Source organism: Agaribacillus sp. DX54, from assembly GCF_056858335.1.
In genome coordinates this window covers 115344-200592 of the sequence record NZ_JBXEQE010000010.1, presented here as the reverse complement: position 1 = coordinate 200592, position 85249 = coordinate 115344, and the positions used below count along the sequence as shown (strand labels likewise).

Annotated in this window: 54 protein-coding genes and 1 pseudogene (1 of these 55 running past the window's edge); 34 read left to right on the top strand and 21 right to left on the bottom strand. The window is 43.3% G+C overall.

Annotated features, from left to right (window positions below; genetic code table 11):
- Positions 1-1682: T9SS type B sorting domain-containing protein (locus tag AC04NP_RS13430; RefSeq protein ID WP_482860274.1), on the top strand; the 1682-nt coding region annotated here is incomplete at its 5' end.
- An 18-nt stretch (positions 1683-1700) separates the two neighbouring features.
- Complete coding sequence (locus tag AC04NP_RS13425; protein ID WP_482860273.1) at positions 1701-2654, top strand: PorP/SprF family type IX secretion system membrane protein; 954 nt, start codon at positions 1701-1703, stop codon at positions 2652-2654.
- A 15-nt stretch (positions 2655-2669) separates the two neighbouring features.
- On the opposite strand, the gene AC04NP_RS13420 is transcribed toward AC04NP_RS13425, so the two are convergent.
- The 7 genes from AC04NP_RS13420 to AC04NP_RS13390 all read right to left on the bottom strand — a co-directional run bounded on the left by AC04NP_RS13420 (position 2670) and on the right by AC04NP_RS13390 (position 10963).
- Complete coding sequence (locus AC04NP_RS13420) at positions 2670-3551, bottom strand: sterol desaturase family protein (protein WP_482860272.1); 882 nt, start codon at positions 3549-3551, stop codon at positions 2670-2672.
- A gap of 5 nt (positions 3552-3556) precedes the next feature.
- The gene (locus AC04NP_RS13415) at positions 3557-3988 is read right to left on the bottom strand and encodes a hypothetical protein (RefSeq protein WP_482860271.1); all 432 of its coding nucleotides are present in this window, start codon (positions 3986-3988) and stop codon (positions 3557-3559) included.
- Positions 3989-4009: 21 nt separating this feature from the next.
- Entirely contained in the window at positions 4010-5227 is a 1218-nt protein-coding gene (locus AC04NP_RS13410) for a sulfite oxidase (RefSeq protein ID WP_482860270.1), read from the bottom strand.
- A 212-nt stretch (positions 5228-5439) separates the two neighbouring features.
- Positions 5440-6600, bottom strand: a complete 1161-nt coding sequence (locus AC04NP_RS13405; protein WP_482860269.1) for a tetratricopeptide repeat protein — start codon at positions 6598-6600, stop codon at positions 5440-5442.
- Positions 6601-6642: 42 nt separating this feature from the next.
- Positions 6643-9153: a DNA gyrase subunit A gene (gene gyrA, locus AC04NP_RS13400; RefSeq protein WP_482860268.1), complete on the bottom strand. Its 2511-nt coding sequence runs from the start codon at positions 9151-9153 to the stop codon at positions 6643-6645.
- Positions 9154-9301: 148 nt separating this feature from the next.
- Positions 9302-10306, bottom strand: a complete 1005-nt coding sequence (locus tag AC04NP_RS13395) for a hypothetical protein (RefSeq protein ID WP_482860267.1) — start codon at positions 10304-10306, stop codon at positions 9302-9304.
- A 48-nt stretch (positions 10307-10354) separates the two neighbouring features.
- A complete protein-coding gene (locus AC04NP_RS13390; protein WP_482860266.1) occupies positions 10355-10963 on the bottom strand; it encodes a hypothetical protein in 609 nt (202 codons plus the stop codon).
- A 620-nt stretch (positions 10964-11583) separates the two neighbouring features.
- Here AC04NP_RS13390 and AC04NP_RS13385 point away from each other — a divergent pair.
- The 4 genes from AC04NP_RS13385 (at position 11584) to AC04NP_RS13370 (ending at position 16128) form a co-directional block, all read left to right on the top strand.
- Positions 11584-12276: an ABC transporter ATP-binding protein gene (locus tag AC04NP_RS13385; RefSeq protein ID WP_482860265.1), complete on the top strand. Its 693-nt coding sequence runs from the start codon at positions 11584-11586 to the stop codon at positions 12274-12276.
- Positions 12269-13519 carry an ABC transporter permease gene (locus AC04NP_RS13380; protein WP_482860264.1) on the top strand — a complete coding sequence of 417 codons (1251 nt, stop codon included), beginning with the start codon at positions 12269-12271 and terminating at the stop codon, positions 13517-13519. The genes AC04NP_RS13385 and AC04NP_RS13380 overlap by 8 nt, the downstream gene beginning before the upstream one ends.
- Before the next feature lie 241 nt (positions 13520-13760).
- A complete protein-coding gene (locus tag AC04NP_RS13375) occupies positions 13761-15011 on the top strand; it encodes an ABC transporter permease (RefSeq protein ID WP_482860263.1) in 1251 nt (416 codons plus the stop codon).
- Between the two features lie 43 nt (positions 15012-15054).
- Positions 15055-16128: an efflux RND transporter periplasmic adaptor subunit gene (locus AC04NP_RS13370; protein ID WP_482860262.1), complete on the top strand. Its 1074-nt coding sequence runs from the start codon at positions 15055-15057 to the stop codon at positions 16126-16128.
- 75 nt (positions 16129-16203) lie between these two features.
- Here the strand turns inward: AC04NP_RS13370 and AC04NP_RS13365 are convergent, their stop codons facing one another.
- A complete protein-coding gene (locus AC04NP_RS13365) occupies positions 16204-16689 on the bottom strand; it encodes a hypothetical protein (RefSeq protein ID WP_482860261.1) in 486 nt (161 codons plus the stop codon).
- 325 nt (positions 16690-17014) lie between these two features.
- On the opposite strand from AC04NP_RS13365, the gene AC04NP_RS13360 reads away from it, so the two are divergent.
- The 6 genes and pseudogenes from AC04NP_RS13360 to AC04NP_RS13335 all read left to right on the top strand — a co-directional run bounded on the left by AC04NP_RS13360 (position 17015) and on the right by AC04NP_RS13335 (position 26636).
- Entirely contained in the window at positions 17015-19909 is a 2895-nt protein-coding gene (locus AC04NP_RS13360; RefSeq protein ID WP_482860260.1) for a CHAT domain-containing protein, read from the top strand.
- Positions 19910-19919: 10 nt separating this feature from the next.
- Complete coding sequence (locus AC04NP_RS13355; RefSeq protein WP_482860259.1) at positions 19920-20273, top strand: arsenate reductase family protein; 354 nt, start codon at positions 19920-19922, stop codon at positions 20271-20273.
- A gap of 412 nt (positions 20274-20685) precedes the next feature.
- Positions 20686-21930 carry a carboxypeptidase-like regulatory domain-containing protein gene (locus tag AC04NP_RS13350; protein ID WP_482860258.1) on the top strand — a complete coding sequence of 415 codons (1245 nt, stop codon included), beginning with the start codon at positions 20686-20688 and terminating at the stop codon, positions 21928-21930.
- A 39-nt stretch (positions 21931-21969) separates the two neighbouring features.
- Positions 21970-23676, top strand: a pseudogene (locus AC04NP_RS13345) (TonB-dependent receptor domain-containing protein); the annotation flags it as partial.
- 18 nt (positions 23677-23694) lie between these two features.
- On the top strand, positions 23695-25038 hold the full coding sequence (locus tag AC04NP_RS13340) for a RagB/SusD family nutrient uptake outer membrane protein (protein WP_482860257.1): 1344 nt from the start codon (positions 23695-23697) through the stop codon (positions 25036-25038).
- A 557-nt stretch (positions 25039-25595) separates the two neighbouring features.
- Positions 25596-26636, top strand: coding sequence for an OmpA family protein (locus AC04NP_RS13335; RefSeq protein WP_482860256.1), 1041 nt, complete (start codon positions 25596-25598; stop codon positions 26634-26636).
- 72 nt (positions 26637-26708) lie between these two features.
- Here the strand turns inward: AC04NP_RS13335 and AC04NP_RS13330 are convergent, their stop codons facing one another.
- Positions 26709-27527 (bottom strand): SprB repeat-containing protein, encoded by an 819-nt coding sequence (locus tag AC04NP_RS13330; protein WP_482860255.1) that lies wholly within the window; start codon positions 27525-27527, stop codon positions 26709-26711.
- A 328-nt stretch (positions 27528-27855) separates the two neighbouring features.
- The gene (locus AC04NP_RS13325; protein WP_482860254.1) at positions 27856-28029 is read right to left on the bottom strand and encodes a hypothetical protein; all 174 of its coding nucleotides are present in this window, start codon (positions 28027-28029) and stop codon (positions 27856-27858) included.
- Positions 28030-28293: 264 nt separating this feature from the next.
- On the opposite strand from AC04NP_RS13325, the gene dinB reads away from it, so the two are divergent.
- Positions 28294-29364 (top strand): DNA polymerase IV, encoded by a 1071-nt coding sequence (gene dinB / locus AC04NP_RS13320; RefSeq protein ID WP_482860253.1) that lies wholly within the window; start codon positions 28294-28296, stop codon positions 29362-29364.
- Positions 29365-29377: 13 nt separating this feature from the next.
- Here dinB and AC04NP_RS13315 read toward each other — a convergent pair whose 3' ends face one another.
- The gene (locus AC04NP_RS13315) at positions 29378-29860 is read right to left on the bottom strand and encodes a DUF456 domain-containing protein (protein ID WP_482860252.1); all 483 of its coding nucleotides are present in this window, start codon (positions 29858-29860) and stop codon (positions 29378-29380) included.
- Positions 29861-30096: 236 nt separating this feature from the next.
- Positions 30097-32643: a DUF5686 and carboxypeptidase-like regulatory domain-containing protein gene (locus AC04NP_RS13310; protein WP_482860251.1), complete on the bottom strand. Its 2547-nt coding sequence runs from the start codon at positions 32641-32643 to the stop codon at positions 30097-30099.
- A 441-nt stretch (positions 32644-33084) separates the two neighbouring features.
- Here AC04NP_RS13310 and AC04NP_RS13305 point away from each other — a divergent pair, with 441 nt between their 5' ends.
- The 3 genes from AC04NP_RS13305 to AC04NP_RS13295 all read left to right on the top strand — a co-directional run bounded on the left by AC04NP_RS13305 (position 33085) and on the right by AC04NP_RS13295 (position 36560).
- On the top strand, positions 33085-33741 hold the full coding sequence (locus AC04NP_RS13305) for a hypothetical protein (protein ID WP_482860250.1): 657 nt from the start codon (positions 33085-33087) through the stop codon (positions 33739-33741).
- A gap of 128 nt (positions 33742-33869) precedes the next feature.
- Complete coding sequence (locus tag AC04NP_RS13300) at positions 33870-34412, top strand: hypothetical protein (protein WP_482860277.1); 543 nt, start codon at positions 33870-33872, stop codon at positions 34410-34412.
- Between the two features lie 51 nt (positions 34413-34463).
- Complete coding sequence (locus AC04NP_RS13295) at positions 34464-36560, top strand: leucine-rich repeat domain-containing protein (RefSeq protein ID WP_482860249.1); 2097 nt, start codon at positions 34464-34466, stop codon at positions 36558-36560.
- On the opposite strand, the gene AC04NP_RS13290 is transcribed toward AC04NP_RS13295, so the two are convergent.
- Positions 36529-37281, bottom strand: coding sequence for a hypothetical protein (locus tag AC04NP_RS13290; protein ID WP_482860248.1), 753 nt, complete (start codon positions 37279-37281; stop codon positions 36529-36531). The genes AC04NP_RS13295 and AC04NP_RS13290 overlap by 32 nt on opposite strands.
- 486 nt (positions 37282-37767) lie before the next feature.
- Here AC04NP_RS13290 and AC04NP_RS13285 point away from each other — a divergent pair, with 486 nt between their 5' ends.
- Both AC04NP_RS13285 and AC04NP_RS13280 read left to right on the top strand, forming a co-directional pair.
- Positions 37768-40836: a SusC/RagA family TonB-linked outer membrane protein gene (locus tag AC04NP_RS13285; RefSeq protein WP_482860247.1), complete on the top strand. Its 3069-nt coding sequence runs from the start codon at positions 37768-37770 to the stop codon at positions 40834-40836.
- Between the two features lie 23 nt (positions 40837-40859).
- Positions 40860-42227 carry a RagB/SusD family nutrient uptake outer membrane protein gene (locus AC04NP_RS13280; protein WP_482860246.1) on the top strand — a complete coding sequence of 456 codons (1368 nt, stop codon included), beginning with the start codon at positions 40860-40862 and terminating at the stop codon, positions 42225-42227.
- Between the two features lie 86 nt (positions 42228-42313).
- Here AC04NP_RS13280 and AC04NP_RS13275 read toward each other — a convergent pair whose 3' ends face one another.
- The 5 genes from AC04NP_RS13275 to AC04NP_RS13255 all read right to left on the bottom strand — a co-directional run bounded on the left by AC04NP_RS13275 (position 42314) and on the right by AC04NP_RS13255 (position 48997).
- Complete coding sequence (locus AC04NP_RS13275) at positions 42314-42976, bottom strand: SanA/YdcF family protein (protein ID WP_482860245.1); 663 nt, start codon at positions 42974-42976, stop codon at positions 42314-42316.
- Complete coding sequence (locus AC04NP_RS13270) at positions 42942-43655, bottom strand: TrmH family RNA methyltransferase (protein ID WP_482860244.1); 714 nt, start codon at positions 43653-43655, stop codon at positions 42942-42944. Before AC04NP_RS13270 ends, AC04NP_RS13275 begins: the two co-directional genes overlap by 35 nt.
- 15 nt (positions 43656-43670) lie before the next feature.
- Positions 43671-46340, bottom strand: a complete 2670-nt coding sequence (locus AC04NP_RS13265; protein ID WP_482860243.1) for a DNA gyrase/topoisomerase IV subunit A — start codon at positions 46338-46340, stop codon at positions 43671-43673.
- 95 nt (positions 46341-46435) lie between these two features.
- Positions 46436-48298: a DNA topoisomerase IV subunit B gene (locus AC04NP_RS13260; protein ID WP_482860242.1), complete on the bottom strand. Its 1863-nt coding sequence runs from the start codon at positions 48296-48298 to the stop codon at positions 46436-46438.
- Between the two features lie 240 nt (positions 48299-48538).
- Positions 48539-48997: a hypothetical protein gene (locus AC04NP_RS13255; protein WP_482860241.1), complete on the bottom strand. Its 459-nt coding sequence runs from the start codon at positions 48995-48997 to the stop codon at positions 48539-48541.
- A 113-nt stretch (positions 48998-49110) separates the two neighbouring features.
- Here AC04NP_RS13255 and AC04NP_RS13250 point away from each other — a divergent pair, with 113 nt between their 5' ends.
- The 5 genes from AC04NP_RS13250 to AC04NP_RS13230 all read left to right on the top strand — a co-directional run bounded on the left by AC04NP_RS13250 (position 49111) and on the right by AC04NP_RS13230 (position 57017).
- The gene (locus AC04NP_RS13250) at positions 49111-49494 is read left to right on the top strand and encodes a hypothetical protein (RefSeq protein ID WP_482860240.1); all 384 of its coding nucleotides are present in this window, start codon (positions 49111-49113) and stop codon (positions 49492-49494) included.
- A gap of 119 nt (positions 49495-49613) precedes the next feature.
- Positions 49614-50246 (top strand): RNA polymerase sigma-70 factor, encoded by a 633-nt coding sequence (locus AC04NP_RS13245; protein ID WP_482860239.1) that lies wholly within the window; start codon positions 49614-49616, stop codon positions 50244-50246.
- A 93-nt stretch (positions 50247-50339) separates the two neighbouring features.
- Positions 50340-51371, top strand: a complete 1032-nt coding sequence (locus tag AC04NP_RS13240) for a FecR family protein (RefSeq protein ID WP_482860238.1) — start codon at positions 50340-50342, stop codon at positions 51369-51371.
- Between the two features lie 282 nt (positions 51372-51653).
- On the top strand, positions 51654-55136 hold the full coding sequence (locus AC04NP_RS13235; protein ID WP_482860237.1) for a SusC/RagA family TonB-linked outer membrane protein: 3483 nt from the start codon (positions 51654-51656) through the stop codon (positions 55134-55136).
- 21 nt (positions 55137-55157) lie between these two features.
- A complete protein-coding gene (locus tag AC04NP_RS13230) occupies positions 55158-57017 on the top strand; it encodes a RagB/SusD family nutrient uptake outer membrane protein (protein ID WP_482860236.1) in 1860 nt (619 codons plus the stop codon).
- A gap of 209 nt (positions 57018-57226) precedes the next feature.
- Here AC04NP_RS13230 and AC04NP_RS13225 read toward each other — a convergent pair whose 3' ends face one another.
- Positions 57227-59650 carry a glycoside hydrolase family 31 protein gene (locus AC04NP_RS13225; RefSeq protein ID WP_482860235.1) on the bottom strand — a complete coding sequence of 808 codons (2424 nt, stop codon included), beginning with the start codon at positions 59648-59650 and terminating at the stop codon, positions 57227-57229.
- A 202-nt stretch (positions 59651-59852) separates the two neighbouring features.
- Positions 59853-60875 (bottom strand): LacI family DNA-binding transcriptional regulator, encoded by a 1023-nt coding sequence (locus AC04NP_RS13220; RefSeq protein WP_482860234.1) that lies wholly within the window; start codon positions 60873-60875, stop codon positions 59853-59855.
- A gap of 334 nt (positions 60876-61209) precedes the next feature.
- Here AC04NP_RS13220 and glgB point away from each other — a divergent pair, with 334 nt between their 5' ends.
- On the top strand, positions 61210-63147 hold the full coding sequence (gene glgB, locus AC04NP_RS13215) for a 1,4-alpha-glucan branching protein GlgB (RefSeq protein WP_482860233.1): 1938 nt from the start codon (positions 61210-61212) through the stop codon (positions 63145-63147).
- Positions 63148-63165: 18 nt separating this feature from the next.
- On the opposite strand, the gene AC04NP_RS13210 is transcribed toward glgB, so the two are convergent.
- A complete protein-coding gene (locus AC04NP_RS13210) occupies positions 63166-65649 on the bottom strand; it encodes a glycoside hydrolase family 31 protein (RefSeq protein WP_482860232.1) in 2484 nt (827 codons plus the stop codon).
- A 584-nt stretch (positions 65650-66233) separates the two neighbouring features.
- Here AC04NP_RS13210 and AC04NP_RS13205 point away from each other — a divergent pair.
- The 10 genes from AC04NP_RS13205 to AC04NP_RS13160 form a co-directional block, all read left to right on the top strand.
- Positions 66234-69248, top strand: a complete 3015-nt coding sequence (locus AC04NP_RS13205; RefSeq protein ID WP_482860231.1) for a SusC/RagA family TonB-linked outer membrane protein — start codon at positions 66234-66236, stop codon at positions 69246-69248.
- Between the two features lie 18 nt (positions 69249-69266).
- The gene (locus tag AC04NP_RS13200; RefSeq protein WP_482860230.1) at positions 69267-70841 is read left to right on the top strand and encodes a RagB/SusD family nutrient uptake outer membrane protein; all 1575 of its coding nucleotides are present in this window, start codon (positions 69267-69269) and stop codon (positions 70839-70841) included.
- Positions 70842-70954: 113 nt separating this feature from the next.
- On the top strand, positions 70955-74299 hold the full coding sequence (locus tag AC04NP_RS13195) for a VCBS repeat-containing protein (RefSeq protein ID WP_482860229.1): 3345 nt from the start codon (positions 70955-70957) through the stop codon (positions 74297-74299).
- A complete protein-coding gene (locus AC04NP_RS13190) occupies positions 74296-77640 on the top strand; it encodes a VCBS repeat-containing protein (protein WP_482860228.1) in 3345 nt (1114 codons plus the stop codon). Before AC04NP_RS13195 ends, AC04NP_RS13190 begins: the two co-directional genes overlap by 4 nt.
- Before the next feature lie 137 nt (positions 77641-77777).
- On the top strand, positions 77778-79172 hold the full coding sequence (locus tag AC04NP_RS13185) for a vanadium-dependent haloperoxidase (RefSeq protein ID WP_482860227.1): 1395 nt from the start codon (positions 77778-77780) through the stop codon (positions 79170-79172).
- A gap of 247 nt (positions 79173-79419) precedes the next feature.
- Positions 79420-81144: a sodium:solute symporter gene (locus AC04NP_RS13180; protein ID WP_482860226.1), complete on the top strand. Its 1725-nt coding sequence runs from the start codon at positions 79420-79422 to the stop codon at positions 81142-81144.
- A gap of 15 nt (positions 81145-81159) precedes the next feature.
- Positions 81160-81954 carry an MIP/aquaporin family protein gene (locus AC04NP_RS13175; protein WP_482860225.1) on the top strand — a complete coding sequence of 265 codons (795 nt, stop codon included), beginning with the start codon at positions 81160-81162 and terminating at the stop codon, positions 81952-81954.
- Between the two features lie 24 nt (positions 81955-81978).
- Positions 81979-83463 (top strand): glycerol kinase GlpK, encoded by a 1485-nt coding sequence (glpK, locus tag AC04NP_RS13170; protein WP_482860224.1) that lies wholly within the window; start codon positions 81979-81981, stop codon positions 83461-83463.
- 1 nt (position 83464) lies between these two features.
- Positions 83465-85123, top strand: coding sequence for a glycerol-3-phosphate dehydrogenase/oxidase (locus AC04NP_RS13165; RefSeq protein ID WP_482860223.1), 1659 nt, complete (start codon positions 83465-83467; stop codon positions 85121-85123).
- A 19-nt stretch (positions 85124-85142) separates the two neighbouring features.
- On the top strand, positions 85143-85249 hold the start of the coding sequence (locus tag AC04NP_RS13160) for a glycoside hydrolase family 13 protein (protein WP_482860222.1). 1561 nt of this gene lie beyond the right edge of the window; only the first 107 of its 1668 coding nucleotides appear in the window; the start codon lies at positions 85143-85145; its stop codon lies off the right edge, out of view.

Below are 85249 nucleotides of genomic sequence, written 5' to 3'. Positions count from 1 at the left end.
CCCTCGCCGCCGGCACCTATTTTGTGCAGGCCATATCCAACAGCACAGGCTGTGCTACTTCATTGGTACAATTTGAAATCATGGATTTAACAGCGCTACCTGTGATTACGTTGGTCTCATTCACAAACCCGACCGTATGTGATCAGCCCAATGTACTAGGGGAGCTATCCGTGACCGCCGACGGAAGTACCAACACAACCGATTACACTTTTACCTGGTATGAAGGAACAGATGCCTCCGGCACACTCATCCCGGGTAACAATCCGGTAATCAATAATATCACTGCCGGAGGTAATTATTATCTGGAAGTTACCAATAACACCACCGGATGTATGTCAAGTGCCCAGTATACCCTGCTGACGGAGATCCAGGACATTCTTTTAAGTGCCAACGCCACTGATGTAACCAACTGTGTCAATCCTGACGGAACGTTGTTTGCGACCGTAACCAGTGGTAACAGTAATAATTACGATTACTTCTGGTACATAGGCAGCAGTGTCACTTCTACACCGGATTATACCGGAAAAAACGTTACTGGTCTCGATATGGGTGATTACACCATTGTAGCGGTTGATCAGGCGGATCCAAGTTGTACCTCGGTGCCCATCACCCTGACCATTGGTGATGGCAGAATGTATCCGGAACTGGAGCTGGTACCGGTTAATCCGGTTACGAATTGTGATGCATCAAGACCTAACGGCGCCGCCATCGCTACTGCCAATGGTACTGATATAGGCTTCACCTTTGACTGGTTTGTCGGTACGGGTATCAGTGGCTCGCCGTTCTATACCGGAAGTCAGGCCAATGGTCTCAGTGCCATTACTTATACGGTACTGGCTACCGACATAACTACTGGTTGTACCACCATCGAGCAAATTACAATCGACGAAAACTTTGATGAGATGCCTTTGCCTGATCCGGAAGTTATTTCTCATCAAACGAGTTGTACGACTGGTAATGGGGAAATGGCAGTATCGGTAGATGGCAATACGGTAGATTACATATTTACCTGGTACAGTGGCCAGGATACTTCAGTACCTGCTGTCTACACCGGCGATCTGTTCACCGGACCTGACCCGGGGTTTTATACGGTTACTGCCACGGATATCGGTTCAGGTTGTGTTTCGGAAGGGGTTACGATTGAATTGCTGGAAGAGCTCATCTATCCTGAATTCGACTTTGTGGTTAAAAATGCTGATTGTGGCGAAAACAACGGGTCCATTAAACTGGACCTCACCAGTCAGGTTATTTTGCAAAGTATTGAGTGGAATACACCGAACGGCGCAGTTTTCGGACCAAATCTGATTGGTTATCCCGCTGGTGAATATGAAGTCACCGTTACCACGGATTTAGGATGTACTACCACAAAATCGGTAGCCATTTTACCCAATATTACCCCCTATAATGGCATCTCCTTTAATGGTGATGGCCAGAATGATTTCTTTGTGGTTTCGTGTCTGGAATTATATCCCAATAATAAGGTAAAAATTTTCAACAGGGCAGGAACATTAGTATTCGAAACTGACGGTTACAATAACCTCGATAATATTTTTGATGGCACGGCCAATAAAGGTATCAGTTTATTGGGAAGTAAATTACCGTCAGGCACTTATTTTTATGTCATTGACAAGATGGATAATTCTGAAGCTGTTTCAGGATATCTGGAATTATTAAATGATTAGTATTCAGATTATTAGAAGATGATTAAGCTTTTCAGATATCTTATTTCCGTAGCGGTTGCTGTTATAGCGACCAGCAGCGGGGTTTCGGCCCAGCAAAGGGCCCTGTTGTCGCAGTATATTTTTGACGGCCTGATATTAAATCCGGCATATGCCGGAAGTCACGTACAATTGAGCACCACACTTACCTACCGTGATCAATGGATCAATTTTGAAGGCGCTCCTAAAACCCAGATGCTGAGTACGCACGTTGGGTTGCTGGACAATAAAATGGGGCTGGGTTTGGTAGTTGCCAACGATAAAATTGGCGTACATGAAGAGTTCAGCTTTTACGGAAGTTACGCGTACAAAATAAAATTTCCCACCGGAGGCATTCTTTCAATGGGATTACAGGCTGGTTTTAGTAACCGGACATCCAACTTCAACTTGTTGAACCTCAATGCCGTTAATGATCCTTTGTTTGCAGGCAGGGTCAATAAGCTGAATCCGAATTTCGGAACGGGTTTATACTACTATGAAAAGAACTTTTTTGTCGGGCTGTCAGTCCCGTTTATTTTATCCAACCGGATACTGCAGGACCGTGAAAACGAGATTATGCGAATTACGGAAAACCGGAATTATTATTTGTGGGGAGGGGTGATGTTGTATCTCAACAGGGATGAAAGCCTTAAATTAAAACCATCGGGCCTCATAAGGGCCCAGGACGGTGCACCGCTGAACTTTGACTTTACACTTGATTTTATTTTGTATGATGTCATAAGCATTGGCTCCAGTTATCGTAATATCGAAGGGATCGTTACTTATATCAATTTGAAAATTCTGGATAACCTTCATCTGGGTTACGGATATGACTGGACGCAATCTGACCTGCGGCAATTTTCAAATGGAACACATGAGTTTATGCTTAATTATCGGGTCAGGTTAAGAGGCATTCATCGACCGGTGGAATGTCCCTCGTATTATTCCATAAAATAAAAATTAAAATGGGGGTTAGGGGTTTTTGTTGTGTTTGAGGCCGTAGAGGTTTTGGGCGATGAATGTTTTGGGGAATTGGCCTACACCGGGAAATCCTAGTTTGATATTCCGGCCTTCGAAGGGAATGTAGTCAGTTTTAAACAGGTAATCCCAAAGGCTGAGGGTAATGCCGAAGTTGACGCCGTATCTCTTGTTTTCAGGCATAGTATAGGCATGGTGCCATATGTGCATTTGTGGATTGTTAAATATATATTTCAAGGGCCCCAAATTGACCTTTATGTTACTATGATTGAAGTGCCCCACAGCCAGGGTAAAAATATGAATGATAAAAAAGTCACGTAATCCGATACCGATCAATGCCAAAGGAAGATACTCGATGCTGCGGTATACAACATTTTCCATCCAGTGATATCTTAAATGGGCGGCAAAACCCATTTGTTCCACAGAGTGATGTACCTTATGGAACTCCCATAACCAGGGCACCCTGTGTAATAGCCTGTGAACCCACCATTGTACAAAATCACGTACCACAAATCCAATGAGTAAATGCGTCCAGGCTGGCCACAACATTACCTTAAAAGCCACCGGGTTTTTGATACCGATAGCGGCAAAAGCATCATTAAAAAGGTTGACCACCACATCGGAAGCAGCATTGTAAATGATCAAAGAAAACAAGAAAAAGTTAAAAAACATGTAAAAGAAATCAAGCCAAAAGTCTTTTCTGAATTTGGCCTGGTCTTTTCGCCAGGGAGTGAAAACTTCCAATGCAAAGAAAAATGCAGAAACACCGATCAGCCAGTAAAAATAGTTATGCCATCCGGGATCGGTGACCTCCTTCCAAAGGTACTTCGCATAACCTGTATAGCCATTGACGAATATTTCAATGTATTTTTCCATAGGGCTCATTCCTGTAATTCATACCACTCGATTGTTGTTAAAGGCGACCTCCGCCCAACCTTACCCGGTGCATAGTATCTGGCCAGGTAATCGAGAATGATTGGTTCATTTTCCCCCAAATCCCACAGATTCTGCGTTTTCTGCATCCATAAGATGGTCTCCTTCCAGGTAGTACGGCTGGCTCTGTTTTGAGTAATCAATTTACTGGAGTGGCATCCGAGGCAGTTGGTTTTAACCAGGTTAAACCCGGGGCCAATCACCAAACCGGTTTCAGGATCAACTGGTTTAACCGGCTGCAAGGGATCTTTTGCCGATACATTTTCAGTTAGCTCATTTTGCCGTTTTTCCTTAATGTTGCGCAGATCTGTCAGATAGCTGATCAGCAATATAGCCGCTATTAAAACACCGGCGATCATAAAAAATGTTTTCTTACCCATTTTTAGTAGGCTAAATGCCTGTCATATTACTTTTACCGCTATTCGATGGCAGGCATTGTTTAAATAACCCTTTGGATTCCAGCCTGGCAGAACCATCGGCTGTGATTGATCATTTTCATCGGTTGCCCTCGCCCAAACCTCATAATAACCTTTTTCAGGAAAACTGACCGAGGCGGTCCACCGCTGCCAGGCTAACCTGTTTTTGGGTGGTTTCAGGTCACATCTGTGCCAGGTCGATCCAAAATCTATAGAATAGTGCATTTTACTGACTTTCAACTCCCCGGCCCACGCGTGTCCACGGATGTTCAAAACGTCGGTATTCAATAAAGCACCGGATTTAGGAAAGGTGATCAGGGATTTAACAGGCATAGACTCAATGATACACATGTCGCCGTCATCTACCTTGGCACCGGGTGCTACCGGTTCGCAGGGAACTCTGTAGGATTGACCGCCCATTTTAGCTCCGTCGTGGACTTTATCCCTGACAACCAGCCGGTTAATCCATTTTCCTGAAGCTGAAGCGGGCCACCCTCCTGCCACCAGGCGAAGCGGATACCCATGTACGAGGGGGATCGGTTGTCCATTCATTTCGTAGGCTATCAAGGTTTCATCCTGCATGGCCTTTGCCAAAGGGATGCCCCTGGAAATAGGATTTTTCCCCCGATCGCCGCTGAGGTGAATATCTGTTCCGTAATAGCCAATATACACAGCATTTGGTTTTATCCCGGCATCCTGCAAAAGATCCTTTAGCCTTAACCCTTTCCAGGCTGCGCAGGATACCGCACCAACGGTCCATTGATTACCTTTGGCCGGTGGGTTAAACTCACTCCTTCCATTACCACCACACTCTAATGTAAGTTGATAAGTATAAGGCTTGAACTGATTTTTTAAGGTATTCAACGAGTAAGATTTCGGAGTGACCACAGACTCTCCCTCAACAGTCAGTTTCCAGTTATCAGGATCCGTAATGTCAGGAACAATGCCGTTATTTCTGATAAACATTTTGTCTGCAGGCGTGACTTCATCATCCAAAAGGTGGGCCCGGGCCTCCATGTTCCAGGGCTTGTCGTTGAGAACAACCATATCACCGTGCTTTCCAAATAATTCATACGGATCGTTCTGTTGCGCCAACAGGGGGATATATGAGCCGGGTATTTTCGAAGCAAATACCACCTTGGCACCAACCATGGAAGATAAAGTGCTAATAGAGGCATTTTTAAGAAAACTTCTTCTTTTCATACCTGTAATTTAAGTTTTTCAAACGAAAAAAGGAGAATAAATAGATATTCTCCTTTACAAAAGTGCAACCAACACACTTTATTTTACCTCGCACTTAAACAATGAAGTGAAATTGTCTTCCTTAGTATTTAAAGATGATCAGAATTTTGTAAAACCGGAAATTATTCTTGTTAAAAAGCCCTCTTTTACACATTTCTTTTCTATTTACTCATCTACTTTTGTTCAGCGCCTCCTCCAAGGGCAGCAATCTTGCCCTGCACTTCTTCCACTTTGTCAAATTTCTTCAATCGTTTATAGATCAGTTCGAGGTTTTCCAAAACCAAGGTATCGTTTGGATTAATCTCATGTGCTTTTTCAAAATAGGGAACTGCCTCCTCAAATTTTGCATTGGCTTCATCAATATACTTTTGTCCCTCTTTCTGGTAGGTTTTCAGGTCCATTTCATTGGCAATCTTTAATTTTTCCGCCGCCTGGTTAAAATTGATAACTGCCAGGTTGAACACGGCATCAAAATAATCAGGCTTCAGTTCAACCGCTTTTTTGTATAACTCGTAAGATTTGTCAGTTTCTCCTACCTGATCATATAAAAAGGCAAGATTATAGTGCAGATTGGGATTGCTGGGTTCTCTTTCGATGGCCTCCGTCAATTTTTGTGTGGCCTCTTCTACGCGTTCGGTGATAATCAGCACATTGATCTCTTCTGTCATTAAATCTTTATCTTCCGGATACAACTCCCTGGCTTCCTTGATATAGGTCAAAGCCTTATCATTATCCTTATGATGGGCCCTTTGAATATAAATCAGCGATTTATACATGTCAGGGCTGGCATAATTAACTTCTTTTAATTGGTTGTAATACTTTTCGGCAGCATCGAATTTTTTATCCTGCTGTGCGGTAATGGCGGCATAGATCAGTCCCGTTGTATCTTTTGGTTTGACCATGACGGTTTTGGAAAAGGCTTCCAGGGCACCTGCAAAATCACCTTTTTGGTAAAGATCTGCTCCCTGATTTAAAAAGTTACCCCAGATGGTCTCAATCCTTTGGGTAGTTTGAAAATGCAGGACGGAGCTTTCTTTCTCCATACTCAGGGTTTTTTGGTAGGCTTCCAGGGACTGTTCCAGGGCATCGGGGGCCAACGCTTTGTAGTCAGCGTTATCGGAAAAGGCAATTGACTCGTATACCAGGCCCTTGGTATACCAGGTTTTTCCTTTTTCCTTGGTTTTTTCGTGAACAATCGCCTCATCGATATATTGTTTAGCCTTGTCCAGTTCTCCTTTGGTCTGTGCAGTACTGGCCTTCGTTACTGCTGAATTTTGAGCATGGGTGGCCAAGGCGAACATGCTCAAAATCAAAATGAATGTTAAGTTCTTCATAGTTCTGTAATTTCAGTTAACAAAAAGGTACGTCTTATGTTTTTAGTCGTTTGAAGTATTTTCCCGCTGACTGTCAGCATCGTTGTTTCCTTCTCCAATATCATCTTCTCCATTTATTTTCTCAATTTTTTCTACAGATGAGATCTCATCGTTATCATTCAGCCTAATCAACCTTACTCCTTGTGTGGCGCGGCCCATTACCCTCAAATTACTTACTTCCAGCCTGATAGTGATCCCCGATTTATTAATAATCATCAGATCGTCACTGTCTACCACTTCCTTTATAGCCACTAAATTACCAGTTTTCTCCGTAATATTTAGGGTTTTTACCCCTTTTCCACCTCTTTTTGTGATTCTATACTCATCGATGGAAGATCTTTTACCATATCCCTTCTCAGAAACAACCAGCAGGTTGGCATCTTCTCTCGAGACACAAACCATGCCAACCACCTTTTCCCGGTCTTTCTCGATTTTGATGCCACGTACCCCGGCAGCAGTACGACCCATCGGCCTCACATCACTCTCATGGAAGTGAATGGCCCTGCCCGAATTCAGAGCGATTACGATATGATCGTCACCGTTGGTGAGCCTGGTTTCCAGCAATTTATCACCTTCATTAATAGTGATAGCGTTGATCCCATTTTGTCTGGGACGCGAGTAGGCCTCCAGGGATGTCTTTTTGATGGTTCCGTTAGCCGTACACATAATGATGAAATTATTGTTGATATAATCTTCATCACTTAAACTCTTCACATTGATCACAGCCCTGACGCTGTCCCCACTTTCAATGTTAATCAGGTTCTGAATGGCCCTGCCTTTGGCGGTTTTTCCTCCCTCGGGTATTCCCCAAACCTTTTTCCAATACACTTTTCCAAATTCCGTGAAAATCAACAGATAGTTATGTGTGAACGCCGTAAATAAATGTTCTGTGAAATCTTCACTTTTGCTCGAAGCGCCCCGTGAGCCGACGCCTCCCCTGCCCTGTATCCTGTACTGCGTCAGGGAAGTCCTTTTAATGTAACCCTCATGCGATATGGTAATAACCATTTCTTCATTCGGAATCATATCTTCCACCGTGAAATCATCCGCGCTGTGCTCTATGTCTGTCCTTCTTGCATCACCATAGCGATCTTTCAGAGCTACCAGTTCGTCCTTAATAATCTGCATTCTCAGATCCTCATTTTCCAGGATTTCCTTTAATTTCGTGATCAGCGCTTTTATTTCTTCATATTCTTTTTCAATTTTCTCTCTCTCAAGACCTGTAAGCCTTTGCAGACGCATTTCGAGAATAGCTTTCGCCTGAATGTCTGAAAGCTTAAACTGATCCATAAGCGCCGTTTTAGCAATTTCGGGATCACGTGAACCACGGATCAGATTGATGATCTCATCGATGTTGTCCAGGGCGATCAGATAGCCTTCGAGTATATGGGCCCTTCTTTCGGCCTCGTCAAGATCAAACTGAGTCCTGCGTACTACTACCTCATGCCGGTGATCCACGTAGTGTTTGATCAGATCTTTTAAGTTAAGGGTTTGAGGCCTTCCCTTGACCAGGGCTACATTGTTAACTCCAAAACTGGATTGCAGTTGTGTGTATTTATAAAGATTGTTTAAAACAATATTGGGGATGGCATCTTTTTTAAGGTCATAGACAACTCTCAGCCCTTTTCTGTCTGACTCGTCCCTGATATCAGAGATACCCTCGATTTTCTTTTCGTTGACCAAACCAGCGGTTTTCTCGATCATACTGGCTTTGTTGACCATGTAGGGGATTTCCGAAACAATAATTTGCTCTTTACCGGCTTTGGTGGTTTCAAAAGAGGCTTTGGCCCTTAGCACTACCCTACCCCTTCCGGTTTCGAAGGCAGACCTGACACCATGGTAACCGTATATGGTACCGCCCGTTGGAAAGTCCGGAGCGGTGATGTACTCCATTAATTCCGCTATGGTTATCTCATTATTGTCTATGTAACCACAAATCCCGTCTACTACCTCGCCTAAATTATGGGGGGCCATGTTGGTCGCCATGCCTACAGCTATTCCCGACGAACCATTGAGTAACAGGTTAGGCAGCTTGCCCGGCAGCACGCTGGGCTCCTTGGTGGAATCATCATAATTAGGTTGAAAATCAACCGTATTTTTGTTAATATCATTAATCAGTTCATCACATACCCTTCTTAATCTTGCTTCTGTATATCGCATGGCCGCAGGTGAGTCCCCGTCAATGGATCCAAAGTTGCCCTGACCGTCGACCAGCGGATACCTTAGCGACCAATCCTGGGCCATCCTTACCAATGTATCATATACCGCAGTATCGCCATGGGGGTGGTATTTACCCAACACATCACCCACAATTCTGGCACACTTTTTATAGGGTTTATTATAGGTTACCCCCAACTCATCCATACCATATATGATGCGACGGTGCACGGGTTTCAACCCATCCCGCACGTCAGGCAATGCCCTGGAAACAATCACCGACATTGAATAGTCGATGTAAGCCCCGCGCATTTCATCTTCAATATTAATAGGGATGATATTTTCTCCTTCAGCCATAGATTTTTTAATCTAATATAGGTTTTAAAAATTGCTCCGCAAGTTACACAAAAATTTTAATCCCACATATATAAAACTTCGAGGAATTTGACCTTTTAGAGGATTGTATATGGCAACCGGATACAGAAATGTTTTTAACCGGATTTACTTAAAGTCTTCTTTTATTTTTGCCCTTGTACCTGAATAATTGCGGATAATTCTCTCCGTAATTGGGGTTTTGTTTTTTGTAAAAAGGGTGGCGCCTGCTCCTGTATTCCTTGCCGCCGTGAACATGATTGATTTGTATGTGACAGGATTTGATAGGACATCGTCTTAACTCGGGTATGCTATAACTTGCCCCTAGGGAAACATAAGGAGTCACCATTTTATGTTGCAGGGCAATCTCGGTATCAGGAAAGTTAATGGTATAGTTTTTTAATTCTATAGAAGGTCTCAAAGTAACCCTGAAATACTCAGACAGGTGCCGTTCAATTGAAACACCGACGTCAAAGAATAAACCTTTTTGAATCAATTCGGAGTTATAATCATTGCCCAGATTAAAAGAGCCTGCCCGGACTTCAGCCACATAGGAAAGGTTTCTGAAGGCTAAAAACCGGTAGCCTGCCAGGCCAAAGAAACGCCGGTGAAGGGTTGTGCCAAAATTCGATTCATAAGTTCCCAGCGTATCACCTGATTTAGGTCCAACGCGGCTGATGTTATGAAACTCAAAGGTGGCGCCACCTCCTATTCGAAACCTTTCTTTAATGGTATAATGAAGGGATAGGGTTATTGGCATGTTATTGCCACGCCCCACCATCCTGAGTGTTGTCGAGTCCGAGCTCACCAGCCTGTCATCTTCATTAAATGTGGTATTGATTAGCTGTGGGTCATTGAGCCAGTAACGGTAAGCTGAAATGGGATTGTCGACGCCTGGATTCACATCGTCAGTAAGCAATAGCGCCCCGTTATTTCTTAAAATAGCCAACTGTGGAATGTCGTGCGTATAAAAGGTGCGTCCATAACCAATTTGAAAGTTAAATGAAAAATTAGTCATGAACTTTCTAAATGGACTGGTTTGCGGTTCTATCCCATCAGGGTTGAAGCCCATATCCTGGGCCAATAACCCCTGCCCGGTGAAAAACACACACCAAAATACAAAAATCCTTTTAGACATTAACACTGTTTACATTTATCCAATATATAGAACTGGAATATGCCAATTTTATTTTACATCAAATGTGGCACAAAACATTTTGAATATGGTAAAATGTTCCAAATCCAGCTTTTTACCAATGAACAAAATCTTATCATATTCAACGGCGCTGATTTTTCTTTCAATGGTAATCGCATCTTCTTCCGTAAGGAAAAAGGCTTTTAAATATTTGACGAAAATATAAGGCGTTTTCATAACCAGGTGATGAAATTCTTCAGACGGGAGGTTTTCCTCTTCTTTTTTTAGCAATAAGTGGTCTTTTTCGAAAGTTTGATACATGACGGACTTAACTGCCTCCAGAAACTCGTCTTCCCATTTATCATAACTATTAATAAGTAAATTCATCGCGTGTACAACCGGATCTTTTCTGAGGAAAGTTCCTCCCCTTGAAAACTTTCTTGCTTTTTTATTTAAACTTAGTTCCTCAAAGAGACTGATACTGCCATTGGACAAAGCCAAGCCAACATGGGGAGTCAATAAAACTAAAGCCAGAAAATCGTGATTATTCATTTTATAAAGTGGCGACTCCGCTTTCAAAAACCTGTTCTTTAATGCCGATACTCCCTCTTTTATGGATGGATCTTCAATTATAGTGGCTATTTCATATTCCGTAATCATGACCCGTTTCTTATATTAATCGTTTCTGATTGTTACTTTTTATCCACGCACTTTATTCATAAGCTCCTGACTATCTTACGCTTAGATGTGCTCTAATTGAGTTGACAGTAAATCTGCGGCTAAGATATAAAAAACCCCATAAATTATTATTTAAAGAGTCGTCACAATTAATACATGTGAGATTTTAGCAGAGATTAAAATAGTTTTCAACCCATAACCGTTATTTGTATTCCTTAAGGGGTAAGAATGAACAAGATAATCACAACGGCCATCATTATAAAAAGCTTTAATATTGACATGATTTATAGGTACTTTTGCAATGGGATTTAGCTTTTATGGATTTCGTACAGAAAAGTAACCCCTACTTTTCGCTTATGCAGGCACGAATAATGCGGTCACGATTAATTTTAGCCGGCAAGCAACCTTTTTCCGTTAAAAAGAATCTATTAAAAGTAGGCTGTATTCAAACAAAGAGTGTTCTCAGACGTACACTTAATTGTTTCATTTTCGAACATAAAAAGATGAATTTTACCATAATTTAATATTTAAATATCTGTTTATCAATTACTTATAACAATGGCATGAAAATAGAGCCTTTGCCAAACGTTGAATAAAAATTCATGATCAAATTAAAAAATGTTCACAAATCATATAAGGTGGGACAACAGCCCTTGCATGTCCTGAAGGGTATTGATATGCATGTAAAAGAGGGGGAATTTGTATCCATTATGGGCTCTTCGGGCTCCGGAAAATCTACACTTTTGAATGTCATCGGTATACTTGATGACTATGATTCCGGTGAATATATACTGGCGGATACACCTATTAAAAATCTCAAAGAAAGTAAGGCCGCCTATTATCGCAACCGGTTTCTGGGTTTTGTATTTCAGTCGTTCAACTTGCTGAATTTTAAAAATGCCATGGAGAATGTGGCGTTGCCACTATACTATCAGAAGGTCAGTCGTAAAAAGCGCAATAACCTGGCACTCGAATACCTCGACAAAGTTGGCTTAAGAGACAGGGCGGATCATTTTCCGGGTGAACTGTCAGGTGGACAAAAGCAAAGAGTGGCCATAGCCAGGGCATTGATTTCAGATCCGAAAGTGATATTGGCAGACGAACCAACAGGCGCACTGGACAGCCAGACTTCGCTGGAGGTGATGGCATTGTTTCAAGCGGTGAATAAGTCCGGAAAAACCATTGTAGTGGTTACCCATGAAAATGATGTAGCTGACAAAACCGACCGCATCATCCGATTACATGACGGTGTAATTATGGATAAATCCCCTGCAAACCAAAAAACCTATGTTTGACCTCGACAAGTGGCAGGAAATATTTTATACCATTAACAAAAACAGGCTCCGGTCATTTATTACGGCTTTTAATGTAGCCTGGGGGATATTCATTTTAATTATTCTCATGGGATTCGGAGCAGGTTTCCAGAATGGTGTGAAGCACCAATTTGAAGACGATGCGGTAAATAGTATTTTCATCAACGGCGGCCAGACCAGCGAGGCCTACAAAGGCATGCAGCCAGGCAAAAGGATTCGCTTTACCAATGAGGATTATCAGGCCATCATAGACCGGGTAAAGGGCGTGGAATATATCACCGGAAGATATTATGTAACCGGTGAATTTACCGTTCGATATGAAGACAAATATTCTTCCTTCAACATCAGGGCGGTGCATCCGGATCATTTGTATTTAGAAAAAAGTATTATAGTCAGCGGCCGCTATATCAATGATAAAGATATAGCAGAAAAGAGAAAAGTCACTTCCATCGGTACTAAAGTAGTTAAAGTGCTGTTTGGCAACATTAACCCTATCGGAAAATACATAACAGTTAACGGTATTAAATACAAAGTAGTCGGCGTTTTTAATGACGAGGGAAGTGAGAATGAAACCAAAGTAATCTATGTGCCCATTTCTACGGCCCAGGTGGCTTATGGAGGGAGTAACCGGATTCACAGGCTAATGCTGACAGTGGGTGACGCCAATGCGGCCCAGAGCCTCGATATACAAAATGAAATACACAAGCTACTGGCAGAAAAACACGTATTTTCAATGGACGATAAAAGGGCGGTAAGTATTTTCAATTTGTTGGAAGAATATGAAAAATGGATGGGTGTCTTTGATGGCATTCGTTTCTTTCTGGCTTTTGTGGGTATTTTCACCCTGGTAGCCGGTATTGTAGGTGTCAGCAATATCATGTTAATTGTAGTCAAAGAGCGAACCCGTGAGGTAGGCGTACGCAAGGCAATCGGCGCCACACCACGCTCCATAATCGGGCTGTTCCTGATGGAGGCGTTGTTTATTACGCTTTGCAGCGGATATGTAGGTATGATCGGTGGCATGTTGTTTTTGGAGTCCGGTTGGCTGTCCAACCTTATGGCGCTTTTTGGTTTCCCGATGAATTTTTTCATTGATCCCAGCGTCAATTTTAATAATGCCATTGCTGCTACGATTATTCTGGCACTGAGCGGGACGCTGGCAGGATACTTTCCAGCGAGGAAGGCGGCGAAAATACCGCCGATTGTGGCGTTGAGGGATGAGTGATTATTAATTGACAATTTTTGGTGGGGTGATTGGATGTTGAGGTGGTGGCATTGTGGGATGGTTGAATTTTGGAGTGGTAAGGCGGGGGGGGGATGTTTTTTTGCTTTGATTATTGAGCGTGGATGTTGGGGATGGATTGTTGGGTAGGGTGAGCGGTAGTGGGTGGTTGGATTGGTGATTAGGGGGAATAGATTAGCGGACAGGGATTATTGGAGGATGTAGTTAATTTATTATAAGTAATATGTTTGATTACGATAAATGGCAGGAGATTTTTGGGACGATCAGGAAAAACAAGCTGAGAACGATTCTCACTATGCTGGGAATTTTTTGGGGAATCTTTATGATAATTATATTGCTGGGAGCGGGGAACAGTTTCCAGGATGGGGTCAGCAAGGATTTTGGACAGTGGGCCACTAACAGTGGTTTTATCTGGGGGCAGAAAACGACCGTATCACACAATGGTTTCAGGCCGGGCCGCTATGTAAGGTTTGATAATTCGGATACTGAGTTGATTTTGAGTAGAGTGAGGGAAATTCTGTACCTGGCACCGAGAAACAGGTTGGGAGGATTCCGGGGTGGCAATAATGTTACCCGTAACAATAAGGCTGGTGCTTTCACCGTGAACGGGGACTTCCCTGAATTTAACAAAATTCAAATTCATCAGATTTCAAATGGCCGGTTCATCAATGAAAAAGATATCAAAGATTTTAGAAAAGTAGCGGTTATTGGATTAAATGTAAAAAACATACTTTTTGAGGAGGATGAGGACCCGGTAGGTGAATACATTACTATACAGAAGGTGAACTTTCAGGTAGTGGGCGTTATTAAACCGATCAAATCGGATGGGGAAGACGAAGACCAAAATACCATTCATGTTCCATTCACCACCTTTCAGCGATCTTTTAATTATGGGGATGAGGTTGGCTGGTATGCCTACACCATCGAGGATCGGTTTAAGGTGAGTGAGGTCGAAGCCAAAATTTTAACTTTCTTAAAGGAAAAAAACGATCTAAGCCCTCTTGATGAAGACGCTATTGGTCATTTCAACCTTCAAGAGGAGTTTGATGAGATAAATGGTATGTTTAATGGGCTGAAGTATTTTACATGGTTTGTAGGTTTGAGTACCCTTTTTGCCGGAATTATCGGTGTAAGTAACATTATGCTGATCATAGTGAAAGAGAGGACCAAGGAAATCGGCATCAGAAAATCACTCGGCGCCACACCGGGATCCATCATTTCTTTAATTATACAGGAATCGGTATTTCTCACTTTAATTGGGGGGTATTTTGCCTTGATTGTTGCCTTGCTACTGTTGGAACTGGTGGGAAATTTAATCCCTGAGGGTGAAGTTTTCGCGGCACCTTCAGTCAGCCTGTCAGTGGCTTTCGGGGCGTTGGGATTGTTGGTGATCGGTGGTGCCATGGCTGGAATCTTACCTGCTAAAAAAGCCGCATCGATTAGCCCGATTGAAGCGATTCGTAATGAATTATAGACTAGGATAATAAGTACAAAAGGAAAAAAATCAAAATAGTATCATGAAAAAAGCGATCAGAGCCATTCTTATACTCATTGTTATTGGCAGCCTCGGCTTTCTGGGTTTCTTTGTATATCAAAAAACCGATATGCCGGGTCAGGTATTTGAAATCGACTCAACATTTGTAACAAATATTGAAAGAAAAACAGTAGCCACCGGTGCAATTAATCCCAGAAAAGAGATTGAGATAAAATCACAGGTATCGGGAGTCGTTGAAAAGCTGTTTGTGGAGCCTGGTGATAACATTAAGGCGGGACAATTGATCGGCAAAATCAGAATCATACCGGATGTGGTGGCTTTAAACAATGCCGAAGCTAATCTGAAAGAAGCAATCATTAATTTTAAAAATGCAGAGAAGGAGCTCAACCGGCAGAAGCAACTATTTTCCGAAAGGGTCATTTCTGAATTTGATTACAATCAATTTCTGCTTACCTACAATCTCAACAGGCAACAAGTAGATGCGGCGGAAAGTAACCTGCAGTTAATTAAAGAGGGCGCTTCAAAAAAATCGGGAGCAGTGTCCAATTTGGTGAGATCTACCGTGGCCGGAATGATATTGGACGTGCCGGTCAAGGAAGGCAATTTTGTCATTGAAACCAACACTTTCAATGACGGTACTACCATCGCTTCCGTAGCCGATATGAATGAAATGATTTTTGAAGGAAAGGTGGATGAAGCTGAGGTAGGAAAACTGGTAGAAGGAATGGCGCTAAAACTCACGGTTGGAGCCCTGGATTCAGTAGAATTCGTGGCCAACCTCGAATACATATCCCCTAAAGGTCTGGAGGAAGAAGGTGCCATTCAGTTCGAAGTCCGGGCGGCCGTAGACCTCCTGACTGATCAGTTTCTGCGTGCTGGCTACAGTGCTAATGCCGACATTGTCCTGGAAAGAAAAGACAGTGTCCTGGCCATCAAAGAAAGCAATATTACCTTCGAAGACGATAAAACTTATGTAGAACTGATGGTGGGCGAACAAGAATTCGAAAAGCGCGAAATCAAAACAGGCCTGTCTGACGGCATCAACATAGAAATCCTCTCCGGACTAACCAAAAACGACCTCATCAAACAAATCTAAGTCGAGTTTGAGTTGGAGTGTGAGTGTGGGTGTGAGGAGATAAAGAACATGCTCACACTCACACTCCAACTCAACTCATCCTTCGGCGCCTTTTAGGCTGGCAACGATTTGATCATATTTTGCCTTGAGGTCGGCGTTGGATGAAAGTTCACTTCTTATTTTCTTGTAAAGTTTTCCGTTATCTCCTATCATTTTGGTAGCTAGTTCCTGGTTGACTGTTTTGATCGCATCAATGCGCTCACTTTGTTTCTTAGCCACTAATTCCATAAACTTAATCTCGAATTCTTTCGCTCCCATTTCCTCATACTTGCCTTTATCACCTTTGGCTTTCTGCAATTCTTTAAACCTTTTGCCCGTCATACCCTCCTGACTTTTGATCATGCCATTAACCATTACACTGATGTCTTTTTTCATGAGGTCTACCACCTCGTTCAATAAGGCATATTTTCTTAAATCTTCATCTGTGATTTCCTGATCCTGAGCTTTTAACTGGGAAAAACTAGCAATGCTAAGTACAAGAAATGTTAAAAAAATCCATTTTGCGTTCTTTGATACGTTCATTTTCTTCGATAAGTTATTATGATCAATTGTTTAGATAAAATCAAACAGAAATAAACTACTAATTTAGTTTTATTCCAAGAAAATATGTATTTAATTCATGATAAATCCCTAAATTTTGTTTAAATCATCTGATAGGTAACAAATTTAGACAAAAATAGTTCATTCTGATAGAAAACCGGGTAATGACCACGATATCTTAACCAAAACTATGAATACCGACAGATAAAAGCCTTACACCCATTTTTTTTTTGATGGGATAATGGAATGAATTTAATATATTACCTTCACATTTTAAACCAAAAATCCATACGGGTAATTGCAACTTATGCAGACAGGTTGTCAGGTCCTCAAAATTGGGACATTTTTATGGTTTTTGATGGCCGGTTTTGAGCTAATGGCTCAAAAAGATTCATCCACGGCATCAATTCAACAATTCGCATTGACCGCCACAAATTTTGAGGCGCAGCAGATGTTTGACAGTGCGGTCTATTACCATTACAAGGTGGCAGGCTTGTATTATCAAAATGATCAGTTGTATGAATATATCAATTCCTTTAACAACATTGCAGACCTATTTATAAAACAAGGAAAATATGATGAGGCCGTTAAATGGCTGGACAGCGCCTATCACAAACCGGTTTCTTCATTTCGAAATGAAGATGAACGGCTGGCCCTCCTGGAATGGCACCTGTTTAAAGCTTATGCCAATGAGCAACTCGGTGATTTAGTCTCGGCGCGTACGATTTATGAGTCTGCGAAATTAAAGCTGGTAAACAACGGCAACTATGAAGACTTTTACGTCGGTAAATTTTTGTACCAACCGCTGGGAAACATCTGCGCAAGGCTGGGTGACCATAAAGAGGCTATTAAGCTCCTTAAAAGATTCAAAGAGATAAGTGTTCGTTATGGTGACAACAATGCGGCAGCACAGGCCGCTAATGATTTGAGTATCATTTACAGGGCATTAAATCAGCGTAATTTGGCAATTGAAGAGTACCGGTCCGTCCTGGAACTCCCTCAACTTGGAAAATCAACTCAGGGGCTCATGAAAGTCAACTTAGCCGCTGCTTATTATGAAGATAAAAAACTCAGGCCGGCGATGATCAACGCCAATGAGGCTGTTGAAATATTTGAGCGCATCATCAACAACGGTGATACAACATCCCAAAACCGGGATAATTTGTCCCGGGCCTATCACTTGTCCGGGGTTATCTACACAGGCCGCGGACAATTCGGTGTAGCAGTCAGGTATTTTCAACAATCACTAAAAATGGCCATACTCGCCAGCGAAACCACCAAAAATCCGCAAATTGCCAAAATATACAATGGCATGGGGGAGCTTTTTCTGAAGCAAAACCAACCGGAACAGTCACTCAGGTATTTCCATGAAGCTTTGAAGGCTGTGGTACCTGATTTTGATGAATCCGATCCGGAAATAAATCCTGAAACCAGTCAATTATATTCGGAAAACAGCATTTTTGAGGCTATAGATGGCAAATTCAGGGCTTTTAAACTGTGGTACAGCCAGTCATCCGAGCCCAGGTACTTAAACCTGGCCCTCGCCAATCACCAGCTAACAAGCGCAGTGGAAAAGATGTTGACGACGAACTTCCGGCGTGAGTTTTCCATGCTGTTGTTATTGGCAAAAAGCCGTTTAAGAAGTGAACAAGCTTTGGAGATTGTTTACCAGTTATACGAAATCGACAAGGAAGCGATCTACATGGAAGAGGCTTTACAAATCATGGAAAACCATAAGGCGATGAGGCTTTTAGAGTCGGTAAAACACCTTAAAATCAAGGATTTTGCTCACATTCCCAATTGGCTTTTGAGCAAAGAGCTGCAGCTAAAATCTATGAAAAGCGACTATCAGAAGCAGTTATCGACGCATAAGCTCCTGTCAAACAAAGACAGTTCCCTGATGGCACAGATGCAAGACAAAATACATCGTGCAGATAACGATTTACACATAATTGAAGAGAGGTTAAAAGAAGAATTTCCGAACTATTACAAGCTAAAGCATGCTTATACAACATCAGCAAGCACAGGTGATCTAACGAAGTTAGCGGCTGACAAAAACAGCAGCCTTATAACGTATTTTGTAGGAGAAAAGGCCATCTATAGCCTGCTCATAGACAGTAACAGTGCCAGGTTTGTCAGAATAGAAAAGGAAGCATCTTTTGAAGACCGCGTATGGAAGTTGATTGACCTGGCGCATGGTAAAGATATAGAGACCCAAAGCCCTCGGGATTTGGGAAAACTCGCCGGCTTCGTTTACAAAAAACTGATCGGTCCATTGAAAATAGATAAAAAAACTGAAAACCTTGTGATCATTCCTGACGGTGTACTCGAGTATCTTTCATTTGATATTTTAATGTCGGAAAAAGAAATTAACAATTTGAATTATAGGAAATTGCCTTATCTAATTAAAAGTCATGCTTTAAGTTATGCTTTTTCAGCAAATGTACTACTCCAAAACCAGGGCTACCAGGCGCAACCCAATGAAAAGCAGGCATTTTTAGGTATAGCTCCCATTTACCGGGAAAGTAGCCGGTTCGCTTATTTGCCATTGAGCAAAAGTGAGGTTGAAAGCATACGGGACCGGTTGGACGGGGAAGTGCTGTTGGCACAGGAGGCAACCAAAGCAAAATTCAAGTCCATGGGACCGGATTACAGGATATTACATATCTCGTCTCATACAGGAACCCATGATAGTTTACCGCTTTACTCATGGATCGGTTTCAGTGACATATCATCTCAAAACGGGGATCATTACAAGTTGTATCTTTCAGATTTGTATGGTATGGATCTTGGCGCTGAGCTGGTGGTGTTAAGTATCCATGGAACGGAAAGTAGCGCTTTTTCAGGAGGCGAAAGCCTTATGAACCTCGCCCGGAGCTTTGCCTATGCCGGTTGTCAAAGCGTGGTAACCACCTTATGGCCTGTACATGACAGTACTATGGTCAAAATAATGGAAAATTTCTACCGATTCCTCCAAAAAGGACAAAATAAGGCTGAAGCCTTAAGAAATGCAAAACTGGCTTACGTGAATAGTGACGCTGACAATGCACTTTATGCACATCCGTTTTATTGGACAGCCACCATGCTGGTAGGCAACACAGATCCGGTTTATGAAAAAAATAATTACACCATTTTTATGTGGATATTAATACCCTTTTTAATTTTGGCTGTCGTTGTTTTAATTTATGTAAAAAAGAAGTAATCCGGTAAATATGGCCAACAAAGTATATTATCTTTCAACCTGCACCACCTGCAAAAGGATCATGGGGGAATTGCCCCTGGGAGGTTTTGAAAAACAGGATATCAAGACCCAACCCATCACTGAAGCACAAATTGAAGAGATGAAAGCGTTAGCAGGCAGTTATGAGGCATTATTCAGCCGTGTAGCCATGAAATACAAAGCCTGGGGGCTCAGGGATAAAAACCTTACGGAAGAAGACTATAAAAAATACATGCTGGAGGAATATACTTTCTTAAAACGACCGGTTTTTATCGTTGACAATCAAATTTTTATCGGTAATTCAAAAAAAAATATCGAGGCATTAAGGATGTCTTTAATGGAGTAGCCCAATTTACTTTAACCCGTTTTGGGGTTTAAGGCATTAAACCTGTTTCTCCACGCAGTCATAGTATGGCGATCACACCATACATCTCTTCACAAGCTATGCCTGGCAAGTTAACAAATTCCGGTACCAGGCATAAATTTTAATGACTTTTGGTATACAATAAGTGAACATTTCCAAAACTAAGGAACTTTGTATAGCTAACACCGTACTAATGGTTAGTTTTTACAAAACGTGTACCTGAACCTGGTCAAAACCCGTTAACACCCTTTCAGCCAATCATTTAAATCATAAGATATCCCTTGTTTCAGGGTATAACTTTACTTCCATAATTATGATAGATTAGATATTAATGTCATTGAGCTAATAATTATTCTTCAATAATAAATATTCTTCAACCTAACCCATTGCTAACATGAAAAACCTATATCTGTATTATCTTATCATTTTACTTACGGCCATTTATGGAACCAAGGCCTGGGCACAACAAGTCACCGTAAGTGGCAAAGTATTAGACAAAATCAGCAACGAAACCTTGGCTGGTGTTAATGTGATCATCAAAGGCAGCACGGCCGGAGTGATTACCGACGCCGATGGAAATTTCAGTCTTGTCGTGGACGACCCTGACGGCATTTTAATATTTTCCTACATCGGCTATTTGACGCAGGAAATACCTCTTTCCAATGTATCCTCTCCATTCAATGTAATGATGGAAGAAGATGTCGCAAGATTGGAGGAAGTGGTAATTACAGGGTTAGCCAGTACAGTCAAAAGAAGTAACCTGGCCAATGCGGTCTCCACCGTTTCGGCCAAGGACCTGACGGGCTCGACAAACCCTCAGACGCTTGATGGCGCGTTGTATGGTAAATTAACCGGTGCCAACATAGTAGCCAATTCCGGTGCGCCCGGAGGAGGTATATCCATGAGGCTGCGGGGAGTAACCACCATTAATGGCAGCTCGGAACCATTGTACATTATTGACGGGGTGTATATAGACAACTCTGCGGTTTCTCCCGGCACCAATAATGCTTCTTTATCCAGAACCAATGGAGAAATAGCAGACGAACAAGACAACGCTGCTAACAGAATTGCCGATCTGGATCCGAATGATATCGAAAGCATTGAAATACTTAAAGGGGCTTCAGCCGCTGCAATTTATGGCGCCAGGGCCAATGCAGGGGTAGTGATCATTATCACCAAAAGAGGGAAAGAGGGAAAAACGAACATTAACTTTTCCCAGGACATTGGGTTTACCTCCATATTAAACAGCCTGGGACAGCGTACCTTCACCGAAGCTAACGTACCTGCGGCACAACTGGAAGCCTTCAGGGCAGCCAGGGACAATGGCAGGCTTATAGACTATGAGGATGAATTATACGGTGAAACCGGTATTTTATCCAATACCAGAATCAGCGCCACAGGCGGCACGGAAAAAACCAAGTTTTATGTTGGTGCCTCTATCGCAGATGAGGAAGGAATCGTGAAGGGCACCGGCTTTGAAAGGCGAACTGTAAGAGCCAACATAGACCATAAAATTTCAGAGGCATTTGAATTCGGCGTTTCTACCAACTTCATCAACTCATCGGCAGACCGTTCACTTACCAATAATGACAATGCAGGTGTTTCAATAGGTATTTCTTTGGTGAACACCCCACCATGAGCTGATTTATTTCCGGATGAAGATGGCAACTACCCCAACAATCCTTTTGCCTCATCCAATTTTCTCCAAACCCGGGATCTGTCTACGGTAAATTCCACCACTAACAGATTTATCGGCGGGGGCAAATTAAATATCAACCTGATACGGCAGCGTAACACCTTCCTGAAACTGCAATTAAATGGAGGCATAGACAGTTACACCACCGAAACAAAGGTACATTTTCCTGAAATCCTGCAATGGCAAATCGCGGGTGCCTCCGCTACCAACGGATTCTTTTCAAGAGGTGATCACAACTTTCTGAATGTAAACACATCAGCGATCCTGGTATTCAATACAGGTATTTCCGATTGGGATTTGACCTCGCAACTGGGAACTGCCAGACTATTATTTCAACAAGAACGATCCACCACGCAGGCCACGCAACTGATTGGCGGTCAAACCAATCTGGAGCAGGCGGGATCAATCAATGTTTTCAACAGGGAACTGGAAACTGAAGACGTCGGCTATTTCTTTCAGCAAGAGGCCAATTGGGGCGACAAAATTATACTGGCAGCAGGTATCCGTGCTGATAAGTCATCTCTGAATGGTGATCCTAATAAATTGTTTGGCTACCCTAAATTTTCTGCCGCCGGTAACCTGCATAATTTTGATCTCTTTAACACCAACGTAATCAGCCAACTGAAAGTAAGGGCGGCTTATGGTGAATCAGGCGGAGTGCCGACTCCTGATCCTGTTGACCTGCAACAACCGGCCTTCACCATTTTTGAAGGTGCAAACATTGACGGAAATGCCGGTTCTTTGATAGGCCGGACACGAGGCAATAGTGAAATCAGGCCTGAGCGGTCTAAGGAATTTGAAACGGGGCTTGATTTGGGTTTTTTTAACAATACAATCACCCTGCAGGCTACCTATTACAACCGCCTGGTAGATGATTTGATCCTGCGGGCGGAAGTTCCCACCTCGTCGGGTTTTGAATTCAGAAATATCAATGGCGGCAGATTGCGAAATCAAGGGGTTGAACTCGGTATCGAGGCCTCTCCTATCAACCAGGCCAAAGTTCAGTGGAATTCCAAAGTGAATTTTTGGCTGAACCGGTCAGAGGTTGAAAGACTCGATGTACCGGCCTTTGACGCGCCAAACGGTGGTTTTGCCAGCTTCCTGGGAATATTCAGAATTCAGGAGGGATCTTCAGCTACTCAAATTGTCGGCCCCTCTCCGGCGGCAGATGGTGAAACTAAAATAGGTGATTCGGAACCTGATTTTCAATTATCCTGGTTCAATAATGTTATCTTTTTTAAACGGTTTGAATTCTCCATGCTTTGGCATTGGAAAGAAGGAGGCGATAACATAAACCTCACCAACCTGTTGGCAGATTTTGCCGGCACTACGCATGACTTCGATGATGATGACAATGGCGACGGTGTGGTCAATGGTCAGGAAAGAATAAATGCTTTTACCGACAGAAACAACGCAACTGTGTTTATCGAAGATGCTACCTATCTTAAAATCAGGGAAGTATCGCTTTACTATACGCTCCCTGCCAGTCTTTTGAAGACTATTTTCAACGGTAGTGTTGAAAGAGTCAGGGTTGGGGTTTCCGGAAATAATCTGTTACTTTTCTCCGGTTATAACAGCTATGATCCGGAAGTTTCAAACTTCGGCAGTAACAGCATCTCGACCGGTGTTGAAGTAGCCCCCTTCCCTTCTTCGAGACGGGTGTTTTTCCATCTTAACATAGGCTTTTAATTCTTAATGCGTAAAAAAATGAAACGATATAAAAATATCATAACCATCGTATTGATACTTTCATCAATTATGGCCTGCGAAATCAGCGACCAAATGGATCCCAACAGTCCATCGTTGGGCGGGGTATTGGAAAATGCCAATAGCGCACAGTTAAACAACCAGGTATTCGGAACACTTTCCGAAATGAGAACCGACCTTCAGATCTATTTTGATAATGTAGGGATTATAGGCAGGGAGTATTACAGATTTTCGGGCTCAGACCCCAGGTTTGTATCAGATCTGTTAGGACAGGGAGGCGGGGCCCTGGACGATAATGCCTTTTATACTACCAGAAACTATTTTGCCCGGTACCGGGCCATAAAAAATGCCAATATTCTGATAGAAGCTGTCAATAGTACCAACGCCGACATTAGTGACGAAGAAAAAAACGGTTATTTGGGTTTTGCCAGAACCATCATTGCCCATGAATTACTGATGAATTTGAATGTTCAGTATGAAAACGGCATTAGGATTGATGTGGCAGATCCCGATAACCTGGGGGCTTTTGTCTCCAAAGATGAAGCATTTACCGCCATCGCTTCACTATTAGATGAGGCTAACAATGAATTAAACGCGGCTGGTGACGAGTTTCTTTTTACCTTGAGTTCAGGTTTTACGAACTTTACTGCCCCTTCAACCTTTAACCAATTTAACCGGGGATTGGCAGCAAGAGTGGCCGTTTACCGTGGCAACTATGCAGAGGCCCTGACCATTATCGGGGATTCTTTTTTTGATATGAGCGGGGATTTTGATAACGGTGTCTTTTACTCATATTCCACCAGCAGCGGTGACCAGTTAAATCAACTGTTTATAGGCTTTAATGCCACCGGAGATATCAGAGCAGCGCGGGAAGAATGGGTCGATGAGGCAGAACCGGGAGATACCAGATTATCTAAAGTCGCTTTGAGGGATATCGACGACCCTGATGTGGGGCCCGCTACACAGGCAGGGCTGAGTAGCGACTATGATGTTAATCGATACCAATCTCAAACAGATGCGATCCCCATGATAAGAAATGAAGAGTTAATCCTGATCTACGCAGAAGCCAACATCCGGGAAAACAGATTCACTGAGGCGTTGAATGCCCTGAACCTGATCAGAAATACGCATGGTTTGAATAATTTTTCAGGTACGGTCGATCAACCGTCATTGATCGATGAGATGCTGAAACAAAGAAGGTATTCCCTGTGGTTTGAAGGTCATCGTTGGATTGATTTAAGAAGATATGGAAGACTGGATGAATTACCCATTGACAGGGCCGGTGATATTGTACATTTGCAATTTCCCAGACCTGATCCCGAAATCGGCCAGCAGGTAGGCTAGGACCTCACGGGAAGTATAACTATCCGATTAAGTAAGCCATTGTTAAACGTGATTTACTACAACACGCGTTTAGCAATGGCTTTTTAAATAGCCCGCCGAGGTATTTCAAAAATTAATGCTCTTTATAAACGGCAAAACTCTATCTCTCCACACATCAGGCATATGGATAGGCTGATGTTAAAAAGCAGATATGTTTGTTATAAAAGCCTTTCTTTCCCTAAGGTTTGTATAACTATTTGTTTTCATGAATATTAACTGCAAAAAGCTGAACTGTTCATTGTACATGCCAATTTAGACTGCTCAAGTGAGTCGGGATCAAATCCCAAATTTTTTGCTTATCTTCTATTATATACATAAAGTACAATTTTTTGGGTTTTCAAACTTTTGCACGAATGATACTTGTTTGGAAATCGATAGGTAATATATTATTTTCGATGCCATAAGTGTGAGAATGTAATAAAAGTTCAGACAGTTTGCTTAAGATTTGATTGATCCTCAAAGGAAGATTTTTTAACACAGATACAATCAAAAACTGTAGCTAAAACCGCACAAAACAAGTGAAACCAAAAAAAACCAAACCCAATCAACGGCTGTTTCCGAGGTTATTTCTGTTGTTGGTTTTTATAGTTGGCAAAAGCAACGGCGCATGTATAACAGGCTATCGGGAAGTGCCATTTACTACCTACTTTGTAATCATAGGGACTTATCAGGAGGAGTTAAATGCCATAAAACATGTCCGTCAGGCCCGGTTTTTTATAGAAAGCACCGATTACTTTTTTAATACCATTAAAAACAGCTACTATGTGTTTGCCTTTAAATCAGATGACAAACACACTACGTTGAATAAGCTGCACGAATTAAGGGTCGACCCCTATTTCAGGGAAGCATGGTATTACAAACACCAGTTCGACAGGTTTCCGGGCAGTCAACCCCCGATGGTTAAAAATGAACGCAAAACCATCCAAAATCCCCATCTCAAACTGCAAAAAAAGCGTCCTGCAGTCAAGGTTGAAGACCCGGCTCCTGCTATCGATCATGCGTCCTTATTACCAATTATTGGACAAATAGCAGAAGAACAAGACAATCCCGGTAACAGTTTTACTGATTCAGGCCAAGATACTGTCACCTCCGTTAACAAGACCTTGACCCATCAAAATCCCATTGAACAGATGGAAAAAGCTGAAACCGGGGATATTATTATTTTTAATAATTTGCTATTTCACAGAAATGCTGCCATCCTGCAACAATCGTCTGAATCAGACTTAAACAAATTGTTGTCTATCATGCGTGACAATAGCCACATAAAAATCCGCATTCACGGCCATACTAATGGTGATTTCAGAGGCGAGATTATTACGATGGGCAAAAAAAATAAAAACTATTTTCAGACCAACTCAAAAAATGACTACGTAAACGGTGATGCCGTATTGCTTTCTGTGGAGCGTGCCAAGATAATCAGCAGATATTTAAATGAAAAAGGGATTTTACCGGACAGGATCGAGATCAAGGGCTGGGGTGGAGAAAAGACCCTCTACCCGTTAAATTCAGCTAAATCAAGTCTCAACAGCCGGGTAGAGATAGAAATTCTGGAAAAATAAAAATGCCGGAACCCGGAAAGAACATACCGGCATTTAAAATTGTTTTTAAACAATTTTGAGCTATATCTTAAATCAATTGTTAAGCGCCCCGTCATCTACCCAGCAGGCAATGGCAGCAATCTGTTCATCAGTCAACGTCGATCCCCTTGGCATGTTTCTGCTTTGGGTCCTGCTTCTTATTTCTGATGCCGAAGATTGTATATTGGCAAACACCGTGAGATCAGGTTGCTGCTCACCGGCTACATGACAGCCCGATACAGCACAGTAAGTAGTAATGATGGCCGAAACCTGGCCTGAAAAACTAATCCCACTGATTACATAACCCTCTCCTGAAGTCTGGCAATCGTTGCCATCTATGACCGTTACTGTATGCAGCCCATTGGATAAATTATCAAATTGATTGCTGGCCTGAAATCCGCTGTCATCAATACTGTATCGATAGCTCCCGTCTCCTCCGGAGGCAATCACTGTGAGTGAACCATCATTACCCCCACATCCGGCGGCGACATTGCTGACTGTCGTAAAATTGACATCACTGATGGATTCCACCACCGCTTCGGCTTCAGCGCTGCAACCATCACCATCCCTTGCGGTGACGGTGTAATTGCCGCTCTCAAGATTGGCAAATACATTGCTCTCCTGAAAATTGGTTCCGTCTATGCTATATTCAAAATTTCCTCCTCCTCCATTAGCCGCTATAGTAATGCTCCCGTTCGCTTCCGGACAATCTGCGTTGTCTACGCTGGCATTGACAGTTATATTAACAACCGAGCAATCGACTGACGAGTCATCACTATCACACGAAGACAATAAACCCATGCCAATAAATACCCCCGTCAACAAAAACCATCCCCTGGCACTCTGTAACCCTCTGGTAAAGTCAGTGTTCATACAAATTAATTAAGTCCTGATACCACTATAATCTGAAGTATCGAATTAAAAACAATTACAACATCATAATTTTACAACGATTTAAATCCAAAATTAGTTCTCGCCCAGAAATGGAGTGTGAGTTTGAGTGTGGGTGTGGGTGTGAATGTACACCTTCTCATAGGAAGGGATATACGTGTGGTCGTTGTGCCGTGTGGGGGCTAAATATTGGTGGCCCAACGTTTTTAATTTAGGGATTTCTTATTCACTAACAAAAAACAGAAAAAAACGCAGATACGCATGTATTCCGGTTTGTGGCAATGGGTTAGCACGTAGGAAAGGGAAATTTTCAGTCTTGTTCAGCCGGATCGTTGCTCGTTGTGTCCGAAGGCGCGATACGTTCCTTTAGATTTCCTTTTGAGCCGGGGTAGGTGGTTTTTGAAGCAATATCATAGCTGATGTAAAGGATTACCAAAATAAACAGCCCTGCCAATACCAAAAAAAGCTTTTTAGATTTTTTCATTTCTTAACGTTAAGTATCATTTTACCATTAAACCCTGTTTTCTGACTGCCTGAATTTATAAAAAAACGGCTTGCGAAAGTTTACGGTATTGCACCTGAAATAATCCCGATTTACCCCTTAATTTAGCCAGAATTTTTCAATATATACCATCAATTACAGGGAAGGTTATGGCTTGCTATGTTTATTTTTTACTTTTGGGTAGGATTTTGCATGACCAGACCTGATGAATGATCATGGCGAGGTGGTCATTGTCAGGCGTTACCCATGATCTCAAAAATCATTCATATTGACATGGATGCCTTCTATGCATCGGTTGAACAACGCGACAATCCGGAATTAAGGGGCAAACCGGTAGCGGTAGGCGGAAGTTCCAAACGGGGTGTTGTGGCAGCAGCCAGCTATGAAGCGAGGCAGTTTGGGGTGCATTCAGCCATGCCTTCGGTGGTGGCAGCCAGAAAGTGTCCCGAACTGATTTTTGTCAAACCGAGATTCGATCAGTACAAAAAGGTGTCTCTGGAAATCAGGACGATATTCAATGACTATACGGACTTAGTAGAGCCATTGTCACTTGACGAGGCTTATTTGGATGTGACAACCAATAAGAAGAACATACCATCAGCCACCATTATCGCCAAGGAAATCAAACAACGGATTAAACAAAAAACCGGTCTGACCGCATCGGCGGGGATTTCGATTAACAAGTTCCTTGCAAAAACGGCTTCAGACCTCGATAAACCCGATGGTCTTTCAGTGATTTTGCCCGATGAGGCTGAAGCTTTTGTGGAAAAATTGCCTATCCATAAGTTTCATGGTATTGGGAAAGTCACGGCAAAAAAAATGAACCGGTTAGGCATCTACACCGGTAAGGATCTTAAAAATTGGTCTGAAGCGAATCTGATCAAAAGATTTGGCAAAATGGGGGCCTATTATCATAAGATTGCCTCGGGGCAGGACGACAGAAAGGTAAATCCAAACCGGATCAGAAAGTCCATCAGTTCGGAGGATACTTTTGAGGAGGATTTAACCGGTATGGAAGAAATGATGGAAGCTATCGCCGGCATTGCGGAAAATGTTCATGGCTGGATGGAAAAAAACCAGGTTTTTGGCAAGACCCTAACCGTGAAAATTAAGTTTTCGGATTTCAGGCAAATCACCAGGAGCAAAACCTCCCCCAACCCCATAACCGATCTCGACACCATGATAAAAACTGCCGGGGAATTATTGGCTACCCTGGATACCAATAATATAAAAGTTCGCCTGCTGGGGGTAGGTTTATCTAACTTAACGCGACCCGATGAAAATCCGGGCGGCCAGCAGCTAACGCTGGAATTTTAATACTTTCTGCCAGTTAAACAAGACGCTCTACAAAATAATAGGCCATAAACCCTGTCGCGATCAGTTTTATCAAAGTTCCTGCTAAAAACCCCACAAAAGATCCAATGGCTGACCTGATGGCAACCGATGACGCTTTGCCGGCTGATAATTCGCCCACCAATGCACCAAGCAGCGGGCCAATGATAATCCCAAATGGAGGGAAAAAGAAAATTCCTATGATGAGTCCAATAACAGAACCCCATACACCACGTTTGCTCCCCCCAAATTTTTTAGTTCCGTAAACAGGAATAACATAATCCAAAAATGTGACAAAAGCGGTAATAGCAGCCCAGATGAGCAAAAACCTCGTTGTGAAAGCTGGCTCATTCAGCAACTGGAGCATTAAGAGCCCGATATAGGCCAGGGGTGGGCCGGGTAGAACAGGCACAAAACAACCTATGACACCTATAAAAATGAATATGGCACCGATGATTATCCAAAGAATTTGTATATCCATTACACAAAAGGCTTGCTGAAAAATAAACAACTAACCTAACGAAGTTCATCGATAAAACAAAAGGCTGGATTGTTAAAAACAGATTTATTTATATTTCAGAGATTTTACAGGGTCGATAGTAGCTATCTTGATAGACTGGCTGCTTACCGGTAAAACGGCTACGGCTGTAACCAATATGCAGGGAATCACAAACCACCACCACTGCACGCTGATTTCAGTGGTAATACTTTTATGCTTTACAATATAAACTGGAAAGATATTTTTACCCCGAACTTTCTGACATCAGGTGCGTCGAGGTAGGTTAACCGGTGAAAAGCGTCCACCCTGATGATCTTAAAAATGTTTTCAATACCGTATCCCAACTCAATGTACGGCGTATTTCCCAGTGTCCTGAAGGCTGGTATTTCAGCTCCGGTTTCATCGAATTCCGGCAAGGCTACATTTAAGTTTTCATCCCTCAGGCCACCATAAATAATATTGGCGTTACCAACCAATCTCCATTTTAATTTTTTCATTAACGGTATCCGGTTCAGAATAAAGCCTTCAAAAGAATGCCGGTACCGTAAAGATAGATAACGATCACTGACAAATTCAAAGAAGTCCATAAGGTTATAGGCTACTTCCGCATAAAAAGGCGACTCATTACCAATGTGCGATTTTAACAGAGGGTAAGGCAATTGCGAAAATATATAGCCCCCCGAAATGGAGTAACGTGACACCCCGAAAAATCCCATTTTTAATGACTGGGAAATGTTGAAATTCAACTTATCATAGCTAAAGTCGCTTCCCAGGAAATTATCGAAACCATGGGTATATCGTATCGTGATGGCGGGCCATTTCAAGGTTCCAAGGCTAATGCGGTTGTTATCATTCTGAATAAAAATCTCATCCTTGGCAAACCGGGTTTCCAGGCTTATCTCTGAAGTGGAAAAACCACTGCCGATCTCAGATTCATTGTTGCCGGGATCTTTGTAGTACTGAAATGGAAACAGGGGCGAAAAATCCTGTTGTTTGAAAGTTACCTTTTGGATGAGTCCGCTCCTGATTTGTGTTTCAAAATTAATGGTATTCTCTATGTGGTCAAAAGGTCTGGTAATGTTGCCAAACTGACTGAACGCAAAAAATATACTGCTGTTTTCCACGTCATCGCCCAACAACCATACCTGATCCATATCGCGCCTGTGTTCTATGCCTATTTTTGTCCAGGGTTTCCTCGAAACAATGTAATCTACGGAGGCGAGGTATTTCCATCGTTCATCTCTGAAACCATAGGCGCCGTAAACCTGGAATACCCATTTATCACTAAAATCGATGTTGGTTCTGGCACCCATGCCAAGCCTTATACCCTCTACCTCGTTCCTGGCAAAACTGCGCACATAAGGCCCCAGGTCAAATTTACCCACCTTTAAATAGCCGGAAAAAGCCGTTTTTACAACATCAGTGAATGTTTTTACCACCGGTATGGTTTTCAGGGTATCGATCATCATGTAAACGTTCTTTTCCGTAGCAGTGAGGGAATCATGCCTGTTTTTCTCCCAATACCCTTTCGGTTGAAGCCTGGCCTGTTCATCCAGTTCAATCATAGTTTCATAAAATTTAGGGGAATGAGGTTTGTTCACCATAAAATCTTTGTTGGAACTATAAAACTTTGCCACCAGGCTGGGTGTATTTTTTGTTAATTCTCCCACATCTATCACCACCCTGGTTTTGCTAGGTATCCAGGGGCCGGCCTGGGAAGGAGCCAGTTCCTGTTGTATTTTTAGCTTTTCGATATAATTAAGATTGGCCTTTTTGTTGACTGACAAATCCACCTGTTTTAGGGCATATTGTCCTTTGGTGATCCACATGGTGCCCGTAAAAGCGAGATCCTGCTCACTTTTAGGCGAAAAATCTATTTTATAACAAAAATCACTGCCTATGGTAAGGGAGTCTTCCAACGAATATTCATAGTAGGTTTTCCAGCCGTCAGCGATGGGTGAAATAAACTCTTTGTTGACCAGGTTTACCCAGTTCATATAAAAATTATATTGCTGAAACGTGGAGCCTATCAGTTGAGATGTTAGTGAACCGTCATCTATACCGACACCGCTGACTTTGGTGTTGATGATGTATTCCTTCTGTACCTTGGGATTATGTTTGACATAAAACTTTGAAATCGATTCGGAAATAAATATCGGTAGCACCGGCTTGCCATCTTCTCCTGCGATTTGCACCAGGCTGTCCATCACAGTGGCTATTTGCCGGAACATTTTTTGACTCCGGAGTTTTTCAGTCAGATTATTGATGTCAAATTCCGTTTTATTGTAACTTTCATATTCATAGGCACTTAAACTGCGGCGGTCGTGTTTATCCTTGTTCTCAACCACATGACGTATAATCTCATAAGCCGGGTTTTCACCGGCCACAAAAACCACTTCCTGCAGATTCACAAGGTCTTGTGTAAGCTGAAAATTGATATTTTGAGTACTCCCCCTTTTTAAAGGTTTAATGCGGGTAATGTATCCAATGTAAGACGCTGAGATGGAATCCACCGGCATATCGGTTTTAATTTGATAAAACCCATCGAAGTCTGTAGTAATGCCAACAGTAGTTCCCAAGAAAACCACATTAACAAAAGGGATCGGATCACCGGTTTCAGCATCTATAACCCGACCTTTGACAATAGTTTCCTGTCCCAGAGAAACCTGGAAACTGCCTAGAAAGGCTACTGCAATTATCCACCTGGCGATTATTAATAGGTTTAAACGGGCAGGAAATAATCTGGTACTTTTAATACTGCTCATCAATCAAAATAATCTTTAAAACAAGAAGACGGTAAAACCTGTCATTGCTTAAGATAATCCATCCGGTTATTGAACCTTCCATCTACAACGAGATTAGGTTATAAATGTTTAAGACATTCGGTTAATCATAGGTGAAGAAATCAGCAATGGGGATGGCTTTTCCAATTCAATGATATGAAAGACAAGTCGCAGGCAAAATAGTTTCCCTGAATCTTTCCTGATTTAAGTTTTAAAAACCCCGTTCCAAGTTATACCGTCAAAGTTGATTCATATTTTATCCTTTTTTTAAAACACAATTTTTATAAAAAACAACGCAGGAATTATCATTTAATGATTTTTTTTTCTAATTTTTCCAATCCAAATTGATTCCAGACCTTACTTCGACGACGAATATTTTTCAAATTGGGAACGGAAACCAAAACGCCAAAACTATAAAATACCATGGAAAACAGTTTAAAACCATCAGGTTATAAGCCTCTCTATAAATACATCGGGCTTCTGCTATCGCTGGCCGTCATCATAGGTGGGTGCCAAAGTCAAAGGAATGTCGTAAAATCCAAAGATGGTAAACTTTCAGTTGACAAAGAAACGGTGATTAAGGATCTAACCAGTATTATTGATCCGGACTCTGAGCTGACTTTGGAGGAAAAAACAGCCCTGTTGCAAGCCATCAAAGATCACGGATTCCAGGATGCCCAGGTAGACAGCCTTATAGTTGTAGCCGAAAATGCCCTGGATTCAACAGCCCTTGAAGCAGGGCCCGCTCAGAGAACAGCAACAGCCGCCTCCGAAGCCTCTGATGTAAGTGATGAATTAGAAAACATCTTAACCGATCAGTTTAAAGCCTTGATTAACCCGGACATGGAGCATAGCTCCAACGATATTATCCTTGAAACGCTTAATTATTTTGAGTCCAATGATGCGCCGGTATTGATTATTTTACAGGAATTAAACGGTAAGATTTTTTATGACCGGCCCACAACCATCGAAAAATATCTTTTTTACCTGAAAGATCTAAAGAAAAATTACCATCAGATTCAGGAAATGAATCTAAACAACGAAGACAAGATCAACAAACTGATTCTTGCCAGCCAATGAATTATGCCGGGAAACAGGTAATCAATAAATTTAACCAAAAGCCAATTATAATGCTGAAATATATAAACAACCTTTTAAAAATCGATTCAATTTCCGGCAGGTGCACGGTCCCGTGCCTGATAGCCATTATGACATGTGTCCCCCGGAGTTATGCGCAAAACGGGTTCTTGGTCAGATCAGCCAGTGAAAACATGATTGATTCGCTGGCACTGGAGAAAATCAAGGATTTGGGAGAGTACATTCATATCATAGGTAGCAAAGAGACCTCCTTTTCCAAAGCCAACAGAGTGATTAACAGGGCCATGGAGCTGTTTGCAGAAGGAAGCGAAATAGCGGTTTCATCGGTGAACAAAAAACAAATCACCAATTTTCCACTAAGAGAATATTTTGAACGCCTAATGGCTCTCAACTATGATAAAGTCAATATCGAATGGTATGACATCCATTACATCAGCAATCTCGAATTACTTTCCAATGGAATTTACGTGGGGGTAGTGACAATTTATCAAAGATTTGAAGGAGAAAGAGGAGATAAGCTGGTTTACAGGGATACAACAAAAAAAGATATTACTATTTTTGTTAAGAAAAAAGAAATTGTTGTTGCCGGGGACATGGTAGACTTCTGGGATGTATTGTTGGGCGATATTATGGTTTCGGAAACGGTATTGTAGTGAAGGGGTAGCAATTTTGTTTTTAAGGTCTAACTAAACATGTAAATTAAAATGGGAATAATTCCTTTTTCCCAGGGTAATGCTTGCCGGTTAAGGTATTTTGCTGGTTTTACATTATGTCTGCTGCTATTTTTATCCTTCGGCCTTCGTGCGCAAAATGGAAACAACAACCAGCTTTCAGGGGAAAAATATGAACCACATATCGGGCAGCTTGTATCATTTCTGGGTAAAATCTACAATACACTGGGCAGCCAAACGGCTACCATAAAAGAAAAAAATACCGTTCTGGAGAGCAGTTACCTGAAAGTGTTTAAGGATCAAAGGGTACAAATCGAAGATGACCTCGTTGAAGGTCGAAGCGCTGTGGTAATCAAAGACGTTCGTTCATACCTGCAGGACATAGACATTTTTTTTCGATCCGCTCAATTCGATTTAAATGTACTGGAGACATCTATCGTTACAAATGTCCATAACCGGTCGTTTTTCAAGGTGGTAGTCAACCAGAACCTGCAGGGTATAAATTCCAAAGGTCAAATTGTTAACATAGACAGGGTCAGGTTCATTGAGGTAGAAATGGATGAGGCTACTGAGGAATTAAAAATATCCAGTATATACTCTAAGTTGGTAAACAAACACCAGTCTCTTGAAAGCTGGTGGAGGGGGCTTTCTTTTGAATGGAAGGTGATTTTTCAACGCGCTATTAATACGGAATTAAAACCCGATAACGAACAGCTAAAGAAAATCATTTCGTTGGAAAGGCTGGATGTCTCCTATAACAAGTACATTACCGGGATTGAACCCCTTGCCATGGTTAGCAACCTCCGGGAAATTGATCTTTCCAATACGGATGTTTCAGATATCACTCCTTTGAGAAATCACCAAAACCTGGAGGTTTTGAATATTTCCAAGACCAAAGTCAAAGATGTCAATGCCCTACAGTTCACTGACAACCTGAGATACCTCTTTATGGACTACACACCGGTTAATGATTTATCACCACTGTATCAACTTGCCAAACTTGAAAAAGTTTTGTGCGAGGGTACTGATATCACCGGCAAGCAGGCAACAGAACTGGCTTCCAGAAATCCCAATAACTGTGAAGTGATCATTGAGTCTGATGCTTCCATGCGGTGGTGGAATACCATTCCGATGGTTTGGAGAGAAAAATTTATGCTGGAATTGGCCTTTACCGGCAGTAATGTAGGAAGTAATGAGTTAGGAAAAATTGAAAGCCTTACGCGGTTAAGTTTACAACGCAATAAAAACATTAAAAGCCTTAAACCGCTTCGTTTCCTCAAAGAACTGCAATACCTGGACTGCGAAGGTACAGGGATTAACAACCTGGATGGCATCGCCGAGCTGACCAAGTTGATTGAATTAGACATCTCAGATACCGAGGTCAATGACATCAAGCCTTTGCTGCTTTTAAAGAATCTGAAAAAAGTCCGGTTTAACAATTTGAAAATAACTCCGGAAGATATTGAAGCCTTTCAGAAAGAACGGCCGGACATTAAACTCATGAACAGGTACACCATGCTGGTAAGCTGGTGGATCAGGATTCCCGAAAACTGGCAACAGGTATTCATAGCTCATGTGGGATATGAGGGGCCACTGCCCGTACCGCCGGAAATTTTGTACGATATTGTGAAGTTGGAACAACTGGATATTTCAGGAAGGCAAGATCTGGCTGATTTGGCCCCCCTGTATATGCTCAGCGAACTCAAAGAACTGAACATTGACAGCAACATGTCCATTACCAGCCTGGACCCGATCGATAGTTTGTATAATCTTGAAAAGCTCATCTGTTCCAATAATCCGATCGCTGACTTAACACTGCTGTCACAACTTCATAATTTGAAGTATCTCGACATTAAAAATACGCCTGTAGTTTCAGTCGATCCGCTGGAAAACCTGAAAAAACTGGAAGAATTGGATATTTCAGCTACTAAGATCACTAATCTTCGTGGTTTAAGGGCCCTTCAGAATCTGAAAAAGTTGAAATGCTACAATACCAATATCAGCAGCATTAATCCGCTTATAACACTAGTAAAGCTTCAATCGCTGCTATGTTACAATACACGGTTAACCAAAAAGAAGGTAGATGATTTCAAAAAAATCAAGCCTCAATGCCATGTGATTTTTTACTAGACCTGGAAGTTGGCGGATCAGGTGGCCTTCCCGCTGTATCTGCTTCGGAACTGTCACCGGGGTTTGCCATAAAAATTTTGTTTTGTTGAAACAGAAAGCTTACATATAAAAATGAGACAAGATTAAACTCCTCAATTTCCCAGCAACCCTTGATATCACTTTCTGTCACAAGGATCAATAAAAAGAAAAGGGTAAACAAAATCCCATGGATTAATTTTGGTACAGGCACCATAAAATATTTCCACGTTCTCAACCACTTACTTTTCCGGTAAAGAATAGGAAGTCCTATGAAATAGATGAAAGCGCTTACATACAAAACCGTACTGAAAATCACGCGATTAATGTCAACACCATTGATTTTAAGATTATGTACTGTGACTTCTCCCTGACGATTCATTTTGGCATAGTTATCGGGCGTATCGAAACCAAATATCCTTTGACCATATGAAATCTCTTCACCACCCCCAAACAAAAATAGCAAAAACAATAATGCGCAACTGGCTTTCAATAATTTGTTATTGGATTTAATGGCCTTCCACAAAAAGTGAAAAGCAGCGGCGAATAATATTAATGCAGTCAGGTTTTCAATATACCGGTCTTCCTCGACATATATCACAAATAGGTCCAGATTGGTGAAATACAGAACAATACCTATAATAATATGTACTAATACAAAAAAAATCAGGAAAAGTTCGGTTTTGCCAAGATTCAATAATTTCATATGTGGACTCAAAATTAATAGCCGGCTGTAAAGCTACCTATTTCTCCGGGCATCCATCCTGAAATTGCAAAAAATCTTTTCTAAAACTGCGATTTATTTTTTCTTACTCATTTATTATTGTAATTTTGCCGGTAACACAATTTACGTTAGTTGAGAATGAAAGTAGTTAGAAATAGTTAGCTAATTTGATGTTAACGTATTTTGAGGGAGCCATCATTAGAGAGCCATAAATTGGATGGGAGACCATATAGCTCAAAGATTTACCAGCTCTTGGATCTAGCAACAGAAAATTAGCCAATAAGAAAAAGCACACTATTTTTTAAAAAGACAATCACACTGCAGACTTTAAGATTAAAGTCATGAAGCAGACTAAGATTTTCATTTTATTCAGATGGACATTTTATCCGGAGAACGGTTGTTTTTTGTACTGATTGTTTTTTATACCATCACTCATGAATATATTATTTACATCTAAACTTTTGGCTTATGCTTAAAAATCTACGATTTTTTTTATTGTTGTTCATTGTAACCTTAACCTTTAGTGTTCATGGACAACAAATTAATGTAAGTGGAACAGTGGTTGATATGGAAGATCAACTGCCATTGCCCGGGGTTAGTGTCCTCATAAAAGGTACCACGATTGGCACGGTTACGGATGCTGAGGGAAAATACAGCCTCGTAGCCCCTGACAATCAGTCAGTCATCGTTTTTACGTTTGTTGGCTACGTTTCGCAGGAAATCATGGTGGGTACACAAAACCTGATCAATGTAGTAATGACCCAGGATATGCGGCAATTATCTGAAGTGGTGGTCACAGGATTTGGTACACAGTTGAAGCAGGACCTCACTGGCAACATCGCAGCGGTAAAAGGTAAAGACATTCAAAATGTTGCGGTACCGACATTTGAACAGGCTTTGCAGGGACGGGCGACTGGTGTGTTTATAGAATCCAATAACGGAAAAGTCGGTCAGGGCATCAAGGTCAGGGTGCGGGGTTCTTCTTCAGTGACAGCCAGTAACCAGCCCTTGTTTGTCATCGATGGTGTTCCTGTTACCTCCCAAAGCCAGGGCAGGACGACGGCCGGTGAAACAAACCCTATGGCCGATATTAACTTCAATGATGTAGAGTCCATTGAAATACTGAAAGACGCATCGGCAGCGGCTATATTTGGTTCACGAGCGTCCAATGGGGTGGTCATAATTACGACAAAAAAGGGAAGCAGCGGTAAAACCAGGTTTAACCTGGATATGTATACCGGTTTCAGCAGGCCTACCGGCAACAGAGATTGGATGAATGCAGAGCAATATGTCGACTATTTTCTGCAAGCCGCTGCCAATCAGGACCGGATTATAAATCTTAATCGCTGGACTCCTTACGTAGAATCACGATTTGACCGTTATTCAGCCGGTACCGATTGGAGAAACGGCGAGGTGAATGAGGATTGGCAGGATGAAGCCTATCAGGACGCTTCTATCCATCAGATTGACCTTTCGGCAAGTGGGGGAACTGATAAAACCAGATTCTATGCTTCAGGTTCTTACAGCGACCAGGAAGGTATATTGATTGCCAACAGATTCGAAAGGTTAAGCGGAAGGCTTAATCTTGATCATTCGGCAACCGATAAATTAACATTTGGTTTAAACATGAGTGTGGCCAGGACTGTAAACAATCGGCTATCCAATGATAACTCATTCGCAACCCCGCTTCAGGCGGTAGCCCAACCCCCTATTCAGCCTATCATTGACCCGAGAACTAACGAGTTGAGTGGTAATTTTACTTTGTATTTCAATGGATTGCTATATAAAGATAACACCACATTTGAAACGGTGGTCTTCAGGAACCTGAGTAATGTTTTTGCTTCTTACGAATTTTTTCCGGGCCTGACCTTCCGGAGTGAGTTTGGTGTGGACCTCCTAACGCAAAATGAGGATAGATGGTTTGGCACCAAGGTTGTTAGAAATACAGGCAATGCCAATGGCCTTGTCTGGAACAGGTGGAGACAGATAGTGAATTACAACATGAACAATTTTTTCACCTATAACAAAACAATCAATGAAAGTCATACTTTGGAAGTAGTGGGGGGTATGAATTACCAGGAGTCTTCCACCACGGGCTCGTTTGTGGAAGGACAGGAATTTCCCTTCGATGATTTCAGGAGAATTGCCAGTGCCGCTGACATTTCAGACGGTTCCAGCACAGGCACCGAATGGAGTATTCTCTCCTACTTTGCCCGCGCCAATTATAAATTTAATAACAGGTATTTGTTGACCTTAAGTGGCCGGGTAGACGGAAGTTCCCGCTTTGGAGAAGACAATCGATATGGCTTTTTCCCCGGGGTTTCCGCGGGTTGGATTCTAAGTGAGGAAAACTTTTTGTTGGGCCAAAATACAGTAAGTTTCCTTAAACTGAGGGCAAGTTTTGGACTAACAGGAAATACCCCCCTCGACGATTTCGCTTCGAGGGGTTTGTTCGAGGGAGATGGCGGTTATGCCGGGGTTCCCGGAACACGTTATTCGCAATCTCCCAATCCTGACCTGAGTTGGGAACAAACTTCCCAATGGAATATCGGCGTCGATTTTGGTTTTTTGAATGACCGGATTACCGGTGAGATCGACTACTACATAAAAAAAACCACGGATTTACTTTTAAATGTCAATGTTCCTGGCACAACAGGACTTAGAAGACAATTGCGCAATATAGGGGAATTGGAAAACAGAGGCTTTGAACTAATGATCAATACGCAGAATATTGTAGGAGAATTTAGTTGGTCGACCAATTTCAATATTGCCAATAATGTCAATGAATTAACTAACATAGCCGGCCAGGTGATTGAAGGTGGTTTTATCAACCGGGCCATCGAAGGTGAATCGATGGGGGTTTTCTTTGCGCAGGAATATGCAGGGGTGGATCCCGACAATGGCGATGCACTCTATTACCTGAATACCGTAAATCCTGATGGAAGCATTAACCGGGAAACAACTAATAATTATGGTGCCGCACAACGCGTTGTTGTGGGGGACCCTAACCCTGACTTTATCGGAGGCCTCGGTAACAACCTGTCTTATAAAGGGGTAGATCTTTTTTTCCTTTTCAATTTTGTCCAGGGCAATGACATTTACAACGGTGGCGGCCGTTTTCAGTCAGCCAATGGCGATTGGTTTGACAACCAAACGGTAGATCAGTTGAATAGCTGGACACCGGAAAACAGATTTACCGACGTGCCCGAGGCCAGGTTTACAGGTGGCAACGGTACCGGGCATTCGTCAAGATGGATCTCCGATGGCTCTTACATACGGCTCAAAACAGCCACCCTTGGGTATACATTGCCTATCGATCTTGTGGAACGCATTAAACTCAGCAGGGTACGATTTTATGTTTCCGGCCAGAATTTATTAACATTCACCGACTACGATGGCTGGGACCCCGAAGTAAACGCCGACTTTTTAAGTGGTGACAACCTGGCCGATGACAGTGGTAATATTAGTCAGGGTAACGATTTTTACTCAGCTCCTCAGGCCAGAACCATTACCCTTGGCGTCAATATTGGTTTTTAATTATCTAATCGTAACGAATTGCAATGATGAAATTTTCTATAAAAAAAATACAGCGCCGCTATCGTGCATGGATGTTTGCTACAGCCATTTTTTTAATCGCCGGTTGCGATGGAAAACTGGATCTCAACCCACAGGATGCTGTAGACGAGTCTATTGCTCTGGATACCTCAGACAAAGTGGAGGCGGCACTTACAGGCGCTTATGATGCACTGGGTGAAAGGGATGTTTACGCAGGGGAGCTTTTCAGGGACTCGGAGTTATTAGCTGACAATGGTGAGTTATCATGGGAGGGAACCTTTCTGGACCCACGCCAGTTCTTCACAAAAAATATACAGGTAGATAATTTTAATGTCGCCGAGACGTGGCTGGAAATGTATGAGGCCATCAATCGTACCAATAATGTATTAAGTGCACTTGGTGTAGTGGATGTCGATATTGTCGGCCGGGTGGAAGGTGAAGCGAAATTTATTCGAGGCACAGTTTATTTTGAGCTGGTAAGGGTATTTGCCAAAACCTGGCAGGATGGAGACCCTGCTTCAAACCTCGGTGTTCCTATCGTATTGGCACCGACAAACATAATTACAGCGGAAAACAATGTCTCACGAAATACAGTAGCCGAGGTATATCGACAAGTAATCAGCGACCTTACGGATGCCGTTAACTTGCTACCTGAAAAAAACGGTGTATTTGCCAGTACCTACGCCGCAAGTGCCATGTTATCCAGGGTATATATGATGCAGGCCGACTATGCCGCCGCAGCGGCCGCGGCCGACCGTGTCATCCAGTCAGGGCAATATGAACTGGTTGATGATTATGCCGATGCCTTTAATAATTCCTCCAACACCAGCGAAGATATTTTTGCCATGCAGGTATCTTCGCAGGATGGGGAAAATCGTATGAATACCTTTTTTGCACCACCTGACAACAGTGGTCGTGGAGATATTCCAATCCTGGATGCCCACTTCGCACTTTACGAAGATGGTGATGAAAGGCTTGACCTGTTTTATGTGTCAGATGACCTGACATGGACCGGAAAATGGAGTAATCAATTTAGCATCGTGAATGTAATCCGTTCTGCAGAAATGTATTTGACCAGGGCAGAAGCCAACTTCAGGGAAGGCACCATTGTGGGAGACACCCCACTGAATGATATCAACCTTGTCAGATCCAGGGCCGGTCTTGATGATCTTGACGCCCTTACCCTCGATGATATCCTGCTCGAAAGAAAACTCGAGCTCGCCTTTGAGGGCCAGGCTATTCACGATCTTAAAAGGACACAGCGTCCGGTGGGTTCAATCTTATTCGATGACAATGCGCTGGTATATCCCATACCACTACGGGAAATGGATGCCAACCCCGGTCTGGCCGGCCAGCAAAACTCTGGCTACTGAAAACCGCAATTACACAATCACAAAATACACACCAACCGGAGGAACCACCCCCCCTCCGGTTTTTCATTTTCATTTTGATTTTTATTTTAATTTACCTCGATAAATTCCTTCTTACCCCAGTGTTTCGGCTCCTTTCCAAAAACATACAAATCCAGAATCGCTAAAGGACGGGCCAGCATTTCCCGCATTTTTACCTTCCAGGAAAACCCAAGCGGCGGACTGGCAGCAATGTAGGCCACTGCATCCAGGTCATAATACTGGCTGATAAACAAAGCCCGGTGTGCATGGAATTTTTGGGTGATGATGGTGAATTTCGATTGTCCGAATATCTCTTTGCAGCGAACCACCGAATCGAGGGTTCTCAGTCCGGCATAATCAAGGGTGATGAGACTGTCAGGTACCCCTTTTTCAATCAAAGCCTTTTGCATATCCAGGGGCTCATTGTAATAAATGGTGCGGTTATCCCCACTCAGTAAAAAATGTTTGACCTTACCTGATTGAAACAACCTGTAGGCCGTTTCGATTCTGGTCTGAAAATATGGGTTATCATAACCGCTGGCAAGTTTTTTACTGGTACCCAAAACCAGGGCTACATCATTGTGAGGCAGATTCCCGGTTTCAAAATCAATGGAAGAGCGGGTCGAAAGCACGACCCAAAGATTCGCCAGGGAAAAGACCAGCAGTGTTGTGGCAACAAGGGCAATAATTAGTTTTTTAATCAGGTTTACGGTAATTTTCAAACGTGCCATCAATTTGTTTTAAAAACTCCTTCTCCAGAATTTCAGGTTTAGGTACAATCTTCCTGTACCATGCCATTTTCAACGCCTCCTTTTCTTCTTTTCTTAGCCTCCATTGTAAATCGGAATAGTGTAATTTTTGCGTCAGCACACACAATGAAATAGCCACACTAACCGATAAATTATAACTTTCGGTAAAACCCACCATGGGAATATACACAGTTTCATCAGCATGTCGCATAGCTTCTTCACTCAACCCGCTCAACTCTGTTCCAAACACAAGTGCCAGTTTTTGGTCCAATGCTATATCATGGATGGATTTTGCCGCTTTGTTTGGCGTCGTGCCTATTATCTTATAGCCTTTGGCCTTTAAATGATTAATACAATTTAAAGTATTGGATCCCTCCGGTTGACCATGAAAAATAAGGTCTACCCATTTGGAAGCCCCCATGACCACTTTAGGATTCAGCGTATATTTGTTTTTGTTTTCAATGATGTGTAAATCCTGAATGCCAAAACAATCACAAGTCCTGACTACCGCGCTGGCATTCTGGGGGTGGTAGATATCTTCAAGCGCAATGGTAATATGACGGGTTCTGTAACCTAAAACCTCTTCTATTAATTGCTTCTTGTGATCCGTAATGTACTCGGAAAAACAATTGATCAGTTTCTTACGGTATGCTTTGTCCATGTTGTCGGGTTTTGCTCAAAAATCCAGCTCAATAGTATCCCCTATTCCATATCCCCTATCATTTTTATTGTTATTGTCATTTTTATTGTTTTGCTTATCATTTCCCGGCGAATCACCTCTTTTTTCCTCCCGGGGTGTTTCGGGATCCAAAGAGGTAGCATCACTGGCAGGTGTATCCTGTTCCGGTTCTATTAGTTTGATTTTTTTAACCACATACGGAGACAGGCGGTTACCTATAGCCTTCCATCCTTTGACATCGATCAAATCATTTAATTTAACGGTTTCTGTCAGCTTTTCCTTACTTTTCCCCTTCAACAGTTCTAAGGTTGCTTCGGGCGAAGGGTGCAGTGATGCGGCTACCAGTTTAGATCCTTTTGATTCATTAATAAAAGGAAATCTTTTATTGACCGTGGTAGTTTCGATTTGAAACCTTTTTATGTAGTAATTTTTGCTTTCCCCATCATAATGGATGGCGGTGATGACTGTTTCGGGATCAAAACGGTAGATCAAATATACCTTCTTGGGCTCGTATCGGTTAGTCAGCTCATAACCGGTCAATTCGTAGCTGCCATCCTGATAGATGACCAATATTTTGTCCTCACTATTGAATTTACCGATGTGCTTACCCCTTTTCTCGCGATTCAGCCTGCCAACCGTATCATCATACCAGATATCGAGGCCGCTCAACGTTGAAATCCCTGCGGTTCTTAATTCCACCCGCCTAACCGGGTAGCGGGTTAAAATGTTACCTCCCGCTGCCCTGCCCTTGATTTCAAGGTCGGAAAAATCAAAGTCAAAGACCTTTTTTCTTGCTTTGCTGCCTGAGGTGAGCTTAATGGTGACCACCTCTGCTTCGCCATTGGGATTGGCCGTCAGATAAAGCAGTTTTGATCCTTTGCTACCTTTGGTCAGGTCATACGCTTTATCCCGGGTAACGGCAAGCACGTTAAAACGTTTTACCATAGATTTGCCGGTAGTTCCGTCCACGTAGATCGCATTGTAAACCATACGCTCATCCCCTTTTTTCCACACGCCCACGTGCAGGATATCCTTCCCCATAAAAACCTTTTCAGCGATTCTCGACACCATGAATTTGCCATCTTTCCTGATTACTATAACATCATCCAGGTCGGAACATTCCGAAACAAATTCATCTTTTCGAAGACCATAACCGATAAAGCCATCCTTGCGATTCACATAAAGCTTTTGATTATTCGCCGCTACAATGGTGGCTGCGATGGTATCGAAAGACTTGATTTCGGTCTTCCTCTCCCTGCCTTTGCCATATTTTTCCAGCAGATTCTGAAAATAGCTGATCGCAAAATCTGTAATATGCGCCAGGTGATGTTCGGTCTCTTTCAAGTCTTTCTCGAGCTTTTTCATCAATTCGTCCGCTTTGAAGGAATCAAACTTTGAAATTCGCTTTATTTTGATTTCTGTAAGCCGGATGATGTCGTCCTGGGTTATTTTCCGGTAGAACTGCTTTTTATAGGGCTCGAGTCCCTTGTCAATGGTGGACAACACATCTTCCCAGGTTTCACACGCTTCGATATCGCGGTATATTCTGTTCTCAATAAATATTTTTTCGAGGGAGGAAAACAGGATTTTTTCCATCAGTTCACCCCTCTTGATTTCCAGTTCCCTGGTAAGAAGGTCAACCGTTTGATGGGTATTGAGCTTCAGGATTTCATCAACCGGGATGAATACCGGCTTTTCATCAATAATCACACACGCATTGGGAGAAATTGAAATCTCACAATCAGTAAATGCATACAAGGCATCGATGGTGATGTCGGGGGAAGCGCCTGTGGCGAGACTGATCTGTATCTCTACATCTTTGGCGGTGTTATCCACTACCTGTTTGATTTTTATCTTGCCCTTATCATTGGCCTTGATGATAGATTCAATAAGACCACCGGTAGTGGTACCAAAGGGAATATCCTTTATTATCAGTGTCTTTTTATCCACTGCTTCAATTTTTGCCCTCACCTTCACTTTTCCTCCCCGCAAGCCATTGTTGTATTCAGAAAAATCTGCAGTGCCTCCTGTAGGGAAATCCGGATAAATGCTGGTTTTTTTACCTTTCAGCACATCCATGGAACCTTTGATAAGTTCACAAAAGTTATGGGGCAGTATTTTTGTGGAAAGTCCTACGGCAATTCCCTCCACACCCTGTGCCAGCAACAATGGAAATTTCACCGGTAATGTCACCGGTTCCTTTTTCCTGCCATCATATGACAGTTGCCATTCGGTAGTTTGCGGATTATATACCACATCGAGGGCAAATCCGGATAATCGTGCTTCGATATACCGGGGAGCAGCCGCGCTGTCGCCGGTTCTGACATCCCCCCAATTGCCCTGGGTATCGATCAAAAGGTCTTTCTGCCCTATGTTAACCATCGAGTCACCGATAGAGGCATCGCCATGTGGGTGATACTGCATCGTGTGGCCAATCACGTTGGCTACTTTGTTGAACCGCCCGTCATCCATCTCCTTTAACGAATGCATGATTCGTCGTTGCACAGGCTTGAAACCGTCCTCGATCGCAGGCACAGCCCGTTCGAGAATCACATAAGAAGCATAGTCCAAAAACCAATTCTCGTACATTCCCGATACCGGAACCACATCGTGGATGGCATCGTCATGGTTTGGATCCAACTCCTGATTTTCATTGTTTTCTTCCATTTATGCTTTTTACTTGTAAGTTATCCAATCCCGGTTTTCTGCATCTAATGTTAAAATGGCGCAGCTTATAAGCCGGAATTTTATAAAGTCAGCCACTACGTTGTTTCTTCCACCGGATCTTTTTCAATTTTCAGGTTATCAATGATAAACGACTGGCGGTCGGGGGTATTTTTTCCCATGTAAAATTGTAAAATCTGCTTGATGCTTGTGTCTTTTCTCAAAATTATCGGCTCTAACCTGATATCATCACCGATGAATTTACCGAACTCATCCGGCGAGATTTCACCCAATCCCTTAAACCTGGTTATTTCCGGCTTGTTGCCTAATTTTTGCGCAGCCGCCTCTTTTTCTTCTTCGCTGTAACAATAAATGGTCTCTTTTTTGTTTCTTACCCTGAATAACGGCGTCTCCAGGATATAAACATGGCCATGTTTTACCAGGTCGGGAAAAAACTGAAGAAAAAAAGTCAGCAATAGCAACCGGATGTGCATCCCATCTACATCGGCGTCTGTCGCGACAACAATTTTTCTATAGCGGAGCCCATCAAGCCCGTTCTCAATATTCAGGGCGTGTTGCAACAGGTTAAACTCCTCATTTTCATAGACTACTTTTTTGGTCAGGTTGTAGCAGTTCAAAGGTTTTCCTCTTAAACTAAAAACAGCCTGGGTTTGCACATTGCGGGATTTGGTAATCGAGCCGCTCGCCGAATCACCCTCGGTAATGAAAATCATGGTTTCATCTTTCAGACCACCGGATTTGTCACTGTAATGTATGCGGCAATCCCTTAGCTTCTTGTTGTGTAAGTTTGCCTTTTTCGCACGCTCGTTGGCTATTTTTTTGATTCCGGCAATTTCCTTTCTCTCTCTTTCGGATTGCAGGATACGTTTCAGCAGCGCATCTGCTGAGTCAGCGTGTTGATGCAGGTAATTGTCCAGTGCTTTTTTCACAAAATCATTGACAAAGCTCCGCATAGTGGCACCATCGGGAGCTACATTTAGCGAACCAAGCTTGGTTTTGGTCTGGGATTCAAAAACCGGCTCCTGTACCCGTACCGCAATGGAGCCCACAATACCCATTCTTATATCTGTCGCATCAAATTCTTTTTTATAAAAGTCCCGGAGTGTTTTTACAACGGCCTCCCGCAGGGCTGCCAGGTGTGTTCCGCCCTGAGTCGTATGCTGCCCGTTTACAAAGGAATAATACTCCTCACCATATTGATTGGAATGGGTCAGGGCAATTTCTATGTCTTCACCTTTTAAATGGATGATCGGGTAACGAATACTGTCTTCATCGGTTTTTCTGTCCAGCAGGTCGTATAACCCTTTTTCCGAATGATATTTCACCCCATTAAAATTGATGGTGAGCCCTGCATTGAGAAAACAATAATTCCAGATCTGATCCTCCAGGTATTCCGGGATAAAATGATAATGCTTAAAAACCGTATCATCTGGCTTAAAAACGATCAGGGTACCATTCCGGCCACCGGTTTTTTCAATTTTAGCATTATTGATGATCTGTCCACGCTTGAATTCCGCTATTTTAGTCTCACCGTTCCGGTAAGACTGTACTTTGAAGTAGTTGGAAAGCGCATTGACGGCCTTGGTACCGACGCCATTCAAACCCACGGACTTTTGAAAAGCTTTGGAGTCATATTTCCCTCCCGTGTTTATTTTTGATACACAATCCACCACCTTGCCCAGTGGAATACCGCGTCCATAATCCCTTACTTCTACCTTATGATCACCGATTTTGACTTCAATGGTTTTACCATGGCCCATCACATGTTCATCAATGCAATTATCTATAATCTCCTTCACCAATACATATATGCCATCGTCCTGAGCGGAACCGTCGCCGAGCTTGCCAATATACATCCCCGGCCGTAGCCTGATATGCTCTTTCCAGTCCAGCGACTTTATACTATCCTCGGTGTATTCATAGGTTGTTTGATCTGCCATTGTTGCTTTCTGCTCCTTCTTCTTTACTACTTACATTCGAAATTGTACATTTTACAAACTTAAAAATACAAAGCTTTTTCTAAAATAAAACTGATGAAATGGATTATTAAGGTGAAGTTTTTATTGAATCATAGGATTAATAAATAATGTATAAATATCTAATAATTAATTATTTATAGATTATACTTTAAAGTAAATTTCTAACTTCGTACCCCATTAAGATCTGAGACAAGCAGCCCTTTAGAACCTGGCCACCAGCCTTTTTGCAACTACAAAAATCAGCAAAAATAACCAGATGACAAGCAATACAGGGCCAACATAAGCAAGGGTCGCATAGTGGCCGATGCCGGCACGTTCGGTATTGTTAATAATCCCAATAATAACTAACGACAAAATCAGAAAAATATTGATTACCACAAGGAAGGAAAGGGACCAGTTAGTCAGGTTCTTCTTAAAACTTATCTCCGATCCCGGCAATGTATTAATCAATCTTACCACAAAAAAAGAGGTCGTACTCACTATCGCAAATATGCCGACCATGACATAAAAAAGGTTGCCTTTGTTGACAAGTAATTCCCTGATACCGCCTAAATCGACCGGTAGTTTAACCGGATCGGGCAAATAGGCATACACATACAACAAAACGCCTAAAAACGCTAAAGAAGAGATTACCCTAACGGCCTTAACTATAGAAATCATATTTTATAAATACTTGTCGGAATATTTCACGCTGCAATTTATATCAAATTGATAAGATTTCATTTATTTTAGGCATAATAGATTTACCAAATCAGTTAAATACTATAAACCGGATGATGAATTTATCACGATCACTGTTCCTTATGATTGCTGCCTGTCTGCTGGCCCATTGTTCGCAGGTTACGACCATTGACGGGTTGGACACCGAAACCTGGAAAACCGATAAAAACGGCTGTAACAAAAGCAGGCAGACATTGGAGAAATCATTTTTGGAACATAAGGACAAACTTAAAGGCTACAGTCAACGGGAAATCGGCAGGATACTTGGGAAACCGGACGAGGTGGATTTATATAAAAGAAATCAAAAATTCTTTGTTTATCATATCTTCCCCGGCCGGCGGTGTGAAGGTGTGGACATAACAGGCCGCCCCCGGTCACTATACATCCGGTTTAGCGCTATGGATGTATCGAATGAGGTATTTGTGCGTGATTATTAAATAAAAAACGTCAAATACTCCCCATTTGATTAGTTATTTCAGGATGCAATGTGATACGTTCTTTTGGTTAATTACCAGAATTATACTAATTTGAATGATCGTCATGAAGCATTTTGATTTTGAAAAGTTCTCAAAAATATCTGCAAAGTTTAACGCACAAGATTGCTAAAGAGCATGATCATCGATCTTTCAGACAATTGTTTAATTATTATTATGAAAAGCTGTTCAGGGTAGCTTTTCATTTTGTAAAATCAGAATACCTGGCAGAAGAGGTAATTTCAGAACTGTTCATTAATCTTTGGAAAAAAAGAAATGACCTCACCCACATCCGCAACATAGATGCTTTTTTGTATTACTCAGCCAAAAACAAGTCTATAGATTATTTGCGGAAAATGAAGAAATCCAAAGTTGTGCCCATCGAATTCGCACGCGAAACATCCGGCCCTAACCGTGATGACCCGGAAGCCATGATGATCGAAGATGAATTCCGAAGTAAGGTAAACGCCTCCGTGATGAGCCTCCCGCCCAAGTGTCAGTTAATCTACAGAATGGTAAAAGAGGATGGCTTAAAGTATGGTGAGGTTGCCGATCTCCTGGAGATTTCTGTCAAAACGGTTGAATTTCATATGGGTAATGCCCTGAAAAAGCTGAGAAAGGACCTCAGTGCATACATTTCAGCAAAGCAAGAAAGAAACCACCTGGACAAAACAGGCATTAACATGGCGCTTGTAGCGGCTTTTCTCTCTTTTTGATTGCCATTTTTTAATTTAATCGATTGCCCACCTGGGGTAAAGGGAAAATGTGACGTCTTCTCAGTAAAACCGACACGGTTTAACCGCTCATACATGTTGGAAGAAAAAAAAATTTACCAAATTATTGCCAAAGAATTTGCTGGCGAGATTAGCGACCTCGAGCGTTTCCAACTTGAGGCATGGAAAAAGGAGTCTTTTTTAAATCAGAATATTTACCTCACCCTCAAAAGGGCCTGGCATGAAAACTCCGTTGTGACAAACCCCTCCAGGGAAGAAAAATTATTTCAAAAAATCACAGCCCGTATCAATGAGGATGACCAGCCGGAAAAGCCAAAGCCACTTTACCTCCAATCCACACGAAAGAAAAACTTCTATGGGAAATATGCCAGAGCGGCGATGATAATTATTATAGTGATGAGTGCCTGGTTCCTTCAAAACATGCAAACACATAACAACCAAAAAGCGGTAAACCCAGCGGTTGCCTTCATTGAAAAAACCAATCCGAATGGCCAGAAATCCAACATTCATTTGTCAGACGGCACGGTCATAACGATGAATGCCGGTAGCAGGATTAAATACCCGGCCGTATTTCCAAAAGATAAAAGGGTAATAGAATTAGAGGGAGAAGCTTTTTTTGCTGTGGCCGGCGACTCTAAAAGGCCTTTTACAGTCCTTTCCGGTACACTTTCTACGACAGCTTTGGGAACGGCCTTTAACATCAAAGCCTTTCCGGAAGAAAAAAGGCTGAAAATCTCTTTAGCCGAAGGTAAAGTGGTAGTGAACAGGATCGATCAGCCTGATGAAGAGCGCTATGTCCTTAATCCGGGTGAAAGCATAGAATACAATAAACAAAACCGTAATATCAAAAAGATCAGATTTTCACCGGAAAGTGAATTCGCATGGAAGGAAGGGATCATCACCTTTAAAAAGGCCTCATTCGATGAAATCGTTCACACATTAGAAAGATGGTATGGGGTAAAGTTCATAGTGCAACGAAAGAAGGTCATAAAAAAAGGTTTTACCGGAAGTTTCAAGAAGAAGTCATTAGAGGAAGTCCTCAACGGCATTGGTTTTTCCTCCGATTTTCAATATGAAATTAGAGATAAGACGGTCGTCATTAGGTGAGAAGACTATCGCATAAAGTAAGAAAGTTATCATTGAAGCATGAGTATTTAACTAATTAATTATGAGAATATTATAACGAATTCTAATTATTTTGAAATCTAATCCTGATGCCTATGAGAATACCCAAGACGAACTAAACCAAAAAGCCAGTCACCCAAAAGCAACTGGCTCTCTGTATCCTTTCCTCAAGCCTCATAAGATATTGCCGAATACTTTTTGGCCTGGGAAAGGCTGGTTATGCTTTTGATAAAATATTACCTACCAAAAACATCATTTAAAATTATGAATGAAAAATTACTATCGCAAATATTACTTATGTCGAGATTTACACTTTACAGCATTTGCATTCAGTGCATGTTGTGTAGCATGCTTTTGGCAAAAAACAGCAATGCACAAAAAGTGAGTATTAGAGACATTTACCTATCCATAGATTTGCAAAACACTTCATTAGATGAGGCGCTTAGCAAGATTAGCGAAGAAACCAGTTTTTCATTTGCTTACAATGAAGGGATTGTTAACAAACGGAAAAAAATCAATGTTAAGGTAGAGAATCAGTCATTGGAAGAGCTGCTTCTCATTATTTCAAGGGATGCCAACCTTGCTTTTAAACGAATCAATGAGAACATTTACGTTAATACGTTGCGAAGAACAAAAATACCGGTCTCAGAGATTCTTCCTGTAGCCATCGTTCGTGTGACCGGAAGGGTAACTGATGAAAACGGAGAGGGACTACCCTCTGTGAACATTCTGGTCAAAGGTACTGCAACCGGTACCATTTCAGATATTGACGGAAATTATCAAATTGAGGTAGAGAAAGGCAATACATTAATTTTTTCTTCGATAGGCTATGTTACGCGCGAAGTGGTGGTTGGTGAAGAAACAGTCATTAATGTCTCACTGAGTCCCGATGTCTCCACTTTGTCCGAAGTGGTTGTAGTCGGATACGGGGAGCAGAAAAAAGTTACGATCACAGGATCGGTTGCCGCGGTAAAGGGAGAGGAATTGGTAAAATCACCGGCTATTAACCTTACCAATTCCCTGGCCGGCCGTGTACCTGGGCTGATTGTTACACAATCCAGTGCAGAACCGGGATTCGATAACGCGGCTATAAGAATACGGGGTACCAATACTTTTAACAATACAGGGGCACTGGTGGTAATAGATGGGGTACCGAACAGAAGCGGGGGCATCAGCAGAATCAACCCGCTGGATATTGAAAGTATTTCGGTTTTAAAAGACGCCTCGGCGGCTATTTATGGGGCAAGGGCTGCCAACGGTGTCATTTTGATAACCACTAAAAGAGGAAAAAGAGGGAAACCGGAGTTCACCTATTCGTTTAATCAGGGATGGGCCCAGCCTACTTCAGTTCCTGATGTGGCCAATGCCGCAGAATATGCGGAATTAAGGAATGAACTTGAAGTATATAACCTCCCCGTTGATGAATGGCAGGCGGCCACAGATGCCTTCAATGCTACCGGTACTTTCACGCGTCCCAACGGATCAGTCAGAAATGCCCCTTTTTCTCCTGAGGACATCGAGTTGTTTAAGAACGGCAATGATCCCTGGGGTCATCCGGATACGGACTGGTTTGAGGAGACTTTTAAGACCTGGTCACCACAGACCAGACATAACCTGCAAATGACCGGGGGATCCGATAATTTTACCTATCTGGCTTCCATTGGCTACCAGAACCAGGATGCTTATTACAAAAAATCTGCTACCGGGTACAAACAGTACGATATAAGGATCAACCTGGATGGGCAGATCAATGATTACATCAAAACCAGCATTGGCCTGGTTGGGCGTGAGGAGTTCAGGTTTTTTCCTACGCAAAGTGCAGGTGCCATATTCAGGATGCTTACGAGGGGACGGCCCACGGAACCGGCTTTCTGGCCCAACGGGCTGCCAGGACCCGATATTGAAAATGGACAGAACCCTGTGGTAATTACCACCAATCAAACCGGTTATGACCGCGGCAGACGAGACTACTTTCAGACCAATGGTACCCTGGACATAGCGGTTCCATGGATCGATGGTTTAAAACTTCAGGGTACCGCGGCTATTGATAAATTCATTGAAAGAAGAAAAGTATGGCAAACACCATGGTTCCTGTACACCTGGGATGGCAGTTCGTTTGAAACAGACGGAGTCACTCCCGCACTTGTAAAAGGTAAACGTGGCCCTGCCGAACCCAGGCTAACCCAGGCAGATGAGAATCAACTCAACATATTACTGGGAGCCACGGCAACCTATGAGCGTTCCTTTGGGGATCATGAACTGGTATTCCTCGCCGGTGTTAACAGGGAAACTGTCGAATTCGACGGCTTTAATGCTTTTCGACGGTTTTTTATCTCCACGGCGATTGATCAGCTATTTGCCGGAGGAGATGAGCAGCAAGACAATAGTGGCATAGCTTTTGAAGAAGCAAGACTGAATTATTTTGGACGGGTTGGCTATAATTTTCAGCAAAAATATCTCTTCGAATTTTTATGGAGATATGATGGTTCTTTTTTATTTCCCGAAGATACGCGATTCGGGTTCTTTCCGGGTGTCTCTGCAGGATGGGTCATTTCCGAAGAAAACTTCTTTAAAAATGCGGTGCCATTTTTTGACTTTCTGAAAATCAGGGGATCGTGGGGACAACTGGGTAATGATGATGTGAAGCCGGGAGGTGTCAAAATACCACCGCTCAACTATTTATCCACCTATGGATTTGGTACCTGGGTGATCAATTCTGCGGAAGTCACAACCCTGAGGGAAACCAGGGTGCCGAATCCAGCCATTACCTGGGAAGTCGCCAACAATAGTAATCTGGGAATAGAGGCTGAATTTCTGGACCAGAAGTTCAACTTTGAATTCGACGTATTCTACAACAAACGCACGGACATCTTAACTACCCCATCTGCCTCATTACCGGATATCACGGGAATTACACCCCCCAGACAAAACATCGGAGAGGTTGAAAACAAGGGTTTTGATTTTTTACTTGGCTACAGTCATCAGATAGGCGAGCTGCAATTCAATATAAGTGTTAACGGAGGTTATTCCAAAAACAAGCTCCTTTTCTCAGATGAAGCCGAAGGTGCCCCGGATTGGCAAAGGGCCACTGGTCAACCGTTATTTTCCAACCTGGTTTACCTGTATGATGGCGTTTTTGCCGATCAGGAAGATATCGATTCAGAAACACTCGACTACGCTGCCTTAACCAATAACCTTCGCCCCGGTGATATGAAGTTCCAGGATTTTGACGGCGACGGGGCGATTACGCCGGATGACCGGGTGAGAACAGGCAAAAACCATATTCCAAGGTTTCAGGGAGGGGTTAACCTTAGCGCAAGATACAGGAATTTTGATTTAACAATTTTATTTCAGGGGGCTTCGGGAGGCGAAATATTTCTGAACTTCAGCGAGTCCGGAACTATTGGCAACTACACGGCCAGCGTTTATGATAACCGCTGGACTGTCAACAACCCGAGCAGTGAACATCCGCGCATCTCTAACCGGGGGGATCAGTATTTCAGCCATGGAAACACCTATTGGAGAAGCGATACGGACTACATCCGGTTAAAAAACTTTGAATTGGGTTATACACTTCCTTTTTCCCTTTCAGACAGGATCGGTATGAATAACCTGAGGTTTTATGTAAACGGATTGAATTTGTTTACTATAACCGATGCTTTATTTGATCCGGAAGGTGATGATCCACGGGGAAGGGATTACCCGAATGCCAGAATCATCAATACCGGCTTGTCAGTGACTTTTTAGGGATATTAAACATTGAATATTATGAGAAATGAGTTAAACCTGTATATACTGATAGTGGCCTTATTGTCCATGTTGACAGGCTGCGATGATGACTTTTTGAATACCAAACCTTTAAACGAAGTGTCGGAGGCAGACGTGTGGACCGATGAAGATCTGGCTGAGGCCGCCGTTACCGGCATTTACCAAGGCTTGGGAGATGGTGGGTTTGATGAACAAATGCTGGCTTCCCTTACCGACGAGGCTGTATTTACACATGCAGGCCGGGGAATCAATACCGTAACAGAATCCCGCGCTAACTCAGATAACCGCGGTTGGGTAAACGCTACCTATGATTGGGATGATATGTACAGGGTGATAAGAGCCGCCAACATAGCCATCAGCGAGCTCAGGGAACCACAGTTTGAAAATACAACACAAGCAGAGCGCCTGCTTGGAGAAGCCTTGTTTTTACGGGCCTACTACTATCACCAATTGGTAAGATACTATGGTGGTGTTCCCCTGGTTAGTGAACCCCTTACCCTGGATTCTGAATTTAAAATTCCCCGAAGCACTTTTGAAGCGTCTGTTAACTTCATTATAAGCGATTGTGATGAAGCCTTCGGCCTGCTGGATGACAAAAGCCCGGACCCGGGCAGGGCAACGGCCGAAGCAGCGCTGGCCCTGAAATCCCGGATTTTGTTATACGCGGCCAGTGACCTGCACGATATACCGACTGCTTCTTCCAAATCCTCTCTGATAGGTGGTTTCAGTAACCCGGAATTGATCGGTTATGTCTCGGGAGATCAAAACGCGCGATGGATAGCTGCCCTCAACGCTGCAAAAGCAGTCCTTGATTTAGGAGGCTTTGGATACGAACTGGGCCTTACCGCTCCGGTATCCTTTGAAGAGGCCAAACAAAACTACATTAACCTATCCCTCTCCAGGAACGGGGGTGAAAGTGAAGCCATTTGGTCCCGGCAATTTATCGAAGACAAAGGCGATAGCGGTACAAGAATGGGACTATTCAACGGACCGAACGGCTACCACAACTGGGCAGGTAATGCACCGCTTCAGAATCTGATTGACGACTATGAAATGATGGATGGCTCGGCATTTGACTGGGACAACCCAGCCCATGCCAGCGCCCCCTATGAAAACAGGGACCCCCGCTTTTACGCAACAGTCCTGTACGATGGTGCAAACTGGAAACCAAGGCCTTCGGATGTTACTTTGAGAGATCCTGCCAATCAAATTCAAACAGGTCAGTACGAAATTATTGATGAAAGTGGCGCTAAGGTTATCCACTTCGGGCTGGACACAAGGCAAGGGCCCATAGAGGATTGGAATGGAACCCGCAGCGGATATTACATGAGAAAATTCATCGATCCCAATCCCAGTATTATTGATCAAACCGACCGGCAGGAAGTTCCCTGGGTATTCTTCCGTTACACGGAGGCCATTTTCAACTATGTCGAAGCCCTGCTGGAAACCGGTGGAAGTGAGGAAGAGGCAAGGAACTGGCTCAATCGGATCCGTTACAGAGTCGGGATGCCCGCTATTGGTGCGTCAGGGCCTGCCTTAATGGAAAAGTACCGCCAGGAGCGTCGGATTGAAATGGCTTTTGAGGAACAACGCTATCACGATGCGAGACGCTGGATGATCGCTCCGGAAACCATCGGACAAAAAGCCCGGATCATCGAAATCAGTGGTACCCTGAAGCCTGGTAGTATGGTGACAAGATATGCGTTCGATCCGTCCGATTACGATTACACCTATACCCCTACCGAGCTCGATCCGGGCATTGAAAACCGGATGTGGCTCGATAAAAGCTATTACGTACCTATTTCCCGGAGTGAACTCAATGCTAATACCACTTTAATACAAAACCCCGGATACCAATGATGTGAAACATCCGCGAATGCTTAATTATTATATCACACCCAATAAATCTATACCGGTTGCTACCGGTATAGATTTATTGGCTTTTATCATGTTACAAATCCATAGCAACAGCCCTATACAAATCCGATGTGTAAAAACTTAAACCGGAGAATATTTCTTGTATATTTAGAACTTAACTGTGGCAATCCTATGGAAAACGAACGTTTGTATTACCAGGTTATCTCCAGCATGTCGCCGTTATCCTGAATGGTGATCACTCGCACATCTTCCTCGATCACTTTACCTGCGGGTTCAACAGGGTCGAATTTAGTAATAGCTTTCAAATAGCTAAACGCTACAGACCGCGTGGGCTTTTCTTCACCATTTATCATCAACCTGTCCAACGCTCCGAATCCATGCAGAATAAGTTGAATTTGTGTGAATTTAGACTTAAAGTTACCAATTGGCTTATTAAATTTAATAGATTGATTATCAGGATTATATGAAATAAGTCTTTTGTGATATGCACCTTTTTCAAAATCATAGGTATTGCCATCGTCTTCGTAATACAAAAACTCATTGACGGTGTTACCCCGGTAAATATGCAAAATCAATCTGACATCAGGTTTTTCAGCGGTGGACTGCACCGACGTTTGGGCCGGGATGATGCTACCGGCCTTGACGAATACAGGTAGTTTTTCAACCGGGGCCTCTGCGATTAGCAACTGTTCACCATCAAAACGTTGACCTGAATGAAAATCATACCACTCTCCCTCGGGCAGATAAACTTTGCAGAACTTCTGGGCACTGGGGAGGGGACAAATCAAAAACCAGGGGCCAAATAAATACTGATGCTGGAATAATTTATCATAAATCTGATCATCGTGTGTATAGTCGATGGCAAGGCTTCTGCAAACTGGCATTCCCGTTTGCGTGGCTTCAAAAAACAGCGAATAAATATAGGGCATCAACTGATAGCGAAGGTCGATATAATTTCTGGATATTTCCTCTACCGCCTCTCCAAAAGCCCAGGGTTCGGAATCTCTGCTGTTAACGATAGAATGTCCCCTGAAAAAAGGTGAAAATGCACCGATGGAAATCCATCTGGCAAAAAGATCCACCGAGGCTTCACCGTCAAAACCGCCTACATCATAGCCGGTGAAGGCGACGCCAGTCAGTCCGAAACTATTGACCAACCTCACCCCGAGTAACATGTGCTCATCGTCAGCGACATTATCGCCGGTCCAGACCGCAGAATATCGCTGAATACCTGAAAAAGCAGATCTGGTCAGGTTAAAAGGCCTTTTACCATTCAACAGCTTTTTAGTGCCTTCGAAGGTGCTTCTGGCCATTTGAAAGCCATATACATTTCTTCCTTTTTTGGTGAAGCCCTTGTTACCTTCATAATGAAATTGTATGTTTTCAGGCACCATTTGACCCCAGGTGGCAATTTCATTCATATCATTCCAAAAGCCATCTACTCCGAGTGCCACATAATCCGTAAATAGCCCGCCCCACCAATTCCGGGTTTTCGGGTGGGTGAAATCAGGAAAATGGCACCATCCCGGCCATACTTCCCCCGAAAAACAAGTGCCATCGGGATATTTCAGGAAAACATCTTCTTCCATGCCCTTTTCATAGGCCTCATATCCCTCTTCAATTTTGATCCCGGGGTCACACATCACCACTACATGAAAGTCCATATCCCTGAGTGACTGCACCAATTCATCAGGTTTTGGGAATTTTATAGGATTCCAGGTAAATATTTTGTAAGCATCCATGTAGTGGATATCCAATACAATGACATCGGCCGGAATCTGCTTTTGGCGAAAGGAACTGGCAATATTTAAAACTTTTGAGTCGGGATAATAACTGTACCGGCATTGCTGATAGCCAATACTCCATACCGGCGGAATTTCCATTCTTCCGGTCAGGTAGGTGTAATTCTCCAGGATTTTAGCAACACTGTCGTTATGAATGAAATAATAATTCATGTCACCGTCTTCAGCCATGAAAGAAGAAAACCTGTTATTGGAGGCCCCGAAGTTGAAATGGGATTTGTTGGAGTTATCAAAAAAGATACCATAGGCCAGATTGTTATGAATACCCATGTAAAAAGGAAGGGAACAATACAAAGGATCTGTCTCGAGACCGTAAGAAAACTTGTCAGTGTTCCAATTGATATAACCCTGTCCACGGCGATCCAAATCACCGATTTTTTCACCTAGTCCTACAAATCGCTCCCCCTCTTGCAACTTTTTGTAGGCAGTCACTTCGGAACCGATCCAGGAGGTGCCGAAGGCCTCATCATCTTCGTTGATAATTTTGCCGTGAGCATCATAAAAACTGAACCTGACCGGTTCCCTGGAAATGTGCAAAGTCATCAGCGCTGTGGTTATCTTAATCACAGCTTCCAGCTCCTCCACCCGGAAGTCCACGTCTTTGGCCGGACCAACCACAGCGTACGAAAAATCATCAAAATCGGAATAGTTGGTCACAGAAACCCGGAAAATCGAATGGTCAATAACTAATATGCGAAACTGGCCATAAGAGGTAATACCGTGAATCCCATTTTCAATGTATTCCAGGGATTCCAATTTGCCTAAAGAATAAAAACCAGCTCTCTGCGCGGAAGTCTCTACGGTACTATACATAAGAAGATTATGAATTTGGAGGATCTAAATTAAGCAGAAAAATTCAAATTCCATTCACCTCTGTATCCCGGGACTTCCCAGAAAAAAGGTTTGTTCATATGATTTAAATGTCTTTTTTTTGATTTTGGAATGTTTCAATCGTTTGCGTAATTTTTTCAAAAAAAAATAAAAAATTGAAATCATCTGATGTAAAAACGCAATATCAGGATTTCATCGTGGATCCCCTGATGACAAGCCTGGTTGGGATGACTTTGGTTTGTGGCACATAGCTATCCCCGCCATTTTCTATCTGATCCAGAAACAACCTGGCTGCCTCCTGCCCCATTTCAAATCCTGATTGGGAAATCGTCGAAAGGCCGGGTTCCACAAAAGAAGAAAACTGCCAGTCACTGAAGCCAATTACCGCACATTCTTCCGGAATTTTGATACCTCTTTCCTTGATTGCCAGCATAGCACCGTATGCCACCACATCATTGTGAGCGAAGACAGCATCGGGCATTTCAGGCAGGGCCAACAGCCGGTGCATCAATGCTTTGGCCGGTTCAAGTTCCAGCATGCCCGCGTAGGAAGCAAGTTTTTCATCAAAGGGAAGACCATATTTCTCTAATGCCGCCCTATAGCCGTCATACCTGTTTTTACAGATCAAAAGGTTTAAATCTCCATACAAATGGGCAATTCTTCGCTTGCCGGTTGATATAAGATGTTCCACTGCCTTAAAACCGGCTTCGAAATCATCGATAATGACCCGGTCGGTTTTAAGCTCCGGGCAAATCCTGTCAAAAAAAACAAGCGGTATGCCCCTTTCCACCAGTTCTTTAAAATGATCGATATGCCTGGTTTCCTTTGACATAGACACCAGCAGGCCATCGACCCGGTGTGAGATCATGGACCGGGTATCGCTTACTTCCCTTTCGTAAGATTCACTGGATTGGCTGATTATCACGTTGTAACCCTTTTCATAGGCCACATCTTCAATCCCGCTGATGACCGTGGAGAAGAAAAAATGAACAAATTCCGGAATAATAATGCCGATGGTGTATGTTTTGCTTTTCCGCAGGCTCAAGGCAATGGAATTTGGCTGGTAATGAAGTTTTTCAGCCAGATCATTCACCGCCTTTTTGGTTTTAGGGCTTATATCAGGATGGTCTTTCAGGGCTCTCGAAACAGTTGAAGGAGAAATCTCCAACTCCCTGGCGATATCCTTTATGGTTACCTGTGCATTCATAGGAATTTAGGTGAATAACTATTTACAATTTCTTTTGGTTGAATTTGGTTAAATGCGTTTAAAAGACCCGCTTTATTAAATCTAAAAAACTTAGCTTTCAAATAAAACAAAACAGCTAAGAATTAATGCCCGAATCGGCCTTATTTTATTTTACGCAAACGATTGAAATGAAGTTATTGTGTTTTTTTGCCGGACCTGCTCCAAAAGCCTGACCTTATGCTATTCTGTCTGATTTTATTTTTTTATTCAGGGAGATGAACATTATTTAGATTTTTGCTTAATTTCACTTCCTCATTTTAATACCGATAAGTTAAGATCAATCTGAAAAAAAACTATGCCCAACGAATCAGGCAACACCAACCAGGCCAACGTAATTTCCTATTCCTTATTCACCGACTTTGATATCAATCTGTTCAAAAGCGGAAAGCATTTCAGGCTGTATGAAAAACTGGGAGCACATGTAACAGAACATAACGGACAATCAGGAACCTATTTTGCGGTCTGGGCACCGAATGCGAAAAAAGTGTCAGTAGTGGGGGATTTTAATTACTGGAACCCTGATGAACATATTTTGCAGGTAAGGTGGGACAGCTCCGGCATTTGGGAGGGGTTCATTCCCGGTGTTCGACAGGGCCATATTTACAAATATAAAATCTACTCAAATGAGTATGATCAGATTCTTGAGAAAGGTGATCCTTTTGCCTTGCTCTGGGAAGTGCCTCCCAAAACTGCTTCGGTGGTTTGGGACTTACACTACGACTGGCAGGATAGCAACTGGCTCGACAACAGGGCCTCGCATAACTCCCTGGACCGGCCATTTTCAATCTACGAAGTGCACATGGGTTCCTGGAAGCGCAAATTTGACCAGGGGAACGAATCCCTGAGTTATGATGAACTGGCTAACGCGCTCGTAAATCATGTAAAGGCGTCCGGCTTTACGCATGTGGAATTTTTGCCAGTGATGGAACATCCTTTTTTTGGCTCGTGGGGCTATCAGACCACGGGATATTACGCACCGAGTGCCAGATATGGCACCCCCCAGGAATTTATGATGCTGATGGATAAATTCCATGAGGCCGGGATCGGGGTCATCCTTGATTGGGTACCCTCCCACTTTCCCGATGACGCGCACGGACTGATACATTTCGATGGGACCGCTTTGTATGAACATGCCGACCCTAAAAAGGGTTTTCACCCGGATTGGGAAAGTTATATTTTTAATTATGGCAGGAATGAAATCAGATCATTTCTAATCAGCAATGCCATCTTTTGGTTGGATAAATATCATGCAGACGGGCTCAGGGTAGATGCTGTAGCTTCCATGTTATACCTCGACTATTCCCGCAAAGAAGGCGAGTGGATACCTAATCAGTTCGGTGGAAGGGAAAACCTGGAGGCCATAGATTTTCTGAAAGCACTGAATGAGGAGATCTACAAATCATTTCCTACTGTACAAATCATCGCCGAAGAATCAACCGCCTGGCCTATGGTCTCGAGGCCCACTTCCATGGGAGGGCTGGGATTCGGTATGAAATGGATGATGGGTTGGATGCACGATACCCTGGAATATTTTTCAAAAGATCCCATTTACAGAAAGTACCATCAAAACGACCTTACCTTCAGCCTGAATTATGCGTTTACTGAAAACTTTGTGTTACCGCTATCCCATGACGAAGTGGTACATGGTAAGGGGGCACTCATTCAAAGAATGCCCGGTGATGAATGGCAACGATTTGCCAACCTCCGTTTAATGTATACCTACATGTTTACCCACCCGGGCACCAAGTTGCTTTTTATGGGGGCTGAATTCGGCCAAACCAGCGAATGGAGACATGACCAAAGCCTGGAGTGGCATCTTTTGGACCATGATCCCCATAAAGGTGTTTATGAAATAATAAAGGATCTAAACAAACTTTACAAAAGCGAACCTGCCCTGTATGAACAGGGATTTGAAGGTGGTGGATTTGAATGGATTAACCTGTCGGATCACGAAAACTCGGTGTTGATTTATCTCAGAAAAGGGCATAACCCCGACCAATACATCCTGATAGCTGCCAACTTTACCCCTACCCCTCACCACGGTTATCAATTTGGCGTTCCTCATCACCGCAACTGGAAAGAAATCCTTAACAGCGACCACCAACAATACTGGGGATCAGGTATGCTTAACAGTGGTATTATTGAAGTCAGGGAAGCCCCTCTGCACGGGAGACCCTATTCGATTCGGATTGACCTGCCACCCCTGGCGGCTGTCGTGCTCAAGGGAGCATGATTTCAAACCTGATAACTGTTATTCCTCCTTTTTCGGCTTCTCATTGTCAGAGGTTACCCTTTCTACCGGGCTTATCCTCGATAGCTTAAGTTCTGAAAAATTATGATCCACAACCGCAGTAAAGGTTTTTTTATCTTTTTGCTCTTCCAGGCTTACCTGCTTTCCATCAACCAGGCAAGTATCCGGTATGAAGTCCACACCATGAAAAGTTAGCAGATAGGTTTTATACGAAGTGTCAAAATTTCCTTCGGAAGATTGCCTGAGCGTTAAGGCATCCTTTTGTCCGGAAAAACTGAATTTCTTGAGCTTGTAGTCCTGCTCCTTGTATTCATACCCGTCACCCCTGTCTTCATAAAGCGTACTTTCGTTGTCCACTTTTCCGTGATACACATGCAGGTCCAATTGTTTTACTTCAAATTCACCGACGTATTGCATCACTGGGTTTAAAGCCAAAACCGCACCGGCTTTCACAAAAAACGGGATAATATCCAGTGGGGCGTCTACCCACATTTCCCCTGCTTCTACCGATAATTGATCTGTCCAGAAGTTATACCAGGGGCCTTTCGGCAGGTACATCCATCTTCCCTCGGCACCTGGACTGGAAATGGGGCAAATCAATGTGTTTTCTCCCAGGGCAAATTCTTCTTTTCGGTGATAGGTTTCCGGATCGTCCTGACATAACATATGCAGGGATTGGACCATGGGTGTACCGTCATTCACATATTGCCAGAAAGCCGTATAAATATGAGGCAGCAGTCGGTACCTGAATTCTATGTATTGCTTAACAATCTTTTCATATTTCGGCCCAAAAGTCCAGGGCTCCTTATCACCGTGATCTCCCGAGGAATGGGTCCTGAAAAAAGGATGGAAGGCAGCCATCTGTATCCATCTGGTATATAGTTCACCATCAGAGCTCTCAATGAATCCGCCCACATCACTTCCTGCAAATGAAATGCCGGATACACTAAGTCGTTGGCATTGACGGTTGGCAATTTTGAGATGCTCCCAACTAGCTACATTGTCACCGGTCCACACACACGCATAGCGTTGTACCCCTGCATAGGCAGACCGCGTAATATTAAATGGCCTCACGTTATCGAAAAACTTCTTTTGCCCCATATAAGTGGCTTTTGCCATTTGCATGCCATAGACATTATGCGCCTTCCTGTGGCTGCAGGGATGGCCATCGTAGTCATGACGGACATGGAAAGGAAAGGTACCTTCTTCAAAAACCGCCGGCTCATTCATGTCATTCCAAACCCCTTTTACCCCTTCCTTGACCAACCCTTCAAAAAGACCTGCCCACCAGGTTCTCACGTCGGGCAGCGTGAAGTCCGGAAAATGACAAAGACCCGGCCACACGCTTCCGCGAAAATTGTTTCCATCTCCGTTTTTGCAGAAATAATCATTTTCAATGCCTTCATTATACACCCGGTAATTCTTGTCAATTTTAATACCGGGATCGATAATCACCACTGTCTGAAAGCCACCACTGGCCAGATTAGCGATCATTTTGCCGGGGTCGGGGAAGTGCTCTTTGTTCCAGGTAAAACATCTGAAGCCATCCATGTAGTCAATATCGAGATGGATTACATCACACGGAATTTTCTTTTTCCTGAATTTTGCAGCCAGATCCATGACCACCTTTTCGGGATAATAACTCCATTTGCTTTGGTGATAACCCAGGGACCACAAGGGTGGCATTTCAGGAGTGCCGGTGATCTTCGCATAGGTACGGCAGACATCCAGCAACTGCGGGCCATAAATGAAGTAATAACGCATCTCACCCCCCTGGGCCCAAAAGCTGTAAACATTTTCCCGCTCTTTTCCAAAATCAAAAAAACTCCTGAAGGTGTTATCGAGAAAAATACCGTAACCGATGTTGTGATGAAGTCCTACATAAAAGGGGATATTTTTATAAATCGGATCGGAGTCTTTCTGAAAACCATAAAAATCCGTTCCCCAAAGCTGCTGTACCTTACCCCTGAGATTCAAATTACCGGGTTTGTCCCCCAGACCATAAAAGTTCTCTGCTTGTTGAAGCTTTTTGGTGCAGATCACAACATTACCACCGTAATTTCTTTCCTGTACCCAGTGGTATCCTTTCTCATCTTCCTGAATAATATTGTCGTGTTTATCCAGGATTTTGGTACGGAGATCATCTTTAGAGATGAAGCACTTTATTTGTTCAGTGGAAATCAGGTAATATTCTTTTTCCTCCTTGAAACCAATGGCGACCTCTTCCTGCTGAAATTTGTCGTCTACCGCGTAACTGAAATCATCTTCAAATGACTCGAAGTTGGCATACCTGAATCTAAAAATTCTCTCGTTGTAAACCCGGAACTCCAGGGTTGTCTCACCGGCTTCAAAATAAAAGGTATTATCCTCCCTGCGAAAACCCGTAACTGTAGAAGGATAAAACTCCCCCTCCCTTCTGTCATCAAAATTCTCGATATAGTTACCCTCAAAGGCGGCCTTCTTTGGCTCCACTGCTTTTTCCATAATTTTAAATGACTTTTGGTCTTAACAATGTAAGTAGTAAATATACAACTATTGAGCTATTGAAAAAGCAAATTTAGAAAGCCTGGGTTTACCGCAAAGGTTTGCGGAAGAAAGTTTTTGTTTTTTTTAAAAAAAAAGTGGCTGCACGATTACCCCCATTTTACCGCGAAACATAAAAAACACAAATCCAATTCACCGAAAATATTTAAAAAGTACAATTTGCGTTTATTAAATCATTTACTCCGCCAGTTATCCGATTATAATTTATTAATTTCTCATCGCGCCAAAAAACATTTTTTTGACAAATTTTATACCGCAAACGTTTGCGGTTCCGATTTCGTTCAATTGGGCCTTATAATACCTTTAAATTTCATGGTATTTTGGGTTTTTATTCTTAATATTGAATAAGAGCTTACTATTAATTCCGAAAAATACAGGGATCGGCCAGCCGGTCTTTTGAAGACTTTACCATAAAAGCCTAATAAATTTATAATTATTTCAATCATGGTTTAACACACTAAATCTTAAAATATAGGAAAAAGGAAAAATCATATTTAATACTTTTTAACTAAACTCTAATGCATATGAATCAAGTTTATCTATTCACTAGAAAATTGCTGGTGATGTTAATAGGTTTCGGTGTGTCTTTTCAGGTGGCTTCACAAAACATTACAGTCACCGGGAAAATCACATCTGCCGATGACGGATCGGGTGTACCAGGAGCCAATATTCTGGAGAAAGGCACCACCAATGGGGCCATTACCGATGTTGACGGCAATTTTTCTATTAATGTTCCGGGCGATGCGACCCTGGTAGTATCTTTCATTGGCTTCATCGCCCGGGAAGTGCCGGTGAATGGGCGGTCATCCATCGATGTGGTTTTACAAACCGATGTCCAGGAACTGGCAGAGGTTGTGGTCATTGGTTACGGCCAGGTAGAGGCAAAAGATGCCACCGGAGCCATTAATTCCATTAAGGAGAAAGATTTCAACAGAGGTGTGATATCTTCCCCTGAACAGCTCATCCAGGGTAGAACCGCAGGGGTGCAGATCACCAACTCAAGCGGTGAACCGGGCGGAGGCGTAAACATCAGAATTCGTGGTACGTCCTCTGTGAGAAGTGGCAATAACCCGCTTTTTGTAGTAGATGGTGTACCTTTGAGCGGTGATGACACCTCAGCCAGTGGCTCCAATGCCAGTTTTGGCAATAGTTCTGCCAGGAATCCCCTGAATTTTATCAATCCAAATGATATTGCCAGCATCGACATTCTGAAAGATGCTTCCGCAACGGCTATTTACGGGTCCAGGGGTGCCAATGGGGTGGTAATCATTACTACCAAAAGTGGAAAAGCCGGCCAGGGAAAATTAGATTACGCCTACAACCTGGGGGTGGCCACCATTTCTGAGAAATATGACCTGTTGGATGCCAATGAATTTCTCGATGCTTATGCAGGTTTTAACGGACAGCAGGCGGCGGATGATATAAATGGAGGTGCTGCCACCGACTGGCAGGACGAAATCTTCAGAACAGGTATAACCCACAGTCACAACGTTTCATATGGAGGAGGGGATGAAAAAGGGGATTTCAGGTTCTCACTGTCCTATTTCGATCAGGAAGGAATTGTGGAGCGAAGCGGACTTCAGCGGGTTTCAGGACGGTTTAATGGAACCAGAAAGTTCGTCAACGACAGGTTGAAGATTTCTACCCAGTTTACCGTAGCAGATACTGATGATGAAAATGTACCCATTACCGATAACTCCGGGTTCAGGGGCGATTTGCTGGGTACCGCGCTGAAAATGAATCCAACCCTGCCGGTACGAAACCCGGATGGCACGTTTGTGCAACCCAGCCTGACAGAAACTAACCCGATAGCGATGTTGGAATTCAGCAAAAGCTTTACAAGCACACTGAGGGCGCTGGGAAATGTGTCTGCCGAATTTGAAATCATCAAGGGATTGTCATTTAAGACAGTTGTTGGATTCGACAGGTCTTTTTCTTCCAGGAAAGATGCTTATTCGAGGGACCTGAAAGCTGAAGGCATTGAAGATCAAGGGCGTTTGTTTGTAGGCGATATTGAAATAAATAACCAGTTGTGGGAAAATTATTTTACTTATAACACTACATTGGGAAATGATATTGAGTTAGACGCTCTGGCAGGTTATTCCTACCAAAGCTTTGAGTTTGAAGCATCTAACTTTGAATTTACCAACTTCAGAACCAGTGACCTGAATCTGATGATCAATAATTTTGCCTCTGCGGCCATTGAAGATTCAAATGGAGAACTGCAACAAACCGTCGTCGGCACGAATTCCGAAAGCAGGGAGGATGAACTTCAATCATTTTTCGGAAGGGTGAATTTAAGCGTTCAGGACAAATATCTTTTCACGGCTACCCTCAGGGCTGACGGGTCAACCCGGTTTGGCAGCGGCAACAGGTATGGATACTTCCCTTCCTTCGCCTTTAAATGGAGGCTGGGAGAAGAAAACTTCCTGCCTGCAGCGTTTTCCGATCTGAGTCTCCGGTTAAGTTATGGTATTACCGGCAACCAGGAGATCCCTCACAACTTGTTCCAGGAGCGTCAACGATATGCTGATTGGGACATTAATGAGAATGGTGACATTGAAGGAGGAGGGCTGGAGACCGTAGCCTTTCCAAATCCTGACCTGAAATGGGAGTCGACCTCTCAAATCAATATTGGCGTAGATTTCGCCTTTTTGGATAGCAGGTTAAGTGGTTCTTTGGATTTGTACAGGAAAAACACCAATGATCTACTTATTCAGTTAAATAGCGCCCAACCGGCCGTTCAACAGTTCTTCTGGACAAACCTCGACGCCGATGTGATCAACAGAGGTATTGAGCTCTCCCTGAATGGTGTTATCAAAGATCAGGGAAAACTACGGTGGGATGTGCTGGCCAACATAGCCTACAACGATAACGAAGTACAGAATTTTGATAAACTGATCAATACCGGTGACATTGACGGGCAGGGACTAACAGGCGCATTTTCCCAGCGTATTGCCGAAGGGCAACCTTTGTTTGCCTATTTCCTGAGAGATTTTGCAGGTTATGATGAAAGTGGGATTTCAATCTACTCACAGGGGGATATTCAAAACTTTACCGGTGACAGCCCTTTGCCCACGGTCAACGCAGGGTTAACCAATAATTTCTCTTACGGGAACTTTGATCTGTCCGTATTCTTTAGTGGACAATTCGGCCACTCTGTTTACAGCAACACAGCCAACGCATTTTTCACAGCGGGCTCGCTGGCCAACGGAAGAAACGTGACAAGAGATGTGGTAGGCAACGGGGAAAGTCCGTTGAATACACCTGATGTATCCACAAGGTTTCTGGAAAAAGGAGATTTTATCAGGTTGCAAAATGTTTCTTTAGGATACAATGTGCCCCTGCAAAGTGAGTTTATATCGAGTTTGCGTTTTTTTATAGCGGGACAAAACTTATTCGTCATTACCGATTACAGCGGGCAGGATCCTGAAGTAAATGTCAATAAGGCAATTGATGATGTGCCATCTTTTGGAATAGACTATACCACCTATCCACGAGCACGCACATTTACATTTGGCGCCAACATATCATTTTAAATAATAAACAAAAGTAAAATGAATAATAAGACTTTAATCAATAAGTTGCTGCTGTTGGTATGGGGGATATTCATATATTCCGGTTGTACCGATCTGGAAGTAGAAGAAAGGGACTCGATCGTGCTGGATGGGTCCGGTGGGTTCATAGCCGGCAATCCCACTGAATTGTTGAGTGCTGCGTACAATGACCTGGGTGCTTTGGCAAACCAGACCAATGTATATGCACTCTATACACATACCTCTGATGAAATGATCCCCCCTACCCGTGGTGTCGATTGGGGTGATAACGGCGTCTGGAGAACACTTCATGCGCACACCTGGGATTTTACCCATGCCTATGTCCTGGGCGCCTGGAATGAATTGAATGAACGCGCTTTCAAAGCTAACCAGATACTGGCTTCCGATCCCAGTACGCAGCAGGCTGCGGAAGCCAAGTTTTTAAGGGCATTTTATACCTTCCAGGTAATGGATTTATTCGGCCAGGTGCCATTCAGGGAAGTAGATGAAGGTGTCGAGGTAGATCCGCGGGTATTTAACCGCCAGCAGGCATTTGAATTTGTGCTTAAGGACCTTACTGAAGCCCTCCCGGACTTACCTGATCTTGGACCTGCCGCTCAAAATCCAAGGGCGTCAAAGGCTGCCGCCAGCACTTTGCTGGCGAGGTTGTATTTGAACAAAGCTGTCTACACCGCCGAAAATGCCGGTGAGCCCGGTGGCTTTGTTTTCGAGCGGGAAGATATGACCAGGGTGGTAGAATTTGCTGACGCTGTTGCAGCATCGGGATTCTCATTGGAAGATAACTACTTCACCAACTTCACCACAGAAGCCAGCAGTGAAATAGTTTTCACCTCCCCTGCCGGGTCAGGTGAAAACCGCTGGCAAATGACACTGCACTACAGCCAGAATCCAAGCGGATGGAATGGCTTTACCACACTGGCCGAATTCTACGATAAATTTGAGGCCAATGATCAAAGGATAGGTCAAGGCCCCGGTACTACGGATTATGTCTTTGATTCCAACGACTTTCCCGATGATATAGAGGACGACGATGATGATGGAAACACCGAGGAAGGAAAACCATTTAACGGAATCGGAAGAGGCTTTCTGATAGGTCAGCAGTATAATGATGATGGCACGGAAGCAGTTGACAGCCGCACCACCAGACTATTGCAATTTACACGCGACGTGCCACTTTCCGGTGCTGCTACTGAGAAAGGAATCAGGGCCATCAAATATCATCCGCGTACATCGGGTCAATACATATTGATGCGTTATGCCGATGTATTGTTGATGAAAGCCGAGGCTATTATGAGAGGAGGCACCAGTGGTGAAACCGCCCTGGACGTTGTGAATCAGTTAAGGGCAGTAAGAGGCGCTTCTGCGCTCAATTCAATCGATGAGGCTACCATGCTGGACGAAAGAGGAAGAGAGCTTTATTGGGAAGGCATCAGAAGAACTGACCAAATCAGGTTTGGTACCTATACTAACACGTGGTCAGAAAAAACGGCGCAGGAACCATTCAGGACATTGTTCCCTATCCCTCAGCAGGCCATAGATTCGAATCCGAATCTTGTGCAAAACCCTGGATACTGATTGATTATTCCGGCAAGTATGTTCAAGGTAGGTTACCCGGAGGGTAGCCTATCTTGCTTTTTGTTTTCAGATGATGCTTTAATACGCTAACCGATCACACTAAACCCATGTTGATGAGGAAGACACTGGTGGTTATCCTGCCCCTATTATTTTTGGGTTGCCATCCCAACCCACAACCCAATACCAAAACCCTTTTTGAAAGGATCAGTCCGGCTGTATGCGGAATCAAGTTCGCTAATACCGTAGAAAATACAAGGGATTTTAACATCTTCAGCTATCGCAATTTTTATAATGGTGGAGGGGTCGCCATTGGGGATATCAACAACGACGGGTTGGCTGATGTATATCTTACAGGTAATATGGGCGACAATAAACTTTTCCTGAATCAGGGAGATTTTAAGTTTAAAGATATAACAGCCACTTCCGGGGTTGCAGGTACCAAAGCATGGAGCACAGGAGTGGTGATGGTTGATATTGACAAGGATGGACTCTTGGATATTTATGTCTGCAACGCCGGTTACGTTAAGGGATATGACCAGGAAAACGAATTGTTCATCAATCAGGGCGACCTTACTTTTAAGGAGTCTGCCAAAGATTATCGGTTAAACGAAAACGGCTACACAACCCATGCCGCATTTTTTGACTATGACCTGGATGGCGATCTGGATGCTTATATTTTAAACAACAGTTTTATACCTGCCAACACCTTAAATTACAGTAACAAGAGAGATGTCTACGCAGAAGACTGGCCGGTTGAGGATTTCATGAAAGGTGGAGGTGACAAGTTGCTAAGGAATGACGGTGGCATTTTTCAAGATGTGACCAGGGAATCGGGTATATATGGCAGTTTAATCGGTTTCGGCCTTGGTATAACCATTGGTGATATCAATAATGACTTTTTGCCCGATATGTATGTGTCCAACGATTTTTTTGAAAGGGACTACCTTTACATCAACCAGGGGGATGGCACATTCTCTGAGGAAATCAAAAACCGGATGGGCCATATCAGCTTATTCTCCATGGGTGCCGATATGGCAGATATCAACAACGATGGATATCCCGAAATATTTGTGACCGAAATGCTACCGGATAACGAAACCCGGGTTAAAACCAAAACCATGTTTGAGAATTACAACATCTACTTGCTAAAGCAACAGCGTGATTTTTACCACCAATACATGCATAACACCCTGCAATACAACAATAAAAACCAGTCATTTAGTGAAATATCCTGGTACAGCGGGGTGGCGGCTTCTGACTGGAGCTGGGGGGCGCTGATGTTTGACGCGGATAACGATGGTTTCCGCGATATTCTGGTTTGCAATGGTATTTACAAAGATATCACCGATCAGGATTTTATAGATTTTTTCGCCAATGAAATGACACAAAAAATGGCGCTCACAGGAAAAAAGGAGGAAATGCAGGTCATTCTTGACAGCATGCCGTCAGAACCACAGGTCAATAAGTTTTTTCATAACAACCAGGATTTAACATTCAAAGATAAAGCCATGGCCTGGGGCCTGGGTGCGCCTTCATTTTCCAATGGGGCCGCTTATGGCGATTTAGACAATGACGGAGACCTGGATCTCGTAATCAATAACCTGAATCAGGAGGCATTTATTTACAAAAACCATAGCCAGGATCTTCTCCAAAATCATTTTTTATCCCTTCGACTCAAAGGATCCCCTGGCAATACTTTTGCCATCGGTGCAAAAACCTATCTTTACCAAGGCCATGAAATCTTAAATTTTGAATTAATTCCAACCAGGGGCTTCCAATCATCGGTGGATTACAAAATGGTGTTTGGACTGGGTAAATCCGGACAACCGGACTCTTTGGAAATTTTCTGGCCGGATAAAACCAGAACGCTGCTTAAAAACCCACCCATAGATACTACTTTGACCGTTGAATACAGTAACCATCAACGGGGAGTGGCCGGGAATCTTAACCAGGCCGATACCCAAAATCCGGAAGCATTTGCCTATTTCCAAAAAACGGATATCGCGCTTGAAAGCCATAAAGAGGATAATTTCGTCGATTTTTACGCTGAGGGATTGGTGATGCGTATGCTATCCAGAGAAGGCCCCGAAGCCAAAGCCGGCGATGTCAATGGCGATGGACTGGATGATCTGTATGTGGGAGGTGCTGCGGGACAGGCAGGTCAGTTATACCTGCAGACCCAAAATGGCTTTATCAAATCAGCACAGCAGGTATTGACCGCCCATTCATTTTATGAGGACACTGCCGTTAAGTGGCTGGACATTGACAACGACGGTGATCTCGATCTTTTTTTGGGTTCAGGGGGAAACAATAGCCCGCTCAAAAGCAGCGCCATGCAGGATCGTATTTATTTAAATGATGGCCACGGTAATTTTGAGGAAAAGCCGGATGCCCTGCCCATCAATGGGCTGAATACCTCGGTGATGGTTCCCTTTGATCTCGATGAGGATGGCGATTTGGATATGTTTGTGGGAAGCAGGAGTATTCCTAACAAATATGGTGTACCTCCTATAAGTTTCATTTATCAAAACGACGGCCAGGGCAATTTCAAAAACATCACCCGAAACTATGCCCCCATGCTGGCTACCACCGGCATGATTACCGACGCACTGCTGGCGGATATCACCGGTAATGGACGCAAAGAGCTGATCCTGGTGGGGGAATGGATAGGTCCGGTGATTTTTGAGATCACCACAGACAAACTGGTACCACTTCGATCTAATCTAAATGCGTTTAAGGGCTGGTGGTACGCAGTGGAATCCAACGACATGGATGGAGATGGAGATCAGGATCTTATTTTGGGTAACCGGGGCGAGAATTTCTACTTCACCGGTACCCGGGAAGCTCCGTCAAAACTCTGGGTGTGGGATTTTGATAACAACGGAACCATTGAAAAAATCATCACGCGCAATGTCGGGGGAAAAGACATGCCGGTTACCCTCAAAAAAGAACTCACTGACCAGATTGTAAGCCTGAAAAAGAAAAACCTGAAACACACGGAGTATGCAGGCAAGTCGATGCAGGACCTGTTCGATGATGAAGTGATCAAAAAGGCGGTCGTGTACGAAGGTAACTGGTTCAGATCTGCCCTGGCAGTTAATGAAGGAAACGGCCAGTTTACCATGAAACCACTACCCAAAGAGGTGCAGTTTTCCTGTGTGTCGGACATTTATTGCAGGGATCTCAATGGGGATAAGTTGCCTGATCTGATTTTAGGAGGAAATGATGCAGGTTTTACACCGCAGTTCTCAAAGCTGGACGCAAGTTATGGCCATGTTCTTTTGAATCAGGGAGAAGGGCAATTCAAATGGATTGAAACCAAAAATAGCGGTTTGTTAGTAAAAGGTGATGTAAAACACTTTGAAGCACTAACAATAGGGAATGAACCTTTCCTTTTGATTACCATTAACAACAGCGCGCCTTTTTTGTATAAAATTAAAAGTGCTGAAGCCCTATGAGAAAGCCCATTGTTTTAAAGATACTACCCTTTTGGTATGTATTGCTGGCCTTGAATGGCCTGCCAGGCTGCAGTGACCGGTATGCCTCGAAAGCACAGTTCGTATTATTAACAAAAGATAAAACCGGCCTGCACTTCACCAACGAAATCATTCAAAGTCCTGAGTTCAATGTGTTCAACTATATGTACTTTTTCAATGGTGGTGGGGTTGCCGCCGGGGATTTTAACAACGATGGCTTCATTGATTTGTTTTTCACCAGCAACATGGGCGAAAACAAAATGTTTCTGAACGAGGGCAACTTTCAATTCAGGGACATTACCAAAGCTGCGGGCATAGCAGGCATGGAGGGTTGGACTTCCGGTGCTACTATGGTCGATATCGACCATGACGGACTCCTGGATATTTATGTAAGCCAGGTTGGCGATTATCAGATTCTTAAAGGAAAAAACCAGTTATACGTTTGCCAACAAATAAAAGACGGGATTCCTGTCTACCGGGATATGGCAGAGGCGTATGGCTTGGACCTGGTAGGTTTTTCCACACAGGCATCCTTTTTCGACTATGACCTGGATGGCGACCTGGACATGTTTCAGCTCAATCATTCCTTGCACCGGCATGGAACATTCGGGAAAAAAAAGGTCTTTCAGCACACAGCCCATCCCTTGTCGGGCGATAAGTTAATGCGAAATGATAACGGTAAATTCGTAAATGTATCCCGTGAAGCAGGCATCCACAGCAGCGTAATCGGCTACGGACTGGGCATTGTTACCGGTGATATCAACAATGATGGCTGGCCTGATATGTATATCGGGAATGATTTCCATGAAAATGACTACCTGTATATCAATCAGCAAGACGGCACTTTCAAAGAAGTTTTGACCGGGCAAATGATGCATACAAGCCGTTTTTCGATGGGTGTCGATATGGGAGACATCAACAACGACGGAAATCCGGATCTTGTTTCCCTCGACATGCTTCCCTACGACCCCGTTATCCTCAAAAGCTCGCTGGGCGAGGATGGTTATGCTATTTTCCAGTTTAAACTGGGGCATGGCTATAACCATCAATATGCCAGAAACAACCTGCAGCTTAACAATGGTAACGGTACCTTTAGTGAAATTGCGCAATTCTCCGGTATTCATGCCACTGATTGGTCCTGGGCGCCTCTCTTTCTGGATTTTGATCACGATGGATATCAGGATCTTTTCGTAAGCAACGGCATCCCCAGGCGAATGAATGATATCGATTACATCAATTTCCGTATGCAAGCCAATGATATTGACCCGAAATCAGCACTTAACCCTTGGGACGAATCAGATTTGGCGATTGTGGAAAAAATGCCCCGGATAAAGCTGCCAAACAGGTTTTTCAGCAACAAAAAAAATCTGCAATTCGAGCTTTTGGAGGAAACAATCATCAACAACCTGCCTTCCTTTTCCAACGGGGCTGCCTACGCTGACCTGGACAATGACGGTGACCTGGATATCATTGTCAACAACATTGAAGATGAACCTTTTGTCTATAAAAATCATACGATAGAAAACGCTATGTCACAAAACAGTTTTTTAGCGTTTAAATTTTCCGGTCCACCGCTCAACCTTCAAGGTTTGGGGGCCAAAGTGGTGGTATTTAAGCAAGGGGACGTGTTAACCCGTGAAAATTTTCCAGTCAGGGGGTATCAATCCAATGTTCAACCGGGCGTACACCTTGGCATCGGTGATGCAGGACTTGTAGACTCCGTGTTAGTTATCTGGCCGGATCATCGCTATCAAAAGATAACGGAGCCTGCATTTAATCAAATGGATACAGTCCGCTGGCAACAGGAATTACCAAAATTTAATTTTAAGTGGATGAAGCACAAGGAAAACCCAGTGATAGATTTTGCAGACAAAACCGATTCCCTCAAATTATCCTACAGGCACGAAGAAAATAAATTCATCGAATTTAACCGGGAGGCTTTGATGCCCAACATGGTTTCATCCGAAGGGCCGGCTTTAGCTGTGGGAGATGTAAACGGGGATAGCTTGGAGGATATATTTATAGGTGCTTCCAAAAGAAAAACCAGTGCACTGCTGCTGCAAACCAAAGATGGCAAATTCAGGCTCGCGACACCGGTGGCCCTGAAGTCGGACAGTATCTACGAAGATGTCGACGCTATATTTACAGACATTGAAAACGATGGCGATCTGGATCTGGTGGTAGCCTCCGGGGGAAATGAATTCTCAGGAACCTCGGAATACCTGAAACAAAGGGCCTACATCAATGACGGAAAAGGGGAACTGAAACGGCAGGATCTGTTTAAAGATGTCTATATGACCGCCTCTTGCGTTCTTCCGGCCGATGTTAACAACGACGGTTATACAGACCTGTTTTTCGGCGGGAGGGCGATACCCAGAAATTATGGTAAAATTCCCGATTCCTTTCTGTTTATCAACAATAAAAAAGGTGGATTTGAGGAAAAAACAGACCAATATCATAAGCAACTCAAAAAAATTGGCCTGGTGAAGGACGGACACTGGACCGATATCGATCATGACGGCGACCAGGATTTGCTTTTGGCCGTAGAATGGGAGCCCGTTAAAATTTTTGTCAACAACCTGCACAGCTTTTCATTGACTGAGGCCGGCAGCCAGAGGGGGTGGTGGAATTTTGTCCTGCCTTTCGATTTTGACCGGGATGGAGACCTGGATATAGTTGCCGGAAATGTCGGCAAAAATTCGAGGCTAAAACCTACCGATAAAGAACCGCTGCGCATGTACGTAGACGATTTTGATGATAACGGGCAAATTGAACAAATCCTTACCTACTTCCTGGGAGATCGCGAAATTCCGTTTGCCAGTTATGCCGAACTCACAGGCCGGATGGTATCACTGAAAAAGAAATATCTGTATGCCAATGATTTGGCGAAGGCTTCGCTTGAGGAGATATTTGGCAAAGAAAAACTAAAAACCGCACAGATTTTTGAAGCCAACAATCTCGCCAGCGGGATATTTGAAAATACCGGCAATGGCGAGCAATTTGTTTTTAAACCCTTGCCTGGCGCCGCTCAGTGGTCTACCCTGGAGGCAGGAATTGTTTATGACTTCGGTCCCGAACATGGGGAACAGTTGGTGGTGGGTGGCAATTTTTACGACTGTAATATTGAAATGGGCAGATACGATGCCAATTTTGGTAACTTAATCAGTTTCAAAAATGGCCACTTTGACATACATCCACTGGGTAACCTGAAGATCATGGGGCAGGTTCGCCGCATCGAGGCTATTGAAATTGCCGGTTTGACACACTTCATCGTGGCCAAAAACAATGAACCCCTACAAGTCATTCAACCTATCATCCGCTAAATGCGAGGAGTAGAATTTTCAGTGGTGCAAAGTGAGTTGACATAAATAATAGCACATTTTCGGTTAAATAAGCCAATCTTTGCATAATTTTACAGAATGAGTTAAAATGCGCTTTTTTTATGATAACCGTTTCAATCATGAGAACCAATTTCACAGTCAGTACACTGGTTTCGATGCTGTCTGTCTTCTTCCTGATAAGCTGTCAAAACAATCGAGGAAGCTACGACAAGGAAGCAGCGGCTAATCCCGAGCTTTTTCATCGATCACTAAAGCAACTGACCGATGTGATCGTCTACGATATTTTTTCCCCGCCTGTAGCCAGCAGGATTTATGCCTACCCAAGTATTGCCGCTTACGAAGTGATGATTCATGAAAACCCCGGTTATCAATCCATGGCAGGGCAGCTTCACGAGCTTACCGAAGTACCGAAACCGGAACCGGAAGCTGCTTATTGTTTTCCCCTGGCCAGTATACAGGCCTTTCTGACAGTTGGCAAAGCCCTTATATTTTCTGAGGAGAAAATGGATGAATTCAAAGACAAAATTTATCGAAGGTACAAGGATATGGGCGTTACCGGCCGCCTTTTCAAACGTTCTGTGGCATATGGCAACAAAGTGGCCGAACACATACTGGCCTGGGCTGACACCGATAATTACAAGGAAACCAGGACTTATCCAAAGTTCACTATCAACGATGACTCATCCAGATGGCAACCTACCCCTCCGGCCTATATGGATGCCATTGAGCCTCATTGGAACAAAATACGAACATTTCTTTTGGATTCTGCCGATCAGTATATCCCCACCCCCCCTACCCCTTTCAGCTTGAAAAAAGAAAGCCAGTTTTATAAAGAGTTGATGGAAGTCTACGAAACCGGTAAAAACCTGACTGATGAGCAATCTGCCATTGCCGAATTCTGGGATTGCAACCCTTATATTTCCCACCAGCAGGGCCATGTGATGTTTGCGACCAAAAAGATCACTCCCGGTGGACACTGGATGGGCATCACGACCATTGCCACCCGGGTGGAAAAATCCGGCTTCATGGAAACCATAGAGGCTTACACCCTGGTTTCCATTGCCCTGGCCGATGCCTTCATCAGTTGCTGGGATGAAAAGTACCGGAGTGAATTGATCCGGCCTGAAACCGTTATCAATCAATACATTGACGAAAACTGGGCGCCATTATTACAAACCCCTCCTTTCCCTGAATATACCAGTGGTCACAGTGTCATCTCCGCCGCTGCAGCTACGGCGCTTACTCATTTATTCGGTGAACCCTTTCATTTTGTAGACACCATCGAGGTGGAGTATGGACTGCCTCCCAGAACATTCGCGTCATTTTTCCAGGCGTCAGACGAGGCGGCCATCAGCCGGTTGTACGGAGGCATCCACTACATGCCGGCTTGTAAAATAGGCGTGGAACAAGGCAGACAGGTCGGCAAATTTATCATCGATCATCTCATCACCTCAAGTCAAAATGCGGGGGTCCGGGAAAATGGAGAGGCGAAAAATGAGGAGGAATCTTCATAGACCTTAGACAATAGCGGAAGCCGGAATGCCTTGCTTTTGCATTTTCAGTTTTTATTGACAAATTTCAATCGTTTGCGGTATAATATTTTGATTTTATATAAGTATTCCATATGAATTTTTGAAATTTCTTTTTATTATTGGAAAGGGTCAAAAGCACCGTTACCACTACCGGTCTTAGTGTAAGGTTGGCTATATTGTTTTGATCAATGCTCATGCTTTCTACTTCTAAATCTAAGTCAATTTGCCTATGGAAACTTTCAACCTTAGTCCACTGGACCTTGGGATCATAGGGGTGTATATGCTGGGGATTGTCATCTATGGTATTAAAAAAGGAAAACAAAAAACTTCGGAGGATTATTTTTTAGGGGGCCGCACCATGACATGGCCTGTCGTAGGAATCGCCCTTTTTTCAGCCAATATCTCGAGCGCTACGCTGGTTGGTTTGGCGTCAGATGCATTCCAGACCAATATCAACGTTTACAATTATGAATGGTATGCCGTGGTGATACTTATTTTCTTTTCCATATTCTTCCTCCCTTTTTATCTGAAGTCAAAGGTATATACCATGCCCGAATTTTTGGAAAGACGGTATGACAAAAGGTCGAGGTATTACTTTTCATTTATCACGATTCTGGGAAATGTAATGGTGGATACGGCGGCCGGCTTATATGTGGGAAGTATAGTCCTGAAATTATTGTTTCCTGAGATTTCGTCTTCCACCATCATCGTTATTCTGGCTGTAGCAGCCGCTGCCTACACGATACCCGGGGGGCTGAATTCTGTGATACAAACAGAAGTCGTACAGGCCATTCTCCTCATCATAGGTTCCTGTCTGCTTACCTATTTTGCTTATGATCGGTTGGGAGCCGGTTGGAACGGTATGATGGCCAAGCTGGATACCCTTTTGTCAAACGGAGAGGTCAACTTCGGCAACCGGGCTGCCGAGGGCAAATATATTCCGGAAAACTCCGGGGAGGTATTCAGTCTGGTAAGACCCATCAATGATGAATTTATGCCCTGGTGGGGCCTGCTTACAGGTGTACCGTTATTAGGATTTTATTTTTGGGCTAATAATCAATTCATGGTGCAACGGGTGCTGGGCGCGAAGGATCTCAATCATGGACGGTGGGGAGCCTTGTTTGCCGGGTTGTTAAAACTGCCGGTGATCTTTATCATGGTCGTACCGGGAGTGCTCGCCCTGCTGTTATTTAATAAGCTCGACATTTCTTCATTGAATTATCCGCTGGCCTCTGGTGAAATGTGTAAAAATCTCGCCGATTGTCCTAACTTAACTTATCCTGTACTTTTGTTTCAATTACTGCCAACGGGGGTGTTGGGACTGGTGGTGGCTGGTCTGCTGGCGGCTATGATGTCATCGGTTTCGGCGACATTTAACTCGGCCTCTACGTTGATAACCATGGATTTTGTAAAACAAATGAGACCACAGATGACCAGCAAACAATTGGTAAGGGCAGGACAGATCGCTACGCTAACCCTTGTGGTGCTGGCTTCACTTTGGGTTCCTTATATCGAGCAGGTAAGTGATTCTTTATGGGGTTATCTGCAATTGGTCATTGCGTACACCAGTCCTCCGGTTGTATCTGCCTTTGTGCTGGGATTGTTTTGGCAACGTGCCAACAGCAACGGCGCCATTTTAAGCCTGATTGTCGGTGGTTCGGCAGCATTGTTCATGATATTTTCCCAGGCCTATGATACTTTGCCCGGCCTTAACGAGTTACATTTTTTGATGAAAGCCAACTTATTGTTTGTGCTCAGTCTGTCAGTTCATGTAGTGGTAAGCCTGGCAACTTCCGCTCCTGACGCTGTGCAGATAAAAGATTATACTTATAAAAGTGAATTATTCACAGAAGAAACAAAAGAACTGGCATCTTTGCCGTGGCACAAAAATTATCGTATCCTAGCCTTGTTTTTGTTGTTAATAACTGCTATTGTCGTAGGTATTTTTTGGTAACTAAATTTAATCGATATGTCTGTTTATTTAGGTGAACTCGTCGGAACTATGTTATTGATCATTTTAGGGGGTGGTGTAGTAGGCGGTGTGGTGCTGAAGGGATCAAAGGCTGAGAACTCCGGCTGGATTGTTATATGCATAGCCTGGGGGCTGTCTGTGGCTTTTGCCGTGTATGCAGTGGGCAATGTGAGCGGGGCACACATCAATCCTGCTGTAACACTGGCCCTGGCTTCGGTGGGTGAGTTTTCATGGCACCTGGTTCCGGGATATATTCTGGCGCAGGTTACCGGTGCTGCGGCCGGTGGTGCCATCGTTTGGATTCATTATTTGCCCCATTGGAAAAATACCGATGACAAAGCCGCCAAGCTTGCCGTGTTTTGTACTGCGCCTGCCATCCGCTCCAGTTCGGCCAATTTTGTCAGTGAAATGATCGGTACTATGATTTTAACGTTAGGCCTGCTGTTTATCGGAGCCAATAAATTTACCGAGGGTCTTAATCCACTAGTGGTCGGTGGCCTCATCATGGTTATTGGCTTCGGCCTGGGTGGAACCACTGGTTTTGCCATTAACCCGGCCCGTGATTTCGGCCCCAGGCTGGCACATTTCCTGCTGCCAATCAACGGCAAAGGTCACTCGGACTGGTCCTATTCCTGGATACCTGTAGCTGGTCCCATGGTAGGCGGTGTACTGGGTGCCCAGTTGTATGTAGCCCTCTTTCAGGGAACAATTACCACTACATTTTTGATTATGGTGGCCGTGGCAGTCATCAGCATTGTTTTAGCCATTGTAAATGAAAAGAAAAAATTGTAACCTTTGTCGCAAATTCAACAGAGCATGCGTAACCAATTCATCATCGCCTTAGACCAGGGAACCACTAGCTCGAGGGCTGTTTTATTTAATCATACAGGCACCATTGTCGCTATTACCCAACAGGAATTCACACAAATATTTCCTAAGTCAGGGTGGGTAGAGCATGATCCCATAGAAATCCTTACTTCTCAATATGTCGTGCTGAACAGCCTGATTGAAAACAATAAAATCAGCCCGGCAGATATTGCCGCCATAGGAATTACCAACCAGAGGGAAACAACCGTGGTATGGGATAAAAATACCGGTAAGCCGGTATATAATGCCATCGTATGGCAGGATACCAGAACTTCAGACATTTGCCAAAGGCTGAAAGACGAAGGCCTGGAAGACTACATAAAAACCAATACAGGGTTAGTCATAGATTCGTATTTTTCCGGCACCAAGGTAAACTGGATACTCGAAAATGTGGAAGGGGCCAAAGAAAAGGCGGCAAACGGTGATTTGCTGTTCGGTACGGTAGACAGTTGGCTGATCTGGAATATGACGGGCAGGAAAGTACATGTGACCGACTATTCGAATGCCTCCAGGACTTTACTATACAATATAAAGGAATTGGCCTGGGATGAGCAACTTCTCTCCATTTTAAACATACCGCGTTCCATGCTTCCGGAGGTGAAGCCATCGGGTTACCACTATGGTGACTATGCAATAGATGGTCATAAGATACCCATAGCAGGCATTGCCGGTGATCAACAGGCGGCACTATTCGGCCAGGCCTGCTTTGAACCGGGCATGGCCAAAAACACTTACGGAACGGGTTGCTTCATGTTGATGAATACCGGGGATAAATTGCAGTATTCCGATAGCGGCCTGCTAACTACTATTGCCTGGGGCCTCGATGGCCAGGTACATTACGCGCTGGAAGGAAGTATATTTATAGCAGGCGCCGCGATACAATGGCTGAGAGATGGTTTAAAACTCATTGACACTGCCCCGGACTCAGAATATTTTGCCAACAAGGTAAAAGACAGCCGTGAAATATACGTGGTTCCCGCATTTGCCGGGTTAGGTGCTCCTTACTGGGATATGTATGCCAGGGGTGCCATTTTTGGCCTTACCAGGGATACCGGTAAAAATCATATTATCAAGGCAACCCTTGAATCATTAGCTTACCAAACCAAAGATGTGCTTCATGCCATGGAGAAGGACTCGGGCATAAGTTTATCTGCCCTGAAGGTGGATGGAGGCGCGGCTGCCAACAATTTTATGATGCAATTCCAGGCCGATATACTGGGAGTACCCGTGGAACGGCCCGAGGTGATAGAAAGTACAGCCATGGGTGCAGCTTTTTTAGCAGGCATAACCATTGGTTTATGGAAAAAGGAAGATATTATCAAAAATCGCATAATTGAAAAAAAATTCACGCCCGATATGTCTGAACCGCTAAGAGATCAACTCTATAAAGGCTGGCAAAAGGCAGTCGACAAGTCGATGGGGTGGTTACAATGATATGAAAAGATTTTCGTCTTTTGAACGCGCTGCGGTGATTGACCGGTTAAAAACCTACTATTACGACCTGGTCGTAATCGGTGGAGGTATTACCGGTGCGGGTATCGCCTTGGATGCCGCTTCAAGGGGGCTGAAGACGGCCCTTGTAGAAAAAAACGACTTTGCCTCCGGAACCAGCAGCCGGTCGACCAAATTGATTCACGGAGGACTAAGATACCTGAAACAGTTTGAAATTGCCCTGGTCAGAGAAGTGGGTATGGAAAGGGCCATTGTACATAAGCTTGCCCCGCATCTGGTGGTTTCTGAGAAAATGTTACTCCCTATTATCGAAGGAGGCACATTTGGCAAATTATTGACATCTTTCGGGTTGATGGTGTATGATGTGCTGGCAGGGGTAGAAAAAGAGGATCAGCGCAAAATGCTCAGCAAAGAAGAAACATTAGCTACCGAACCTTTATTGCCTGAAAAAATACTAAAGGGAGCCGGCCTGTACGCCGAATACCGGACAGACGATGCCCGTCTCACCATTGAAGTGCTGAAAACCGCTGCTAAATATGAATCTGACGCGATCAACTACATGAAGGCAAGTGATTTCACCTATAAGCACGAAAGGGTCACCGGCATTGTCGCAGAAGATATGCTATCCGGTGAAACTTTTAATATTCAATCGAAATACGTAGTCAGCGCAGCCGGGCCGTGGGTAGATGACCTCCGAAATATTAACCATTCCAAAAAAGGCAAAAGACTTCATCTCACCAAGGGTGTACACATCGTATTGCCACATCATAAATTCCCGGTAAAATATTCCCTGTATTTCGATGTGCCCGATGGCCGCATGGTTTTTGCTATCCCAAGAGGCAAAATTACCTATGTAGGTACCACCGATACAAATTATCCGGGCAATAAGGACCACGTAGTGACCCATACTGAAGATGCCCAATACCTGATCGATGCCATCAACCATATGTTTCCTGATATCCATTTGGAAATTAATGATATCGTCTCGAGCTGGGCGGGTGTCAGACCCCTGATTCACGAGGACGGTAAATCCGCCTCTGAATTATCCCGAAAAGATGAAATATTCGAGTCCTCTACCGGCTTGATTTCTATCGCCGGAGGCAAACTGACCGGCTACAGGAAAATGGCCCAAAGAGTCGTGGATATGGTGGCGGAAAAACATGAAGAGGAATATGGCAAAACTTTCAAAAAATGTCTTACCGACAAAATCGTGTTAAGTGGTGGTGTATTTAAAAATACAGCAGACGTAAGCGCCTACACCGTCAACGTTTTGGAGCGAATAAAAACTTTTGGGTTGGATTTGCACGACGCTACGTACCTGGTAAGTAACTACGGCCGTCAAACTGACAAAGTCCTTGAAAAGTTTCTGGAATTGAAAGATAATGACGCCCTCCTGAGGTTGACCAAAGCTGAATTATGGTTCACTTTAAACCACGAAATGGTCCACAGGCCACAGGATTTTATTATCCGAAGGACTGGCAGGTTATATTTCAAAATAGAAAACCTTAAAGCCCTTGTGGACCCTGTAATTGATGAGTTTGCCAATTATTTTAACTGGGATGCCATTCAAAAACAACAGGAAAGAGACCAAATAAACATCGCCATATTCGAAGCCTGTAATTTTAAACCGGAAAATAGCTGAGAAGGTATATTAAAAAAAGATGAAAAAAGTTTGGTGGAAAGAAAGCATCGTATACCAGATTTATCCGCGCAGTTTTAAAGATACCGACAACGACGGAATCGGTGACATTCGAGGTATCATCCAAAA

Bases quoted from the DNA above. Each gene is read 5' to 3' on its own strand.
- AC04NP_RS13425 (WP_482860273.1), top strand. From the start codon at position 1,701: ATGATTAAGCTTTTCAGATATCTTATTTCCGTAGCGGTTGCTGTTATA.
- AC04NP_RS13420 (WP_482860272.1), bottom strand. From the start codon at position 3,551: ATGGAAAAATACATTGAAATATTCGTCAATGGCTATACAGGTTATGCG.
- AC04NP_RS13415 (WP_482860271.1), bottom strand. From the start codon at position 3,988: ATGGGTAAGAAAACATTTTTTATGATCGCCGGTGTTTTAATAGCGGCT.
- AC04NP_RS13410 (WP_482860270.1), bottom strand. From the start codon at position 5,227: ATGAAAAGAAGAAGTTTTCTTAAAAATGCCTCTATTAGCACTTTATCT.
- AC04NP_RS13405 (WP_482860269.1), bottom strand. From the start codon at position 6,600: ATGAAGAACTTAACATTCATTTTGATTTTGAGCATGTTCGCCTTGGCC.
- gyrA (WP_482860268.1), bottom strand. From the start codon at position 9,153: ATGGCTGAAGGAGAAAATATCATCCCTATTAATATTGAAGATGAAATG.
- AC04NP_RS13395 (WP_482860267.1), bottom strand. From the start codon at position 10,306: ATGTCTAAAAGGATTTTTGTATTTTGGTGTGTGTTTTTCACCGGGCAG.
- AC04NP_RS13390 (WP_482860266.1), bottom strand. From the start codon at position 10,963: ATGATTACGGAATATGAAATAGCCACTATAATTGAAGATCCATCCATA.
- AC04NP_RS13385 (WP_482860265.1), top strand. From the start codon at position 11,584: ATGATCAAATTAAAAAATGTTCACAAATCATATAAGGTGGGACAACAG.
- AC04NP_RS13380 (WP_482860264.1), top strand. From the start codon at position 12,269: ATGTTTGACCTCGACAAGTGGCAGGAAATATTTTATACCATTAACAAA.
- AC04NP_RS13375 (WP_482860263.1), top strand. From the start codon at position 13,761: ATGTTTGATTACGATAAATGGCAGGAGATTTTTGGGACGATCAGGAAA.
- AC04NP_RS13370 (WP_482860262.1), top strand. From the start codon at position 15,055: ATGAAAAAAGCGATCAGAGCCATTCTTATACTCATTGTTATTGGCAGC.
- AC04NP_RS13365 (WP_482860261.1), bottom strand. From the start codon at position 16,689: ATGAACGTATCAAAGAACGCAAAATGGATTTTTTTAACATTTCTTGTA.
- AC04NP_RS13360 (WP_482860260.1), top strand. From the start codon at position 17,015: ATGCAGACAGGTTGTCAGGTCCTCAAAATTGGGACATTTTTATGGTTT.
- AC04NP_RS13355 (WP_482860259.1), top strand. From the start codon at position 19,920: ATGGCCAACAAAGTATATTATCTTTCAACCTGCACCACCTGCAAAAGG.
- AC04NP_RS13350 (WP_482860258.1), top strand. From the start codon at position 20,686: ATGAAAAACCTATATCTGTATTATCTTATCATTTTACTTACGGCCATT.
- AC04NP_RS13340 (WP_482860257.1), top strand. From the start codon at position 23,695: ATGAAACGATATAAAAATATCATAACCATCGTATTGATACTTTCATCA.
- AC04NP_RS13330 (WP_482860255.1), bottom strand. From the start codon at position 27,527: ATGAACACTGACTTTACCAGAGGGTTACAGAGTGCCAGGGGATGGTTT.
- AC04NP_RS13325 (WP_482860254.1), bottom strand. From the start codon at position 28,029: ATGAAAAAATCTAAAAAGCTTTTTTTGGTATTGGCAGGGCTGTTTATT.
- dinB (WP_482860253.1), top strand. From the start codon at position 28,294: ATGATCTCAAAAATCATTCATATTGACATGGATGCCTTCTATGCATCG.
- AC04NP_RS13315 (WP_482860252.1), bottom strand. From the start codon at position 29,860: ATGGATATACAAATTCTTTGGATAATCATCGGTGCCATATTCATTTTT.
- AC04NP_RS13310 (WP_482860251.1), bottom strand. From the start codon at position 32,643: ATGAGCAGTATTAAAAGTACCAGATTATTTCCTGCCCGTTTAAACCTA.
- AC04NP_RS13305 (WP_482860250.1), top strand. From the start codon at position 33,085: ATGGAAAACAGTTTAAAACCATCAGGTTATAAGCCTCTCTATAAATAC.
- AC04NP_RS13300 (WP_482860277.1), top strand. From the start codon at position 33,870: ATGACATGTGTCCCCCGGAGTTATGCGCAAAACGGGTTCTTGGTCAGA.
- AC04NP_RS13295 (WP_482860249.1), top strand. From the start codon at position 34,464: ATGGGAATAATTCCTTTTTCCCAGGGTAATGCTTGCCGGTTAAGGTAT.
- AC04NP_RS13290 (WP_482860248.1), bottom strand. From the start codon at position 37,281: ATGAAATTATTGAATCTTGGCAAAACCGAACTTTTCCTGATTTTTTTT.
- AC04NP_RS13285 (WP_482860247.1), top strand. From the start codon at position 37,768: ATGCTTAAAAATCTACGATTTTTTTTATTGTTGTTCATTGTAACCTTA.
- AC04NP_RS13280 (WP_482860246.1), top strand. From the start codon at position 40,860: ATGATGAAATTTTCTATAAAAAAAATACAGCGCCGCTATCGTGCATGG.
- AC04NP_RS13275 (WP_482860245.1), bottom strand. From the start codon at position 42,976: ATGGCACGTTTGAAAATTACCGTAAACCTGATTAAAAAACTAATTATT.
- AC04NP_RS13270 (WP_482860244.1), bottom strand. From the start codon at position 43,655: ATGGACAAAGCATACCGTAAGAAACTGATCAATTGTTTTTCCGAGTAC.
- AC04NP_RS13265 (WP_482860243.1), bottom strand. From the start codon at position 46,340: ATGGAAGAAAACAATGAAAATCAGGAGTTGGATCCAAACCATGACGAT.
- AC04NP_RS13260 (WP_482860242.1), bottom strand. From the start codon at position 48,298: ATGGCAGATCAAACAACCTATGAATACACCGAGGATAGTATAAAGTCG.
- AC04NP_RS13255 (WP_482860241.1), bottom strand. From the start codon at position 48,997: ATGATTTCTATAGTTAAGGCCGTTAGGGTAATCTCTTCTTTAGCGTTT.
- AC04NP_RS13250 (WP_482860240.1), top strand. From the start codon at position 49,111: ATGATGAATTTATCACGATCACTGTTCCTTATGATTGCTGCCTGTCTG.
- AC04NP_RS13240 (WP_482860238.1), top strand. From the start codon at position 50,340: ATGTTGGAAGAAAAAAAAATTTACCAAATTATTGCCAAAGAATTTGCT.
- AC04NP_RS13235 (WP_482860237.1), top strand. From the start codon at position 51,654: ATGAATGAAAAATTACTATCGCAAATATTACTTATGTCGAGATTTACA.
- AC04NP_RS13230 (WP_482860236.1), top strand. From the start codon at position 55,158: ATGAGAAATGAGTTAAACCTGTATATACTGATAGTGGCCTTATTGTCC.
- AC04NP_RS13225 (WP_482860235.1), bottom strand. From the start codon at position 59,650: ATGTATAGTACCGTAGAGACTTCCGCGCAGAGAGCTGGTTTTTATTCT.
- AC04NP_RS13220 (WP_482860234.1), bottom strand. From the start codon at position 60,875: ATGAATGCACAGGTAACCATAAAGGATATCGCCAGGGAGTTGGAGATT.
- glgB (WP_482860233.1), top strand. From the start codon at position 61,210: ATGCCCAACGAATCAGGCAACACCAACCAGGCCAACGTAATTTCCTAT.
- AC04NP_RS13210 (WP_482860232.1), bottom strand. From the start codon at position 65,649: ATGGAAAAAGCAGTGGAGCCAAAGAAGGCCGCCTTTGAGGGTAACTAT.
- AC04NP_RS13205 (WP_482860231.1), top strand. From the start codon at position 66,234: ATGAATCAAGTTTATCTATTCACTAGAAAATTGCTGGTGATGTTAATA.
- AC04NP_RS13200 (WP_482860230.1), top strand. From the start codon at position 69,267: ATGAATAATAAGACTTTAATCAATAAGTTGCTGCTGTTGGTATGGGGG.
- AC04NP_RS13195 (WP_482860229.1), top strand. From the start codon at position 70,955: ATGAGGAAGACACTGGTGGTTATCCTGCCCCTATTATTTTTGGGTTGC.
- AC04NP_RS13190 (WP_482860228.1), top strand. From the start codon at position 74,296: ATGAGAAAGCCCATTGTTTTAAAGATACTACCCTTTTGGTATGTATTG.
- AC04NP_RS13185 (WP_482860227.1), top strand. From the start codon at position 77,778: ATGAGAACCAATTTCACAGTCAGTACACTGGTTTCGATGCTGTCTGTC.
- AC04NP_RS13180 (WP_482860226.1), top strand. From the start codon at position 79,420: ATGGAAACTTTCAACCTTAGTCCACTGGACCTTGGGATCATAGGGGTG.
- AC04NP_RS13175 (WP_482860225.1), top strand. From the start codon at position 81,160: ATGTCTGTTTATTTAGGTGAACTCGTCGGAACTATGTTATTGATCATT.
- glpK (WP_482860224.1), top strand. From the start codon at position 81,979: ATGCGTAACCAATTCATCATCGCCTTAGACCAGGGAACCACTAGCTCG.
- AC04NP_RS13165 (WP_482860223.1), top strand. From the start codon at position 83,465: ATGAAAAGATTTTCGTCTTTTGAACGCGCTGCGGTGATTGACCGGTTA.